The organism is Vibrio sp. RE86 (assembly GCF_013114545.1).
Lineage (GTDB): Bacteria > Pseudomonadota > Gammaproteobacteria > Enterobacterales > Vibrionaceae > Vibrio.
The window spans coordinates 57,672-158,351 of record NZ_VTXI01000016.1 but is presented as its reverse complement, the minus strand read 5'-3'; the positions used below and the strand labels follow the sequence as shown (position 1 = coordinate 158,351).

At 43.7% G+C, this 100,680-nt stretch carries 87 protein-coding genes (1 of these 87 cut by a window edge); 35 read left to right on the top strand and 52 right to left on the bottom strand.

The window, feature by feature from the left end; translation table 11 throughout:
• Positions 1–137 precede the first annotated feature (137 nt).
• Positions 138–2,378 (bottom strand): TonB-dependent hemoglobin/transferrin/lactoferrin family receptor, encoded by a 2,241-nt coding sequence (locus tag F0231_RS15395; protein ID WP_171760581.1) that lies wholly within the window; start codon positions 2,376–2,378, stop codon positions 138–140.
• Positions 2,379–2,632: 254 nt separating this feature from the next.
• On the opposite strand from F0231_RS15395, the gene F0231_RS15390 reads away from it, so the two are divergent.
• A complete protein-coding gene (locus F0231_RS15390) occupies positions 2,633–3,529 on the top strand; it encodes a LysR family transcriptional regulator (protein ID WP_171760580.1) in 897 nt (298 codons plus the stop codon).
• Positions 3,530–3,563: 34 nt separating this feature from the next.
• Here the strand turns inward: F0231_RS15390 and F0231_RS15385 are convergent, their stop codons facing one another.
• Complete coding sequence (locus F0231_RS15385) at positions 3,564–6,248, bottom strand: bifunctional acetate--CoA ligase family protein/GNAT family N-acetyltransferase (protein ID WP_171760579.1); 2,685 nt, start codon at positions 6,246–6,248, stop codon at positions 3,564–3,566.
• Between the two features lie 216 nt (positions 6,249–6,464).
• Here F0231_RS15385 and F0231_RS15380 point away from each other — a divergent pair, with 216 nt between their 5' ends.
• Both F0231_RS15380 and F0231_RS15375 read left to right on the top strand, forming a co-directional pair.
• Complete coding sequence (locus tag F0231_RS15380; protein ID WP_171760578.1) at positions 6,465–7,040, top strand: SPOR domain-containing protein; 576 nt, start codon at positions 6,465–6,467, stop codon at positions 7,038–7,040.
• Between the two features lie 162 nt (positions 7,041–7,202).
• Positions 7,203–8,195, top strand: coding sequence for a D-alanine--D-alanine ligase (locus F0231_RS15375; protein ID WP_171760577.1), 993 nt, complete (start codon positions 7,203–7,205; stop codon positions 8,193–8,195).
• On the opposite strand, the gene F0231_RS15370 is transcribed toward F0231_RS15375, so the two are convergent.
• The gene (locus tag F0231_RS15370; RefSeq protein WP_171760576.1) at positions 8,192–9,148 is read right to left on the bottom strand and encodes a tyrosine-type recombinase/integrase; all 957 of its coding nucleotides are present in this window, start codon (positions 9,146–9,148) and stop codon (positions 8,192–8,194) included. The genes F0231_RS15375 and F0231_RS15370 overlap by 4 nt on opposite strands.
• A gap of 99 nt (positions 9,149–9,247) precedes the next feature.
• Between F0231_RS15370 and F0231_RS15365 the strand changes: the two genes are divergently transcribed.
• Positions 9,248–9,631: a DUF3319 domain-containing protein gene (locus tag F0231_RS15365; protein ID WP_171760575.1), complete on the top strand. Its 384-nt coding sequence runs from the start codon at positions 9,248–9,250 to the stop codon at positions 9,629–9,631.
• A 5-nt stretch (positions 9,632–9,636) separates the two neighbouring features.
• Positions 9,637–9,948: a stress response translation initiation inhibitor YciH gene (gene yciH, locus F0231_RS15360; protein ID WP_171760574.1), complete on the top strand. Its 312-nt coding sequence runs from the start codon at positions 9,637–9,639 to the stop codon at positions 9,946–9,948.
• A 461-nt stretch (positions 9,949–10,409) separates the two neighbouring features.
• On the opposite strand, the gene F0231_RS15355 is transcribed toward yciH, so the two are convergent.
• From F0231_RS15355 to F0231_RS15310, 10 genes are all read right to left on the bottom strand, one after another.
• Positions 10,410–10,577, bottom strand: a complete 168-nt coding sequence (locus F0231_RS15355) for a hypothetical protein (RefSeq protein WP_171760573.1) — start codon at positions 10,575–10,577, stop codon at positions 10,410–10,412.
• Between the two features lie 457 nt (positions 10,578–11,034).
• Positions 11,035–11,187 carry a YoaH family protein gene (locus F0231_RS15350; protein ID WP_171760572.1) on the bottom strand — a complete coding sequence of 51 codons (153 nt, stop codon included), beginning with the start codon at positions 11,185–11,187 and terminating at the stop codon, positions 11,035–11,037.
• A gap of 74 nt (positions 11,188–11,261) precedes the next feature.
• Positions 11,262–12,470, bottom strand: coding sequence for a conjugal transfer protein TraF (gene traF / locus F0231_RS15345; RefSeq protein ID WP_171760571.1), 1,209 nt, complete (start codon positions 12,468–12,470; stop codon positions 11,262–11,264).
• A gap of 60 nt (positions 12,471–12,530) precedes the next feature.
• The gene (locus F0231_RS15340) at positions 12,531–13,415 is read right to left on the bottom strand and encodes a DUF2861 family protein (protein WP_171760570.1); all 885 of its coding nucleotides are present in this window, start codon (positions 13,413–13,415) and stop codon (positions 12,531–12,533) included.
• The gene (gene vxrB / locus F0231_RS15335) at positions 13,415–14,074 is read right to left on the bottom strand and encodes a response regulator transcription factor VxrB (protein WP_171760569.1); all 660 of its coding nucleotides are present in this window, start codon (positions 14,072–14,074) and stop codon (positions 13,415–13,417) included. The genes F0231_RS15340 and vxrB overlap by 1 nt, the downstream gene beginning before the upstream one ends.
• Positions 14,049–15,503 carry a sensor histidine kinase VxrA gene (gene vxrA / locus F0231_RS15330; RefSeq protein WP_171760568.1) on the bottom strand — a complete coding sequence of 485 codons (1,455 nt, stop codon included), beginning with the start codon at positions 15,501–15,503 and terminating at the stop codon, positions 14,049–14,051. The genes vxrB and vxrA overlap by 26 nt, the downstream gene beginning before the upstream one ends.
• A 151-nt stretch (positions 15,504–15,654) precedes the next feature.
• On the bottom strand, positions 15,655–17,049 hold the full coding sequence (gene pntB, locus F0231_RS15325; protein ID WP_171760567.1) for a Re/Si-specific NAD(P)(+) transhydrogenase subunit beta: 1,395 nt from the start codon (positions 17,047–17,049) through the stop codon (positions 15,655–15,657).
• Positions 17,050–17,062: 13 nt separating this feature from the next.
• Positions 17,063–18,613 (bottom strand): Re/Si-specific NAD(P)(+) transhydrogenase subunit alpha, encoded by a 1,551-nt coding sequence (gene pntA / locus F0231_RS15320; RefSeq protein WP_171760566.1) that lies wholly within the window; start codon positions 18,611–18,613, stop codon positions 17,063–17,065.
• A gap of 310 nt (positions 18,614–18,923) precedes the next feature.
• On the bottom strand, positions 18,924–19,202 hold the full coding sequence (locus F0231_RS15315) for an HlyU family transcriptional regulator (protein WP_171760565.1): 279 nt from the start codon (positions 19,200–19,202) through the stop codon (positions 18,924–18,926).
• A 14-nt stretch (positions 19,203–19,216) separates the two neighbouring features.
• Positions 19,217–19,585, bottom strand: coding sequence for a late competence development ComFB family protein (locus F0231_RS15310; protein ID WP_171760564.1), 369 nt, complete (start codon positions 19,583–19,585; stop codon positions 19,217–19,219).
• Positions 19,586–19,803: 218 nt separating this feature from the next.
• Between F0231_RS15310 and F0231_RS15305 the strand changes: the two genes are divergently transcribed.
• The gene (locus F0231_RS15305; protein ID WP_171760563.1) at positions 19,804–21,039 is read left to right on the top strand and encodes a GGDEF domain-containing protein; all 1,236 of its coding nucleotides are present in this window, start codon (positions 19,804–19,806) and stop codon (positions 21,037–21,039) included.
• 7 nt (positions 21,040–21,046) lie between these two features.
• On the opposite strand, the gene F0231_RS15300 is transcribed toward F0231_RS15305, so the two are convergent.
• Both F0231_RS15300 and F0231_RS15295 read right to left on the bottom strand, forming a co-directional pair.
• Positions 21,047–22,036, bottom strand: coding sequence for a Solitary outer membrane autotransporter beta-barrel domain (locus F0231_RS15300; protein WP_171760562.1), 990 nt, complete (start codon positions 22,034–22,036; stop codon positions 21,047–21,049).
• 71 nt (positions 22,037–22,107) lie between these two features.
• Positions 22,108–23,064 (bottom strand): diguanylate cyclase, encoded by a 957-nt coding sequence (locus F0231_RS15295; protein ID WP_171760561.1) that lies wholly within the window; start codon positions 23,062–23,064, stop codon positions 22,108–22,110.
• Between the two features lie 202 nt (positions 23,065–23,266).
• On the opposite strand from F0231_RS15295, the gene F0231_RS15290 reads away from it, so the two are divergent.
• Positions 23,267–23,704, top strand: a complete 438-nt coding sequence (locus F0231_RS15290) for a DUF3069 domain-containing protein (RefSeq protein ID WP_171760560.1) — start codon at positions 23,267–23,269, stop codon at positions 23,702–23,704.
• A gap of 43 nt (positions 23,705–23,747) precedes the next feature.
• Here F0231_RS15290 and modC read toward each other — a convergent pair whose 3' ends face one another.
• From modC to F0231_RS15270, 4 genes are read right to left on the bottom strand one after another with little or no spacing between them, the layout of a single operon-like run.
• The gene (gene modC, locus F0231_RS15285) at positions 23,748–24,854 is read right to left on the bottom strand and encodes a molybdenum ABC transporter ATP-binding protein ModC (protein ID WP_171760559.1); all 1,107 of its coding nucleotides are present in this window, start codon (positions 24,852–24,854) and stop codon (positions 23,748–23,750) included.
• Positions 24,851–25,549, bottom strand: a complete 699-nt coding sequence (gene modB / locus F0231_RS15280) for a molybdate ABC transporter permease subunit (RefSeq protein ID WP_171760592.1) — start codon at positions 25,547–25,549, stop codon at positions 24,851–24,853. Before modB ends, modC begins: the two co-directional genes overlap by 4 nt.
• A complete protein-coding gene (modA, locus tag F0231_RS15275) occupies positions 25,549–26,304 on the bottom strand; it encodes a molybdate ABC transporter substrate-binding protein (RefSeq protein ID WP_171760558.1) in 756 nt (251 codons plus the stop codon). The genes modB and modA overlap by 1 nt, the downstream gene beginning before the upstream one ends.
• A gap of 10 nt (positions 26,305–26,314) precedes the next feature.
• Positions 26,315–27,775, bottom strand: coding sequence for a cobyric acid synthase (locus F0231_RS15270; RefSeq protein ID WP_171760557.1), 1,461 nt, complete (start codon positions 27,773–27,775; stop codon positions 26,315–26,317).
• Positions 27,776–27,948: 173 nt separating this feature from the next.
• Between F0231_RS15270 and F0231_RS15265 the strand changes: the two genes are divergently transcribed.
• From F0231_RS15265 to F0231_RS15255, 3 genes are all read left to right on the top strand, one after another.
• Positions 27,949–28,323 carry a YgiW/YdeI family stress tolerance OB fold protein gene (locus F0231_RS15265; protein ID WP_171760556.1) on the top strand — a complete coding sequence of 125 codons (375 nt, stop codon included), beginning with the start codon at positions 27,949–27,951 and terminating at the stop codon, positions 28,321–28,323.
• Positions 28,324–28,459: 136 nt separating this feature from the next.
• Complete coding sequence (locus F0231_RS15260; protein WP_171760591.1) at positions 28,460–28,936, top strand: hypothetical protein; 477 nt, start codon at positions 28,460–28,462, stop codon at positions 28,934–28,936.
• Positions 28,937–29,114: 178 nt separating this feature from the next.
• Complete coding sequence (locus F0231_RS15255) at positions 29,115–30,995, top strand: methyl-accepting chemotaxis protein (RefSeq protein WP_171760555.1); 1,881 nt, start codon at positions 29,115–29,117, stop codon at positions 30,993–30,995.
• 53 nt (positions 30,996–31,048) lie between these two features.
• Here the strand turns inward: F0231_RS15255 and cra are convergent, their stop codons facing one another.
• Positions 31,049–32,029: a catabolite repressor/activator gene (gene cra, locus F0231_RS15250; RefSeq protein ID WP_253825810.1), complete on the bottom strand. Its 981-nt coding sequence runs from the start codon at positions 32,027–32,029 to the stop codon at positions 31,049–31,051.
• A 266-nt stretch (positions 32,030–32,295) separates the two neighbouring features.
• Here cra and fruB point away from each other — a divergent pair, with 266 nt between their 5' ends.
• The 5 genes from fruB (at position 32,296) to glgC (ending at position 39,651) form a co-directional block, all read left to right on the top strand.
• A complete protein-coding gene (gene fruB / locus F0231_RS15245; protein ID WP_171760553.1) occupies positions 32,296–33,426 on the top strand; it encodes a fused PTS fructose transporter subunit IIA/HPr protein in 1,131 nt (376 codons plus the stop codon).
• 9 nt (positions 33,427–33,435) lie between these two features.
• A complete protein-coding gene (gene pfkB / locus F0231_RS15240; RefSeq protein WP_171760552.1) occupies positions 33,436–34,404 on the top strand; it encodes a 1-phosphofructokinase in 969 nt (322 codons plus the stop codon).
• A gap of 17 nt (positions 34,405–34,421) precedes the next feature.
• Positions 34,422–36,170 carry a PTS fructose transporter subunit IIBC gene (gene fruA / locus F0231_RS15235; RefSeq protein ID WP_171760551.1) on the top strand — a complete coding sequence of 583 codons (1,749 nt, stop codon included), beginning with the start codon at positions 34,422–34,424 and terminating at the stop codon, positions 36,168–36,170.
• A gap of 210 nt (positions 36,171–36,380) precedes the next feature.
• Positions 36,381–38,282: a diguanylate cyclase gene (locus F0231_RS15230; RefSeq protein ID WP_171760550.1), complete on the top strand. Its 1,902-nt coding sequence runs from the start codon at positions 36,381–36,383 to the stop codon at positions 38,280–38,282.
• A 139-nt stretch (positions 38,283–38,421) separates the two neighbouring features.
• Positions 38,422–39,651, top strand: a complete 1,230-nt coding sequence (gene glgC, locus F0231_RS15225; RefSeq protein ID WP_301337917.1) for a glucose-1-phosphate adenylyltransferase — start codon at positions 38,422–38,424, stop codon at positions 39,649–39,651.
• Positions 39,652–39,839: 188 nt separating this feature from the next.
• Here glgC and F0231_RS15220 read toward each other — a convergent pair whose 3' ends face one another.
• A complete protein-coding gene (locus tag F0231_RS15220; protein ID WP_171760548.1) occupies positions 39,840–40,724 on the bottom strand; it encodes an AraC family transcriptional regulator in 885 nt (294 codons plus the stop codon).
• Positions 40,725–40,861: 137 nt separating this feature from the next.
• Between F0231_RS15220 and F0231_RS15215 the strand changes: the two genes are divergently transcribed.
• The gene (locus F0231_RS15215) at positions 40,862–42,010 is read left to right on the top strand and encodes an iron-containing alcohol dehydrogenase (RefSeq protein WP_171760590.1); all 1,149 of its coding nucleotides are present in this window, start codon (positions 40,862–40,864) and stop codon (positions 42,008–42,010) included.
• A gap of 61 nt (positions 42,011–42,071) precedes the next feature.
• On the opposite strand, the gene vctC is transcribed toward F0231_RS15215, so the two are convergent.
• The 5 genes from vctC to F0231_RS15190 form a co-directional block, all read right to left on the bottom strand.
• The gene (vctC, locus tag F0231_RS15210) at positions 42,072–42,827 is read right to left on the bottom strand and encodes an iron chelate ABC transporter ATP-binding protein VctC (protein WP_171760547.1); all 756 of its coding nucleotides are present in this window, start codon (positions 42,825–42,827) and stop codon (positions 42,072–42,074) included.
• A gap of 7 nt (positions 42,828–42,834) precedes the next feature.
• Positions 42,835–43,785 carry an iron chelate uptake ABC transporter permease subunit VctG gene (gene vctG / locus F0231_RS15205; RefSeq protein WP_171760546.1) on the bottom strand — a complete coding sequence of 317 codons (951 nt, stop codon included), beginning with the start codon at positions 43,783–43,785 and terminating at the stop codon, positions 42,835–42,837.
• A complete protein-coding gene (gene vctD / locus F0231_RS15200; RefSeq protein WP_171760545.1) occupies positions 43,775–44,710 on the bottom strand; it encodes an iron chelate uptake ABC transporter permease subunit VctD in 936 nt (311 codons plus the stop codon). The genes vctG and vctD overlap by 11 nt, the downstream gene beginning before the upstream one ends.
• Before the next feature lie 73 nt (positions 44,711–44,783).
• Positions 44,784–45,695, bottom strand: a complete 912-nt coding sequence (locus F0231_RS15195; protein ID WP_171760544.1) for a siderophore ABC transporter substrate-binding protein — start codon at positions 45,693–45,695, stop codon at positions 44,784–44,786.
• Positions 45,696–45,847: 152 nt separating this feature from the next.
• Positions 45,848–46,285, bottom strand: a complete 438-nt coding sequence (locus tag F0231_RS15190; RefSeq protein ID WP_171760543.1) for an RNA-binding S4 domain-containing protein — start codon at positions 46,283–46,285, stop codon at positions 45,848–45,850.
• Positions 46,286–46,393: 108 nt separating this feature from the next.
• Between F0231_RS15190 and F0231_RS15185 the strand changes: the two genes are divergently transcribed.
• From F0231_RS15185 to F0231_RS15175, 3 genes are all read left to right on the top strand, one after another.
• Positions 46,394–47,188, top strand: a complete 795-nt coding sequence (locus F0231_RS15185; RefSeq protein WP_253825809.1) for an ABC transporter substrate-binding protein — start codon at positions 46,394–46,396, stop codon at positions 47,186–47,188.
• Between the two features lie 233 nt (positions 47,189–47,421).
• Positions 47,422–49,191 carry an EAL domain-containing protein gene (locus tag F0231_RS15180; protein WP_171760542.1) on the top strand — a complete coding sequence of 590 codons (1,770 nt, stop codon included), beginning with the start codon at positions 47,422–47,424 and terminating at the stop codon, positions 49,189–49,191.
• A gap of 217 nt (positions 49,192–49,408) precedes the next feature.
• The gene (locus tag F0231_RS15175) at positions 49,409–50,701 is read left to right on the top strand and encodes an insulinase family protein (RefSeq protein ID WP_367613480.1); all 1,293 of its coding nucleotides are present in this window, start codon (positions 49,409–49,411) and stop codon (positions 50,699–50,701) included.
• Between the two features lie 65 nt (positions 50,702–50,766).
• Here F0231_RS15175 and galE read toward each other — a convergent pair whose 3' ends face one another.
• From galE to F0231_RS15155, 4 genes are all read right to left on the bottom strand, one after another.
• Positions 50,767–51,783: a UDP-glucose 4-epimerase GalE gene (gene galE / locus F0231_RS15170; RefSeq protein ID WP_171760541.1), complete on the bottom strand. Its 1,017-nt coding sequence runs from the start codon at positions 51,781–51,783 to the stop codon at positions 50,767–50,769.
• A gap of 85 nt (positions 51,784–51,868) precedes the next feature.
• On the bottom strand, positions 51,869–53,836 hold the full coding sequence (locus F0231_RS15165; protein ID WP_171760540.1) for a diguanylate cyclase: 1,968 nt from the start codon (positions 53,834–53,836) through the stop codon (positions 51,869–51,871).
• Positions 53,836–54,333, bottom strand: coding sequence for a YfiR family protein (locus F0231_RS15160; RefSeq protein ID WP_253825808.1), 498 nt, complete (start codon positions 54,331–54,333; stop codon positions 53,836–53,838). Before F0231_RS15160 ends, F0231_RS15165 begins: the two co-directional genes overlap by 1 nt.
• Positions 54,323–56,359, bottom strand: a complete 2,037-nt coding sequence (locus tag F0231_RS15155; RefSeq protein ID WP_253825807.1) for a TonB-dependent siderophore receptor — start codon at positions 56,357–56,359, stop codon at positions 54,323–54,325. The genes F0231_RS15160 and F0231_RS15155 overlap by 11 nt, the downstream gene beginning before the upstream one ends.
• Positions 56,360–56,529: 170 nt before the next feature.
• Between F0231_RS15155 and F0231_RS15150 the strand changes: the two genes are divergently transcribed.
• The 3 genes from F0231_RS15150 to F0231_RS15140 are packed head-to-tail and all read left to right on the top strand — an operon-like array spanning position 56,530 to position 58,918.
• On the top strand, positions 56,530–57,282 hold the full coding sequence (locus tag F0231_RS15150) for a 5-oxoprolinase subunit PxpA (protein ID WP_171760539.1): 753 nt from the start codon (positions 56,530–56,532) through the stop codon (positions 57,280–57,282).
• Complete coding sequence (locus tag F0231_RS15145; RefSeq protein WP_171760538.1) at positions 57,282–57,989, top strand: allophanate hydrolase subunit 1; 708 nt, start codon at positions 57,282–57,284, stop codon at positions 57,987–57,989. Before F0231_RS15150 ends, F0231_RS15145 begins: the two co-directional genes overlap by 1 nt.
• Positions 57,986–58,918: a biotin-dependent carboxyltransferase family protein gene (locus F0231_RS15140; RefSeq protein ID WP_171760537.1), complete on the top strand. Its 933-nt coding sequence runs from the start codon at positions 57,986–57,988 to the stop codon at positions 58,916–58,918. The genes F0231_RS15145 and F0231_RS15140 overlap by 4 nt, the downstream gene beginning before the upstream one ends.
• Before the next feature lie 24 nt (positions 58,919–58,942).
• Here F0231_RS15140 and F0231_RS15135 read toward each other — a convergent pair whose 3' ends face one another.
• From F0231_RS15135 to F0231_RS15125, 3 genes are all read right to left on the bottom strand, one after another.
• Entirely contained in the window at positions 58,943–60,415 is a 1,473-nt protein-coding gene (locus F0231_RS15135; RefSeq protein ID WP_171760536.1) for an FAD-dependent oxidoreductase, read from the bottom strand.
• Positions 60,416–60,681: 266 nt separating this feature from the next.
• Positions 60,682–63,123, bottom strand: coding sequence for an ABC transporter permease (locus tag F0231_RS15130; protein WP_171760535.1), 2,442 nt, complete (start codon positions 63,121–63,123; stop codon positions 60,682–60,684).
• Complete coding sequence (locus tag F0231_RS15125; protein ID WP_171760534.1) at positions 63,123–63,797, bottom strand: ABC transporter ATP-binding protein; 675 nt, start codon at positions 63,795–63,797, stop codon at positions 63,123–63,125. Before F0231_RS15125 ends, F0231_RS15130 begins: the two co-directional genes overlap by 1 nt.
• On the opposite strand from F0231_RS15125, the gene tesA reads away from it, so the two are divergent.
• From tesA to F0231_RS15105, 4 genes are all read left to right on the top strand, one after another.
• Positions 63,796–64,395 carry a multifunctional acyl-CoA thioesterase I/protease I/lysophospholipase L1 gene (gene tesA / locus F0231_RS15120; protein WP_171760533.1) on the top strand — a complete coding sequence of 200 codons (600 nt, stop codon included), beginning with the start codon at positions 63,796–63,798 and terminating at the stop codon, positions 64,393–64,395. The genes F0231_RS15125 and tesA overlap by 2 nt on opposite strands.
• A 75-nt stretch (positions 64,396–64,470) precedes the next feature.
• On the top strand, positions 64,471–65,661 hold the full coding sequence (fabV, locus tag F0231_RS15115; RefSeq protein ID WP_171760532.1) for an enoyl-ACP reductase FabV: 1,191 nt from the start codon (positions 64,471–64,473) through the stop codon (positions 65,659–65,661).
• 208 nt (positions 65,662–65,869) lie between these two features.
• A complete protein-coding gene (locus tag F0231_RS15110; protein WP_171760531.1) occupies positions 65,870–67,780 on the top strand; it encodes an EAL domain-containing protein in 1,911 nt (636 codons plus the stop codon).
• A 79-nt stretch (positions 67,781–67,859) separates the two neighbouring features.
• Complete coding sequence (locus F0231_RS15105; RefSeq protein ID WP_171760530.1) at positions 67,860–69,515, top strand: ABC-ATPase domain-containing protein; 1,656 nt, start codon at positions 67,860–67,862, stop codon at positions 69,513–69,515.
• A gap of 68 nt (positions 69,516–69,583) precedes the next feature.
• On the opposite strand, the gene F0231_RS15100 is transcribed toward F0231_RS15105, so the two are convergent.
• The 4 genes from F0231_RS15100 to helD form a co-directional block, all read right to left on the bottom strand.
• Complete coding sequence (locus tag F0231_RS15100; RefSeq protein ID WP_171760529.1) at positions 69,584–70,201, bottom strand: DNA-J related domain-containing protein; 618 nt, start codon at positions 70,199–70,201, stop codon at positions 69,584–69,586.
• Between the two features lie 137 nt (positions 70,202–70,338).
• On the bottom strand, positions 70,339–71,178 hold the full coding sequence (locus F0231_RS15095; RefSeq protein WP_171760528.1) for an isopenicillin N synthase family oxygenase: 840 nt from the start codon (positions 71,176–71,178) through the stop codon (positions 70,339–70,341).
• Positions 71,179–71,338: 160 nt separating this feature from the next.
• Positions 71,339–71,659, bottom strand: a complete 321-nt coding sequence (gene cutA, locus F0231_RS15090; RefSeq protein WP_171760527.1) for a divalent-cation tolerance protein CutA — start codon at positions 71,657–71,659, stop codon at positions 71,339–71,341.
• Between the two features lie 12 nt (positions 71,660–71,671).
• Positions 71,672–73,738, bottom strand: a complete 2,067-nt coding sequence (gene helD, locus F0231_RS15085; RefSeq protein ID WP_171760526.1) for a DNA helicase IV — start codon at positions 73,736–73,738, stop codon at positions 71,672–71,674.
• A gap of 230 nt (positions 73,739–73,968) precedes the next feature.
• Between helD and yccS the strand changes: the two genes are divergently transcribed.
• The 4 genes from yccS to F0231_RS15065 all read left to right on the top strand — a co-directional run bounded on the left by yccS (position 73,969) and on the right by F0231_RS15065 (position 78,277).
• Entirely contained in the window at positions 73,969–76,155 is a 2,187-nt protein-coding gene (gene yccS, locus F0231_RS15080; protein ID WP_171760525.1) for a YccS family putative transporter, read from the top strand.
• A gap of 257 nt (positions 76,156–76,412) precedes the next feature.
• Positions 76,413–76,574 (top strand): hypothetical protein, encoded by a 162-nt coding sequence (locus F0231_RS15075; protein ID WP_171760524.1) that lies wholly within the window; start codon positions 76,413–76,415, stop codon positions 76,572–76,574.
• A gap of 54 nt (positions 76,575–76,628) precedes the next feature.
• Positions 76,629–76,910, top strand: coding sequence for a hypothetical protein (locus F0231_RS15070; protein WP_171760523.1), 282 nt, complete (start codon positions 76,629–76,631; stop codon positions 76,908–76,910).
• A gap of 107 nt (positions 76,911–77,017) precedes the next feature.
• Positions 77,018–78,277: a hydroxymethylglutaryl-CoA reductase gene (locus tag F0231_RS15065; protein WP_171760522.1), complete on the top strand. Its 1,260-nt coding sequence runs from the start codon at positions 77,018–77,020 to the stop codon at positions 78,275–78,277.
• Between the two features lie 61 nt (positions 78,278–78,338).
• Here F0231_RS15065 and luxQ read toward each other — a convergent pair whose 3' ends face one another.
• The 6 genes from luxQ to F0231_RS15035 all read right to left on the bottom strand — a co-directional run bounded on the left by luxQ (position 78,339) and on the right by F0231_RS15035 (position 84,645).
• Positions 78,339–80,900: a quorum-sensing autoinducer 2 sensor kinase/phosphatase LuxQ gene (gene luxQ / locus F0231_RS15060; protein WP_171760521.1), complete on the bottom strand. Its 2,562-nt coding sequence runs from the start codon at positions 80,898–80,900 to the stop codon at positions 78,339–78,341.
• Complete coding sequence (locus F0231_RS15055) at positions 80,900–81,997, bottom strand: substrate-binding domain-containing protein (protein ID WP_171760520.1); 1,098 nt, start codon at positions 81,995–81,997, stop codon at positions 80,900–80,902. Before F0231_RS15055 ends, luxQ begins: the two co-directional genes overlap by 1 nt.
• Positions 81,998–82,144: 147 nt before the next feature.
• Positions 82,145–83,293, bottom strand: coding sequence for a conjugal transfer protein TraF (locus tag F0231_RS15050; RefSeq protein WP_171760519.1), 1,149 nt, complete (start codon positions 83,291–83,293; stop codon positions 82,145–82,147).
• Between the two features lie 143 nt (positions 83,294–83,436).
• On the bottom strand, positions 83,437–83,751 hold the full coding sequence (locus tag F0231_RS15045) for a GIY-YIG nuclease family protein (protein ID WP_171760518.1): 315 nt from the start codon (positions 83,749–83,751) through the stop codon (positions 83,437–83,439).
• Positions 83,752–84,405, bottom strand: coding sequence for a YceH family protein (locus tag F0231_RS15040; RefSeq protein ID WP_171760517.1), 654 nt, complete (start codon positions 84,403–84,405; stop codon positions 83,752–83,754).
• Positions 84,406–84,453: 48 nt separating this feature from the next.
• On the bottom strand, positions 84,454–84,645 hold the full coding sequence (locus F0231_RS15035) for a hypothetical protein (RefSeq protein ID WP_171760516.1): 192 nt from the start codon (positions 84,643–84,645) through the stop codon (positions 84,454–84,456).
• Between the two features lie 186 nt (positions 84,646–84,831).
• Here F0231_RS15035 and F0231_RS15030 point away from each other — a divergent pair, with 186 nt between their 5' ends.
• Together F0231_RS15030 and F0231_RS15025 are read left to right on the top strand one after the other, a co-directional pair.
• Entirely contained in the window at positions 84,832–85,149 is a 318-nt protein-coding gene (locus F0231_RS15030; RefSeq protein WP_171760515.1) for a DUF496 family protein, read from the top strand.
• A gap of 290 nt (positions 85,150–85,439) precedes the next feature.
• On the top strand, positions 85,440–85,685 hold the full coding sequence (locus tag F0231_RS15025) for a YgjV family protein (protein ID WP_134837198.1): 246 nt from the start codon (positions 85,440–85,442) through the stop codon (positions 85,683–85,685).
• Between the two features lie 62 nt (positions 85,686–85,747).
• On the opposite strand, the gene yejF is transcribed toward F0231_RS15025, so the two are convergent.
• The 4 genes from yejF to F0231_RS15005 are packed head-to-tail and all read right to left on the bottom strand — an operon-like array spanning position 85,748 to position 91,304.
• Positions 85,748–87,340, bottom strand: coding sequence for a microcin C ABC transporter ATP-binding protein YejF (gene yejF, locus F0231_RS15020; protein WP_171760514.1), 1,593 nt, complete (start codon positions 87,338–87,340; stop codon positions 85,748–85,750).
• A gap of 2 nt (positions 87,341–87,342) precedes the next feature.
• Complete coding sequence (locus F0231_RS15015) at positions 87,343–88,380, bottom strand: ABC transporter permease (RefSeq protein ID WP_171760513.1); 1,038 nt, start codon at positions 88,378–88,380, stop codon at positions 87,343–87,345.
• A 3-nt stretch (positions 88,381–88,383) separates the two neighbouring features.
• Positions 88,384–89,472, bottom strand: a complete 1,089-nt coding sequence (locus F0231_RS15010) for a microcin C ABC transporter permease YejB (protein WP_171760512.1) — start codon at positions 89,470–89,472, stop codon at positions 88,384–88,386.
• An 11-nt stretch (positions 89,473–89,483) separates the two neighbouring features.
• Positions 89,484–91,304: an extracellular solute-binding protein gene (locus F0231_RS15005; RefSeq protein WP_171760511.1), complete on the bottom strand. Its 1,821-nt coding sequence runs from the start codon at positions 91,302–91,304 to the stop codon at positions 89,484–89,486.
• A 216-nt stretch (positions 91,305–91,520) separates the two neighbouring features.
• On the opposite strand from F0231_RS15005, the gene F0231_RS15000 reads away from it, so the two are divergent.
• Positions 91,521–92,552, top strand: coding sequence for a GGDEF domain-containing protein (locus F0231_RS15000; protein WP_171760510.1), 1,032 nt, complete (start codon positions 91,521–91,523; stop codon positions 92,550–92,552).
• Between the two features lie 39 nt (positions 92,553–92,591).
• Here the strand turns inward: F0231_RS15000 and F0231_RS14995 are convergent, their stop codons facing one another.
• From F0231_RS14995 to F0231_RS14985, 3 genes are all read right to left on the bottom strand, one after another.
• The gene (locus F0231_RS14995; protein WP_171760509.1) at positions 92,592–93,110 is read right to left on the bottom strand and encodes an NUDIX hydrolase; all 519 of its coding nucleotides are present in this window, start codon (positions 93,108–93,110) and stop codon (positions 92,592–92,594) included.
• A gap of 80 nt (positions 93,111–93,190) precedes the next feature.
• Positions 93,191–94,828 (bottom strand): methyl-accepting chemotaxis protein, encoded by a 1,638-nt coding sequence (locus F0231_RS14990; protein WP_171760508.1) that lies wholly within the window; start codon positions 94,826–94,828, stop codon positions 93,191–93,193.
• 193 nt (positions 94,829–95,021) lie between these two features.
• Positions 95,022–95,495, bottom strand: a complete 474-nt coding sequence (locus tag F0231_RS14985; protein ID WP_171760507.1) for a GNAT family N-acetyltransferase — start codon at positions 95,493–95,495, stop codon at positions 95,022–95,024.
• Between the two features lie 156 nt (positions 95,496–95,651).
• Between F0231_RS14985 and F0231_RS14980 the strand changes: the two genes are divergently transcribed.
• On the top strand, positions 95,652–96,650 hold the full coding sequence (locus F0231_RS14980; protein WP_216612245.1) for a 2-hydroxyacid dehydrogenase: 999 nt from the start codon (positions 95,652–95,654) through the stop codon (positions 96,648–96,650).
• Positions 96,651–96,713: 63 nt separating this feature from the next.
• On the opposite strand, the gene F0231_RS14975 is transcribed toward F0231_RS14980, so the two are convergent.
• Positions 96,714–97,316 carry a beta-phosphoglucomutase family hydrolase gene (locus F0231_RS14975; protein WP_171760506.1) on the bottom strand — a complete coding sequence of 201 codons (603 nt, stop codon included), beginning with the start codon at positions 97,314–97,316 and terminating at the stop codon, positions 96,714–96,716.
• Positions 97,317–97,457: 141 nt separating this feature from the next.
• Here F0231_RS14975 and F0231_RS14970 point away from each other — a divergent pair, with 141 nt between their 5' ends.
• Positions 97,458–99,218 carry a methyl-accepting chemotaxis protein gene (locus F0231_RS14970; protein WP_171760505.1) on the top strand — a complete coding sequence of 587 codons (1,761 nt, stop codon included), beginning with the start codon at positions 97,458–97,460 and terminating at the stop codon, positions 99,216–99,218.
• 60 nt (positions 99,219–99,278) lie between these two features.
• Here F0231_RS14970 and F0231_RS14965 read toward each other — a convergent pair whose 3' ends face one another.
• On the bottom strand, positions 99,279–100,680 hold the 3' portion of the coding sequence (locus tag F0231_RS14965) for a peptide ABC transporter substrate-binding protein (RefSeq protein ID WP_171760504.1). 209 nt of this gene lie beyond the right edge of the window; the window shows 1,402 of its 1,611 coding nt (coding positions 210–1,611); the start codon falls outside the window, past its right edge; it ends in the stop codon at positions 99,279–99,281.

The following is a 100,680-nucleotide window of genomic DNA, read 5'->3' as shown; positions in this document are numbered from 1 at the left end:
GGCGGGATAGAAGTTATCCACGAGCGGTAAAAAGAAGGCCCAGTCGCTACGCGACTAGGCCTTCAAAAAGGTATTAAATGCTTCTTAACTTACAAGCATTAAGCATTACGCTGGCTTTTTGATTATTAGGTTAGTTTTTAGAACTCGTACTTAGCAGTGATTGCCCAATTACGGCCTGCTTGTGATTCATCAAGGTCTAGCTCAGTGCGACCTCGTACATCACTCCACGCCCAGTACTTCTCATCAGTTACGTTAAACAACCCCGCACGTAGCGTCAGATCTTTCACTGGTACGTAGTATGCCGTTAGGTCAACAACTGTAGCTGAAGGGTTTTCTACTTGATCGGTTGTACCGCCATTGTCGCCGTCTAGATTCAAATCACTGTTCGACTTTTTAGCGATGTAACTTAGCTGAATACTCGTACCCCAGTTTTGCTGAGGAGCGTCATAGTTTAAGCCAAGCACAGCGTTCCATGGTTCAATTGAATTAAGTGCGTTACCGTTACCATCTTCGCCTTGCGTATAAGCAATCGCAAAGCGAGAAGTAATACCATCAAACGCACCAGTTACAGCACTTACGTCCAGTGTGTTACCAAATTCGACACCTTTAATTACGGCTTCATCAACGTTAACGTATTGGTATACATCTGGATCTGAGCTCGTAGCACCTTCTTCTACTACTTTATGGTCGATAAAGTTTGTAAAATCGCTGTAGTAGAACGCAATTTCTGAAGAAGTGATGTCTGTATTGTGACGGAATCCAATTTCGTACGTGATACTTTCTTCTGCTTCTAGCTGTGGGTTAGGGCGGTTTTCATAAGATGAACCACCATCATACGAGTAGTACAATTCGTCGAAGCTAGGCGCTCTAAAGCCTTGAGAAATTTGACCGAACGTCTTGAGCTCATTAGTTAATTCGTAAACGGCACCTAGACGACCAGTAACAGCAGAGCTAGAGTGCTTGTCATAGCTAACTGTAGGATCTATACCTTCCGTGGTGACATCAGGCTTAGTCTCAAAGCTATCGAATCGAACTCCAGGTGTTAGACGTAATGCTTCACCCAGTAATAGCATTTCGTCTTGAACAAATGCACCGTAACGCGTTTCTTCTGCATTCGGTTGGTAGAAAATTGTACTGTCTGTGTTATCGATAAGGTTGCGCGTCAAATTGCGGTTTTCAATATCTTTGGTTTGATAGTTCGCACCATATACCAAAGTATGCTGGACACTTGCAGTCTCAATATATTTAGTTGCTTGGACGTCAAATTGAACTGCTTTCTCGTTGTACGTGTAATCTTTATGTTCGGCACGCAACGCATCGTCACCAGTAGGTACATCAGGTGTTGGCGAACCAGGATACATAGCGCTCACCGATGTGATCTGACCATTTCGATGAGTATTACCATTTTCATCTTTTTTAATACCTGCAACGCCCCACACAAGCTTATCGGCAATGCTAATGTCTTTTTCAAGGATGTGTTTAAAGCCAAGTCGTGTTTGTTCTGACTCATCATCACCATAGTTTTCGTCCCACTCGATGTTACCTAAACCCATGCGGAATGAAGGGGGGAAGCCACCAAAGTCAGAAATAAATGTTTGACCAGTCTTTTCTAGTTGAGTCTCAGTTTGCTTTTTACCATATTCACCAACAAGTTCGATGCGGTTTTCGTCGTTAATTTGGTACTGGGCTTTTACTAACAGGTTATCGCTTGATGAATCTTGCTCGTCAGGTGTGCCGAAGTTATCCACTTCTTCGCCGTCACGTCGTGTGTACGCAACCAAGGTTTCTAAATCACCAAACTTGTTCGCTAATGCCACAGATTCTGAAAATTCATTCGTATCAGATGCGTACCCGAGTTTTACGTAACCACCTAATTGCTTTTCGTCTGATACAAAGTCTGAAGGATCTTTTGTTTGGAATGCAGCGATACCAGCAATGCCGTCGCTACCGTATAAGCTTGATGCAGAACCTTTTACGATCTCTACTGACTTAAACATCTCCGTGTCTGTCATTACTCGGCTAGATTGTAGGAAAGAGTACCCCGAGTCATAACGTGAAGGCTGAGAGACACCGTCAACAAGGATATTCACGCGGTTACCACCTAAGCCACGAATGTTGATACCTTGAATACCGTGACGGCTATCGGTTTCTACAGAAACGCCAGGGGTATATTGAAATACATCGCCTAAATCTTTTGAGAGCGTTTTATCAATGTCCTCTTCAGTTACAACAGAAACAGACGCAGCCACATCTTCCAACTGCTGCTCTGTACGCGTTGCAGATACCACCACTTCATCAAATAGGGCATACTCTTCGGCATACGCAGTTGACGTCAACGCTAAAACAATCGAAGCTGACAATAGAGATTTCTTATACATTATATTTATTACCTTTTAATCCATATAGGTTTTTCATTGAACGGACGGCATTCTATTGGATCTAAATGATAATTACTATTGTTTGCATTGGCGTTTATGTCGTTCGGTAGGAACAAAATTGTCTTAACCTTGAGAAATTCTTTACAATACAGTTAGATAAACATTCTGTTAACAACTGTAAAGGTTCAACTAATAGATATTAAGTGTGATGCATGTCACTAAACTAAAGCGAATTATAAATAAGGAAGAGAGTTGTGCAGAGTCCAATAACATTAGAAGCACTTCATATTTTGGATGCCATTGAAAGGAGAGGTAGTTTTGCCGCAGCCGCTAATGAACTTGATCGCGCACCATCCTCGCTGAGTTATCAGATTCAAAAACTCGAGCAAGACCTTGATATCATGATTTTTGATCGCTCAGGTCATAAAGCTAACTTCACAGAGGCAGGGAAACTGATTTTAGAACGTGGACGAGGGATACTGGCCGCCACTGAAAAGTTAGTTAACGATGCAAGTGTATTAGCAAATGGATGGGAGCTGGATATTACACTCGCATTTGACGGCATCATCCCAGTTAGCAACTTCTTTAATCTGGTCAATGACCTTGGTAACGTCAGTTCCACACGAATTAAGCTTCAAGAAGAGATATTGGCTGGCTGCTGGGAAGCTCTAAACTCAGGTAGGGCAGATTTATTGATCGCACCTAAGATGGACACATTACCTCACGACGTTAAAGCAGAGAAAATCGGTACTATGGATATGATCTGGGTTGCGGCAACCGATCATTATGTACATAAAAGAAGTGGCGATTTTGATGACCAAGCACGTGAAAAATATCGTGTGATTGCTATAGCTGACACTGCTCGCGAACAACCCGCACTCAGCGTTAATATTGCTCATCGTCAACCAAGGCTTACTGTGACGAATTTTGCGGCTAAAGTTGATGCGCTAAAAAACGGGCTGGGCATTGGCACCTTACCGAAACAGCTAGCACTCGACCTGATTGAAAGCGGTGAGTTAAAGCAGATCACTGATACGGACGATCAACCGATTGATATTATTCTGGCTTGGAAGCGCAATAAGATTGGTGAAGCTAAATCTTGGTGTATCCAATACCTAATCAAACATTGGAAACAATCGGCTAAGGTCTAAATAAAGTAAGGGGAGCAAAAAGTGCTCCCCAATTTTATACGTTCAAAGGCAGTCTCATGTCTGCTGTACCATCTTCAAACTGGACATCAAGTTCAAATCCTAGCTTTTGAGCAAGCATCAACATCCCACGGTTTGTAGGCATAGTCATACCTGACATTTGTTCAGTACCCTTATGTCGACAATATTCGATAATCTTGGTCATCAAGACTTTACCGAGACCATTCCCTTTTAAATCAGAACGTATCAATATCGCAAACTCTGCATCGGTATTTTCGGGATTAATTAGTGCTCTCGATACGCCAATAATTGGAGAACCGCTGCGTGTTTGGCTGACTGCGACAAAAGCCATCTCGCGGTCATAATCGATTTGAGTGAGGTTCGCTAACGCCTCGTGATTGAACTCGCCAACATCACTAAAGAATCGTTTGTAGAGATCCTCTTTAGAAACGTTGTTGATAAAAGCAGCGTGATCGGGCTCATCCTCAGGAAGAATAGGGCGCAGTAACACTTCCTCACCATCTTTGAGCGTGATGAGTTCCTCGTACTCTACAGGATAAGGACGAATAGCAAGCCGCTGCTGAGCATCACCCTCATATCGTTTTAAGATTAAATCCGCGTCTATGATGGTAAAGTTAGAACCATTAGCGAGTACTGGATGAATATCCAGTTCATGTACTTGTGGGCAGTCAACCACCATTTGGGAGATGCGAACAAGTAGCTCAGACAGACCATGGATGTCCATTGGTTCTGGAAGTTTTTGGGGTCTGATCTTGCCATTTTTTATTGCACGAACTATGAGATACCGTGCCAAAGCCATATTTAGTGGGGGCAGTGCGGATGCGGCGTCAATGGATTCATCCCACTCAGATCCGCCTTGGCCTAACAAGATAACCGGGCCAAACGTTTCATCGTGTTTAACCTTGATTCGTATTTCCTCACCGCCAGCTAATTTAGCCATACCTTGTACCAGTAAGCCGTGGATGTGTGCTGATGGATAAGAAAGTTTCGTTCTGTCGAGAATCGCGTCCGACGCATTGGCAACTTCGTGACTATTTCGTAAGTTGAGCATCACCCCTTGAACATCAGACTTATGCGCTATGTCAGGAGACCTCAGTTTGACCGCCACCGGGTACCCAATTTGTTCTGCAACGTGCACTGCTTCACTTGAATCAGAAGCGATCCAGGTTGGCAAAACATTGAAATTGAAACAGCGCAAAAAAGGTCCAATTTGATGGGTATCTAGCGATACTGTATTTTTATCCAGTAATTTATCTTCAATCCAATTATTGGCCTCTTTTAGTTCAGCAATATGAACCGGTTCTGCTGTCGTTGGTGTCTCCATTAACTGTTTCTGGTTACGGCGATACTCAACTAAGTGCATGAATGCGACAACCGCACTTTCCGGTGTGCGATACGTAGGGATGCCTGATTGCGTAAAGATGTCACGCGCTGGCTTTGCGGTAAGTTCACCAGACCAGTTAGTCAGAATATTAAATCTTTTATGCCTAGGGTGAGCTTTAATTGCATCGACAACGGCTTGTGCTGTCTGCTCCGAATGCGCCACCGCTGAAGGACTGTGCATGATCAATATTGCATCTGCACAATCAGTATCCATTAATGCATTAAGCGTATCGACGTAGCGTGAATGGTCCGCGTCGCCAACCATATCGATTGGGTTATTGTAGCTCCAACTCGGGGGCAAAATGGCACTGAGCTTATCAAGAGATTGCTCTGATAGTTCGGCTAGCTTTCCCCCTCGGTCGAGTAGGGTATCAACAGCCATAATAGCGGGGCCGCCGCCATTGGTTATTATCGCAAGGCGTTCACCCCTTAATGGAACAGAATGAGTTAAGGTTTCAACTGCTGCAAATAGTTCGTGAGAGTTCTTTACTCGCAGCATCCCTGTACGTCTTATCGCTGAATCGTAAATGATGTCTAATGTGTCATCGCCACCAGTATGGGCTCTGGCTGCGACTCTCCCTGCAGCAGTTCGCCCACCTTTTAATACGAGAATTCGCCGGTTACGAGAGGCTGCACGAGCGGCTGACATAAAACGCCGAGCGTCTTTAATCGTATCGACATATAACAGTATTGCTTCGGTATGAGAATCAGTACTTAGATGATCAAGTAGATCTGAAAAGTCGATGTCGAGTGCGTTACCTAATGAGATAAAGGCAGAAAATCCAATGTTCTTGTCATTCGCCCAATCGAGAATAGTGGTACACATCGCTGCAGATTGAGATATAAATGCGATCTTACCTTTTTCAGCCGTGACTGGAGAAAACGAAGCGTTAAAGTTCACCCATGGTAATATCAAACCCAAGCTATTAGGGCCGAGTATACGCATACCATTTTGCTTCGCGATTTCGAAGCACGCAGCTTGAATACTCTCACCATCTTCGTTAGCAAAATGCATATCAGCGGAAAGAACGATAACCGACTTAACCTGCTTCTCAGCTAATTGTTGGAATAGCGTTTGATTATATTTGGCGTGAGTACAAAGGATGGCAACGTCGGGAACGATAGGGAGCTGGTCGATAGAGTTGTATGCCAGTACACCACACACAGAAGAGTACTTTGGTGTTACCGGCATTATTGCACCCTCAAAGCCACCATGAAGTAGATTCTTCATCACGATGTTGCCAGCTCGCATAGGCTTCATGGATGCACCGATGACAGCAACAGAACGTGGTTTCAATAGGTGGTTCAGATGACTCATAGCGTTCTCCTAAGCGGACATTACAGCAATCGTAACCAACCTATAGGGAAAATACTGTGCGATTGTGATGTAGTTTTAGGCAGATCACTGAGGGAGTAGTGAAGTTTGTGCCTTGTGTCACAGTGTATTGATATATAATTAAAATGTTGGGTTGATTCTATGCCTATCTAACGGCATGATTTACAGTAATATTTAGTTAAGGCTTTTGAAGATTTCATGAAAAAAATTGCGATTGTTGGCTTGTCAGTGGTGCTTTCTGCGTGTGTGTCGAGTGATTACGTTACCGATGTGAGTTCAGAAAGTTATCGTGAGGATTACAAAGCACCTCAGGTTGAACAACCTGTTGTATCACAACAAGGAATGACTAACGGCATTGCGGAAGAAAACGTTCAAAGCAACGTGGTCAAGATGTCTCCAACTCAAGAGAAGCAAGTTGTTAAGATGCAGCCACAAGCTAAGCCTGCAGTAGCGATCATTCCACCTACTGCCAAGCAAACGGCGATGAATCCACGCTACGGCTTCACTATTCAAGTAGTCGCTGTCGGTTCGCAGACTAAAGTGGACCACTTCGCACGCAAGCTTCCACGTGACAACCAGCCAATCTGGGAAAACTACAAAGTCGTGAACGGCACTAAGTGGTACACAGTATTATACGGTGACTACGCGACACGCACAGATGCGAAAAAAGCGATCAGCGAATTGCCTAACGAGTTCCAAACTCTTAAGCCGTTCGTGAAGAGTATTGATGCAATTAAAAACTCTCAATACCCAACGCTTAACAAGCTGAATTAATAAAATTGTTTAAAAAGGGGGCTCAGCCCCTTTTTTTATGCCTATTTTCTAGGCATTCAAACAGTAATGCGGTAATTCACCGGTGAAAATCGTGTAACTGTTAGCGCTTTTTATTATTATGGTTTTACCAATCCCTCTGTTGTTTCACGGAAAGATCACTTAATGACCAATACAACTATTCTTCTTCTTTGCGGTGGTGGTTCGTCTGAACACGAAGTATCACTTGTTTCTGCAGGCTTTTTGCAATCGCAACTCTCGCTAACACCTGGGTTTGATGTCATCCGCGTAGAGATGAAGTCAGATGGTTGGTATACAACAAATGATGAACTGGTTTACTTAGACACTAACTCAGGCACGCTAAACAGTGAAACCGAGTCAACGAAACTAGACTTTATTGTCCCTTGTATTCATGGCTTCCCAGGTGAAACTGGTGATATTCAGTCTATGCTTGAGCTAGCTGGAATACCATATTTAGGTTGTGGTCCAGAAGCGAGTACCAATAGCTTCAATAAGATCACGTCGAAACTATGGTACGACGCTCTAGGCATTCCAAACACGCCTTACATTTTCTTGTCAGAGAACAATCGAAATGCGTTTGAGTTAAGTGCCAACGCTTTCAACGAATGGGGAAGCGTATTTGTCAAAGCTGCCCGTCAAGGCTCTTCAGTTGGATGTTACAAGGTAACGGATATCGAACAACTTCAAAAAGCACTGGATGATGCGTTTACGTATTCAGACCAAGTTCTCGTTGAACAGGCCGTTAAACCTAGAGAACTAGAGGTCGCAGCTTATGAATATGAAGGTGAGTTGCATTTAAGCCTACCAGGTGAGGTGATTGCACCAGCGGACGCTTTCTATTCATACGAAGAAAAATACAGTGCAACGAGTCATTCAACGACTGAGGTAGTAGCATCAAACTTAACGGATGAGCAGTTAGCGTTAATTAAAGACAGTGCGCACAAGGTCTTTACTCAAATGCGCCTTCGTCACCTGTCTAGAATCGATTTCTTCTTAACGCCGAGTGGCGATATCTATCTCAATGAGGTGAATACATTCCCAGGTATGACACCTATCTCTATGTTCCCGAAGATGCTTGAAAATAATGGCCATAAGTTCGCTGATTTCTTAGCAAACTGTGTACGTTCGTCGCTTTAATCCCAAGGCTTAAAGCGTTTAAATACAATTTTTTCTTCTTCAGAGCGAGCCTTATTACCAATATAGTGATAGGGCATCGCTGCACTTACCCATCTTCCAGCTCGCTGTATCTCTTGAACTTTGGCTCCTTTCTTAGCCATTTCATTGACCGCACCAACACGCAATGACTGCCCTGAAAACTTAACGTCTAGTCGTAATTTATCGCTAGCCGAACGCATAATCCTATAGATTGAAGAGTCATCGAGAGGAGTGTCGTTGAGGTAACCGTGCCTGTCGATCGCGGTAAACAGAGGCCCGTCGTGTTGTCCTCTAAGTACTAACCACTTAGTGACGTAGGCTGACGCTTGAGAACCTAGAGAGTAGTGTTGTTCTTTTAGTGAAATAGTGACGGCGTCACCAGTAATGTTTACATCCGAGTACAGAAGCTGCTTTAACTCAGAACGCTTCAACATACACTCAAACATAAGGTGATAAATGGCCAAATCTCGACAATCACTTACCTTCGCAGAGCTTTCAAGTTTTAAAGACAGGGCGTCTAGATGATCTTTAGTGAACTGATTTGTTACCGATGCATCGTTCTTTTTGGCGACTCGTAAGTCTGAGAGGAGAGTTTGGACAGATAGCGAGGTTGTTGGGTCATTACAACCTAGTGTTCGATGAACAAGGCTTAGCGTCACGGCGTAACGTTTAATGGTGGCATATTTGCGGCTCTTAGATTCTTTTTCCAAGAATAATCGAACTGCAGTCGTAGAGGCAGGAAGCGCTTTAACACCTTTTACGTGGCAAAAGATGGAAAATAGATTCCAATCTTTTCGCATAGCTAAGAGTGAGTTACGCGAGTATTGATGATCCATCAGAGCGTTTATGTCATCAATATTAATCTCTTTAGAAAATCGATCGAAATATCGATTTCGTTGGTCACTACATGTGACGACACGAACATTTTTCCTCATACTAGCGCACTATAACCAATAAAACCCTAATAAATATACTTGATAATGAGCGATTTACAATTATTATTAAACTAAATTAATACAACGATAATGTTCGCTATGGCTGCTGCTACATATAGAGGTTTCGTCCTCAAAACCGCTGGAAGTTCAACGGAAGTTTGGCAAGTTCAAATCAAAAACCATGTGTTATCTGGAAGCATGGCTGCCGTTAAGAAAAGCATCGATTGGTTCTGTGATACCGCAACGATCATTGATCCTAAAGAGTTCAGTTCGCTTGCTGGAAAGAAAAAAGCAGAAGGTACAGGTTCACCAGCACAAGAAAACTTCAATGGTTTTACCATTAAGAACGATACTGGAGAAGCTAATGCCTGGTACTGCATGTTTAATGGGCGTCTTATTAAGGGCGGTAAGCTTGCTATACAGAAGCATATAGAGGCATACTTAGTCGCTAAACAAAAAGCAGAACAGCAACAGAAGAAATAACGAATATGACTCTTGTATACAGTACTGATGTAGGTCGAATTAAACCTGAAGAAGAAAAGCCACAGCGTGAAAAAGGCGACGGAATTGTTCGTATCATTCGTCAAACTAAAGGACGTAAAGGCAAAGGCGTTTCAATCGTCACAGGCTTAGACCTAGACGATGCACCATTAAAGCTTTTAGCTGCGGAACTTAAGAAAGTGTGTGGTTGTGGTGGCTCTGTTAAAGATGGAACCATCGAGATTCAAGGTGATGCACGAGACAAGATTAAAGCGCACCTTGAAAAGAAAGGCCACACAGTGAAACTGGCTGGCGGTTAATCCTAAGAGCTTGTTTGCTAATCTTTGATTATCAAACTAGTTATTAGGTATTTTATGTAAAATAGCCTTATGTTCAATTCCTACCAAGATTTGCAACGAAAGCAGCCATAAAGAGTAGAGCACAACAACGTGCTCTATTTAATAACAAACCACATTTAACATAAGATACATAATGCGCACTATGGTGTGGGTATTTAGGTCGCGCAGTTCATGACACCGTCACTTAATGTAAGCCTGTTTAACCGGCTCTAACTTGCCAATCATTGTATGCGTATGAATGAGCGCCCGCCGTGTAGCGTAAATTCAAGTTACGACTCTTCAGTATAATTTCTACAAACAACGTATTCTCTGAACGACTCACCGGTTTAAACGACAAGTGTTCACCACGACACTCCCGAGATAACTCTAACGGCGTACCTTTGACTAGGATGCTTACACTTGCTGAATCGACAAATATTCGTTTAAGACATATTCAACACCATCGGGGGCATAGAAAGCTGCTTAGACTTTGTTACCTCAAGTGTTGGCAATGGAATGGACTGAGCAATTATCGTGGGCTCTTCCGCATACAACGTAGAACTCACTACAAGTAACAAGCTCATTGCTTGAAGATGAATTTCAACCTTCATATTTGTTCCAAGTTTGTATCAATACTCCAAATCTAGCACTCGCTCATAGCGAAACTATAGCCCAATGACCAAGTTGTGATACGTAGTCACGATCTTAACCGTTGTGTGACACCATAACCCCAAAGAATAAATCACTACAAGACAGTAAGCGCTCACACATGAATTTTTCATTCTTGTAATTTAATTACAAGTTAATTCCATGCTAGGCTACCCATGAAACAATAATCCAAGATAAGTCATTGAAATTAAATGCGTTAATTGAAAAGCAGAAGAAGTTAACGCTCACTTTCAGAATCGCGACAAATGAAAGTTTTTCTAGTTTTATTTGTATATACATTTGTATTTAATGTATTTTCGTGGCCATAAAGGATAAATAATTAGTTATAGTGTGTGAGTTTTTTCAGGCACAAAAAAAGAGCAGTATCCTGCTCTTCTTTTACTTGGAGACATTTAATGTCTATTGCTGTGTATTGGTGGCTTCAGCTCTGATCTGTTCTGCAACCACTTTTATCGCTTGTGCAGTGCTCATACCCTCAGACATTAGTTGTTGGATTTGTTCGACAGCTTTTTGCTGCTCTTCATGTGTGAGTGGTGGTAAATCATCAAACATAAAAAAGGCTCCTAATAATTTAGGAGCCGACTATATTATGATTTACCGCTTTAAGCTAGTGCCACCTACTCTACTTAGTAACTCGTTAAGAAGTTAACGTATGCTCCCATAGAGTTCTCGTTGGTATAGCTTGCACCGATATCAAGTTGGAAAAGATTTAGTGGCGATAAACCGATACCGGCAGTTAACGTGTCGTCTAAATCATCATAAGCGAGGTTACGTTTCCAACCCGCGCGAAGCTTTAATTGGCGCATAATGTCGATTTCACCACCAACACGTAACATTTGTGTGTTGTCATCGAAATTGGTGTAACGTTCTTCTTCATTCAGGTCGTAGTCTACACTGATTGCTGCGTAGTCACCGATTAAACCAACACCGACTGTGTATAGCGGTCGCATTTGATATGCATAAGAGACAGGATCAAATGTTCGAGTTTGTGAACTATCAATACTAGAGACTACAGTGGAACCTGCTAACTCTTGTGTCGTAATATCTCGAGAAACAAGGTTAGTTGCCGACAAGCCAACTCGTAATGGGCCGTAGAACCAAAGGAAACCAGCGTCCATATTGAACATGGTTTCTCCCGTTCCGTTTTCTCTTATATCTTTGATATCGTAGTTATTTAGGTTTGCACTATATACATAGGTATAGATACGCTGAATTTTCGGTGTAATACCAAAAGAAATATGTTGCCCTAAAAATGTCTGATATTTAGCTAGAGATATACCGACCTCGGTAACACCAACGCCAACAGCGTTCACTGCACTAAGTTCAGCATTAATTGCTGGGTTCAAAGCTGGGTCGATTTGGCTGTTTGCACCTGTATAAATATCGGTTTGAGCGAAAGATTCCGCATACGCTTTACCAAAAACATTTGCGGCGACATAGCTATTTGGAATAGCAAACGCAACAACACCGCCGAATTCTAATTTGGCAATATCGCCCTCTAGAGCATTTAATGTGCTTTCTAGCTCTGCAATATTTGAGAAGTCCCCCCCAATGGCATCGTCGATTAAGCCTGCAGCTTTATCAAGATCATCAACCATCATTTGCTCATCGCTGTATGACAAGCCGATACTTGGTGTGATCATTCCGACATCATCATTTCGACGGTAAATTGCGGTCAGAGCTGGGTTGTAGAAAGGAGCAGTTAAAAAATTCGCAGAGACAACACCAGTACCACCCATAGCATCGCCACGGGCTTCGATTGCATAGTTAGCTGCTGATGCAGAAGTGGCAGCCAGTGCAATAGACAACGATAAGAGTTTTATTTGATTTTTCATATCGGTATAAACTTTTTCAGTTCCATGTGTTTATATCGACCTATTGTGTATTAACTTGAATTATTCCTCCACTGAAACATCATACGTTTTACTAATTATTTGGGATTGCTCTACAATAATTGGCCCTTGCCAACGTTGATGATTCATTGAAACCGCAAGAACATAGCGTCCGGTCTCGATTGGTACACTTCCAAGTGACGTTGGGTAATCCGCATCATAGCTTTCACCCCATACTTGAACATAGTTCCCATCGATATAATCATAAAGTGCGGTTTCGAGTTTGGGTAATGGACAGTGGCGGTTTAAGAGCGCGTTTTTTTCAACTTTCCATTGCGCTTTACCGTTCCAACGTACTGTCACTTTTGCTTTGGGGTCACCTAACACTAGCCATGAGCTCCAAGAAGTTTCATCTTTTGCGGTTACGTCAATTCGGTATAGCCCCATTTGAACGCGACTATTTAGATTGTAACGTTTTACATAACGCTTAGAAGCGGCTTCATCTTCACCTAAACTGGGAATTTCTGTCATCTCGTTGTCAGTTGAGATTGATTTAGAAACCCAACGAGTGAGGGAAATATCGCGAATATCTTTGTTTGCACTAAGCTCGATACTTGCTCTATAAGAGTCTCGGCCAGGACTTTGTATTTCTGTACGTTTGACCGTAATCGAATTCATCCAATCAGGTAACGCTTTGTTATCGAGGCTTTTTCCGCAATCAACTTCAAGGGATTGCAAAAATAGTTCGTTAAGATGAGGCGTAATTGATCGGTTCTTCTCTCGTTGCCAGACTTCAACGAGCGCAGTGAACATACCCGGTAAGTCATCGTTGAGTAGATGCTTATGAGCTTGAGTCAGGGGTGAGTTACTTTCAAACCATGGTACTTGATTGGCTGAAAGTGGTGCACTTACAACAAGTGCACCTGCAATAATGCTCGATTTAATCATCACGCCTTCATTTTGTAACCAACACCACGAAGTGTTTCTATCTCGAGCCCTGGTAGCTTTTGGCGAAGCTGAAGTACGTGAGTGTCAACTGTACGCGTCGTTGGGAAATGGTTGTAACCCCATACATGATCAAGCAGTTCGTCACGGGTAAATACTCGCCCTAGGTTGCTCGCTAAGAAAAGTAACAAATCAAACTCGGTACGTGTCAGTGTGATTGCTTCGCCCTTAAATTGTACTTCGCGAGTTGCTTTATCGATGATCAGATCTTCAGTTGTCACTTTTGTATCGTCACCCGCTTCACCTTCTGGCGCGCGTAGCTGTGCACGAATACGAGCAAAAAGCTCCGCCTCTGCAAATGGTTTCGTTAAGTAGTCGTTAGCACCTGCATCTAAGCCTGCCACTTTATCTTTAACGGTTACCAAAGCCGTCAATAGAATCACCGGAACGTCTTTAATTTTCTTCCATTCCACTAGGTGTTGAACAGAATCACCGTCTGGCAATTGGCGATCTAGAATCACGAGATCCGCTTTATCCCAGTATTGCGCTACGTCCGCAATCGTTTCTGAATGGAAACATTCGTATCCCGCTTGTTCTAGGCTTACGAGTAAACCATCAGCTAAATTTTTATCATCTTCAACGAGAAGCAGTGTCTGTTTCACAAGGTATCTCCAAAATAAACGTTGTCGGTGGACCGCATAAGGACATTTTACCGCCCATGCGTCCAACCATCGATTCAACGATAGTCAAGCCAAGACCAAGGCCACTTTTACTCACAAAAGGTTTGCGTAAGTGTCGCCAATCTTTCGAAGACAGCTCACCTTGGTCTATCACTTTAACCGTAATTTTTTGCTTAGCAGTTGTTACATCAACTACCACAGGCGCAACTCCATATTTGACGGCGTTGCGTATTAAATTATCAATACATGTGCCTAGCCAATATACGTTAAGTTTGGCGGCAATGTCTTCATTGATGACGAACTCGACATTATTATCGAACTCTTCTTCTATCTTAAATTCTAACCATTCTTGCACCGAAGGCACCCAATCGGTCGCTAGCGGCTTATTGTCTGATTGTAGGTAATCTTTACTTGCTTCCGCTAACTGGCGTAAACGTCTTGAGTCTTCACACAGACGTCGAAATTCATCATATACCGACTCGGGAAGCTGTTCGAACTCACGTCTAAAGCCCTCAACCGTAAGGGATAGACTTGCGATAGGCGTGCGAAGTTCATGCGTTAAGATCTGCAAAATCAGCATGCGACTTTTCATCTCTTGTCGCTTCGTATTCCAGCGATAGACTGACCAGCCCAGAACGAGCAGGATGTTGGCAATGACCAACGCCACCATACTGATTCGAAGAATATCGGAATGGTCTTCAACCTCCCAACAAAGGTTACCCCTCTGAACAAAACAACTCGTTGACTCACTTCTTAAACTGAAAGCGAGCCCTGCTGTTTCGATGTTCTTTCGCCAAATACTCTCCGGGAAAATTAGGTAGCTATCACTTTGACGTAACCAAAGCTCTTCCCGTTCGATGAACATGCTAGAACCAGATATAAGTGCAACGACAGCATCTTCATCCATACGCTGTAAGCGACCTAGCAAAGTTGTATCTTCTGCCAACGGACGCTCTTTAATATGCATGTACTGCTGAAGATCGTCCTGCCTTTCTGGGTATATACCTACATAGCGACTTGCATACGTGCCACCACCTGGGTGCACCAACGCACTACGCGCGAACCACTTATCACTTAACTTACTGCCCTTACACATTGCACGAGTAAAGACCAAAGGCTCTGTAATTAGAGGGCTTAACGGCAGCTTACCAGTACAGTTTTGAGCGAGATTATAGAGTCGCTGAACATCTTTAAGCGGGTATGCAGATGTTTGCGGCAACATAGATTCAGGGGTCAGAAGTCGAGTTGGATAGTCAGATTGTAGGCTACGGATATCATAAGACGCCGTTGCTTTAGCTTGATCGAAAAGATCAACGAATTGGTCAATACGTTCAGGTAATGACTCCGCATACAAATTTGGACTTAACAAGGTTAAGCATAAAGCGAGCGATTTAATCGTTGTTCTAATCAATGCAAAAATTCAATAAATCAGTAAGTTAGATTTAGAGTAAAACATTATCGCAAAAATATAAAATTGAAATGTGATATCAATGTCAGAAATGGTATCCACGAAACAAAAGAAGCCAGCAATTATGCTGGCTTCTCGGCTTATTTATAGAAGGTTAAAGCGCTTTGGAGATAGCGTCCACGCTCTCTTTCGCATCACCAAACAACATCTGTGTGTTCTCTTTGAAGAACAACGGGTTTTGCACTCCGGCATAACCTGTGTTCATCGAACGCTTAAATACGATGACGTTTTGTGCATTCCACACTTCCAGTACAGGCATACCTGCGATCGGGCTATTCGGATCCTCAAGCGCTGCTGGGTTTACGGTATCGTTTGCACCAATAACGAGCACGGTATCTGTCTCTGGGAAGTCGTCATTGATCTCGTCCATTTCCAGAACAATGTCATAAGGAACTTTTGCTTCAGCTAATAGTACGTTCATGTGCCCAGGTAGACGACCCGCTACAGGGTGAATACCAAATCGTACTTCAACACCTTGTGCACGTAGCTTCTCCGTAATTTCATGAACTGGATACTGTGCTTGAGCTACTGCCATGCCATATCCAGGAGTGATGATCACCGACTTAGAACCTTTAAGCATTTCAGCCACTTCTTCTGCAGATGTTTCGCGGTGCTCGCCCTGCTCTACATCTTCAGAAATAACAACTTCTTGACCAAAACCACCAGCAATAACACTCACAAACGAACGGTTCATTGCTTTACACATAATGTAGGAAAGAATCGCACCTGAAGAACCAACGAATGCACCCGTGATGATTAGTAGGTCATTTGCTAGCATGAAACCTGCCGCTGCTGCTGCCCAACCCGAGTAGGAGTTCAGCATTGAAACAACAACTGGCATATCTGCACCACCAATTGACGCAACCAAGTGGTAGCCGAAGGCAAATGCAATCAAAGTCATGATGATAAGTGCAAACATGCTACCGTCAGCTTTAACGAAGTAAATCATTAGAAGTGTTGATACAACGATTGCAGCAAGGTTGAGCTTATGTTTATGCGGAAGGCTTAGCGGCGAAGATGAAATTACGCCACGCAATTTGCCAAACGCAACTACCGAGCCCGTAAACGTAACAGCACCAATAAACACACCTAGGAAGACTTCGACTAGGTGAATTACGTGTGCTGCGTGTGCTTCTTGTGGGTTAAGTGAAGCGATAACCGGCGCATCGATGTAGCTGTTGTAACCAACTAACACCGCAGCCATACCTACAAAGCTGTGAAGAATTGCCACGAGTTCTGGCATTTCGGTCATTTCAACTTTTTTCGCGTAGTGGATACCAATACCACCACCGATCACCATGGCAATAATGATCCAAACAAGGCCTTGTGAATCAGGGCCAAAGATCGTCGCGATCAGCGCGATCGCCATACCCGCAATACCGTAATAGTTACCCGCGCGTGCCGATTCTTGTTTAGATAGACCTTTTAAACTCAAATAAAAGAAAAACGCAGCAACAATATAAGCTGCTTGTACTAATCCTGCAGACATTCCCTGTTACTCCTTAATCTTTACGAAACATTTCAAGCATGCGCTTGGTTACGGTGAAACCGCCAAATATGTTTATGCTGGCTATTAGCACTGCAATAAACGACAAGAACGACACGACGCCGTTTCCTTGACCAATTTGGAGCAAAGCACCAACAACAATGATGCCAGAGATAGCATTCGTTACCGACATAAGCGGTGTGTGCAAAGCATGCGTTACGTTCCAGACGACGTAGTAACCAACGACACACGCGAGAAAGAAAACAGTAAAGTGAGACAGGAACGCAGCAGGCGCCACTGAAGCGATCCAAGCAAAAAAACCAACGCCCACGGCAAGTGCAGCGAACTTCTTGACTGGTGAAGTTGGCTCTTCTACTTTTGGCTCAGGTTTCGTTTGCGGCTGTACAGTTTTTTGTTCTGGTTGTGCAGATACTTGAATTGGCGGTGCTGGCCACGTGACTTCACCCTCTTTAACAACGGTGACACCACGCAGAACAACATCTTCAAAATCAATATTAATGTTGCCGTCTTTTTCTTTGGTGAGTAATTTAAGTAGGTTGACGATGTTAGTGGCGTATAGTTGAGAAGATTGCGTTGGTAGACGCCCTACCATATCGGTATAGCCAACCACTTTAACGCCGTTCTTTGTCGTGATGACTTTATCTGCGACGGTATATTCGCAGTTACCACCATTTGCTGCAGCTAAGTCGACAATCACACTGCCCGCTTTCATGCTGTCTACCATCTCTTTGGTGATCAGCTTAGGCGCAGGACGTCCGGGAATCAAAGCTGTCGTTACAATGATATCAACGTCTTTTGACTGCTCAGCATATAGCTCAGCCGCTTTCTTATTGAAATCATCAGACATCTCTTTTGCGTAGCCATCTCCCGACCCTGAGTCTTCTTTGAAGTCGACTTCTAAGAACTCAGCGCCCATCGATTGAACTTGCTCTTTTACTTCGGGGCGAACGTCAAATGCACGAACAATCGCTCCTAGGCTACCTGCAGCGCCGATCGCAGCAAGACCAGCAACACCTGCACCTGCGACAAGCACTTTTGCTGGTGGCACTTTACCTGCCGCCGTAATTTGCCCAGTGAAGAAACGACCAAATTCATGAGCGGCTTCAACCACTGCACGATAACCTGCAATATTCGCCATTGATGACAGTGCATCTAATGCTTGGGCTCTTGAGATGCGAGGGACGGCATCCATTGCCATTACGTTGATGTTTTTGCTTGAAAGTTTTTCCATCAACTCAGGGTTTTGCGCAGGCCAAATGAAACTGATGAGACTTGCTCCTTCTTTTAGAAGTGCAATTTCGTCATTGCCTTCATTATAAAGAGGCGCATTAACTTTTAAGATAAGATCGGATTGCCACACTTCTTCAGTTGAGACAACTTTAGCACCGGCATCTTCAAACGCTGCATTTTCAAAACTTGCGAGATCCCCCGCACCTGATTCGACAGCAACATCGAAGCCTAGTTTTAATAACTGCTCTACCGACTTCGGAGAGGCAGCCACTCGGGTTTCACCCGCGAGTATTTCTTTTGGCACACCAATTTGCATTAGCTATTCCTTGACTATTCGCAATAATGACTGTTCTTTTTTTATCCAACGAATTCCGACACTTCAAGTATTTTGTAACAAAAACACAAAATATCATTACATATAACTATTAGTAATGAATTGAACTGCTATTCCACCCGTTACCTAGCACAAAGTATCATAACCAGTTAAGAGCCTAAAAACAGGTCTTACCAGAATGGTTAAATCGCTTTAAAAACAGAGTATTATATCTACTTCATAAAACAAAAGAGCCATCAGCATAACGGCTAATGGCTCTCTAATTTATGATGTTTGTCAATTTGAACAGCATCTACTGGAAAATGTTGTCACCCATTTGGTCGATGAACATTTGCGCTTTCTTTAACATGAACTCGTTCGCGTCACTTTCACTAGGTAGGACATCTGAACGAATAAAGCGGTGACTTTTCATCTCTTCTCCAAACTGCTTGGTAATGCGCCCTGCAATTCTAAATTGTCCACCTTCAGCTTGAGCCTCTTGAAAGATTAAGTAACCTTTATACTCAACTGGCTCTACTTCAACTTTAGGCTTTTCCTTTGGACCACCAAACAAACGTGAAAAAAGTCCCACACACTACTCCTTGGTTAATTCTGTTTTTTATTCAGAAGCGGCGTTTCAAACCACTCTAGTTCACCATCATCATCGAATACTTGCTTGCTAAATACAACCGGGACATCGTCGTGTCTATTTCTACGACGATCTTCAATGATCATCCCTGTCGCTGCTTCGACCGCTGATTCCGCATACTCTTTTAGAGTCACTAAACGCTCTTCAGGCAGCGCAGATAAAAAATCAATGTCATGACGGATATAAACCGGTCTAAGCTGGCTAAGTGCTAAACACGCTAAATCGGCAAGCTGCTCATTGTCGAAGTTTTCTACATACTTAGCTTTTGCTAAGACCTGCCCGACAAGTGTTTCCATATAGTTATGTACATCTACACTAATTTGCATACAATCCAGCTCCCTCTATGAATTGTTTCAGAGTTTAGTATGGGCGAAACCACTTTTTGATGCTACTCGTTGAGTACTTCCACACCACATTTTGCTCGTAAGTTACTCATGACTTCAATTTTCATACATTAGTTTAGTAAAAAGCTTGGAAATCCATCAAATAAAAGTATTCTTAAAGAGATAACAATCAATAAATTATTCGTTTTAGGCTAGGTTTCATGTCGTTTTCTCTCGTCACTACAAATTGGTTTCGTCTCGCGTTGCCACTGCTATTGTTGACGTTTATCGCCTTTGGCATGAACAACGTGATTCATTTGACCCAATCCAACTTGGGCGTGGTAACTAAGCTGCCATTCGTGCTTTTTCTCACGGCAATTGTCCTAGCGAATGCTTTCAAACAAAGTCGGATCGCTATGGTGTCCTCTGCTTTGCTGCTTGCCTATTGGTTGATTCAAGAGAGGCTACAATCACCTCTTTCATCCGGTACGACCATCCTTGAGCTCTCTCTACTATCTGCTCTATTGCCGATTGCGCTGTTGTTTGTGTTTTCCTATAAAGATTCCAACCTTTTCTCACGCTCTTTTGGCGTTTTTTTAGTGACACTGTCACTGTTCGTGTTCTGGTCGTATCTTATCTTGATGCACTTTTACGATGGGGGCTTTGATAATATTGACGAAACGTTCCTGTTTGTTTTACCAGAGGTATCAAGACTTCCATTCATCTTAGTCATCTATTCTCTTGCAATGGTGCTTATCTTTGCCATTTGCGTGATGAGTAAAAACAGAATCATCGACGTTGTTATCTATTCTGCAACACTACTCGCCTCAACAACGTTTGTCTTTTTCCATGTTGCCTATATTTCTAGCACCATGTTCTCTCTAGCAGGCATATTACTGCTTGTTTACTTATTGTCTGCAAGCTATGAGCTCGCATTTAAAGATACATTAACAGAGATACCTGGGCGTCTTGCCTTAGAATCCGACTTAAAACACCTTGGTAGACGCTATACCATTGCAATGTTGGACATTGACCATTTCAAATCATTTAACGATACCTATGGTCATGAGATCGGTGATGATGTTTTAAAACTGGTTGCTTCTAAAATGCTTTGCGTTGGCGGGCGTGCCAAGGTCTACCGTTATGGTGGTGAAGAATTTACCGTCCTGTTCAAAGGTAAATATGCTGATGATGCGAGAGATCATTTAGAGCTGCTTAGGGCTTCAATTGAGTCTTACGATATGGCGATTCGTAACCACGACTCGCGTCCAAAGGACGATAAAGAGGGTTCTCAAAAGCGGGGAGCGAAAAAAGCCAAAGATTATGTCAATGTGACGATCAGTATTGGTGTTGCCGACAGCAGTGAAACCAAAAAAGTCTCGGAAGTCATGAAGTCCGCGGACAACGCGCTGTACAAAGCGAAGAAAAGTGGACGAAACAAGGTGTGCTTAGCTTAGGACACGCCTACTCAGCTTGATTGAAGAACAGAACGATACTCCCGCCTTTCAGATTACTTCCATAGTTGATATTGAGACCGATCCCCACATTATCAATCCAATCAGACTCAAACGGTGGTGTCATCAGCCAGCCGACTGACCCTTCGTAATAGTGACGAGTACCCATTAGGCCTATGGTATCCCCCCCGACATCGATACGTCGTAAACTGGAATAAAGCGATTGAATCGAACGTCCCCACTGACTAACGTTGTAATAGGCCTCTATACCGTTGGCATAATACCAACCTTCAGGATTACCGACATCGCCATAGTTTGCTTCTCCCCAACCCTCACCATAAAAATAGTGAAATGACGACGTCACATGCCAACTGCCCCATTCTGTCGGTTTGGTGTATTTCAGCTCAGCATGAGGCTCTACCGATGCAGCCCAAGCATCTGTGTTGAAAATAACCTTGTCAAAGACAGGTTTGACGATGTCATTAGAAAAATCACTACGGTATTCATGTTCGTTTTTAAAGTACTGAAGATGCAGACCGAGCCCCGGAGTAAGCGTCCAGTGATCAGAAAGCTTGTATTTATAACGATACGCAGTGAATGCACCCAAAACAATTTCGTTCTGATAGTCTTGGACTTCATTGGGTAAGATCTCAAAGTCTTGCCTTGAACCAAGAATTGAAAAACGGGTGAAAATTTGATGCTTATGTGTTGCTTCGTCGTCGCTCAATTCAAAAGTGTAAGGTAGCGTCGACACAGCGATTTGTTGGCGTAGTTTCACTGAATCTTGAGAACCAATGTCCTCATTGTCTAAGTTAAACCACTCGTTAGGGTCAAAGTCATGGACGCCCACGGTGAACACATCGCTATCTGTTAAAACGATGGCGGCTGAAAATGCTTGTTCGAGGTAACCTTGAACCGCAGGGATACCTTGTGAGGCAGATAAAGGGGAACTCCAAATTAACACCAAAGCGACACCGCGATATTTAGGTATCAATTGCATTCATGTCTGTCCAATAACATTCGAATAATAAGTAAGTTACTTCATCATATTAATCGTGGCAATACACCTAATTACTCTTCTGATGAGATAAATTGGTTTCTCCCAGCCACTTTCGCCTGGTAGAGAAGCTTATCGACGGCCTGATATAAATGTTCAGCATCCTCCTTACCCGAAGGACGGACTGTCAACACACCCTGTGACACTGTCACCAATCTTGAAGCATCACTAAACTCATGGGGAATCGCTAACGATTCTAGAGATGATTGGATTCGTAAAGCATCATTCTGAGCTTTTGAAAAATCGGTGTTACCGAGCAACACCACGAATTCTTCACCGCCGTAGCGACCCACAATCTCTCCACTACGTACAAAGAGCCCACTGAGAAGCCCTGCGAGCGAAACCAAGCACTTATCGCCCTCTATATGGCCGTAGTTGTCGTTAAAGCGTTTAAAGCTATCAACATCAAGCAGAACTAAACTAAGAGGTAAATGATGACGGCCATGCCATGTAATCAATTCTTTGAGTTTTTCGTCAATGAAACGGCGATTTTTTACTTTAGTAAGGCCATCTTCAGTCGCTAATTTCTCTAACTCTTCATTTGCTTTAATGAGTGCTGCTGATTTCTGTTTTAGCTCACGTCGCATGAAAGCAATGCGCTGCATGGCGATGAGCTTAGAATTTAGAACAATTTTATCTACGGGTTTAATCAAGTAATCATCTCCACCCGCTTCAATCGCACTTGCGATCATAGAAGGCTCATCATGACTACTAAGGAAGATAATTGGTACCCACTCGGGATATCGGCCACGAATCGTTTTGGATACTTCGAACCCATTCATATCCGGCATCGAAATATCGAGAAGAATAAGTTCGGGTTCAAAGTCTGGATAGAGTTCTAATGCACTCGCTCCGGAATCGGCCATCTCAACAGTATGGCCGAGCTGCTTTAATCGAATAGCGAGTTGGATGCGCTCCATTTGAACATCATCCACCAACAGAATCTTCATTGAAGAACCGGTTATTTCCACTCTACTCTCCCTACTCGACGCTCACTTCTGAATCAGACCTGATGCTAAGAAGCGTTTGATCGTGCTGATTTGAAAAAACATAAGAAATCACATGCTTAACCTAAAAATACTATACTATTTGCGATTCCACCATTGAAGGTTGACATTTGGCGTTAATTTTTTACGATAGCGCGGTTATACACACATTTAAGAGAACATAGACATGTCTGACGTTAATCAAACAGAACAACCAAAAGTAGACTTAGCAGAAGTTTCAGCAGAACTGCGTCAAGTTATTGAATTCGACGGCGTTCCTGAAGCGATGCACTACATGGTAACGTCAATCCATGAAGTGTCTGAAGAAGCAGTCCGTGAAGCTTGGAACGAACTACCAAACAGCGCGCAAAACGTATTGGATAACTTTGAGCAGTTCCACGCTCTAATTTCAGTAAGCCAAGGTTTTGCTGGTATCAACGTGATGGAAGAGTTCCCAACGCTTGATCTTCCAAAAGATATGACTGACGAGCAAAAAGAAGAGTACCGTGCGTCACTACTTGATCAAGTTCTACACAATTGTGTTAAAGACATGGTTAAGCAGATTAAGAAAGCACGCCGCGACCCAATCCTAAAGCGTGATTTTACTGACGTATTTGCTAAGTAATTGAAACTTTGATTGATACAAACGCCGCACTTTGCGGCGTTTTTTAATGCGACAACACAATATCTTTTTGCGTCACACTCACGCCTTTGATTTGCACATAAACCGACATTCCTATTTGAAGGTCAAGTTCATCTCTCGCCCAAGCCGTTATCGTTGCACTGAGCAAACAACTATTTGAAAGCGCTACTTTGACTGAAACACTTTGTCGATCGCTGCCGTGAGATTGAGTCTCTATATCCGTAATCTTGCCTTGTAGAATATTTCGAATGGATGTTCTCTTTGGTTCATCAAGCATAATGGATACATCATTGGCCCTAACTTGTAGCCTAACTGGTGCCCCAAGTTCCCCATCGATTTTTTGTACCCAAAGGCGAATGCCCTCATCCAGTTCTACAAGTGACAGTGCATAATCGGTATTGTGCTCGATTAACGTCCCTTCGAATAGTGAACTTTGCTCTGAGAACGATTGCCATGGTCGCATTGCACTCGAACCCCATACCTCTTCAATAGGCCCCGAAACGGCGACAGTGCCTTTCTCTATAACCACTAAGTTATTCGCGAGCCTCAACACTTCATTTAAGCTATGAGAGACATAGATAATCGGGATTTCCACCTCAGATGCGAGTTGCTCCAAAAACGGCATCACTTCTCGCTTACGTGGCAAGTCTAGTGACGCCAAAGGTTCATCCATCAGTAATATACTTGGTTTTGATAGAAGTGCTCGCCCTATCGCTACACGTTGCTTTTCTCCACCTGATAGTTGATTCGGGTATCGTTCAAGTAGGTTTTCTAGTGCGAGTAAAGTGACGATGCGATGAAAATGCACACTATCGGTACTCTTCACCCCGTAAGTGAGGTTGTTCTTCACCTTATAATGCGGGAACAGCCTTGCATCTTGAAATACATAGCCGACATTGCGTTTATGTACAGGAATGTTCACGCCATGGTCAGAATCAAATAAGGTCACACCATTCACTTGAACCAAGCCACTATTCGGCTGCTTTAATCCCGCTACGACATTAATAAGCGAGGTTTTACCCGCACCAGAACGCCCGAAAACGGCAGTAATTCCTTTTTCAGGCAGTGTTAAATCAATATCAAACTCAAGCTCGCCAAGGGTTTGTGTGTATCGGATGACTAGCTCACTCATTTGTGTCCCCCTAGTCGTCGAGCACTGACTCGATTTAACCACTCAGAAACGACCAACGAACCGAGAGCAATGGCGATCGAGATTAAACACAAACGCATCGCGGCTGATTCTGAACCTGGCGTTTCGATGAAGTTATACATGGCTAAAGGAATGGTCTGGGTCTCACCTGGAATATTTGACACAAAACTTATCGTCGCACCGAATTCACCTAGGCTGCGAGCGAACGCCAGCATCGTACCTGTTATGATCCCAGGGATCGTCAAAGGGAGCGTAATGGTAAAAAAGATCTTGATTGATGAAGCTCCCAGGGTCGCTGCGGCTTGCTCTAACTTGCGATCGACCGACTCCAAGCTCAGTCGTATAGAACGAACCATTAACGGCAATGCAACGACGATGCACGCTAACACCGCGCCTTTCCAACTGAATGAAAACACGATACCAAATTGGTCATATAACCACTGGCCCAAAATACCTTGTCGCCCCATAGAGATGAGTAGCAGATAACCGACAACCACGGGGGGTAAAACAAGTGGCAAATGAATAACACTATCTACGACGCTTTTGCCATAAAACTGCTTGCGGGCTAATAACCAAGCAAGGCCAATTCCTAGTGGGATCAGCCAGACAATTGCCACCAAAGCCACTTTTAGGCTCAGCATTAATGCTTGATATTCGTATTCCGTCAGTAAGTTCATCATTGTGTTTTGTTTTGGCTGAATCCGTAGCTTTGAAGAATGTTCTGTCCCTGTTCTGACAACACAAACTGAGCGAAACTTGCTGTGCTTGCTTTGTCATTCAACCTAGCCATCGGGTAAGTAATAGCTGTGTGACTCTCATCTGGTAATGAACTAATCAGAGTCACTTTATCGCTAAGCTTGGCATCTGTTTGATAAACGATACCCAGTGGTGTTTCTTGTCGCTCTACCAACGTGAGTGCAATACGGACGTTCTTAGTCGGCGCGAGTGAGCTTTTAAGTGCAGACCATACTCCCAGTGCTTCTAAAGATTGCTGGGCGTAAATCCCTGCTGGGACTGCATTTGTTTGCCCTATTGCTAGTCGATTGCCCTCCAGTAAAGCCAACCAAGACTGTGGGTCATTGATATCAAGGGTTGCGGATTCAGTTCCTACTACAACTAACTTATTGGTTGCAATGTTGGTGACAGCGTCACGTTCAACAGCGCCGCTTTCAACCAAATAATCCATCCACTTTTCATTGGCTGAGATATAAAGGTCAATAGGAGCACCTTGCTCAATTTGTCTCGCTAAAGATGAGCTACCAGCGTAGACGGTCGTTACAGTAATGGGATGATCTTGTTTAAACTGCTCTACAAGCTCATTGACTGCATTGGTCATGGAAGACGCCGCATACACTCGGATATTTTCTTGTGCCGATATCGAAGTACAGACACAAAGCGAAACAGCAGCAAGGAGCGATCGAATCAAATTCATAATTATGTTTTTAGTATAAGTCAGGCCAAAGGGTCGGTAGGTCTAAATGCTGTTCAATAGCATCAGCAATACGATCGATCGCCTTTTGTTGGTTTTGTTTATGGTCAACAACGGCAATCTCTTCAACTCCCGCCCAGCGGCAAATTTCTGAGACTGCTTTTGAGTTGTCGAAGATACCATGTAAATACGTGCCAAACACTTGATTACAGTCACTAATTGCCCCATCAGACAGGCCTGTTTCCAACTTAACCGCCGTTTTGCCTGTAACTTGGGTCGTGCCTGAATGTATTTCGTAGCCGCTGACGCTGACATCGTCTCCGTTTAGATTAAGCGTACCGGCAACATTCGTCAGAGTCTTTTGCGCTTGTAACTCAGTGATCCCTTTTAAATAACCTAAACCCATTGTCGAGCCTGCTTGACTCTCTATTCCAAGAGGATCGTGAATCTGCTCGCCTAGCATTTGGAAGCCACCACAAATGCCCATTACTTTGCCGCCCAATCGGATGTGACGCTGAATATCTCTATCCCAGCCTTGGCTACGCAAGTAGTCGAGATCACTTCTTACTGATTTTGTGCCAGGTAAAATGATTAAATCAGCATGAGTGATTCGCTCGCCATTTCCGATATAAGTGAGATCCACATCAGGGTTAACACGGAGGGCATCGAAATCAGTATGGTTACTAATTCGAGGGAATACAGGAACAGCAACTTTTAGCTTTATCTTATCGCTTTTCACCTGCTCAGCATTGATAGCATCTTCCGCTTCTAAATCGAATCCATGAAGGTAAGGCAACACACCAATGACGGACTTTCCCGTTTTCTCTTCAAGCCAATCCAGACCTGATTGCAGAAGCGAGATATCCCCACGGAATCGATTGATAACAAACCCTTTAACTCGCGCTTGTTCACTTTCAGACAATAGCGCCAATGTACCGTAGAGATGAGCAAACACGCCCCCTCTATCAATATCTGCCACAATGATCACTGGAACATCGGCTTCTTCAGCAAAGCCCATATTGGCAATGTCATTTTCTCGAAGGTTAATCTCTGCAGGGCTGCCCGCCCCTTCGATCAATACTGTTTGGAAGTCACTCTGAAGTTTTTCGAACGAATCAAGTACGATTGGCATCGCTAACTTTTTATAGCTTTGGTAACCAATAGCATCAACAGTGGATGTCGCTTTACCTTGGAAAATAACTTGAGCCCCCATATCTGTATGAGGTTTGAGCAACACTGGGTTCATGTGCACACTCGACTCAATATTACAGGCTAACGCTTGGACAGCTTGGGCGCGGCCAATTTCTCCTCCATCAGGAGTTACAGCACTATTAAGCGCCATATTCTGCGGCTTAAACGGGGCAACGTTGATGCCTTTCCTGGCTAAAACACGGCATAAACCTGCCACTAGAACACTTTTACCGGCATCAGACGTCGTTCCCTGAACCATAAGCGCTTTAGATGTTGATTGCATTTAGTTTTTCTCGATAGAAATGTGCGTTCTTACCCCATGATAACGGCTTTTGTGTGGTTATCTCAATAATATGAATTGAATATGAACTCACTGCTCAGCATCGATTCAAGTTCACTTTGCTTTAATAGCCACATCAAACAAACACTGCCTGATAAAACACAAAGGACATTACGATGAAAAAACTCATTTTAGCTACTGCTGCAACACTGATTCTTGCTCCGACATTTGCTCTTGCTAAAGACGGCCACAAAGAGAAAGGTGCAGGCGTTCAATACACAGGACCAGTCGAAATAGAAACCGTAGATTCATTACTTGCTGACACTGGCATGTTTACAGAGAAGAATGTAGTTGTTGAAGGCCACCTACTTCGCCAAGTTAAGGGCGATACATTTATCTTTTCAGATGGTAAAGGAGAAATCCAAGTTGAGTTGGATGACGACATTAATATGACGCAGCCAATTGATCATACGACGAAACTTCGTCTATTTGGTGAGTATGAAGGTGGAAACACACCGGAAATTGAAGTAGATCGTCTACAAATCCTATAATTCCCCTGAATTAGTCTCCCGATTGAGTTATTATTTGGCTTGCTTATTGCAAGCCATTTTTATAATTACATTTTGTGTTAGTCGGAGACTACCTTTGAAAAAGATTATCTTGGCCAGTGCCTTAGCATTTGTAGGCATGACTGGAATCGCGCAAGCAAACAACTTTAACTATAACTACTTTGAAGTGCGCACTGCCATTGGCCCTGAAATGAGCGGTGTAGAATTTAGTACTCTATTTACCGATAACTCACACTTTATTGCACGTTTCGACTCTCAGTTCGATAGTGACTACGACATTGCTGGTGGCATCGGTTTCAACGGTCCTGTTAACCAATTTGTAGACGTGTTTGGCCAACTACTACTCCACCGAGTAAAGCTCACAGACGAGGCTGGCGGCGATGAGAATACTCAGGCCGAGTTTAACATTGGTCTTCGTGCGTGGTTGACCGACCAAGTAGAGGCAACGGGCCGCATTGGTCGTAACGACGACTCTTCTGTTTTCCATGCTGGTGTACGATTCCACTCAACAGAACAACTTTCTCTTTCTGCCGAAACACGTAACAACGGTCTTTACGGCCCTCAGATTACAATGTCAGTCCGTTTCGCATACTAATTTAGTTCTCGCATTTATCGGCGGTTGATTCAGATAAATCAGCCGCTTTTTTGTATCGATCAGATCCTATCCAAGAAACTTATACCTTTATCACACCCAAGGTACACCTAACGGTTTATTTACGGAATCCTATGTCATATTATATATATGAACCCAAACTCGTAGGATAACGATAGAAATGACTACCATTTCAATAAAAAATAAACTGACCATCGCGTTTGTTATAGCTATCTTAGTAATGACTGCTATCCAAACCTACATGACAGGACGTCAATTGCTCGATGAGACGTACCGTTCAATTAAGCAGTATGGTACTACCTTACTTGAAACAAATATTTCTGGAATGGATAAATGGATTCAAGGTCGTATCAACGTCGTCAACGCTGCAACTGATGCTTTCGCATACACTGATAATCCAACCAGTTATTTTACCCAAAGCACTAATGCTGGCCAGTTCCAGATTGCTTATGCCGGTCTAAGTGACGGAACCTTCTTACAAGGCGTTGACCTACCTGTACCTTCAGGTTACGACCCAAGACAGCGGGATTGGTACAAGAACACCATGGCCAAGGGTTCGTTCTACATTACTGAACCATATGTGGACGTCGCGACCAATGACCTTGTTGTCACTATTGCAACGCCTTTCAACACTAATGGATACAGCGGTGTTATTGGTGCTGATATGAACATTACGTCCTTAGTCGACGATATTGTTAACTTGGATGAAACTGGCGTATACGCTTTCCTTACCAATAGCAATGGTAAAATCGTCGCCCATAAAGATACTTCGCTTGCACTTAAGCCAATTAGCCGTATCTCAGACACCCTTAATCCTGGGTTGATTCAAGGTCTAGCTCAAAGCCAAGAAATCACTGAATTAGAAGTAGCTGGTAGCGAAGCGTTTGTCTCTGCTCGCCGTGTTCCAAACACGGATTGGTACTTCACTGTCGTTATAGATAAACAAAACGCTTTTGCTTCATTCCGCGCCGTTTTGCGTCAAGCCGCTATCATGGGGCTTATCCAGACACTTGTTATTGCATGTATTGCCCTTTTCTTTATTCAGCGTGCATTAGCACCACTTCAGACGCTAAGCAATTCAATGGAAGCGCTATCTAAAGGTGACGGTGATCTGACCCAACGCATCAAGGTTGAAACAAAAGATGAAATTGGTCAGCTTGCAACTCACGTGAATGCGTTTATTGGCAAGTTACAGCAAATCGTTCAAGACATTGCCCGTTCTTCAAGCGATTTGGATAACCAATCTCGAATCAGTACCGATGTTGCTCGCCAGACTAGTGATGGCCTTGCTGTACAGCTCAATGAGATGTCTCAAATCGCAACAGCCGTGCATGAAATGTCAGCTGCCGCAGAAGAAGTGGCAAACAATGCTCAGTTGACTGCTAATTCAGCGCTAGGTTCGACGGAACACTGCGAACAAGGCAAACAGGTGATTATTCGTAACCAAGAGTCGATCACTAGCCTTGCAACCCAAGTTGAAAACGCAGCTCACATCATTCGAGAACTCGAGAAGAATGCTCAAGATATCAATATGATACTTTCAACGATCAGTGACATTGCTGAGCAGACTAACCTACTGGCACTAAACGCAGCGATTGAAGCAGCACGTGCAGGAGAGCAAGGTCGTGGTTTTGCCGTCGTTGCCGATGAAGTTCGTGTTCTATCACAGCGTACTCACAGTTCGACTAATGAGATTCGTGAAATGATTGAGAGCTTACAACAGAACAGTGTTGAAGCGGTAAACTCCATGCAGCGCAGCCAAGATCTGGCACAATCAAGTGTTGATGATGCGAGCAATGCAACCGCTGCCCTAGAACAGATTGCACACTCTATCCAAGAGATTTCTGATATGGCATCACACATCTCAAATGCCGCATCAGAGCAAAGAACAGTAACAGGTGAAGTGAGTAAGAATATTCAGCTAGCCAACGATGTTTCAGACCAGATGTCGGTTCAAGCCGATAGCTCACGTCAGCTATCAGAAGAGCTACTGAGCATTGCGAAACAATTGAATAACCAAGTAAAACTGTTTAAATACTAATTGGTTTGGTTTATATGATTAAAGCCCTGCTTATCCAGTAGGGCTTTTTAGTTTTAACGGCGAACAATAATTTTTCGGGGAACGAGTTCCACACCCGTTTGATATCGTTTTGCGGCCGCGTTGAGTGCTAATGCCATCGCACTGTCAGCAATGATCTCAAACTGCTGAGGCAACGAGTTGATTTTCATGGGCAAGAAATCGAGCAGTCGATTATCACCAAACGTTGCGATTTTCATCTTATTGGCTAGGTCAGGTTTCTCCACCAGCACATCCAGTACGCCCTCAAGCAAAGTGTAGGATGTTGTGACTATTGCACCAGGTACGGTGCCCGCTTCACACCATTGCTCCAACACACGTTGGCCATCAGCACGATTAAAATGTTCACCGTAGCCTATCAATGGAGTGATATTTCTATTTTTGATAGCCGACGCGAAACCGAGCTCACGCTCTTTCGAAATGTTCAGTTCTGGTAAGGCTCCGATTAACCCTACACTTGTGACGGTGTCACTTAAAACTGAAGATGTCAGCTCGAACGCACCACCAAAGTCCTCGCTGATTACACAACAAAAGTGTTCATCGTCTAACGGTCTGTCCAACGCAATCACTGGTGTGCCACTTTGTTGAAGCGCTAAGTAATGTTCGCTAGCATCGGGGATAACACTTGCAACAAAAAGCGCATCCACTTTACGGCTGACTAATGTTTGAACGACACTTTTCTCTGTATCTGGATCATCATCAGAACACGCAATCAAGATTTGGTACCCTGCTGAGCGCGAGTTCTGCTCCAATAATTTTGCTAGTCGAGCGTAACTGGTGTTTTCTAAATCAGGAATCACTAGGCCAAATGAGCGACTCTGGCCTGCACGTAACGTACTTGCTGCAAGGTCTGGGCGATAGTTATGCTCATCAACAACCGCCATTACCTTTCTTTGTGTTTTCTCACTGATTCTGTATTTTTGAGCTTTACCATTAATCACATAGCTCGCGGTGGTTTTAGACACCCCTGCGAGTTTGGCAATTTCATCCAGAGTCATATCAATAACCTTTGTTCTGTGCGCTGGATCATAATACGTCAGTAATGATCTTTTACTGTATTGAATTATACGCTGAAACGATTCAGTATAAAAGCTGAATTGATTCAGCAGCAGATTATAAGTGACTAAGATCACTCATTGACCAACTTACGTATTCGATTTATACACGTTGGTCAATGCTTAACTGCTGAACCATAAAATTTTACCTTTTTGCTGAATCGATTCAGTTGTTCAGCAAAAACCGATAGACACGCTGGAGAAGCACCATGCTTAAATTAGCAAAAAGTGATATCACCCTTTCTCAAACGGCCGCTGATAAATTCGAAGCGATCAAAAACATCGCAAAAAGCCTGACCGATAATAATTTGGTTGAAGATGGTTACGTAGAAGGGATGCTTAATCGCGAGAATCAAACCTCTACTTTTCTTGGTAACGGCATTGCTATCCCGCATGGTACGACTGAGACCCGTTCAATGGTTAAGACCACCGGCGTTGCCGTTCATCACTTCCCTAATGGCGTTGAATGGGGCGAAGGCAATACCGTTTACGTAGCTATAGGTATTGCGGCTAAATCAGACGAGCACTTAGGTATTCTAAAACAGTTAACCAAGATCCTGAGTGCAGATGGTGTTGAACAGACACTTCGTCAAGCGCAAAGCGAAGAACAAATCATTTCGTTATTACTGGGTAACGTTCAGTTAGAAGCAGACTTTGATGCGTCGCTAATCCAAACGCTATTCCCTGCTAGTGATATGGTTCAGATGAGCGCAGTGGCAGGTGGTTTACTCAAAAACACCGGCTGTGCTGGTAAAAGGTTTGTGGCTGATTTAGTGACTAAGTCCCCTACTCACTTAGGTCAAGGGCTCTGGTTAGTCGGTAGCGATAACGATGTTTCACGCACTGGCATCTCTTTCGTCACTACCGCTAACGATTGCGAATTTGAAGGTGAAAAGGTTCGAGCTCTCGTGGCATTTGCTGCATGTAATAGCGCTCATACCACAATTCTTAACCGCCTGACGACATTGGTGTATCAACAAAAACAGCAAACGCTGATCGACGCTAGCCCAGAACAAGTACTCGCGTTATTGAAAGGCGAAGAAGTTGAGACAACGCAATCTAGCGACAACAGTGCGGTATTCAAAATTAAAAATGCACATGGATTGCACGCTCGTCCAGGGGCAATGCTGGTAGCAGAAGCTAAGAAGTTCGAATCGAACATTCGCGTTGCCAACTTAGACGGTGACAGCAAAACCGTCAACGCAAAAAGCCTAATGAAAGTGATCGCTTTAGGTGTGAAACACGGCCATCAACTCCAGTTTACAGCAGAGGGGCCAGATGCGGCACAAGCTATTGAATCAATTGGCGCTGCAATTGCATCTGGCCTGGGCGAAGGTTAAGGAGCTGTCATGTTAAAAACGAATAAAGTCGTCACCATTACACTCAATCCTGCGCTTGATCTTACGGGATCCCTTTCAGAATTAACCGCCGGGACAGTTAACCTTATTCAAAGCAGTAACTTACACGCCGCTGGTAAAGGCGTAAATGTCGCGAAGGTATTAAGCGACTTGGGTGCTGACGTCACAGTTACAGGCTTTTTAGGCCAAGATAACCCTGAGCTTTTCCATCAGTTATTCGAGCAAATCGGTGTTAATAACCAATTCATCAAGGTTGCAGGCTCCACGCGAATCAACGTTAAACTTGTGGAAGAATCGGGCCGTGTTAGCGACCTCAATTTCCCGGGTGTCTCAGTAACTCAGGCTGACATTGAAAAGTTCGAACAGACCCTTTTCGAGCTTACACAGAGCCACGACTACTTTGTTTTTGCAGGTAGCTTGCCTCAAGGTATTTCTCCCCAGCAATGTTCTGTATGGATTAAGCAGCTTCGTCAAAAAGGTAAAAAGGTTCTTTTTGATAGTAGCAAAGCCGCACTCAAAGCCGGTATCGATGCACAGCCTTGGTTAATCAAACCAAATGATGAAGAGCTGAGTGATTTTATCGGTGAATCATTAACAACACCAACTCAGTGTAAATCTGCGGCAGAAACGTTGAGTACAAAAGGCATTGAGAACATCGTGGTTTCAATGGGTGCTGAAGGTGTGATGTGGCTGAATGACAACCAATGGTTGACCGCAAAACCACCACGCATGCAAGTTGTTAGTACCGTTGGTGCAGGTGACACACTCGTCGCAGGTTTATGTTGGGGCCATATGCAAGACATGCCTAAACCCGATCTATTACGCTTCGCCACGGCTTTATCTGCCCTCGCAGTTGGCCAAATTGGCGTAGGCCTAACCAGCCAACAAGAGCTGGACTCAATCAAGCAGCAAACTGAAGTTACGCCGCTTGATTTAGCAACAACTCATAACGAGAACTAAGGACAAGGGTTACCATTATGAAACTAGCCATTATTACTGCCTGCCCTAGCGGTGTTGCAAACAGCATTCTCGCTGCAGGCCTACTTGAACAAGCTGCTGCTTCTGCTAATTGGCAAGCAAAGATAGAATGCCAATCGTCTGTTGTAGAAACACAGATACTATCCACTTCTGACATTGAGCAAGCAGATGTTGTGATCATCGCAGCCGATACTGCTGTAGATACTACCCGACTTGTTGGTAAAAAAGTCTACAGCGCGCCAATTAGCCAAGTTTGCAAAAATGCCGACGCCTTTCTTAAACTTGCCGTTGAACAAGCTAAAGAGCTAACCGAGTCTGACGCCGCACAAGCTGAAATCTCACCAAACCCTCAAAGTGTATCAACCAAGAAGATCGTTGCGATTACCGCGTGTCCTACTGGTGTTGCACATACCTTCATGGCGGCAGAAGCACTGGAAGATGAAGGTAAACGCCGAGGCCATCATATTAAGGTCGAAACGCGAGGTTCTGTTGGCGCGAAGAACCAACTGACAGATCAAGAAATAGCGGAAGCAGACCTTGTTATCATTGCTGCTGATATTGAAGTACCACTTGATCGCTTCAACGGTAAGCCAATGTACCGCACCAAAACTGGGCCTGCGCTTAAGAAAACCTCTGATGAGATGGATAAAGCATTTGCTCAAGCAATCGTATATCAACATTCAGGTAACGCGTCTTCTAATAACTCTTCAGAAGAGAAAAAAGGGGCATACAAACACTTAATGACTGGTGTTTCACACATGCTCCCGGTCGTGGTCGCAGGTGGTTTGATTATCGCACTATCGTTTGTGTTTGGCATTGAAGCCTTTAAAGAAGAAGGTACGCTAGCAGCCGCATTAATGACTATTGGTGGTGGATCTGCGTTTGCGTTGATGATCCCTGTCTTAGCGGGTTACATTGCCTTTTCTATTGCTGACCGTCCAGGTCTTGCACCCGGTCTTGTTGGCGGTATGCTTGCAAGCTCTACCGGCGCAGGCTTCTTAGGCGGTATCGCAGCAGGTTTTATCGCGGGTTACGCGGCTAAATTCTTGGCTGATAAAGTTTCGCTACCTCAATCGATGGAAGCTCTGAAACCTATTTTGATCATCCCATTTGTTGCTACCCTGTTTACCGGTTTGGTGATGATCTACATTGTCGGTGGCCCTGTCTCTGGCATTATGAATGGCCTGACTGAGTTCTTAAATAACATGGGCTCTGATAGCGCAGTACTATTAGGTATTTTACTTGGAGCTATGATGTGCTTCGATCTCGGAGGCCCAGTAAACAAAGCCGCATACGCATTTGGCGTTGGCTTACTAGCCTCTGAAACTTATGCACCGATGGCTGCTATTATGGCTGCGGGTATGGTTCCAGCACTGGGAATGGGCTTGGCCACTTTCGTTGCGCGTAACAAGTTTGACAAAAGTGAACAAGAAGCAGGTAAAGCATCATTTGTACTTGGTCTATGCTTTATCTCTGAAGGTGCGATTCCATTTGCAGCGAAAGATCCAATGCGTGTTATTCCAGCATGTATGGCTGGCGGCGCACTGACTGGTGCTCTTTCAATGCTATTTGGTGCCACCCTAATGGCGCCCCACGGCGGTTTGTTTGTTTTGCTGATTCCAAACGCTATTTCACCTGTGTTCATGTACCTAGTTGCTATCGCAGCAGGCACAGCGGTCACAGGCCTTAGCTATGCTTTCTTGAAAAACAAAAATGAAATAAAAAATGAAGTTGCCGCAGCATCATAATCTAGCTATTTACGCTTGATTCAATAAAGCACCTCGAATGAGGTGCTTTTTTCGTATGATGCACTGAATAATCCAGAATAGCAGAATAATATGTGAATATATCGCATAAAATTCCTAATGATTTAATAGTCAACCATGCTCACAGTAAATCACTTGTTATGTCTGTATAGTTAGTAAGGTTTTTATCACTTATAAGCTTACAGTACATCAATGCACAAACGCAGCTACAAGTTCGTTATTCAGTCTCTACTCGTTTTATGCGCACTCGCCTTCGTTCCTTTTCTCTATTTTTATAGTCAATTGGCACAAATAGAGGTTCAGACAGAGAAACATGTCGAGCAACTGAGCAGGAACAAACTAGAGTATGCCAAAGTTGAATTACAAATGTCGCTGAGTAAGGTTTCTACGTCTCTTCGTTACCTTTCACACAACAATATCCTAATCAAGGCAGTAAAAGAGCCTTCTGTCGAAAACCTTGATGCGCTTGAAGATTTTTGGTTGCTCATTGCGCGCACACAAGGTTACTTCTCTCAGCTTAGGTTTCTTGATGCCGAAGGGATGGAGATTGTGCGCGTTAACAGTGGGCAAGCTTTTGTCGAAATTGTTGATAGAAATAGACTTCAAGACAAAGGCGATCGAGATTACTTTGCCTATGCAAAAGACCTTAAAGATGCGCAGATGGGGACATTTGGTATCGATCTTGAGTTAGAGAACGGGGAAATCGTCCATCCTCTTGTACCTGCTTACCGTATTATCTATCCGATCGTTCTTGATGGAAAACGACATGGCTATTTCATCGCTAACTTAGATCTCCCTAGAATCTACAAAGGGCTCGCTTATAAGCGAAACCTGACCAATCTTCCGAATGTCATTACGCAAGATGGTTATTACCTGATGTCAAACGATGGCGATAACATCATGGGCCACCTCGTCGACAAGCATAAAGAGGACAACGTCGCCAATCAGTACCCAGCACTTTGGCGCAGTATTCAATTAAATGAGTCAGGCACCGTAAAAGAGGACAACTACTGGATCTCATACACTCAGGCCAATTTGTATAACCGCGCTAACCTTAGTGTTGTAACGTTGTTGATGAAAACTAGCCTTAACGATGCTCAAGCCTTTATCAAAGAAGAAAAACTGGCGCTCTACCAACAAGCTTTCTTTGTCTCAATTATTCTTATTCTACTGACTTTCACGTTTGTCACTTGGAACTATACTCATGAGAAAAATAGCTTGGACAGTAAAATCGCCCGAGCAGCTATGAATGGTATGTCAGCCATGGTTATCACCGATCGGAACAATCGTATTGTCCAGGTCAATGAAGAATTTACCCGAGTAAGTGGGTTCGAACTTGAAGATGTTATTGGAAAGCAACCTTCCCTATTTTCATCAGGTAAGCATGACCAATCCTTTTACTTGGACATGTGGCGAAAACTCGAAAGTGAAGGGCTATGGGAAGGCGAAGTTGTCAATAAACGTCGTGATGGGTCTCTAATCACAGAAATCCTGCGCATCCAAACTATCAAAGACAAGCGAAACACAATCCAATTCTACGTTGCTTCATTCGTCGATATTTCCCATCGTAAACAACTTGAAGACCGCTTGCGGGAATTGAGCGAACGCGATCCTATGACTTCTTTGTGGAACCGTCGAAAGTTCGACAAAGAGATGCAGTCACAAGCCGCTCGCGCGTTACGATACAAAAACAATGAACAGACGACACTAGCGCTCATAGACATTGATCATTTTAAACGTATTAATGATAAGTATGGACACGATCAAGGGGATGCAGTGATTAAGTCAGTTTCGGATTCTTTAACGAAACACCTGCGTGAGACTGACCTAGTCGCTCGAATTGGTGGTGAAGAGTTTGCCGTGATCATGTCCCACACAGATTTAGTGACTGCTGAAACAGTTCTCAACCGTGTCCGTATTTCGATTCACCTTGAGAGTGAGCTCAATATTACGGTTAGCGTTGGTATCACTGAGATCTCCGAGCAACCTGAAATGACTTACAAGCGTGCGGATATTGCACTATATGAATCAAAATCAATGGGGCGTAACCAAGTGTCGGTCATGTCTGCTAGCGAATCACACTCAATTGCCTAGTATTGGTGCAGTTGCACTTAGCGCTGCACCAAAGCACGACATAACCTGAAACTTATCAGTATAACCCTCTGTTTTTACTTACCGTATTTCATGGCTCAAATCTTGTAGTTCCTTCTTTATCCCCCTACATTGCACTTACATGGAGAGAAGAATGCAAGATACATTAACGATAATACTTGCTGGCGGCATGGGTTCCCGATTAAGCCCCCTAACTGATGATCGAGCTAAACCCGCTGTACCTTTTGGTGGTAAATACCGCATCATAGATTTCACTCTCACCAACTGCTTACATTCTGGATTGCGAAAAATCCTAGTGCTTACTCAGTACAAATCTCACTCTTTGCAAAAACATCTGCGTGATGGATGGTCAATATTTAACCCTGAACTAGGCGAGTTTGTTACGGTTGTTCCGCCACAAATGCGAGGCGGCGGTAAATGGTATGAGGGCACTGCGGATGCGATCTACCATAACTTATGGCTGTTGGAACGCAGTGATGCCAAACACGTGATTGTCCTATCTGGTGATCATATCTATCGCATGGACTATGCCGAAATGCTGAAGGATCATATACAAAACGAAGCTAAGCTCACCATTGCATCAATGGACATACCTCGCAATGAGGCCAGTTCGTTTGGTGTCCTCTCGACTTCTGAGAATGGAATGGTTGAAACCTTTACTGAAAAGCCATCGGATCCTCAGGCGATGCCAGGCAATGATGACCGAAGTCTAGTTTCAATGGGTATCTACATTTTTGAGCGAGAAACTCTCACCCAAGCCTTGTTAGAAGATGCTGAGAACGCCCTATCCTCGCATGATTTTGGTAAAGACGTTATTCCCAAGTTGATTGACGAACGTGGCGTTTATGCTTACAACTTCTGTTCAGATAGAGGTCGTGTTGCAAAAGATTGTTACTGGCGCGATGTCGGCACAATAGATTCGTTCTATCAAGCAAATATGGATCTTCTCGAACCCGTCCCACCGATGAACTTATATCAACCCAGTTGGGGCATTCGTACCTACGAGAAACAATTGCCACCTGCTCGAACGGTCTCTTCCGCAACCGGTAATGAGGGGATCTTCATTAACTCTATCATTGCCAATGGCGTCGTTAACTCAGGAGGTTCCGTTCAGCACTCAATCATCTCTTCCGCTGTCCAGATTCATGACAGCGCAACCATTGTTGATAGCATCTTGTTTGATGAGGTCGAAGTTGGCGAAGGCTGTAAACTTATCAATTGCATCATTGATAAACATGTCTCTATCCCACCGAACACAGAAATTGGTTTGAACAGATTAGAAGACGCGAAACGATTCCATATTTCCGATAATGGTATTGTTGTTGTGCCAGAGAATTATCAATTTGACTAGCGCTCGTAACAACTCGTGATAGAAATAAGCCTCTTCACCAAATAGTGAAGAGGCTTATGGTAGAAGATTGACTAGATCTCCTATAGGGAAAGCGAGAATGATTCTCTTTATGTAATAGTATTGCGCAAAACAATTTCAAAAAACACTGCAAATTTGTAAAACCTAATTTCCTCTTTTATCTAAGCGGGTTAGATCATCGCCTTAGCCTTTGGTGTTTCATTGAAATGACGTTTGTATTCGCGTGAAAACTGAGAAGTGCTGTTGTACCCGACGAGGCGAGCGGCATCACCAACTTTAACCCCTTCAAGTTGAATAAGCTCTTTGGCTTTGTTGAGCCTTACCTTCTTAATATACTGAATGGGAGATTCGAGGGTGACGCCACGGAAAGCTTGGTGAAACGCGGAAATACTCATATTCGCTTGGTCAGCGAGTACTTGTACCGTGACTGATTGCTTATAGTTTTTATGTAAATAGTCGAGAGCTTTGGCAACTCTTGCGTAGTGGCCTTCGTGCCTCGCTAAATCAAATAGCACATGTCCTTCCTGACTCATCAAAGCTCTAAACGCCAATTCTTCCATTAAACTGTCAGCCAAAATGATACTTTCAACAGGATTGCACAGAGCTTGCATCAGTCGTTTGCAGACATCCAACATTCCTTCATCCATCGAAACAGACTTTAGCCCCGAGCTCGTGGATGCATCTGAACACGGTTTATAGCAGTTCATCGTTTCTAGCTTATTGACCAAGCGATGTAACAGCTGAGGGTCAATATCAATACTTAAACCAAGTAGAGGTTCACCGTTTTCGACAAATGCTTCACATTCCAAAGGCATAGGGACACCGACCACGAGATAATCATCAGGGCCATAGCGTACTGGCTCATTTCCGAGATAAATATTCTTGTAACCCTGCCCTAAGACAATCACACCAGATTGATAAACGAATGGTTGACGACTATTACCTTCGCTACTTCGATAAAAATAGACGCCATTGATGGCTGTTTTTGTGATGCCTTCAAGGTCACTCAAATCTTTTAAATTGACGTATTGCTGCATTAACTGAGCTAAGGACATAGAAACCCCAAAATACACATCTGTAGAAATAGGCAAAAGATATGGAGAAATTGACCTTTATTAGTACCAATGTCAATACTAATATGCACATTAACAACGAAAACAAATTCCAACTGGAAGCAAGAGGCTCACATATTATGCAATTCACTTATTTAAACCCTACACAAATTAACTTCGGACAAGGCCAAATTCAAAGCATCGCTTCAGTCATCGCAGCTGATCAAAAAGTGCTTGTTATCTACGGCGGTGGTTCAATCAAGAAGAATGGCGTTTACGACCAAGTTAAAGACGCACTTAGCAACCACTCTTGGGTTGAGTTTTCAGGTGTTGAGCCTAACCCAACTAAAGAAACGCTAGATAAAGCCGTCGCTATCGTAAAAGAACAATCGATCGACTTTATCCTTGCTGTTGGTGGTGGTTCGGTTATCGACGGTTCTAAATATGTCGCAGCTGCTGCACACTATGACGGTGACGGTTGGGACATCATGGTTGGTAAGCATCAAGTAACGTCTGCCGTGCCTCTGGGCGCAATTCTAACCCTACCTGCGACGGGTTCTGAATCAAACATGGGTGCTGTTATTACTAAAGCAGAGACTCACGACAAACTTCCGTTCATGACTCCTCACGTTCAACCAAAATTCGCAGTGATGGACCCGGATGTAATGAAAACACTGCCAGAGCGTCAGCTAATTAACGGTGTTGTGGATGCTTGGGTACACGTTTGTGAGCAATACCTGACGTTTGAGCATGGTGCGATGGTGCAAGACGGCTACGCAGAAGCGCTACTGAAAAACCTTAAAACGCTAGGTGAACAATTTGAACAACGCGACAATGATGCGTGGCGCGCTAACCTGATGTGGAACGCAAACCAAGCACTGAACGGTTTGATCGGTTCTGGTGTTCCTCATGACTGGGCAACACACATGATTGGTCACGAGTTCACAGCGTTATGGGGCGTAGACCATGCACGCTCACTTGCGATCGTTCAACCATCACTGCTTCGTAATCAGTTCGAAACGAAGAAAGCGAAACTTGAGCAAATGGGCAAAAACGTATTTGGTTTAGCTGAGTCAGCAACACTTGCTGAAGAGACTATTGTTGCTATCGAAGAATTCTACAACTCTTTAGGTGTATCAACTAAGTTTGACGAGTACGAGACGAGCAAAGCCGAAGCGGTAGACGCAGTTGTGAATCAACTAGAACAACACGGTATGGTTGCTCTAGGTGAGCATCAAGCAATTAGTCTAGAGCAAAGCCGTAAGATCCTTGAGCTAGCGATCTCTTAAGCTCTGGTTCTTCTGCACAAAACGAAACAAGCCCCATGCAATATGGGGTTTGTTGTTTTGCTTAGTAGTAAGTACACATCCGTTTGCCATCGACCTCAATAATATTGAAAGGCGTCTCGTAGATGCTTTCTAAAACATCAGCTTGAATAACCTCACTCACTTTACCATGAGCGACAATCTGGCCTTTTTTAAGCGCAATGATGGTATCTGAGTAACACGCAGCGAAGTTAATGTCGTGAATCACAACCACCACCGCTTTACCCATTTCGTGAGCGAGACGACCAACATTTCGCATGATTTGCAGCGAGTGTTTAATATCTAGATTGTTTAGTGGCTCATCTAAGAAAACATAATCCGTATCTTGAGCCATAACCATAGCAATAAATGAAAGCTGACGCTGACCTCCACTCAATTCATCCAAATACTTGTTCTGAATCTCAACCAAATCAAGGTACTCAATTGCCTTATTAATGATCTGATTATCTTCATCTGTCAGCTTACCTTGTGAATACGGAAAGCGACCAAACGCAATCATTTCGCGCACTGTGAAACGCATCGTGATGTTGTTCGCTTGACGCAACACCGCTAAGCGTTTAGCGAGATCTTTGGTGTCCCATTCACTGAGCTCTTTGCAGTCGATGTAGACCTCGCCTTCATTTTTTGCTACTAGGCGGCTTGCCATTGAAAGTAACGTACTCTTACCCGCACCATTTGGGCCGATAATTGACGTCACCTTCCCTTTCTCAAACTCTGCGCTCGCGCTGTCGACCACTTTTGATTGACCAAATACCTTAGTCAGACTTTTTAACGAAATCATAATGAACCTAGACTATTTTGTTGCGCAGCAACATGTTTAAGAAGTAAATACCGCCAATGAAGTTGATAACAACACTGATTGTCGTCGAGAATCCAAATAGGTTTTCGACAATCCACTGTCCACTTAAAAGTGACGCAACAGACAAAAGTGACACACCAGCAAGCAATACATTATGGTGAAAAGACTTGAACATCTCTCTTGCTAGGTTAGTCACCAACAGGCCAAAGAACATGATTGGGCCAATCAACGCTGTTGAGATAGCAATCAATGCCGCACTAAGAACCAAGACTTGAAGGGTCACACGCTTAACATCAACACCTAAGCTGGTTGCATTGTCTTTATCCAACCAAAATACATCTAACACGCGATGAAGGCGAAACAGTAAAAGACTAATGCCGATAAGTAGTGGCGCGCAGTAGTAGACAAGTTCAACTTTGACATTGTTAAAGCTGGCAAACATGTTTGCTTGAACTGACGCGAAATCGTTTGGATCCAGCAGCATAATGAAAAATGATGAAACGCTTCCAAACAGCTGACCAAGAATCACACCTAACAACAACAACACCATGAGGTTTTGGCGCTCACCTCTAAAGTAAAAGCTGAACAATAGCAGGGAGAAACCGAGCATAACCACAACGGACAGGCTGAAGTTCAAGTAGGCATTAAGAGCAAACGCACTCATTCCTCCAAAGATCACAACCACTAACACCTGTGTGAACATGTATAGCGAGTCAAAACCCATAATACTTGGCGTTAGAATCCGGTTGTGTGTGATGGTTTGAAACACCAACGCTGATTGACCAATCGCAATACCAGCGATCACCATCGCCAACACTTTTGGTACGCGTCTTGATAGGAAGTACTGATAGTTATCGGCATTTAAGCCAATACCAATAAACAGCCCAGCAAACACAACCGCGATGACGGCAAGCAGAATTAGCTTCGTTTTATCCTGCATTTTTCTGCCCTTTTAAAATAAAGAAGATAAACACCGAACCACCTAAGATGCTGATAATGGTTGAAATCGGGATCTCATAAGGGAAAATTATCAAACGCCCGGCAAGGTCGCAGCAAAGTACGATAAGCGCACCGAGAATGGCGGTGATAGGGATATTTTTTCTTAGGTTATCGCCAAAGAAGCGGCTAACTAAGTTAGGAACAATTAAGCCAAGGAATGGAAGCATACCAACGATCATTACAACCGATGCCGACATAACAGAAACGAGCAACACACCAATGATAAGCACTTGTTGATAGTTCAAACCTAAATTAGTTGCGAAGTCTTTACCTAAACCGACCGCAGAAATGCGCGCCGCGTATAGATAACTAAAGATTGCAACTGGGATCGCGATGTAGAGTAGCTCGTAGTCACCCTGTAACAAATTGGCGAAATTAGCGACCGTCCAACTTGATAGGTTTTGTAAGGCGTCATATTTGTAAGCAACGAATGTCGCTAACGAGTCAACGACATTACCAAAGATAATGCCTATGAGTGGTACAAAGATGGCGTTCTTAAATTGAATACGATTAATAAATTGAACGAACAGTAGCGTTCCGCCCATTGCAGAAGCAAAGATAAGCCAAAGTTGCTCACTTCCGAATAGGACCAAGCTTATAACATAACCAAACATTGCACATTCAATCGTGCCTGATGTCGATGGCGATGCAAATCGGTTTTGGCTAATTTGCTGCATGATAAGGCCAGCAATACTCAGACCTGCCCCCGCAAGTAATACAGCAACTAATCTCGGAATTCGGCTTGTGTACATCAGGTGCCAACTGGGTTCATCCCCTTCAATGAGAGACGAGAAACTCAGCTGCCCTACACCAACAAACAATGACGCGATACTCAGAATAATCAACGTCAGTAACAATTTTTTCACTCTATGCCTCTTAGTACAAAAGCCTCAAGCATTGTCTGCTTGAGGCTTATTTATTCTTTTTATTATATTTTGTCTAGTTCAAGGCTGATGCTGACTTAACGTCAGAGATCATTTGTTCAGTTGCACGCATACCAGAAATAGATAGGTACCAAGCGTTAATGTCTAAGTAAGCCATTTTCTTGTTTTGGTAAGCATCTGTCGCTTTTACAAGGTCGTTTTCAAAATCACGTTTAACTGTGCTCGGCTTACCTTTGTTAATAAGCACATCTTTGTCGATGATAAGTAGTGTGCTTGGGTTCTTCTCACGGATGAATTCGTAAGACACAAGGTCACCGTGGCGGCTCTCTTTGATGCCTTCTACCGCTTCTTTAAAACCAAAGTCTTTGTAAATCGCAGAGAAGCGAGATTGCGTACCAAACGTCGTAATATTGCCACCAGCACTCATTACAGTCAGTGCATCAACATTGTTATCTTGGTTGCTCTTACTGATCGCTTTAAATTCGCTATCAAGCTGTTCGATTTTCTTCTCTACAAAATCTTGCTTCTCGAATACTTCGCCCAGATTACGCCACTGCTCTTGAGTGCTTGCCCAGTAACCTTTTTGAGCATCTGATGCGTACACGATCGTTGGAGCAATTTCAGACAGCTCTTTGTATTTCGCCGCTGCGCGCGTACCAATAATGATCAGATCTGGTTTTTGCGTGTAGATGGTTTCAAAATCAGGTTCATGCAGGCTACCAGCAGAAACAAATTTGTAGTCACGGTATTCAGATAGGTAATCAGGGAACATGCTAACAGTTGAAACCGCAACTGGCTCAATACCAAATGCTTTGACAGTATCTAGCGCACCTAAACCAATAACGACCACACGCTCTGGGTTAGATTCTAGTTTCGTTGTTCCCTGTGCGTGTTCTATTTCTACCATTTTCGCGTGAGCACCAAAGGCGAATAATGTTGTCGCTAGCGCAACTGCTGTCATTTTCATTGTTAGACTCCATAATTACAAATGCAATGCATTATCATTTAGATTTGTAACCATGTCATCCGCTATTTACGTTTTTTACATTCTTCAAAAAGTTGTAAGTCTTTATCGCAGATGTAAAAAAGGGAAGCCAACGCTTCCCTTTTGTCACTCATTTAAAAGAAATCTATCGAGCCTCGCCCATTACTATTTTTCTGGGGTTTCGGTTTGTTTTGCTCTTTGTCATTCGTTTTGGTTTTTTTCGACTTAGAGGAAGGCTTAGGCTTGGATGCTTTCTTCTGTTTCTTCGGTGTTGGCGCTGCTGGCTTAGTTACTTTTTCTTCAGGTTCGATAACCGGTGCATCACACACGACAACGTAATATTCTTGGTTAAATTCGAAAAAGTCACCGTCATACATTTTGCGGCGCTTACGTGTTTCTAATTCACCATTGACGGCCACGTACCCTTCCGAAATGATGTGTTTGGCTTCACCACCGCCGCCAACCAAATTAGCGATTTTAAACACTTTATAGAGTTCAATTGGTTGTACTGATACCTCAATACCAATTGCTTCGATCTCTATTTCTTCGCCTTGTTCATATTCTTGGCTCATAGCGCACCTTGGGTCGATTCACTCACAAAAATGAGAGTCTAATCTCAATGCGGTGATAAATAAACTAAAGTTAACGATAAGTACTCATTTGCTTCAAGGTGATTCCGTTTGAGATGGCTTTACGTGGCGCTTAGCTGTTTTGCAGCATCAAGCATGGCTTACCATTCCCCTACTTCCGTTACCATCTACGGTGATAACGATTATGCTCCCTATAGCTATGATCTCGATGGTGAAGCCAAAGGCGTGTACGTTGACATTTTAAGAGCCGCGTTTAAGAAAATGCCCGACTATCGTGTGAATATTGTTTTAATGCCATGGAAACGTGGCCTGAAGATGCTTGAAGTCGGCAAAGGGTTCGCACTATTCCCACCCTATTATTATGCAAATCAGCGCCCCTATATTGCGCCTTACTCTGAACCTATTCTCGCCGAAGAAGTGGCCGTATTTTGCAATAAAGGCCATGAAGAAGGACGCGAATTATCTAACTGGCCTACGGGATACAAAGGGCTAAAGATCGGTGTTAACGAATCATTCGCTTTAGGCGGAGACGATTTCTGGCAAGCGGTCAATCAGGGCGACATCAGTGTAGAGTCAGCAAAGGGAAACAGAGCCAACATATTGAACCTGTATAAACAACGGACTGATTGCTACGTTAACGATAGGCTGTCCGTGTTGTGGGAAGTAAAGCAGTTGGTTCAGAAAGGCGACATTTCAAGCAACTGGGAACTCACTAGCGGACAATCAGTTTCTAGCGAATTTGGTTACTTGGGTTTCACCAATGTACAACTAGAGAATTTTCCTTATAAAGATGATTTCATTCTTCAATTTAATCGTTCACTGATTCAACTAAAGCAAGATGGAACGGTAAAAACGATCATCAGAAAATATACACTTAGCGAATAATTACACGTTTTGCTTTCCCTTACTACACCTCTTATCAATTCGTAAAATATCAACTATTTTGTTCACCACATGAGCACCAGTTAATACTTTTTAATCATCCACACCCAAATAACACCAGATTGGTAGAGATTCATAAATATTTCATGTATTAATCTAATTATGGAGATCAAATTTATAGAGGTTATACGCATGCACCTCTATTTTCTTGCAATCGTTAGGTAGTTAAGTCGTTCATGTCGCAAAACATTAATAGTATTAGACCTCGACCAAAGATCACTCTTGTTTCAGAAATGAGTGTGGATGAGATTGATGCTGGCATGATACCTAAAGCGGGCCTTACCGGTGCTGAACTCGACGACTTAATGGATAACCATTTCAGCCATATGATTGATGTCATGACTGATGGTATCTTTTACATGGCCGATTCTGAACACGTCTGTTTCTACAACCCGTCCTTTTACGCCCGATTTGGCATTGACTCTGGCCATACTTGCCTTCAACGTTGGTTAGATTTAGTTCATCCCCTTGATCGCAAAGTATTTCGAGAGCGTGTAGACGTACATATTCAAGAAGACGAATCCCGCGAGACCATCCAATACCGCATTCGCACAACAAATGGTCAATATGTCTGGCTTGAAGGTACAGCAATAACTAAAACGGTCAATGGCAAACGTTTTATGATTGGTTGCCACAAAGATATTTCAGACCGAAAGCTAATGGAGAGCTATGTAAAACAATCCTCTTTTACTGACGGATCATCGGGTTTATCCAATGAGCAAAAGCTTGGGCTAGATATGGATAATCTCGACATCGCTCAAGATTACCACCTAATGTACATACAACCTACAAACGGACATTCGTATCAAACGCTTTATGGTTCACAAATCATGAGAAACCTACTTTCTCACCTCACGGGTACGTTAAACGATTTTCCCGACCGATTTGTCGATTTGTATCGCATTCAATCTAACGATTTTGCTATTTTACTAAGAGGTCAATACAACGAAGAGACACTTCAAGACCTCGCTCACCGCGTAGCGCAAGCCTACCAAGACTCGGTAAAAGCCATCGATTTTATTTATGCCGCTGACATATCGATTGGTACCTACCCAAATATCACTCCAGACCTAAAAGTTAACGAAGTTCTCAAGATTGCCGCTCAAACTTGTCAGTTTGCGAGCAATCAACGCAGTCAATTTACTCAGGTTTATACCGGTCAGACAAAATCCAAAGTCGATAGACACTTCTACATTGAAAAAGAACTCGGAAACGCAATTAACAGCCAAAAATTGTCAGTGAAGTTCCAGCCTATTGTTTGTAGTAAATCTCATAGAGTTGCGAGCTTTGAGAGTTTAGTGCGTTGGAAAAGTGACGACATTGGCGAAATCTACCCCGATGAGTTTATCTCCATTGCGGAATCAAAAGGGTTAATCAGCGAACTGGGCTATTTTGTTTTTGAGAGCGCTTGTAGATTCATTAAAGACTATCAGAGTAGTCATTGCGACAGTGTGAGAGTGAACGTCAACGTCTCAGTCTTACAGTTAATGAGCCAGCAATTTCCTGATAAACTTGCGCGTCTGACTAAACTGTATGGCATTAACGCTAGCTCGATCGTATTGGAACTGACTGAAACCATCATTCTCGATGATAATAAAAACGCTGCTGCGCAATTAAATGTACTCAAACAGCATGGATTTCAGTTATCGCTCGACGATTTTGGCGCCGGCTATAGCTCACTCAACAGCTTTTTTGACCTCCCTCTCTCACAAATTAAGATAGATAAGTCGATCGCTTGGCGATCGCTAGAAAACCCAGTCACGTTCGAATATCTTTCGTTCATTACCAACCTTTGTAACGCGTATGCTATTGATATTGTTATTGAAGGTATTGAAGATGGCGCAATGCAGCGCGTATTCACCGATATGGGTGTTTCTTACCTCCAAGGCTACTGGTTTTCAAAACCATTATCATTAGCGAGCGCTAGCCACTATACAAAGGTGTAGCTAGTCCAATCTCATCTTTAAGACTCATTCATTGAATTCATCATTCGATTTGACTCACGCTGAGAAATTGTAGAGAATCTGCTCAAATTTATAAATAACGTTCGACTTGTGCACGAGTTATTGTGCAGTAGTTTAGTATCACGGATAGATACAGTAATGCTTTTTGGGGCTTTACTAAGAACACGGAACACAACCAAATTTGCTTCCGGAGAAATACGTGTCTATCTCAGTTCGTCATATTGCCACCACATTACTTGCTTGCTCTGCCCTGTTATCTAGCCAATCATTTGCCAATCCAAATAGCAATCTTTGGTTTACTCACACTGATATTCAGTTACCAAAATCGACAACCGTAAAAACACTGTCTAACGGTGTTCGTTACATTATTTTGCCAACCTCGCGGACAGCAACTGAAACTTCGATTCGAGTTCGAATTGGTTCTGGCGTAGCGCAAGAGCTTCAGGATATGCCAACGGCTCGTATCGCGGCATTAGACTCAGTCTCCGAAACCCAATGGCATGCAACAACGGGCTTTCAACAGACCATTTTCAGTCTCGACCTAGATTCCGCTGACTCAGGTGTGATTGAATCTCAGTTGGTTACGCTACTCAGTGGAATGAAACAAACCCATTCAATTGATGAAGATAGCTTTCAGAGCTCAGTGAATTCTGCATTGACTGACATCCAGCAAGTGTTAAACCAGCAACATCTAGAAAGCTTGTCGATGAACCACTCTATCGCACCTTTTGATCTTACTTCGATGCAAGCAACACCAATTGAAGCCGTTGGGAGTTTTAAGAACACCCACTATGCGCCAGACAATATGACAATCATTGTTGCTGGAGGTGTGGATACCCGAGCGTTAACAAAAGCGATAACACGCAACTTCAGTAACTTGCAACACAAGACCAGCATCATAAGTGAATTTACACCAGCTTTAGAGATGGCCTATCACATTGAGTCACCTGACTCTGTCGCAGTCAGTGCATTGACTGAATTTCAAGATGAATCAGATAGTAAACTCCAACGCAAAGAAGTTCTGAAAAAGACACTAGCAAATAAAATGTTGGAACAACGCATTCAAGCCGCTATGAACGAGCAAAATTTAGCGGGTAAAGTATTTGTAGATAGCCAAATGCTATTTGATCACAAACTGCTCTCTCAGGTTCGCATTGAAGAACTTAGCGAAACTGAAAAAACGCTTGCGCACGACATTGTTGATACAGAGATTAAACGTGCTCTCGCTTCTGGCTTTAAACAAGCTGAGTACGAAATGGTTGTTAGCCAATTAAGAAAGCAATTGGAGCAACAAACTCGTTCAGGTAACCGTGTTAACTATACCAAAGATCAAGCAGACAGATTAGTAAGCGCCGTCAACAACGGAATGGTATACACCGCACCTTCTTATGATTTGGATTTGCTTAACTTCCATGTTGCACACCTTAACGAATTCGACATTAGCAAAGACTTCGAACAAGTATGGTCTACAGCCAATAGCGTGACCTTGTAACAACAAGCATCATAAATAACAAAGCCGCCCTATGTAGGCGGCTTTATTGATCAATCTAAGCGATACTATGCTTCTGGGTAACCCTGAGGGTTATTTGATTGCCAACGCCATGTATCCGCTGTCATCTCATCTAGAGAGCGTGTAGCTTGCCATTCTAGTTCTGCTTTCGCTTTAGCTGGGTCTGCCCAACATTCAGCGATATCACCAGGGCGGCGTTCAACGATCTTATACGAAACCTCTTTGCCTGATGCAGCTTCGAAAGCCTTAACCATGTCAAGCACACTCGAACCGTTTCCGGTCCCAAGGTTATAAATATGAAGCCCCTCTTTACACCCTACCTTTTGTAGTGCCGCAATATGGCCGTCCGACAGATCCATAACATGGATATAGTCACGAACACCTGTTCCATCTGGCGTTGGGTAGTCATTACCAAACACAGAAAGAAACTCACGACGACCAACGGCAACTTGCGATACAAATGGCATTAGGTTGTTAGGAATACCTTGTGGATCTTCGCCCAGCTCACCCGTTGGATGCGAGCCGACTGGGTTGAAGTAACGAAGCAGCGTTATGCTCCAGTCTGGGTTAGCTTTCTGAAAGTCTGTTAAACACTCTTCGACCATTAGTTTACTGCGACCATATGGGTTAGTCGCACTAGTCGGAAAATCTTCCGTAATTGGCACAGAGGCTGGATCGCCATAAACAGTGGCAGAAGAAGAGAACACCAATGACTTAACACCGGCTTCACGCATTGCATCCACTAGTACAAGCGTGCCATTGACGTTGTTGTCATAGTATTCAAGAGGCTTTTCAACTGACTCACCGACAGCTTTTAGACCCGCAAAATGAATCACCGCTTCAATATCATTTGAGCTTAATGCATCAACAAGTAGTGACTTATTTCTGATGTCACCTTCGATGAACTTAGGGCGTACACCGGATACTTTCTCAATGCGCTCTAATACTGTCGATTTGCTGTTATACAAGTTATCAAGGATTACAGGTGTCATCCCTGCTTCAATCATTTGGATACAAGTGTGGCTGCCAATATAGCCCATGCCACCGGTTACAAGTACATTCATTATACTAACCTTCTGAAAACGTTGTTCTTATGGTAGTAAATTCGACAACCAAAGCATAGAACAAGTTTGAGACAACCGTCCCTTATCAGCATTGATTGACCACATAACGCCCTTTTCCGCTCGTTTTCGCTTCATACATCGCAGTATCTGCCGCTTTCAACAACTGGTCTAAGTCTTGCGAATTGGACTGGTTATATTGAACGCCGATACTTGCACCAACATTTAATACACGCCCCTTGTAGACGATGTCCTGCTCAATCAAGGCAATGGTCTCCTTCGCTAAGTGCGAAGCGCTTTCTGGATCCGTTGACGAGAGCAAGACAACAAATTCATCTCCCGACAAACGAGCAACGAGGTCTTTGCTACTGACTTTGGATAATAGACGTTCAGCAACTTGCTTGAGCACTTCATCACCCGCGTCATGACCATAAGTATCGTTGACGCCTTTAAACCCATCAAGATCGAGGTAAAGTAAAGCGAGTCCTTTGCTCAGAGGCTGTTCTTGCTTAGTTATTTCATCAAGCACGCGATACAATTTCGCGCGATTTGCAAGTCCAGTGAGAGAGTCATGGTGAGCAAGATATTCTAATCGTTCCATCTCTTTAAGGTTCGAAAGATCAGACAATATATAGACGTAGTCGAATTGATTACTTCCCTCTGAACTGATGATTCTAGACACTTTGACGAACATCGGAACCTTATGTCCAAACAGGTGTTTTTCCCAAATTTCTCCTTGCCACTGTCCATATTTTTCAACGGATTCTTTAATCGTTGGCATCAAAGAGCAAAACTGTTGCCATTCAAAGGTCTGTTCAGGTTTTTTGCCTAATAAGGTTTCCTGCGTAAAGCCAAGCAATCGCGAAACCGCTGGGTTAACCATAGTAATGATGTCGTGATCATCCGTAACGATTAAGCCATCTTGGCTATTTTCAAATACACCTGCAGCAAGTCGTTGACGACGAAGTGCCGCTTCAACATCGGTAACATCTTGTATCGCAAACAATATCTGACCAGGTTTGCTTAACTGGGTTGATGTTATTTGCAGAAGCTGATGCTGCTTAAACACATCCTTTACCCAGATCTGTTTATCGGTGAATTCAATATTATTGTTTATTGCGTCATTGATTACAGAGGTATCACTTTCATTGATTAGCTCGACAAGCTTTGCTCCCTTTAAGTAAGCCGCAGTACAACGGAATACGTCACAAGTAGCCGGGTTAAAGTGAATGATCTCACCGTACGAGTTAACAACAATCAGAGCATGCTTAACGGTCTCAACCACCTCGTTTGCAAACGATTTCTCTTCCTCTAGCTTATCAAGTGTAAAGGCCACCTGTTGATCTCGCTGTTTTAGCCGGTCCAGCATGGTGTTAAAAGCTTTTACTAATGCGCCAATCTCATCATTGGCAGCAGGTACAACATTAAGCGCGGATTGCTTTCTATCGATGAATGAACGCATTCCAACATTAAGGCTGTAAACAGGCCCGACGATGTACTTTTCGACCGTCATGTAAAGGACAAAGCCAGCAAGAGCAAGGAGCAAGAAAAAGACCAGACTGTTCATCATTGCATTGGTATAGAGCTTTTGAAATGACGCTTTTGAAATAGTGACCCGCAGATTGGCGATCACTTCTTGTTCGACCTCTACTGGGACCAACAGAAAAATGTAATCACTGCCGATGGAGTATCGTTTCTGGTTAATTTCTTTGCGCTGTCGCTCGGTTGGAACTGGCGCGACCTCTCCCTCTTTTTCATACATCGCGAACAACTGACCATCGGATGTATAAAGCTTTACTCGATAAACTTCATCATCAGCGGAAAAAGAATCAAGTACCTCAGTGGCACTAAGACTGTCGCTAAATAGAATGGCGGCTTGCAGATTATAAGCAACGCCTTTTGCTAATACGCCAACTCTGTTGATGAGATTTTCTTTTTGAGTTTCAAAGGAGTTAAAGAACGCATAGCTTTGAGAAACAATGAAGATCATTCCAGTAAATACGATGATCGGAATAATCAACTTGCTCTTAAGTGACATGTTAGTGAGGAGTTTCATTATTCACGACCTCCTTCTACATCGGCTACACGAAGAAAATTCGCTGAGAGTCGATACCCTTGAATATTACCTAAATCGACTTTAGGTCTGATTTTTCCGCTCTTCTCAACCAGTTCAATTGCGCCACCACTTGCGGTGAAGCCCTGCGTTCCACCAATCGTCACTATATTGCGATCGAGTTGATTAAGCGCGTGAACCGTCGCTTGCTTTGCAAAATAGAGAACGTGGCAATTGGTTTTGGTGATACGAAGCGGTTTATTACGAACCTGCTTGTCTTGAGTAATCTTTCGCAGCACCGCTTCGATGGCAGAATCATCAACGACACAGATATTAATTTCACGCATCTCTTCTTCATTTTCCCATTGAATGAAGGTTGCGATTCGATAAAGGTAAACAGCCTTGACTTGCTCTGGCGTATATTTGGCTACGGCAGGCGATATACCCCCAATAATGCAGGTACAAAGCGCAACAATTTTCACAAGCATCTTAGTAGGCATAGCTCATCCTTACCGCAACGCTTTGTTCTTGTTTGTAGTAGCTCGCAACGTCTTCGTAATAGCCTTCTTTTTCACCCAAATTCTTAACTATAAGCTCCACTAGTGGTGTTTGTTCCGAGTGTTGCCAACCAAGCCTGACATCCAATGCGATGAAGTTATCTATTGAAATATCCGTCGTGTAATCGATTGATTGCGCTTTAAGGACCATATCCAATTGAAGTTGTTCATTGATACTCCATAAAGTCTGCAGTGACGCTAAATGCTGGCTATCAATAGAGTAGTAATCTTCGTCGCTACCAGTACTAGAAGAGTGACCGTTCCAGTCTTGGTCCATCGTTAAGTAACTGTATGTCCCGTATAACGAAACAACTTCATTAATCATCCAGTGTGAAGCAACTTCAAGACCAAATGAATCGACAGTATAGTCATAATTTGATGAGTAGATATCCACCTGATCATGACTTGGCCAACGACCCACGTACTCGTGCCCAACGATATTATCGTACTGACTGTAAAACAGGGTACTATCTAGCTCAAATTCATTGGCCATAAATCTGTGGCCGATCTCGTAAGTCACCACACTTTCGACACTATTCGCATTGTTGGGTAAATACAGTGCATAAAAATATTCATGACCATTTGGATTTGATGAACAATCGCTGCCCTGCGGGCAATACACACCATTTGCGATATAAGCTGAGTTGGTATCCATATAAGAGGGAGCGATGGCGCTTCTTCCGACTCCCGCCCAAACGCTATTCATTGCGTCGAGTGTATAAACTGATCTTATTTGTGGAGATAGTTCAATTTGATCGTTTTGCTCGAAATATTCCACTTTAACACCAACAATGGACGTAAACTTATTATCAGTCCAAGCACCCTCATGTTGAATAAAGCCGTTTACGATGCTATCCGTAGCCGATTCAATATTGTACAAACGGATATAATAGTGGACATCATCAAAGTCATAGTCATTGAATTGATGGAAAAAATCGAGGTGGATGAGTCGATACCCGACCCCATAAGTTAATTTGTGGCTCGCTGACAGTTCAGTAATAAAGTTTGCTTCTGCATCAAGAGTGAAGTAGTCCCCTGGCGCATCATAGGCGCTGTCGTGGTTCTGCTGAAACCATAGTCGATACGTACTATCGGTATGTTCACTGAGCTCTAACGACTTATCAAATTGTGCGTAATAGGAGTAGCTGTCTATCGTTTCTTTTGTAGACGAGATATTGGTGTAATAGCCATTTTCATAGCTCACCTTATAAATATCTTCTTCAAAACCTGATTGCTCAGCCCCAATTCGCAGTGTCCAATCATCAACATCTTCAAACACGAAACCAGCATTATGCATATTCCAACGAGTTGATACGCTGGTAGGATCCCGCTTTACTGACTTGAACTTATAAAACGCTCGTCCGTAGACGGAATCATTGACTTGAAATCCCTGACGTACTGAAGCGTCATAGCTACCATATTGTTTATAGCTTGCAGAAGCCAAACCACCTTGAGTATCGGCAGCAGATTTGGTGACAATATTGATCACCCCGTTTTCTGCATTACCTCCCCATATGGTTCCGGCCGGCCCTCTCAAGATTTCGATACGTTCTATATCATCAAGAATGTAATCAATATCTGCCCAATATACTCCACCATAAACGGGGCTATACAGGCTACGTCCATCTTGGAGGACTAACATTTTGTTAAATAGTCCTCCGTGGAATCCCCTGCTCGATACATTTGGCTCAGCAGCAGAGAAGCTACTCACCCTTAACCCCGGCACCAAAGCTAATGCTTCAGAAATAGTACTGGCTCCACTCCTCTTAATTCGTTCTCCATCCAATACGTAGACAGCAGCTGGAATATCCGTCAGCTGCTGTGAAAACTTTGAAGCCGTCTCCATAGTAACGTCAAGCATAGAAAGTTCTTCTAAACTCATAGACATAAGATCGGTAAGATCATCACTCGCGATTGAAGGCGAACAAGTGATTGCGGCTAGGATCGATAGGTGCAGACGTGTAAGCATTGCTAAACCGTAAAATATTAGGAATCGCTATTATTCCATCTATTAATATCAATTTACATACGGAACGATATGTTTTTACTTTTTGTTAATCAAATGATGAATCGGATCACTGTTTATTTTCTTTAATTCGAAGATGTTACTAGCAAACTCATGCAACGGAATTGTTATCGATGAGAAAACCGTCTATCTACCTTAACTGTGATATGGGAGAGAGCTTTGGTCAGTGGGAAATGGGCAATGATTCTGCTGTCATGCCTCACATTGACATGGCGAACATTGCATGTGGCTTCCACGCCTCTGATCCTTCCATTATGGATCATACGATTAAGCTCGCCTTAAGCCACGATGTAGAAATTGGCGCTCACCCAAGTTACCCAGATTTGCAGGGCTTTGGTCGCCGCTCTATTCCCATGCAGCCGCAAGAGATTACGGCGATGCTAATTTATCAAATTGGCGCGCTTGAGGCATTGTGCAGAAGCCATAACGTGGAACTTAAATACGTAAAGCCTCATGGTGCTTTATATAACGACATGCAAACGAATCCCGAAATTTTTGAAGCCGTCGTAGATGCCGTATCAAGCTTTTCTCTGCCACTAATGACGTTAGCGATCACCAATAATCAAGAATTACTTAACATCGCCGATCGCTATGAGGTCCCCCTGCTTTTTGAGGCATTTGCAGACCGACGTTATCTTGCTAATGGTCTTCTCGTTCCAAGAAGTTTATCAAATGCAGTGATTCATAATCGTGAAGAGTTGCTTGATCAAGTTGCTCAGATTGTTCGCTATAAAAAAGTTCGGACAATCGATGGCTACTCAATCCCGTTGGAAGCCGATACCATCTGTGTACATGGTGACAACGAAGAGAATATTGCGCTCATTCAAAACATTAAAAAGATCATCGAGACAGAGGGAAGCGCATAATGAAATTAGAAACCTCAATCGACCCTGTCGCCGAATGCTCTATTTTGATTCGTTTTAACCATGAGCCTAGCGACCACCTATCATGGGTAATTGGTGAAATAAGCCAATATTTAGCCAATCAACTTGGTGTTTGGGTGATGAACGTCACCCCTTCTTTCGACTCCATCTTAATTGATTATTTGCCCCATCGAATTTCGATCTTTGAGTTCGTCCCTTACCTTGAGAAAGTCGTCTTACAGGCCGTTGAAAATATGCCTGAGCAACACCAACCTCAAATACTCGAATTGCCAATCTACTACGACCTCGAAGTCGGCCCAGACCTTGCGACATATCAGCAAAACGGGCTTTCCATTGACCATGTTATTGAAACACACTTAGGCACAACCTATACCGTCAGTGCAATCGGGTTTGCGCCTGGTTTCGCATTTCTTACCGAGGTTGCATCGAGCCTGAGTTTACCTAGAAAGCCGTCCCCAAGAGTATCATTGCCGAAAGGAAGCGTTGGTATCGCCAATAATCAAACGGCTATCTATCCAAGCGAAAGCCCTGGGGGGTGGAATATTATCGGCAATTGCCCATCAGATTTGTATAACCCTCAAGATGCATCAATTTTGCCCTTTTCAATCGGTACACAGGTTAAGTTCACACGCATCGACCGCGAGGAATACCTCCAATTAGGCGGTGTCATCAAGGAGGGCTGGCAATGATTGGACGTCACTGTATTGAAGTTATAAAGCCCGGCCAACAAACCTTAATACAAGATTTCGGGCGTTATGGACTCGCCCATTTTGGTATTACACAAGGTGGGCCTGTTGACGATTACGCCTTCAGTTGGGCTAACTATTTACTTGGTAATCCGATGAACGTACCCACGCTTGAGATTACTTTAGGTCAAGCAGAGTTCTTAATTCATACCGACTGTGAAATGTCGATTTGTGGCGGGGATTTAAATGCCAAGCTTGATGGCGTTCAGTTAACAAACTGGTCGACATTCAAAGCCTTAAAAGGGCAACGACTGCGATTTGTATTGCCCAAGAATGGCCTGCGCAGCTATTTAGCAATCAAAGGTGGATTCGTTGTTTCGCCTCAGCTTGGCAGTGTCGCAACAGTGTCTAGGGACAAACTTGGAGGTCTAGCACAAGGGTATGCTTTGGCGCTGGGAGATATTCTCAACTTCACTCCCCATAAAATATCAAAACGCATCAAACAAATGACGTTTAGATACAAACCCGATTACAACTTACCGTTAGAACTGAGATTTATTGAAGGTTATCAAGTTGACGATTTCTCACGCGACGATGTTGATTCTCTATACCAACAGGAATTTGAAGTCAGCCAACTGATCAATCGCATGGGCTATCGATTAACTGGTGGTGCGATCACTCCTCCCAATAAGGAGTATTTAAGTGAAGGCATTGCTTTAGGCTCGGTGCAAGTTCCACCAAATGGTGAACCGATTGTGCTACTTAACGACAGGCAAACCATTGGCGGGTATCCTAAGTTAGGATGTGTTGCTCGTATCGACTTACCAAGACTAGCCCAAGCGAGACCTGGACAAAAAGTTCGTTTTGTTAAAGGGGATCTATTAGGGCTACAAGATGTTTGGGGTCAGTGGGCACGCTTCTTTGGCTACTAGATTAAAAAATAAAGGGTGACCTAGTCACCCTTTTGAATTTTCGCCATAACACTGCGCCAGTTGGATTGGATAACCTCGTTCTTGAGCAAGTTCGATGGCTTTTTCTTCGACTTGTTGAGGTGTAAGTGCCATCGTCACCGGGTGCAAAGACTCTATCGTTTGTCCCTGATAATCGAACAAGTTCCAGTGTTCGATCAGTTTAATCGCCGCTTCGAGCGCTGAAGAGCCTTTCACCACTTCTACTCGAGCGTAATGCTTCCCTTCAAAGGTAACATCAGCTGCGCGTAACGAGTCATCTTTGCCTGGTATTTGTTGTGCTCCGAATAAAGGCGTACCAAACTCGTTTGCACTCTGGTAACTAGGCACAAATCTCGACATATGATCAATCGCTTTACGGCTGCGCTCAATGATCACTTGTTCATCCCATCCTGCCTCTATTTTACGTTTTAGACGGGTTGGTAGCTCCGGTTGCGAGGAGTTTTTACATGAAGAGACCAAACCATCCTCAAATAACGTGATATCTTTCGTCATGCCATGAAGTTGGAAAATGCCATTTGGATAAGGCGTCAACTGAGCCATACCATTAGGCGTGCCGCGAGGACCATGGAAAATCACCTCTGGCCACAACTGTTCACATTCCTGCCACTGCGTGACATAAGCCGCTTTAAACTCAACTAGACGTTGGCGTGGCTTCTGTGCGAAATCATCGATTGCTCCCGTCTCATAACCACAAGCATTGACTAAGTAATCAACGTCCAATATCTGCTGCCTACTTAGATCGTCTTTGCACTCTATCTTCCAACCCGATTCAGTCTCTTGCACGCCAACAACTTCTGTACTGGTCAACAATTGGCAGTTAGGTAAGGCTTCGAGTGTAAGCGTTGCTGATGCGGCGATTCTAAACACACTCCAACCGTGTTCTTGTACGACGACAACTGGGAATTTAAGCGAATCGAGATCGGCGTGCTTAGCAAAAGGAATCATCCACTCGTCTACCGTGGTGGGTGATGATGATTGTTCCTTTTCAGCAAGCAGGTCTAGCTCATCTCGACTGTAGAATCGGTAGTAGTCGTTAGGTTCACCCAGCACTTTGTTCGCTGGGTCGTCTTCAACTAACTCTGTGTAGCACTTCTGGATAGTAATCAAACGCTCATAAAGTTCATCAGGACTACCGCCGTCACTGTATGGGACTGCAATAATCGTAGGACGTTGATTGATCGTTTGTGGGTATAGTCGTACCGTGTCGATTGACTGTTTAAGCAGCTCGATACATTGCTCAGTATCGATCTCTCTGTACAAATTACCACCAGCATGCAAATGGCATATAGGTGGGCCACTAACAAGTCCTGCCCCTTTTTCGATAAGGGTGACATTAAAACCAAGCTCGGCGGCATGAACCGCTGCGGTTGCACCTGCGATACCACCACCAATAATGGCAATACGAGGTTGATTAAGCTTTTGCTGTTTAGGTTGCATTAATGTGGCTAATTCATTCATTCTCAGCACATTTTACTGATTCTTGGCAGCGAATTAAATCACAATTTTTGCAGGGAGAATTTATGACATTTTCAAGTAAAAATAGTTAAAAAAGTACTTGACTCAGTATTTAAGAAATTTGAATAAATTGCCTTTGTGAATAACAAATCTCTTGGGAGCTTTTAGTATCGTGGCTTGAGGGAATTTGAAGGTTATCAACAGACCGAGTTATCCAAAACTTTATCCACTGTTTTTGTGGATAAGTGAATCACTCGGCCTGTGTATAATTAGCTGAACGCTTTATTTATGGGGGTTAACAGACGTTTTATCAGACTGTTCACAACTAAAGCAAGAGTCAAAAACGTACCGATTGGCAATGTTATCCATAACAAGACGTGCAGTTGAGGAGATAGATCAAAACCGAAGGACATAATCGCCCCCACTACAGCTTCAGAGCCAATTATAGCGATACTACTCGCCACTAAAGCCATCAATCCATATTCTGCCCAAATGGTTTGTTGTACCCTCTTTTTACTAGCGCCGAGAGTTCGGTAAAGTTGAATCTCGTCTTGTCTTTGACCCAAGCTTAATCTGAGCAAAGTAAAGATCAGAAGAAGGCCCGATAGAACACCAATTCCTGCAAGTAGCGTAATTGACCAAACAATCTGTGACAGTAGTTCCTGTATTTTTGCTCCCATTGAACGAACGTCCATGAGACTGACTGTTGGGTGATTTCGAGAGAGTTCATTTAATGTCTCATCATTACTCTCATCGACTTTAAAGCTGACCAGGTACGTCGAGGGAATGCTTGCCAAGACATCAGGAGTGAATATGAAGTAAAAGTTAGGCTTCATATCACGCCATTCCACAGCTCGAATCGAATTGACTGTTGCAATTACCTCCTGGCTGTTAATGACAAATGAGAGCTCATCACCAATATTTAGGCCGAGATCATTCGCAACATCCGATTCAACAGATACACCAGAAGAGCTTGTCCATGCTCCCTCTAGCACCTCGTTGTGACTAGGGATGGCATCTGCAAACGTGAAGTTAATCTCTCTTCTAAGAGCATCTGACCCTTCCTCTCCCTTTGCTTGTGCTTTCGCATCTTCACCATTGATGTTGACTAAGCGGCCGCGAATGATCGGATAAGCATCAGACCGTTGTATATCGCTTTGATCAAGTACCTGCAAATACGCATCTTTTTCATAAGGCGCAATATTTAACGCAAATGCATTAGGCGCATCAGCCGGAAGCGTTCTCTGCCAATCTCCTAATAGATCGGTCCTAACTAGCCACATTGTCGACAGCAACATTAATGACAGAGCCAAAGCACCAAACTGAATACCTGTTGCTGTTACTGAGCGGTTTATTCGACTTAATGCCAGTTTAAGCGCAGTGCCCAGTGTCAGTTTACCAAGCAGCTTAGTCACCACCACGCTCACCATGGCGAGAATCAGGAATAGAGCGATCATTCCGCCAAGAACAATCCATACCAGAAGGTTATCTCGGTAAGCGACCAGCATTGCTACGATAGGAACAAGTACAAGTGCAAACCTCAAATATGACTGTTCACTATGATTTGCTGGTTGCATAACGTTAACCGCACTCACACTGGTGAGTCCCATTAAAGGAATACCCAGTGCAGGTATCGCGATGAGTAGACTGGTACTCACTGAAACAATCGCAGGTTTTATCCCATAACTAGGAAGTGGATTAGGCAACAGATCAACAAGCGGAATACGCAGTAGAAACTCAAGCCCTATTCCTAACATAATGCCAAGCACAATCGCCGTAACCAGTAGAATCGACACTTGAGTCATCAACCAACGACTTACCCAGCGCTTGCTTGCACCCAAACTCTTCAACATTGCGATGGTTTTCTTACGTGTCGCAACATAGTGCTGACAAGTCAAAACCAAGGTTGTGGCTGCCATAATGACGACAATCGCAACCGTTAAAGAAAGGTACTGCTCTGTACGTTGAAACACCTCATTAGTTCGGCTTGCGCTATTTTGGTCACGCCAACGATCGCTTGGTGTTAATTCTACTTGAGACTTAAGTGAGTCAATGGAGTCAGAATCACCATTTATGAACACACTGTAGCGAACTCGGCTTCCAATTTGGATTGCGCCAGTCTTATCTAAGTCATTGGAGTGGATAAACGCTGAAGGCATCTGCTGAAATGGATTAAAACTTAAACCTGGCTCTTCAACAATACGGCCTGAAACTGTGAAATCGGCATCACCGACCGTAATTGGGTCACCAATCTTAACATCCAATTGATTAAAGAGACGCTCATCCAACCACAGTTCGTTAGGCTTTACTCGCTCAAACGTTTGAGTGCCGTTTGATAGCTTCATTTCGCCCTGAAGTGGATAGATGTCATCAACCGCTTTCACCGTAATCAATTTCATTCCATTGTCGCTAAAAGCCATGGTCGCGAAGCGTGTTTGAGTTGACGTTTCCAGTGACGAGTCAGCGAGCAACTGATTAAACTCAGCGGAGATGGGATTAGAAGAGACATACACAGTATCTGCGGTTAACGCCTCTTTACCCTGTTTCACCACCACTTGCTCCATACGCTCTGCCAATGCAGTCAGTGCGAAAATACAAGCAATGATAAGTACGAGTGCGATGGCAACCGGCCAAAGTTGCCCTTGACGAATCTCACTAAAACTCCATTGAATGAGACGTTTGTTTAAGCCTGAGCCATTTTGTGTTGCCATTATGACTCCTCCAGCTTCCCTGCTTTCATTCTAAAGATTCGGTCACAACGTTCCGCTAGCTTCTGGTCATGCGTGACAAGAACCAGCGTCGTACCGTGTTCTTTATTCAGGTCGAACAACAGTTTGACTACATTTTCCGCGGTTTGCTGATCTAAGTTTCCTGTCGGCTCATCAGCGAAAAGAATTTTCGGCTCAATCATAAATGCGCGAGCCAGGGCAACACGCTGCTGCTCGCCGCCTGACAATTGAGCAGGAGAATGCTGAATACGCTTCCCGAGCCCAACTGACTCAAGAAGCTGTGTCGCTCTTTGTTTATTTTCCGCTTCACCTTTAAGTAAGCATGGAAGAGTGACGTTATCGAGCGCACTGAGACTTGGAATCAGAAGGAAGCTTTGAAACACGAAGCCAATTGACTCACTTCGGATTGCTGCACGAGCTTCGTCGTCTAACTCATGTAGTGGTTTACCAAGTAGCTCTACTGAACCATTTGTAGGCGTATCTAGTCCCGCCAGTAAGGTCATCAGTGTCGATTTACCAGCACCCGACGTACCGACAATCGCAACACTTTCACCCTCTTTGATTTCTAAATTTACATTATCAAGGATTGTTAATTGTTCTTGATTAGTAGAGACTTGTTTGCATAGTGAATCTGCTTTTATTACGGATGTTTGCATGTTTCGAAGACTTTCCTTTCTACTTTTAATCTTTGTTTTTAATCCTGCTCATAGCGCGACACTGATGATTTTAGGTGACAGCTTAAGTGCGGGTTATCAGATGCCTATCACTCAAGCATGGCCTACGCTCTTGCCTAACGAGTTGAAACAGCAAGGCAAAGACATCAATGTCATTAATGCCAGTATCTCAGGCGACACAACGGGCAATGGTCTAGCACGTTTGCCAAATTTACTCGCTCAACATCGCCCAGACTACGTGTTAATTGAGCTTGGTGCTAACGACGGTTTAAGAGGTTTTCCACCTAAACTCATTGAAAACAACTTAACACAAATGATCTCTATGATCCGTGAATCCAATGCGAAACCTCTACTCATGCAGATCCATGTTCTTCCTAACTATGGCAAGCGCTATACAGAAGCGTTCTCTTCTACATTCCCGAACGTCTCGACATCACAAGAAGTTCCCTTGCTGCCCTTCTTTTTAGAGGGCGTTATCATTAAGCCGGAATGGATGATGGACGACGGTCTGCACCCTAAATCAGACGCTCAGCCTTGGATTGCAAATTTCGTTGCTGGTGAGCTAATTAATCACCTCTAATTGCCCTAGCTCAATAAACTTTACAAAGCTTTACGCTAACTTGATTTCGTACGCTTTGTGATTAAAGGAATAACTATGATTATTAAACCTGTTATTGAGGGTGTGGTCGCTCGTAGCGCTCATCCATTAGGCTGTAAAGAAGCGGTACGCCAACAAATTGAGTACGCTAAATCCGCTTCCCCGATCACTAATGGGCCTAAACGTGTTCTTATTATTGGCGGCTCGTCAGGCTTTGGGCTTGCCTCTCGAATTGCTTTGACGTTTGGCGGTTCTCAATCCGATACCATCAGTGTCTCTTTTGAGCGAAGCCCATCAGAGAACAGTTTAGGTAGTGCAGGATTTTACAATAATCATTATTTCGAACAATTCGCTAACGAGGCTAGCCGCCTTGCAGTGAACATTCAAGGCGATGCGTTTTCTAATGACTTAAAAGCACAAGTCGTCGAAGCTATTGAGACCTACTTTGAAGGTGAAGTCGACTTGGTCATATACAGTGTCGCAAGTGGCATACGTAAAGATCACGAATCTGGTCAGGTGTGGCGCTCTGTTATCAAGCCCACTGGCGAAAGTGTATCAGGGGCGATTTTGTCTCTTGAAGACGATACCTGGCGCAGTACTACCCTGACATCCGCCAACAACGAAGAAATCGACGCAACCATCAAAGTGATGGGAGGTGAAGATTGGGAAGCTTGGATCGATACACTGATCAATTCAGAGTCGGTTGCTCAAGGTTGCAAAACCATAGCATTCTCATACGTGGGCCCAGAGATCACACACCCCATCTATCTTGAAGGCACGCTAGGCTCTGCAAAAGCCGACCTTCATCAAACTAGTCACTCCCTAAATTTGAAGCTAGCGAATTTCGATGGCGGAGCATACGCGACTGTGTGTAAGGCGTTAGTCACGAAGGCCAGTGTGTTTATTCCGGGATTTGCACCTTACATGATCGCGCTATACAAAGTTATGAAGCAGAAAGGCACACACGAAGGCTGTATTGAGCAAATGCAACGCCTTTTCACCAGTAAGTTGTATCGAGATGGCTCAGTCCCTGTTGATAACGAACGATTAATCCGTATTGATGACTTAGAACTTGATGCGGACACTCAAGAACAAGTCGAGAAACTTCTGCTGGAAATGAATGACGAGAACTTCCAAAACATCACAGATTACTCTGGGTTTAAGCAAGAGTTCCTGAATCTTAATGGTTTTGGGTTCGACAACATAGATTATCAACAACCCACAAATACTGATGAATTTGTAAATTAAAGACTTTGTTCTACAAAGGCTGTCTCAAATTTAATACAAGAGTTCAACTAAAACCCTGAGAACGTCGCTCAGGGTTTTTTTTCGTCTTTTCATCATGCATGCTTAGCTTAGACATTCGGTTATACATAAATCACGTGTTACCGACTATGATTAAAATATCAAGGGCAAGGAATGCCCTTTGTATACATCTGCCCATAGGGATTTAAGTATGTCAAAGTTGAATACTTCCAACATGAACATACCTCCAGAAATGAGCGCTGGATGGCAAGAGGTGGTAAACCTTCTTGCGGAAATCATATCCGTACCAGCCGCTCTTATTATGAGAGTTCATTCTGAACACATTGAGGTATTTTCTGCAAACAGCAACAAAAACCACCCTTACCACATCGGTGATTCAGAATCGCTCGGTCAAGGGCTGTATTGTGAAACGGTAATTAATGAGAATCGACAGTTATTGGTCCCTGACGCGTCAAAAGACAAAGCGTGGTGTAACAACCCTGATATTAAGTTCGGTTTAATTGCGTACTGTGGCCTCCCCCTAAATTGGCCTAATGGTGATGCGTTTGGAACTATCTGTGTGCTCGATAGTGAAGAAAATCACTTCTCAGCAACCTATCAACAGCTACTTGCGTCGTTCAAAAATGCGATTGAAGCTCAGTTAAAAACGGTTTATCAAAACTACCAACTGCAGCAACTAAACCTAGACCTTGAGTCTCGCGTCACGACTCGAACGCAAGATCTCGTCGATTTAAACTACTCTTTGAATCAAGAAATTGACAAACGTCGCGCCGCGGAACGCACTATTCGTTATCAACAGCGTCACGATCTAGGCACTGGTTTTTTGAACCGAACCTCTATTGAACTTCATACTGAAGAACTGCTTTCTCGCCAAAACACCACTCAAGACCAAAAGGTGGGTGTAATCCATGTTGGGTTTACCAACGGTCGACGGATACAATCGCGCCACGGTTATTCTGCATGGGAAAACATCCTGATCGAGTTTAAACGCCGCTTACAGTTACATGCTCAGTTTGACGTGTTCACGGCTAGGCCACGTTCCAGTGAGTTAGTTTTCGTATTCAAAACCGACAATTTCGAGCAGCAGATCAACATGCTCTGCCAAGAGCTTGTCGATGTGAGCCAATCCGAGTTTTATATCGAAGGTGAACACCTTCATCTTCATAGCTATATCGGCATCGCAAGTTCAGACGATACTCACTGCCCTAAAAACTTACTCAAATTTGCGTCTGAAGCAATGCAATCGTGTAAGGATTCAGGACATAAGTTTAGCTTCTATTCCGAAGATCTTTCTGATACTCAAAAAAACATAAATCAGCTGGAAAGCTACCTACTTCAAGCGGTACGCAACGACGATCTTCTACTCTATTTCCAACCTAAAGTATCACCAGAAACACACAGGTGGGTCGGTGCAGAGGCACTGATTCGTTGGCGTCACCCCATCTTAGGTGACATATCCAATGAAACACTGATTCATCTAGCCGAACAAAATGGTTTGATCTTCGAGGTGGGTAGCTTTGTTTTACGTTCAGCGATTCAGAAAGCCGCAGAGTGGCGCCACAAGGTACAAGACTTCAAAATCAGCATCAACGTATCTGCTGTACAGATACAAAGCCCTCAGTTTGCGTCTCAGATCCATGACCTTTTGTCTGCTTACCAACTACCGGGGTCATACCTTGAGTTGGAAGTCACCGAAAGCGGATTGATTGCCAATGAAATCGTCGCTAGAAATACATTGGAATCACTCAGCAAACTCGGAGTGACCCTGTCACTTGATGATTTCGGAACTGGCTACGCGTCATTCAACTACCTCAAGAAATTTCCGTTTGATGCCATTAAGGTCGATAGAAGTTTTGTTCAACAACTCGAAATCAATGACGAAGATAGAGAGATCGTTCGCTCTATCATCAGTATCGCTAAAAAGTTGAACCTCGAAGTGACCGTAGAAGGCATTGAAAACGAACAGCACGAAGCGTTTATTTTGCGTGAAGGTTGTGATGTTGGACAAGGCTACCTTTACGGTAAACCCATGCCCTGTGACGAGTTTGAGGCTAATCTGTTAAACCAAAACTACCCAAGCTCAAACTACTCCTACGGCTAGTCTTTCAGTTATCCCTTTACTCTACGGCGAGCGGTTTCTATAATCCTCGCCTTTCTTGTTCTAAGCAAATGAAATCAATATGGATCAACTTACTGCCACCTTAAAAAAAATCGAAAAACAGAACTACCGTGCTTATCAGCAGATTAAGGGTCAGTATGACTTCGGTGACTACACCTTCCATATTGACTACGTTCAAGGTGACCCTTATGCCTCTGCTTCACGCGTGAGAGCGATACGCCCTTGGTCCGTAACAGGATTAGCTTGGATCCGCGAGCAATCCACGGCTTACCAGATTGCGGCACGCGATTTTATTGCGCGTAGTTTTGCTGAGTTCGCGAAACAAGAGCAAAGTATCAGTATCGCACTGACTGGCCAGACAGTATTAGACAGCACCGCAGTGTTATTCACTGACCAAGGTATTGAGTTACGCTTCCGTATGGATTTACCTGCTGAAGGTCGTTCTGTTCTGGGCAAGAAGGCGAACAATATTCTTACGTTCCATCTTCCTAAATTTATTCGCCGTTGCACGCTAGAACGTGAACTCGACAAATCAGCTCTGCTTAAGCACTGCCAAACGGTTGAAGATCAAGTTGCTATGCGCGCACAGCTAGAAGACAAAGGCTTAATTGCGTTCGTTGGCAATGGTTCTGTGCTCCCTCGAATTGCGGGTAACTGCGACCTACCGATGAAAGATGCAGTTGAATTCAAAGCCCCTAGCTCACTAGAAGTGACTTTAGATACTCCAAATCAAGGTAAGGTTGTCGGTTTAGGTATTCCGAAAGGAATCACACTGATTGTCGGTGGTGGTTTCCACGGTAAGTCTACGTTATTAAATGCCATAGAGCGTTCAATCTATGATCACATTCCTGGTGATGGCCGTGAGCTAATCGTGACTAACCAAGAGTCGATGAAGATTCGCGCTGAAGATGGACGTTGTGTTCATAACTTAAACCTATCGAACTACATCAACCATCTGCCAATGGGCAAAGATACTGCTGACTTTTCGACGCAAGATGCTTCAGGTTCGACATCTCAAGCAGCTTGGCTACAAGAGTCTATTGAAGCAGGCGCGCAAGCTATGCTGATTGACGAAGATACGTCAGCAACTAACTTTATGATCCGTGATGAACGAATGCAGGCGTTAGTTTCTAAGGGCGATGAACCGATTACTCCTCTCGTTGATCGTATCGGCCAACTGCGTGATGACCTAAACGTATCAACCATCATCGTTATGGGTGGCTCTGGTGACTACCTTGATGTTGCGAACACTGTGATTCAAATGCATGATTATCAAGCGCTGGATGTAACGGAAAAAGCGAAGCAAGTGATTGCCCAGCACCCTTCACAGCGTGAAAACGAAAGTGAAAGTGAACTAGAAACGTTCCGTCCACGTCAGTTTAACTGCTCAGCACTACAGAAGATTCTTGCTGACGGTAAGTTTAGAATCTCAGCCAAGGGTAAAGATTCACTGCGTTTCGGCAAGGAGTTCGCAGACCTCAGTGCGTTAGAACAATTAGAGTCAAGCAGTGAGCTTCAAGCTATCGGTTGGTTATGGTTCTCTCTAGCACAACAGCCAGGTTGGTCGAAAAACCCAGCGAAGCAAATTAGCGAACAACTCAAAGGTGATTGGTCAGCGGTAATGCCAATTCAAGGTGACCTTGCTAAACCGAGAACGCTGGATGTAATGGCTGCGCTTAACAGAATGCGCAAGTCACAGTTCAAAGCGGTCAATTAAACCTTCTTTATTTTGAAACATAAAAAGCGCCTACATGGCGCTTTTTTATTTAGACAACGTCTGAAACATTAATGCCTAAGAACGTGCCAAGCCTCACACAACACTTGAAACTGCTCACTATTGCCATTTTCTCTGTCTGGGTGCCACTTCAATGCGAGTTTACGCCACGTTTTACGTATCTCCGCTGTCGTTGCATCATGAGGAAGTTTGAACAAACTTAGTGCTTTTGCCCTGTCCATATCTTTACCATTGGTACTACCAACAAATTCACGATAGCGCGTCCAAAATTCATTCAATAGACGTTTTACTTCGCCCTCTTCTGCTTCGTAGTTTTTCCAGTGGATGTAGTAATCTCTTAGAGGATCATGATGATCAACCGCATGACCTTCAACCTGATGAGACGGCATTAGTACAATATTCATCGCTTCAACTTGTACCCACTTATCGGGGTAAAGCGTCTCTTGCAGTTGGTAAAGTGCGTTCATGATAAGAAAGTTACGTTTAAACAGATCTTTCTCAGGAGAATCGTCAAGGATTGGAATAAAACCAAGCTCACCAAGATGCGAAGCAAGAGTATGGACCTTCCAACCACTGGGTTGACTTTTTAACACTTCCAAAATTGGCCACAATAATGGGTTTTCCATGTACTGCTGAAATTGAGCAGTCAGTTCGTTATGTTCTTCCATAAGCCTCTCTCTAACGTTCTCTTTTTAATAAACGACATAAACGCCCGTTTGTCGAGAATGCGCTTTCACAATTGCTGTTTAAAACAAAAAAAGCCGCATTTCTTTCGAAATACGGCTTTAAAAACAATTCTTATAACTTAGATAACACCCAACTCACGAAGACGTTCCATCAGGTAGCTGTCAGCAGTGTGACGCTCTGAAAGCACGACCTCTGGCTTAGGGTGAAGGAACAACGGCAATGAGATACGCGAATGCTCTTGGCGACCACCTGTTGGATTAATCACGCGGTGCGTCGTCGATGGGAAGTAACCGCCTGACGCTTCTTGCAACATATCACCGATGTTGATGATTAGGTTACCGAAATCACACGGTACGTCTAACCAGTCACCCTCTTTTGACAATACCTGTAAACCAGGCTCGTTTGCCGCAGGTAGCACAGTAAGCAGGTTAATGTCTTCGTGTGCCGCTGCACGAATTGCGCCAGGCTCTTCTTCACCAGTCATTGGTGGGTAATGCAAAATGCGAAGCAGTGTTTTCTGGCTGCCGTTGATCATTTCTGAAAGTGCGATAGAAAACTTCTCTTGCACTTCAACAGGTGCATGAGCTTCAACCCAACCTAGTAGCTCTTCGGCAAATGCGTTCGCACGGTTGTAATAATCCAGAATCTGCTCTTTTAGTTCCTCTGGAATTTGGCCCCACGGGTAAACATGGAAATACTCTTTGATGTCTTTTACTGAGTGACCTTTAGCCACTTCTGACACGCTCGGTGGAAAATAACCGTCTTGAGTTTCAACGTTGAAATGAAACTCCTCTTTGCGCTCTGAAGTGAAGAATTTGTACCAATTTTCGTAGATTGACTCTACCAACTCTTTTGGAATCGGGTGGTTTTTAAGTACACCAAAACCTGTCTCACGAAGAGACGCAACAAATTGCTCGGCAGCGTTGTCTGCTAAATAATCGACTGTTTCCAATTGCATGACTGATACTTTTTAATAGTTATGTAGTGAGGCGCTGATTGTATGTGGCACACCTTTCTAAAGCAAACGATAAGCTAATAACGCATTTCATTTGCATGAAGAGTGTGCAAGGTCGCTAACTTTCAACAATTACGGTAAATACTTGTGTGATACAGATACCCTAGCAACGAGTACTCTGTTCTATCCACGATAAGTATGGATTGAATCCTTCAACAAACGGGATTTGTACGACTTGAGGGGTTTCATAACTATGGGTATCTACAATGACATGCTCTAGCTCTGCATAACAGGCTTTTTTAGTTTTCATGATCAGTAGTGTTTCGTTATCGGTGCAAAGTTCACCTTTCCACATGTAGTGACTTTCAATAGACATTGTTTGTATACAAGCCGCTAACTCCCGACCCAACACTTCTTTGATGATTGCTTTGCAATTTGCTTCGTTATTCGTCGTCGTGAGGGTGATACAAAACTGTCCACTCATAACATTCACTCTCTATTTTTGTATGATGACTGGGTAGTCGTCGTTGATTAACTCTTTAACAAAACAAGAACCTGAGCCCGTGTAAGCAATCCAAACCTTCTTTTTCGCTCGTGTCAGTGCGACATAAAACAGACGGCGCTCTTCCGAATGTGCGAAGGTATCTTCTGACTTGGTTAGCGCGCTATCTAAATGCAGCGCTTTCACTCTCGTTGGGAACTGACCTTCATCAACACCAACAATAATGACAAAGTCTGCCTCTCGGCCCTTACTCGCATGGCACGTCATAAAGTCGATATTGAGTGACGCAAAGTTTTTCTGCCAATCTGCCAAAAGCTCTGGTTTATGGTAGTGATTGCGCCCAAGCAGCAGTACCGTTTGTGTTGATTTAGCACTTCGATTTAACTGATCGAGTACTTTCTCAATACTGCTCTGAGGAATTAAAGTAACAGCCTTCGCTTTTTGCTCTTTATGACTGTTTAGCGTCTTCTCTATCTGAGCTGGGTTTTGCTGTACAAATCGATTGGCTACCGCGCCAAGCTGATTGTTAAATCGATACGTTGTATCTAAATAATGGGTCGTCGAGTTAGGGAAGCGTTCAGAGAATCCGGTCGTCAGATCGACATCGGAGCCTGCAAATTGATAAATTGATTGCCAATCATCGCCCACAGCAAACAGTACGCAACCCTTCTCATTTGATCGCTTGCACAATGCTTCGATGAGCTCCAACCTTTGAGGAGAGATATCTTGGTACTCATCAATCATAATGTAGCGCCAAGGCGATGTGAACTTGCCCTTATTAACTAACTGGGTAGCACGAGAAATCATCAAGTTAAAGTCAATATGACCCTGCTCTTTCAACTGTTGCTGCCATGCTTGATAACATGGCCAAACCAACGCCAATTCACTATTGAGGCGTGTATACTCATGGTTATCAACCAAAGATTGCTGAATCTCTTTTTTGCTTTTTCCCAACATCGCCAACTGAGCAACTTGTTTCTCAAGCCAACCAATCAGCTTCGGGTTCTCAACGTGGCTACCTAATTCATCATCACCAGCTAAATACGCTATCGGCCACTTAGCGAGGTGTTTTTGCCAACGTTTGAAATTCGTCGGTGTCATCCAATGCTTCTTAAGCCAATCAATACACCAGTTGTGTCTCTGATTATCATCGCTGACTAGAGGTGACAGCGTCACTTGACTACCTTCCGATTGATTGAGTATGTGCAGTCCTAACTGATGGAATGTGTTGACTTTAATTTGAGAGGCACCGCCTCCGATCTTAGTGTCGAGACGTTCCTTCATCTCTTTGCTCGCGTCTTTACCAAACGAGAGCATTAGAATCTCTTCTGGCTGTGCAAGATGACTTTGCAGAAGATAGGCCACACGAGCCGTCAGTACGCTTGTCTTGCCCGAACCAGCTCCAGCAAGAACCAGATTGTTATCGTCATTCAACAAAACAGCTTGTTTCTGACTTAGATTCAGAGGCGATGACTCGATTTGGGAAAACAGTACATTCCAGTTCTCAAGCTCATTGACCATCCAATCATCATTTCTCATCGATAGTTGGACACTCGTTTGTTCAATCCAAGGTTGTAATGCGCTCATTCGAGCAGGTAGACGTAAAAGTGCATCTTCCACTTCGACATCCATATCAACAAAATCTTGAATAACGGCACTGCGCCACTCTTCAATCGAAGAATGCGCAAGAAAGGAAGGTTGGTGTTTAAGTTGATAAAGCCCCTCTTCCCACTTAGGAAGGTATTGAATGAGCTGTTCGCACTGCTTTTTATGCCACTGCTGATACGTTGCAATGGCAAAACGAGCAAATTCACGGCACTTATCTGCCGGTAAACCTTGAACCAGCCAAGCTTGCTCACGCTCATCTTCTTCGTGAGCATAAAAGAGTAAACCGCCCCAGATTAGGCCATTTTTAACTTTAACTCGCCCACTCCAAACATTGAACGGTATGGTTTCTTGACTCGTTTCTGAATTAAGAATAAGTGCGTCGTGTGTGACTTCTACTTGGTTGTATTCGCGTTGAACAAAAAACTGTGCAGTCTTGTTTGCGGTTAGCTGCATTATTGATAAGCCTTAAAATTCCCTTACTCGCATCATAACGTAATTGATTTTGCTTTTGACAGATTTACGCTAAAAATCTGTGTCAATGTGACCGTTATCTGCCGCAAATATTCTGTCAATAGCAATATCGTTCAAACCTTGTTCAAACACTTATATATCTTTATTTGGATCAGAACGTTACGATAGAGGAAGTGCTACATTATTCTAAAATATCGGTAAAAGTACGTTACGTGAACACTATTAGTCAGCTTCGCCACTATTGGGCAAACAAAACGATCAACTACAGCCTGCTTATTTTAGTAACGCTGCTTGGTGTAGTGATACCTGCTTGGTATTTCCAGCTCAATTCGCACATTATCCCACTCATTCTTGGCATTATTGCCGCTGCCCTCGCTGAAAGTGATGATAGCTTCACTGGCCGAATCAAATCACAAACGTTGACGCTCATCTGTTTCGCAATCGCGGCATTTTCCATCGAGTTTCTGTTCAATACGCCATGGGCATTCGCTGTAGGGTTATTTGTGTCTACGTTCGGCTTTATCATGTTGGGCGCAATCGGGCCTCGTTACGCAAGCATTGCATTTGGTTCTCTGTTGATTGCCATTTATGCCATGTTAGGTGCTCATGAGAGCATCAACATTTGGTTCCAACCTTTGATGCTACTTACCGGTGCAGCTTGGTACTATTTGGTATCGATGATTTGGCATGCGTTTTGGCCTATGCAGCCAGTTCAACAAAGCCTTGCTAATGTGTTCCTGCAACTCGCCAATTACTTTGATTCAAAAAGCCAGCTTTTCCACCCCGTTTCCGATCTAACCCCCCAGCCTTACCGCATTCAAGAAGCGAGTTTAAATGCAGCGACGGTAAATGCACTCAACGCATGTAAATCGACCTTTTTAAACCGTTCTAAACGTGGACATGTGGATGGTGCCAGTGACCGTTTTCTAAACATTTACTTTCTTGCTCAAGACATACATGAACGCATCAGTTCCACCCATTATCGTTATCAAGAGCTGGCACATCATTTTGAACGATCTGACGTTTTGTTCCGATTCAAGCACCTTATGGAAAACCAAGCTCAGTCATGTCGTGACATTGCAGAAGCTATTCTGTTAGGTAAGGAATACAAACACAGCGATGATTCAGTCATTGCGCTTGATGAACTACAAAATTCACTGACCTATCTTCAGGAACAACAAAGACCTGAGTGGCGCTCATTGATCTCTCAACTTGGTTACCTATTTAATAACCTTGCTACGGTCGAGAAACAGTTAAGTAATGTAAACAACCCAGATACAAACAAGCTTGAAGAAGATGTCCTTGATGACACAGAAGTACACTCATTGAAGGCAATGTGGCGCCGAATTGCCTCTAACTTTACCAAGGATTCAATGCTGTTTAGACACGCAATACGCATGTCTATCGCATTAACCTTGGGTTATGGAATCATTCAAGCTTTCGATATCGAGCGAGGGTATTGGATTTTGCTTACCACCCTATTTGTCTGTCAGCCTAACTATAGCGCGACCCGTCAAAAGCTCGTTGCTCGTGTGATTGGCACATTTGCTGGTCTCTTGATCGGTGTGCCACTGTTAACGTTCTTCCCATCACAGGAGAGCCAACTAGTATTCATCGTGGTCTCAGGTGTTGCGTTCTTTGCGTTTAGGCTTGCGAATTACGGCTATGCAACTGGTTTTATCACCGTTTTAGTCCTGTTCTGTTTCAATCAGCTCGGTGAAGGGTATGCCGTTGTGTTACCTCGTTTAGGCGACACTCTCGTTGGCTGTGCGTTGGCTGTGGCCGCAGTCGCGCTGATCTTACCCGATTGGCAATCAAAACGGTTACATAAAGTCATGGCCGATGCCATCGCAGCGAATCGAACCTATTTGGCTCAGATCATTGGCCAATATCGCATCGGTAAAAAGGACACGTTAAGTTATCGAATTTCTCGTCGTCATGCTCACAACCAAGATGCCAGTCTAACCAATGCGATAAGTACCATGTTGGCTGAGCCTGGGCGCTATCAATCAGCTATAGACGAAAGTTATCGATTTTTGACGTTGAACCATGCCCTGCTGAGCTATATTTCTGCCTTAGGCGCTCACAGAACACAAATTGCAGATGAAGCAACGCACAAACTTATTCTCGATGCACATCGAGGGATCCACCAGCATCTAGACATACTCTATGCACAATTGAATCAACACTCCGATATTTGCGATACCAGCGAAATTGATGACGCAAGTCTAGAACAGAAATTGTCTGAGTGGCGTGAGGAAGATGAAAGCTCCGTTAGAATGGTTCTTCAGCAGCTCCACCTGATCTATCGAATGCTTCCAGAGCTACATTCTTTGGCGAGTAAGTTTGCAGTCAGAGTTGACCATAGCGAGCCTAAGAGCTCAGCAATAATGAATTGAGAATACGTCAGGTAAATCATTCGTACTCGAAATAGTATTTAGAGGCAGTCATATATTGGTTATGGGACTGCCTCTTTTCATAAGATTCGTCATACAAACTTCACGCCCGCCTTACAGTGCTTGACAATTCTCGGACAAAAAATAACCGTTCAAAAATAAAATTGTTGTTATACCGTTATTCGATGGTGTGAGGCGACAAATGGATGAGTCACTTACCCTGATACTATTCATACAAACTTGATGTATAGGTGCTCGTTATGACCACACAACAATTTGAATTAATGAAGTCGCAACTCAAAAAATTATCACCTCAGCAGTTAAGAACACTTAGAGGTGAAATTAATAGTGAACTCGATTCAACTGAAACTAACGTTGTCACTGACGAAGAGATGCAACTGATTGCGAGTTTATTTTCGTAGCACACTTGCCGAAAAAACCATCAACACTTAAGCTATAGTTAAGCGGAGGTGTATATGCCAGTTTCATCAGTTCAGCCAGGCTATCAAATCATTGATATGTCATCTAAGATGGCCGAAGAAGCTGCGCTTGAAATCCAACAAAGCCAGAAGGCTCTGTCGATACCAAAAGATGACTCGTACTCCTTTAATCAAGTCGAGTTTAAAGCGCCTCCCCCTCCTTCACAAATCGATGCTCTAAACAAACTCAATACGTCCCAACAATACAGTCGTATAGGTACAAACGTGATGCAACGCGATCAGGATATGATCGGTAGCTTACTCGACATCCACGTTTAACTATTTGACTCGTTTGCTCCGAAGTAAATTGTAGCAATCCATAAACAAGCGTTGAGTTCCCGCTCTCATACGCTAAAATGCAGACAAATTTAATTTTATGACTTGCAATGCCGAAACTTAACCTTTCACACCGTGATACTAAGCATTTTCTTCAGCCTGAACACTGCGCCTCTACATTAGAACAAAAACTCAGCTCAGATTTCAGCCGTCCTAGTCTAAGACTTACCCCTAGCCCTTACATCTCTGATAAAACCCTAGAGAAGCGTTGGGCCAAATTAGATAACCCAATTCATCAAGAGCTACTGCTTGACGAGCAAACGCTTGCAAATGCAGAGCTGTACAACAAAAACATTGAACACTTCATCGGGACAGTAAAGCTCCCCGTTGGTGTCGCTGGCCCAATGCGTATCAATGGCGTCAATGCATCAGGTGACTACTTAGTTCCGCTTGCGACCACAGAAGCTGCGCTTGTCGCTTCATACAATCGTGGTTCACAACTGATTACTGCAGCTGGTGGTGCTAGCGCGATGCTGATTAATGAAGGAGTCACTCGAACGCCTGTATTTGCGTTTGACTCTTTGGTAGATGCAGGTCAGTTTGTCGCTTGGATTGTCACGCAATATGACAAGTTTAAGAGTATTGCTGAGTCCACAACATCTCACGGTAAACTTCACGATATCAACGTCAACATCGAAGGCAACCATGTCTACTTAGTCTTTGAATATCATACTGGGGATGCATCTGGACAAAATATGGTGACGATCGCCACCAATGAAGTTTTTCATTATATTTTGGAGACCTCACCAATTGAGCCGTTAGAAGCATTTCTTGACGGCAACCTTTCAGGCGATAAAAAGCCTAACGCGCACACTCTAAGACATGTACGTGGTAAAAAGGTAACCGCCGAGGTTCATTTAGATCGCAAACTGGTTGAGAAGTATCTTCATACTACGCCAGAATCTATGGCGCGCTTTGGTCAAGTGACTACGACTGGCGCAGCATTAAGTGGTGGAATTGGCGTGAATGCGCACTACGCGAATGCATTAGCGGCACTTTATATTGCTTGCGGGCAAGATGCCGCCTGTGTTGCTGAATCTGCAATTGGCATTACCCGTATGGAAGTCAAAGCAGACGGCAGTCTATACGCTAGTGTCACTTTACCTAACTTAATGGTTGGCACAGTAGGCGGTGGAACCAGCTTACCGACTCAACAAGCCTGTCTAGAAATGATGAATTTACACGGCAACGGGAAAGCCAAAGCACTCGCTGAAGTGGCAGCTGTACTTTGTTTAGCAGGTGAGCTTTCGATTGTAGGTGCATTTTGCGCCGGACACTTTTCACGAGCTCACCAAAAACTTGCCAGATAATCGTTACACTCCAATAGATAAAGGGCAGTTCAGGCTGCCCTTTTAGTATTGACGGTACGATTTAAGCTTTCAAACCTTCAAGTTTATAGCAATGATCCTTAAAGTGGATGAGAGCTTTATTTAGAGCGCGCTCTTTGATTGGTTTTACGATAACGTAGTTCGCGCCCGCACGTAGGAAAGAGTGCTTTGTCTCTTGCATGCCGTCAGCGGTACACGCATAGATAGGTGTCTGTAAGCCAAGCTCTTGGCGAATAATTTTGGTGGCTTCAATACCACCCAGACTAGGCAGCTGATTATCCATTAGTACCAAGGCGATATCGTTATCCTTTTTCAGGAAGTCAATCGCGTTGATTCCATCTTTCACCCATGTCACTGTCATTCCATATTTCTCACAGAATGCTTTTGCGATAAAGGCGTTGGTATGGTTGTCTTCGACCAATAGTACATGAAGCTTTTCATCAAACAACGTCGCAGGATCAGCCAGAAGCCCAGTATCTTCCGCGCTAAAGTGTTGATCCGCCCCTAACTGAATCGGCACTCTAACAACGAAGTGTGTTCCTTTACCGACATTACTCTCGATCTCAATTTCGCCATCCATAATTGACACCAGGCTACGCACAATCGCAAGGCCTAAGCCGCTGCCACCATATTCCCTGGTTGTTGTCGACTCAGCTTGAACGAACGGTTCAAAGATATCTTTAAGTTTGCTCTGGTCTATCCCTATACCGGTATCAACGACTTCAATCACCAAATGAGTGGTGTCATCAAGCAATTGGGAGTCGACGGTAACACTCACACCACCTCGATGGGTAAACTTAACAGCGTTACTGACAAGATTAAATATGATCTGATTTAGGCGTACTTGATCGCTGAATACCCATTTATTACTGTCGATACCATTTATGACGTTAAACGCAACGCCTTTGTTATCACATAGTGGCTTAAAGATCTTTTCTACCGTGTTCGTCACTTCCGATAGACGGAATGCTGCGTTTTCAATATGGAATCGGCCGTGTTCAATTTTTGAAAAGTCGAGTATATCATTGAGTACAGCAAGCAAATGTTCACCGCTATTGCACAGGACTTCCATATGCTCAACATCGATAGGATCTTCGAGTTTCGATTTAAGCAGTTGTGATACCCCTAAAATACCATTGAGTGGCGTACGGAGTTCATGGCTCATTTTCGCTAAGAAGTCAGCTCTTAGTCGTGCTGACTCTTCTGCTTCTTCACGCGCTGCTTCACTCTGCTTTTCAGCTTCAATAAAGCTAGTAATATCCTGACCCTGCGCCATGATTCTCACAATACTACTGTCAGTCATGATCGGAGAAAGATTCCAACGGAACGTTTTATTTGCAATCGTTGTATTGATGCCGGTCAGGGTTGCCCCTTGAGCACACATAAGAATATGTGGTTTCAAACTTTTAATCAGAAGTTCTTGTGTACTGCCGACTCTAAAACTTCTTTCCGCTGATGGGTTTGATCGGACTAATTCACCGTCTACATCCCATAACGTGATTGGCGATAACGAAAAGTTAAACAAATCAGCAAACTGTTTCTCTTGTTCATTTAGACGTTTAAATGAGCGTTGAAATGATTGACCTATTTGATGAAACTCTTGAATACTTGAACCTGCAAACGGTGTTACCTTCTGCTCTTGCATTGATGTATCCGTGTAGGCCATCAGACTATGAAGTTCTTTAGATACTCTTCTACCCACCCAGAGCTTTGAGTAAACCGCAATGGATAAAATCAAAAGACTGGTTACAGCAATCCACAAATAGTGACTACGCACAAACTGGACAACATGGTCGTTGTTTTGAATGGTATAGACCGACAAAAATGTAGGAACGTTATTAATGGTTAGATCTGTTCGTGACACCATATAACGGTTCGCATTCAATGACATGGATGCTTGCTCTAGCCATTCAATATGCTGGATATCTTGATCTTTTGTACTTGCAGCGATGACTTGGGAGCCGACCGCTAAGAGTATTTCGTCTGCATTGCCCCCTTTTGTGATAGCATTGACTAATGAGAAGTTGTTATTAAGTACAACACCAATAAACAAGTACCCTTGCACTTCACCCGAACTCAGGTCGATGATAGCAGTACGTCTCATCATAAGGTAACGCATACCCATAATTGAAGGCGTTTGTGAGATGTGCCAATCCGTCCCGCTCACCATATCGTTGGTTAGGTGGAGTATCTGATCTTTTGAAATGCCATAGAACTGGAAATTCGCATCATCCCAGATTAGATCATGGTCGCTGTATATGAAGCGAAAGTCAGGCGCAAGTTCAGGAGACGCTAAGTCAATGCCATTAAAGAATCGATCGAGCGCTTGAGCATCCTCAGTCTGCAGGTTCTCAAGTAAAATACGATTTCGACTGTAGCTGTCTTGCTGAATCTCAAGCGACTTAACCCTAAGGTTAAAAATCTCTTGAACAAGGCTTTGGGTTTGCTGTTTGGTACGTGCGATCTCTTGTGAAACGACCTCACGATTAACTTGGTAGTTTTGCAAAACCATCACGATAACAAGTACCCCTATCACTAAAAAGATAGAGCTAGTCAGTATCGTGACGAGTCGGTTTTTTGCCCCGCGTGTGAAAAGTCGCTGCATTACTGGTCTGAGTATCGGAACGCACGTTGTTTGAGCTTTTCAATTTTGGCTTGGCTATCGTTTAACGTCACCAATTCAAAATCCCCGGAGTAAACATGAGGAACATCACGGCCCTCGATATCCCATTTAATCGCTTCAGCCATGGCAACTCCTGTGTCGTCATTCATTCGCATCGCAGTCACACTGAGTCGGCCATTAGAAATCGCCTCAAGTTCAGCTGTGCCGCCGCCCCAACCATTAAGTTTTACATCTGTGCGATTAAGTTCTTTTAATGCATCAGCCGCGCCGAGTGCAACGTCCGTGGAACAGGCATAGATGAAATCAAGCTCTGGATCTTTTTCTAGCGCGATTTTCGCCGCTTGGTAGCCCGAGTCTCGAGTTGCTTTGGTATAGAACGATGAAGAAAGCTTGTAAGTATCGTGATGGCTCATCTCTTCGATAAACGTATCACCTCGCGCATCACTTACGTAACCTTCAGAAAAATAGAGCACCGAATAACGACTCTCTTTCTTTATAGTATCTTTGTAGTACTGCTCGATAATACGGGTGCCTTTGATGTGGTCAAAGCCGACGTACATAAACGGTTGTTGGTTATCCCATGCTCTAACTGGCGTCGTAATGTTTTGTAGGATCAGTTTTGTATCGGTTGAGCTCAGTACATGCTCAATGAACTTTCTATGTCTTGTGGTATCGAGAGTGAATATCAGGTAATCAGAATCATTTTGAACCGCTTCTAGAAGAGAAAGGCTTTGCTGACGCACATCAACATTTGGGCGCGTAAAAACTTGGTTGATGCTGTAACTGATACCCAGCTTCTCCAATCTATTTTCAAACGCTTTGATGTTTCGGCTCCAGTAATCAGAGATTTGCTGACCTGGGTAGACGACGGAAATCGTGATTGGTTTGTCTTGTTGAGCAACCAATGGCGTCGGATAACGTCGAACTTCTTCACTTAGCTGCTCTGTGAGCTTCTTTTGGTGTGGATGCGCATTAAGGTACTCATCATATTGCCAATAACCATTGAGCACCTGAGTAGTGTGGGCAAACGACGTTGATGAACACAAAGCGATCATAGAAAGAAGTAGCTTTTTCGACATACTGTTTTTCTCTTTTACCAACCATATTGATCATGGTTTTACGACACGCAAGATATTATAAAATCTCATCTAATATTATAAACCGAGATAAGAATGAATCTTCAACTCATTAATTTATCTCGGTTTTTACATTATGCCGAATGAAATCTAGAACGTAAAAGATAAATTACCCGAAAGGCCAAATTGATTATCGCCAGCATAGCTACCTGCTAGATCAAAGCTGACTAAATCACCGGGGCTAATACCAACACCCGCCGTCACCGAGTCATCTAATGTATCTTCCAAATCCATTTCGTAACCGATACGTACTTGAGCCCAGCCAAACGCATTACCTTCCATACCAAATCTCAAATACTGAGTATCGTCATTAATATCGGTAAAGCGAGACTGTTTAGTAAGGTCCCAATCTACGGTCGCGACAAAGTATTCCATCGCGTAGGAGCCCGACAGAACAACTTGCGTGTCGAGTTTATACTTACTTGTGCTGCCACCTGTAGGCGCTGTTGTTTCAAGCTCTTGCGAAAACAAGTCTTTAATAGCAATACCGACTCGATAGTTGTCACGCATCCAAACTGCACCTAAATCCAAGTTAAAAGCGTTTTTGTTGGTTTCGCTTTGATCGTAATCGCTCAGATCAAAGTCTTCGACAGATAGGTTTTGTTTGTAGGTGCGCAACTGTTGGTACTTAGGGGTAATACCAAATGACACATCTTGGCCTCGAAGCGATACCAGTTTAGCTAACGCAACGCCAAACTCAGTATAACCAAATGCAATCATATTGACTGAAGACTCCTCGATACGTGTCGCGGTATCTACTGAATCGTTGATATCGGTTGAGGCAATTATTTCTGCGTAGCCGCGCGAGAAAACGTTGACTGACAATGTATTTAGTGGAAATGCTACGGCAAAGCCCACACCACCTGTGACAGCAAGCGGCTTGTCATCTGCTAACTGATCCAAGTATCCATTAATTTGCGACTCTAATGCAGGGTCGACACTACCGCCGTTCTCATAAGCTTTGATCGCATCTTGCAGATCATCGATTGTGCTAAGTGATTCGTCCGTGTCCCTTGCAGTAACTCCAATCGCAGGAACAAGAATACCAAATGAATCGCTGTCTCGATGAATGGCGGTCAACGCTGGGTTGTAGAATGGCGCAAGCACATAATCTGCACTTGTAACACCAGTATTACCCATACCATTCCCACGACCATCTGCTATCACTGTGCCTGCTGCACATATTGAGGAGTAACCGAGGACACCAACCACTGCTGATAATTTACTTATTTTATTCATACTGTTATTAACCTTTCCTTGGAACATTCATGCTCATTATCAAGGTTAATACAAATCTGAGAAAAGTCGCGGAATTAGTAGGATCTGCGTTGTATAAACAACCTACAAATTGCTGCAACAGTCAGCTCAAAAGGTCAACAACCCTAGTCAAACAGCTGCTTATCGACGAGGTCTGAGAGCTGATAGTGACCCAAAACCAGCTTCTCTTTCTGTTTTTTATCAAGCCGTTTTAGGTGATATTCGATTTTTGATGCACTACTTCGAGAACTGCCTGCGGAACCGAACCAAGCCAAACTGAGTGGGCCTTTACCTTTCAAAGCTTTAGCACCCTTACCACAGGAATGCTCTGAAAACCTGCGCTCTACATCAGTCGTAATGCCACAGTAGAGTGCGTTGTTACGCATCCGGATCAGGTAGACATACCATTCCGAATGCGCTTTAGTTTTATCTGAAGACATTTAAGCTTGGATCTGCTCAACCATCATGCGCAGCTCAGCCAGTTCCGCTTTAAGCTCACTGACCTCTTGTTCTAGCTGAGAAATGCGATCGTTGCTTGGAGAGCTTACAGGCGCGGCTTGAGCGGCCATCGCTTCAATATCAACCTCACCACTAAATAAGTGCATGTAGCGGGATTCTCTTTTACCGGCTTCACGAGGCAGTTTAACCACCAGTGCACCAGCTTCACGCGCTGCCATATTCTCTAGAACCGCTTCTAGCTCTTTTACATCACTAAACTCGGCGAGACGATTGGTACGAGTTCGTAGTTCACCCGGCGTTTGTGCACCGCGTAATAGCATGCAGCACACAATGCCCTTTTCTTGCTTGGTTAGCTTTAAGTCACCAAATTCGGTGTTACAGAAACGATGTTGGAATTTACTTGCGCGACTGTTGAATCCACTTTCGTCACTGACTAAGCGACGCGCAATGAGCGAATCAACAGCTTGCTGTACGTCAACATCACTCAATGCCATGACAGGCTCGCGATTACTCTTCTGATTACACGCTGACGTTAAGCTGTTTAAGGTTAAGGGGTAATAATCCGGTGTCGTTACTTCCTTTTCAATCAGACAACCAATCACACGGGCTTCAACAGGTGTTAGCTCGATATTCATATCCTTTCCTTATTTATAGTTATTAGGTCAATTTAGCTTAGCAAAAACCTAGTGCTCTTTGATGATTGGTACAAGCTTCATCTTTCCGCTTTCATCCATCACCATTATTTTACTTCTGTTGAGCTCAACCTCAGTCACCTCTTGAAGGGTTCGCTCTTGCATGTAGGCCTTGACTAATTTACTCGCTTTGCCGTCAGCACTGTTTTCCGCCTTAGGCATTATGATTTGAGAAGTACGCATTGGTACACTATCAATCGCTTTCTAATGCCTGAATCATATATCGAACCACCACTGCGCTCAATCACCTAACAACAGATCGGTGATAAAAGCGTCAACGCTCTGTAATGATTGATCTTAGGACTGTTATCACACCAAATGTTGTGATTTAATCATCTGTAGTTAATCAAAAATTAGGGAAAGAGACCTATGAGTGGTGTATTTGAAATCGTATCTGAAGCACGTCGCAAAAATAAACTTAAGCGCGAGCTAATTGATAACGAGAAAAAGGTTCGTGATAACCGTAAACGTGTTGACCTTCTAGAAAACCTACTTGACTACATCAATGCTGACATGAGCACTGATGAGATCGTTGGTATCATTAAAAACATGAAAGCGGACTACGAAGATCGTGTGGATGACCACATCATCAAGAGCGCTGAAATCTCTAAAGAGCGCCGTGATATCAGTCGCCGTATCCGTGAGCTAACAGAAGAAGACAAAGTAATCCAAGGTAAGAAGAAGTAATCTTTTTATCTGAATAGATTCCAAGCCCGCTTCCTCGAAGCGGGCTTTTTGCTACTTATCAAACTATCAACATATTTAGTTATAAGATTTTCCATAGACACGTAAAACGTTTGCGTAATCGCTAACCTTCTCCGAACCCATTTTTGGGGCTTTCATCACATATTCACCCCTGCTATAGTTGATTTCAGTTAATCATTTAGACCATTCGAGGCACGGAGCTTCCTCAGTTATCTCAAGACGAGAAGAATTGGTACCGACAACGTTCGGCAGAATTAAAAGAGGGTCAAATTATGGATATGGTTGAAATTCTAGGTTACGCAGCTTCTATCATGGTAGCGATTTCCCTAACAATGAAAGACATTGTTAAGCTACGTGTACTAAACTTCATCGGTTGTGCACTATTCACTGCGTACGGTCTTATGATTGATGCATGGCCAGTTGTCGTAACAAATGGTTTCATTGCATGTGTTAACGTCTATTTCCTAGCAAAGATGCAAAGCGAAAAAAAAGACGAACAGGTTAAAAGCGCCGCATAAACCAAAGTTCTGAATCCAAAAAAGCCCCAGAGCATTCAATGTTCTGGGGCTTTTTTATTAACCTAATTCATCGACAAATCGACCAATTGCTTAGTATATGGATGCTCTGGCATGCTAAACAGGGTGTGAGTATCACCTTGTTCAACAATCTTTCCCTGCTTCATCACAATCGTGTAATGACACAGCGATTTAACGACACTCAGGTCATGGCTGATAAACAGATAGGTTAACTTGTATTTCTCTTGAAGCGACTTGAGAAGATCTAAGACCTGCGCTTGCACTGTTCTGTCTAGTGAAGATGTTGGCTCATCAAGCAAAATGAACTCAGGTTTCAAAATGAGCGCGCGTGCAATCGCAATTCTTTGGCGCTGACCACCTGAAAACTCATTGGGGTATCGATGCCTAGTTTCAGGATCTAAATCGACTTCCTTCATGACGCTGCAAATACGTTGGTCAATCTCTACATCATCAAGCTCTTGATGGACTCGAAGCCCTTCACCAATGACTTGAGCAACTGACATTCTTGGGTTCAAGGCGGAAAAAGGGTCTTGAAAAACAACCTGCATTTTACTGCGATAAGGCAGCATTGCTTTTCTGTCGAGCCCTTGAAGCTCAACATCTTCATAAGAGATAGACCCTTCTGACGTTAACAGTCTGAGAATTGCCATACCCGTCGTCGATTTCCCTGAACCGCTCTCGCCGACCAGACCTATTGAATGGCCTTGCTGAAGAGAAAACTGCATGTCTGTCACCGCTTTAACATGCGAGACCACACGCTTAAAGATACCCCCAGTGATGGGAAACCAAACCCTGAGATGGTTGACGTTCAGTAAAGTCGACGCGTTGGAACTCACTGGTACAGGTTCACCTCGAGGGTCAGAGTTAATCAACTGCTTCGTGTAAGGATGTGAAGGGGCAGAGAATACTTGTTGGCACTCACCTGTTTCAATCAGCTTTCCGTTTTGCATCACCGAGACGCGATCAGCGATTCGTCTCACAATGCTCAAGTCATGGGTGATGAACAACATCGCCATCCCCATCTCTTGTTGTAACTCTTTCAACAAATCAAGAATCTGGGCTTGGACAGAAACATCCAGCGCCGTTGTTGGTTCATCTGCGATAAGTAATTCGGGTTCATTAATCAGTGCCATAGCAATCATCACCCGTTGACGTTCTCCGCCTGAAAGCTCGTGAGGGTATGCCGTCACCTTTTGCTCAGGGTTTCTGATTCCTACCTTACCTAACCACTCTACTGCCAACGCTTCCGCTGCTTTCTGACGCATTCCTCTATGGATAGCCAGCGTTTCAACCAATTGTTTTCCGATCTTATGGAGCGGGTTAAGCGATACCATTGGCTCTTGAAAAATCATACCTATGCGGCCGCCACGAATCCCTCTTAATTGACGCTCAGAACAACTTAATATGTCTACCCCGTCAAAGTTAATCGTACCTTCAAGGTAGTGTGACGAGCCTTTAGGTAACAGCTTTAAAACAGAGTTGGCCGTTACTGACTTCCCCGACCCACTTTCACCGACTAGAGCTAATGTCTCACCCTGCCGAATAGAGAGAGAGACCCGTTCAGTCACCTGTTCTACTTCGTTACTTCGACCAAATCCAACGGATAATCCATCAATCGTTAACACAGTTTTTGACATGATTATCTTCCTTGATGGTGTGGGTCGAAGGCGTCACGTACCGCTTCACCAATAAATACCAGTAGAGTGAGCATGACAGAGAGAACAAAAAACGCAGAAAAACCAAGCCAAGGCGCTTGTAAGTTAGCTTTTCCCTGAGCAAGGAGTTCACCAAGTGATGGCGACCCTGCGGGCAAACCAAAGCCCAAAAAGTCTAAGGAGGTTAATGTCGTTACCGAACCAGAGAGAATGAAAGGCATCATGGTTAAAGAAGCCACCATCGCGTTGGGTAACATATGACGCAGCATAATGCGTTTATCCGAAACGCCCATCGCTTGAGCAGCCGTTACATAATCGAAATTCCTACAGCGCAAAAACTCAGCTCGGACAATACCGACTAGGCTCATCCAACTGAATGCGACCATGATTCCGAGAAGCCACCAAAAGTTAGGCTCAACAAAACTAGACAGGATGATCAATAAGAAAAGCGTTGGCATGCCAGACCAAACTTCAATAAAGCGCTGACCAAATAGATCTAACCAACCGCCGTAGTAACCTTGCGACGCCCCAACGGCCACACCGATTACACTCGATACTATCGTCAGCACAAAGCCAAATAGGACAGAAATACGAAAGCCATAGATGATCCGAGCAAGGACATCACGCCCTTTGTCATCAGTACCTAACCAGTTGACGGTATCAGGTGCTGACGGCACCGCGCCAGTGATATCAAAGTTGATAGTGTTGTAACTAAATCGAATCAGTGGCCAAATGATATAGCCCTGCTCTTCAATAAGTTCAATCACGTAAGGATCGGTATAATCGGCCTCCGTCTCAAACTCGCCGCCAAACTCTGTTTCCGCATATTGATTTACAATAGGAAAGTACCAACCACTGTCGTATTCAATCAGTAATGGCTTATCATTAGCAATCAGTTCAGCAAACAGGCTGATCCCAAACAAAATGGTAAAAATCCACAAAGACCAAAAGCCTCGTTTGTTGGCTTTAAACCTCAACCACCTTGCTTCATTGAGCGGATTACGCGCTTTACTCTTCGCCATCAATTAACGGGCCTCAAAATCAATTCTTGGATCGACCCACGTGTAAGTAAGATCGGAAATAATGCTCAAAATCAGTCCAAGTAGCGTCATGATGTATAAAGAGCTAAATACCACTGGGTAATCACGTTGAATCGTCGATTCAAACCCAAGTAAACCAATACCTTCAAGCGAGAACATCACTTCAATGAGCATTGACCCCGTAAAGAAGATGCTAATAAAGGCCGCAGGAAAGCCAGCAATGATGATTAGCATCGCGTTACGAAAAACATGCTTATAAAGAATATCACGCTCATCAAGGCCCTTCGCTCTTGCGGTCACCACATACTGTTTGTTGATCTCATCAAGAAAAGAGTTTTTGGTTAGCATACTTAACGTCGCAAAGCCGCCGATTACCATTGCGAAAATCGGTAACGCAAGATGCCAAAAGTAATCAGCGATTTGCTGATACCAAGTCAGTTGGTCGAAGTTACTGGAAAATAAACCACGTAATGGGAACCAACTAAAGTAGTTACCACTTGCGAACAAGATAATCAGAATAATGGCGAACAAGAAACCAGGAATGGCATAACCGACGATTACGACAGCACTTGACCAAATATCAAAGCGACTGCCGTGATGGATGGCTTTAAGGATTCCCAGTGGTATGGAGATCAAATAGATGATCAACGTACTCCACAAGCCAAGCGATATAGAGACAGGAAGCCGTTCGACGATAAGATCAATCACATCGCCCCCCTTAAACAAACTTTCTCCAAAGTTAAAGGTGGCGTAGTTCTTCAGCATTTCAAAGTAGCGCTCATGCAAAGGCTTATCGAAACCAAACTGCTTTTTGATCGCTTCTACGACTTCAGGGTCAAGACCTCGAGAGCCTTTGTACCCTGATGCATCAGCTTCAGTGCTAGAACTTAAATCAACCTCGCTACCGCCACCTGCAAAGCGTTCCATAATGCCGGAAGAGTGACCTTCTAATTGAGCAATGGCTTGCTCTACAGGGCCACCTGGGGCAATTTGAATAATGAAAAAGTTGATTGTGATGATGGCCCACAAGGTGGGAATCACCAGCAGCAAACGCCGAAAAATATACGCAGCCATTGAAATCCCTTTTAACGACGTTTCTCAGGAAGAGCCTGTGCTTTTTCCTTAGATATCCACCATGTATCAAGACCTAAATCGTACTTAGGCATAACCTCAGGACGCTCAAATTTGTCCCACATTGCGACTCGGTATTCACCAACATACCACTGAGGAATAATATAGAAATTCCATTGCAAGACACGGTCAAGCGCACGACCAAGGGTTAGCAATGCTTGAGGGTCTTGTTGTTTTTGGGAGATTTCCATCGTCAAGAAATCAACCACCGGATCAGTCACACCCGCCGTGTTATACGTCGAGTCTAGGTAGTTAGAGTTCCACGCGATCATTAAGTTCGGGCTTGGGTAAGGGTTTGCACTGTAGGCAGAAGAAACCATATCAAAATCGCGATCTCTTAAACGCTTGATGTACTGAGTTGTGTCGATGCTGCGAATCTTCATCTCAATACCCATACGCTTCAGGTTTTTCTGTACTGGGATTGCGATTCGCTCGGTGGTCGGGCTATAGATCAAAAGCTCAAACGCCAATTGCTCTCCCGTTGCCTTGTTCGTCATAACTTTGTTGTTTATCTCCCACCCTGCTTCTTTAAGCAATTTGAAAGCAATACGCATTTGACTACGAATACGACCAGAACCATCGGTCACAGGAGGTTGGAATTCATCGGTATAAAGGCGTGGAGGTAGCTGCTCTTTAAACGGCTCAAGAACTTTTTGCTCATCCGCCGAAGGCGTTCCCTTGGCTTCATAATCAGTATTCTGGAAGTAGCTCCGCGTGCGATTGTACTGACCGTAGAACATATTCTTGTTCATCCACTCGAAGTCCATCGCATAGGTCAGTGCTTCACGTAAACGAGGATCATTGAAAACAGGTCGTTTGGTATTAAAGACAAAAGCTTGCGTGTTTTCAGGCTTTTCATGAGGGATTTCTTGCTTTGCTATATAGCCTTTATCGAAGTTCACGCCTGTGTAGGAATTTGCCCAGAACTTAGCGGAACTCTCTAAGCGGAAATCAAACTCACCCGCTTTAAAAGCTTCAAGCATAACTGTGTCATCACGATAATAGTCGTACTGAACTTGTTGGAAGTTCTGGCGACCGACGTTAACCGGTAGCTCTGACGCCCAGTAATCATCCACCAAGCTGTATGTGACACTTTGTCCTGGTTTAAAGTCGGTGATTTTGTAAGCCGAACTGCCGATAGGTGGCGTAGACAATGGCTCTGATAAGCTTTTATCTTGCCAGAAGTGCTTTGGAAGTACACGGGTCCCTTGAGCGAAGCTGAACATCTTCTCTCTATTCGGCTTATCCATTTCGATACGAACTGTTAAATCATCTTTGGCAATGACCGCCTTGATGTCTTGATAGTAGACTCGGTACTGAGGCACCCCTTCTTTCATGAATTTGTCGAAAGTGAACGCAACATCATGTGCTGTGATTGGCGCGCCATCATGGAAACGTGCCTTAGGATTAATATCTAACTCTAACCATGAAAAATCATCAGAATAGCGAACTCGCTGCGCTATAAGCGGATAGTAAGCGTCAATCTCGTCGCTTGGAGAGAACATCAAAGTGTCATAGATTTCGCCGGTCGCTGCTGCAGCGACACCACGGGAAGCAAAACGGTTAAAGTTATCGTAAGTGCCGACACGCCCATATGTTACCTTGCCGTACTTAGGTGCATCAGGATTAACGTAATCAAAGTGGGAAAAATCTTCCGCATACTTGGCTTCGCCGAATCCTACTAGCGAAGTTGTCTCTATAACTTCTGCATGCACATTAAAAGTCACGCAGGTAGCGAGAACGCTTCCGATCGTAATTCCTGGCCACACTTTCATACTCTGCTCCCTCAGCTTCTTTACTAATCTAAGACCGTTTTTCGTTGTCTTCTAACAATATATTATTAATTCAAATACTTGTATAAGTACAGGTGGGATTCTATTATTCTAACATCCCCATTACGCAATCTCTCATCCTCTAGCTTTCACGACCAATTTTACAATCAATTAACAGTATAGTATGCTGAGAAATAACGTCATCAAACGGATATTGATATGATTCAATCAAACGGCTTATTCGAGTTTGGCCAAATTGAACTCAACGAACGCTTAGAGATGCTAAGCCTCTGCCCTGATACATGCCATGATTGGAAGTCAAAACTATGCTCTGACGACCTAAAGCGAATAAACGCCTCAATCTATCCGGCACTACTTAAACATTTCCAAAACAACGAAACTCTCAGCTTGGTTCTGGGTCATTTTGCGATCCACCAAACAATGGATCAGTATTTGGACATCCTATTCAACAAAGAGTTGAATCAAGACTACATCGATAACATTTCTAAGCATGCATTAAAGCTTGCAAATCACGGCGTCAATCTCAACCTGTACTCGATCATTGCTTTCGAGTACAAACGACTGCTCATGAATTTATATAGCGAAAGCGTCAGTTGTGATAAGGCGATCGATTTGCTAACACGTAGACTTCAATTAGACATGATGCTGATCCTTGAATGCCTGCACCATAAAGAGCTTGAAGATGTCAAACGCTATGCCTCTTTGATGGAAATAAAAGACAGTCTAACTGACCTTTACACATATAATACGTTCATCAATGAAGTGGACCGTATCATCGCCCATTGTCAAAGAACTAAGTCACCAGCGCTGCTTTTGGAAGTGAATATCAAAGATATGGCACAACTGAATAAGTTGCATGGTTATGAAGCTGGGAATCAAGTGTTGCAGTCTTTTGCATCCTTAACACAAGACTTCATCCGAAAGACAGATGTCATTGCTCGTGGCGAAAATGACACCTTCTTCCTGATCATGCCTGACACAAGTAATAAAGATGGCCGGCTGATTTGTGAGAGATTAATTGAGAACTTCGAGCGCAATAGTGACCTTCCAATCACATTACGCTTTGGCGGTGCGTCGTTTGATCCTTCGCTGAATACGCCATTAGAACAACTTCTTACTCTTGCTCATGAACATCTCGAATTTGCGCGTGATCGTTCTAAAGTGACAGACAAACACGAATTTAGTATTCACTTTCCTCAGTCCAACAACGTAGTCCGTTTAATTAAATAAATGAATCAAAAAAGCCAGCATTGCACTGGCTTTTTAAATCTAGAGCATCTCTTTTGCGATCAAGTGTAAAAGGTAGGTTTCGCGTTCTATGCTCATCCCTTTCTTGTCACTTTCAGCCATCGTCTTCTCATTATGAGCAATCGCATCATGGATATTCATCCAAACGGCTTTCATCCCATTTTTAATTTCGTAATCCTCGTAGTTGGTTTCACCTAGCTCTCGATCGATTTTACAAGTGTAGCAGTACGATATCATGTGCATCACGTCCGCGTTGTCCTTGTACCAAGGGCGAAACTCTTCAAAGATGCCGAACGGTTTGATGTTATGGATATTCTGAGCGCCAGTTTCCTCTTCAAGCTCTCTTACCATTCCTGCGATGATATCTTCGCCTTCATCTAGACCGCCACCAGGGATGGTGTAATCGTGATAACGCTCTGTATAGAGTAGTAAGATATCTTCACCATCAATCACAATAGCGCGAGCTGCATTACGTTTGAAAATAAGCTTATCGTCTAAGTGATCGATATCTGGGTGAACTGTCGTTTTTAGGTGTCTCATAGATTGCTAGTACTTTGAAGTTTGCCGCGATTCTAACACTAGCAATCCTATTGGTGCCAATCGGATTTACGCTATACCCATCATGCAAGTTTGAATCGATTGATCATCTCCATCAGATTCTCAGACACACGCTTTAACTCTTTACCCGAACTGGCCATTTGGGCAGATTCACTGGATACCGAAGTCGCCATATCACTCAAGCTCACCACGTTTCGATTAATATCATTCACTGTCACCGTTTGCTGCTCGGCCGCAGTAGCAATATGTTGAGCCATCTCTTCGATTCTGTGGACCTCTTGGTTAATAACATTGAGTGTTTCTCCAGCCTGACTCGAGAGAGATGAAGCGCTGCTTGCTCTGTCTGTCCCCTGTGTCATCACCTCGACAACATTGGCAGAGCCCGTTTGAAGCAGTTCAACAATACTTTGAATCTCGAGGGTCGACTCTTGCGTGCGTTGAGAGAGAGTTCGAACCTCATCCGCCACAACTGCAAACCCACGCCCCTGCTCACCTGCTCTTGCCGCTTCGATAGCTGCATTTAATGCGAGTAAGTTAGTCTGTTCTGCGACACCACGTATCACTTCTAACACGGTATCAACGTTGTTCGCATCGCTCGCCAGCTTTTGAACCACCAGCCTAGCTTCACTTAGCTGCTCAGCGAGTTCATTCGATTCTGCGACATTGTTTTGGATGATCGAATGGCTCTTTTGCGTTTCGTTGGCAGCATGTCTGCTCGCTTCATTTGCTTCTGCTGTTCGATTTGCCACCTCCTCTACGGTTGCCAACATTTCTGTCATCGCTGTTGCTAGCATATCAACATCGTTTTGCTGCTGGTTGAGACTGTCGTCAATGTGATGGACTGAATGGGACAGCTGCGACGCTGAAGCAGAGACTTGCAAGCCTGCATCATTGATGTTCATCATAATGGACTGGATAGAAGCAACAAACTGATTGAAGAAACGGGCAAGATGGATCAGCTCTTTGCTTCCCTCTTCCGGCAGTCTCTGCGTAAGATCACCTTCCCCTTTAGACAATGTTTGCATGGCTCTTAGTGTTCTTTTTAATGGCGATGTAATGGTCTTGATGAAGTAGCCAACGACGATTGAGAGCAAGATCAGAATCCCTGTCGCGTAGGTTAGCGAAGTGAGCTCAGATCGCTGCGTCATCGCCTGTAACGCGACCATATTCATGCCAGAGCCTATCATCCAATCCCACGGCTTATATGTGACAGCGTAACTAGTTTTTGGATCCAATGTTTCTTTATCAGGGTTTTCCCAATGATAATTTACAAACCCACCACCGCTGTTTGCGACTCGATATAACTCTTTGACAAAATACTGCCCATTGCTGTCCTGCAAATCCATAATATTGCTTCCAAGCAATGACAACACCCCTGTTGCCAATTGAACCCCCTCTTTGTCGCCAACAAAGATGTAGTTATCCCCATCAAAGCGCATTGCAGTAATAGCTTCTAGGGCTCTGGCTTGAGCGACCGCTTTAGACATTGCTCCGCTCTCACTTTGCTGATGAAAGTGTTTCGCAATCCCGACGGCACTTTCCACCATAGATTGGACGCTGCGTTCGTAGTTTTCTCGCATGTGTTGGCGAGACTTATCAATGTTTAACAGAGTATTTGCCAACAAACCTACGGCGAATAAGCCTAAGATTGACCATGCTCTGGCGGCAATCGAGACGTCTTTGAGCGTTTTTATCATCATATCCGTATTTCCTAGCCGTTTACTGTCATTGTTATTTCCACTTCAATAACACCTGATTTATCAAGATTATTGAGTTGATTTTATAAATTATAACGGTAGCAGGATTATTGATATTTTGTATAACACCCGACGAAATTTAATACTACTTAAGTAGTAGTGATAGAACAGTAATTTTAACTGGTTGAAATAGCGATCAACTGGCGTAATCCATTAGCATAATATGCTGTGGTCCAGCAGCCCCCCCATGATAGAGCCTTCCCTGATCTTTAAAGCCATATTTTAAGTAACACTGCTTTGCTGCGAGATTTTTGCAGTTCACAGTTAAATAAATTGCGTCATGATCCGGGTAATGACAACGGAGGTAATCTCCCAAATTCTTAATGGTGTCACGCCCATAACCTTTACCTTGTTCACCAGCATCAATAAGAAATGCTCTAAATCCCAAGGTTCCTGGATGTGCAAAACGATAGTGAGCCGAGTACAAGGTATCGATGAGGAATATCCCTACCACTTGTTCCTCTACAATGACGAGGTGAGGATGAACATTGTCGTCAGCATTGAGCAACACCTCTTCAACGGTACCGACATAAGGCAGCTGATCTGGTTCAACACACAGCGCAACAACCTGCTCAAGGTGACTTGGCGTCATGGGAGTTATTTTTAACATTGGTAATCAATCCATAGAGTGTATATGTCGAATATATATCAATCACTTATGTCGTTCCAACGGCCCTTAATACGCTCATTAAATTCATGGTTTATTTTCATTTCAATTCAGTATTCAATAGACCAATTGCTCTCCACCTATCTTTGAGAGGTTTTTATGATAGATGTCGCTGTATTCAGTTCTAAGTCATACGACGAGATGTCGTTTTCCAAAGCCAATCAGCAACATGGCTTTAACCTGCATTTTCACGAGTTTCCATTAAGTGTTAAAACGGCAAAAATGGCTCATGGTTCCCAAGTCGTTTGTGCCTTCGTCAACGACGACCTAAGTGAAGAAGTGTTAGAGGCGCTCTCTCAGCACGGAGTGAAACTTATTGCGATGCGATGCGCTGGATTTGATCGAGTTGATCAAGTTGCTGCTAAAAAGTTCGGCATTCAGGTAGTGCGTGTTCCAGCCTACTCACCAGAATCTGTCGCAGAACATACGGTGGGCTTAATGATGAGTTTGAACCGCCGTTTTCATAAAGCTTATCAGAGAACTCGAGACGCCAACTTTAACCTTGAAGGTTTAGTTGGCTTTAACTTCTATGGTAAAACCGTTGGTGTGATTGGTACGGGTAAAATTGGTATCGCGACCATGCGCATCCTTAAAGGACTTGGCATGAATATTCTCTGCCACGACCCTTATGAAAATCAGGCTGCCATTGAAATGGGTGCAACCTACTGCAGTAAAGAGCGATTATTCCAAGAAAGTGATGTCATCACCCTTCACTGCCCTATGTTCAAAGAGAACTACCATTTACTTGACGAGAGTGCCTTCAATCAAATGAAAGATGGCGTAATGATCGTCAATACCAGTCGTGGGGGCTTGTTAGATTCGGCAGCAGCCGTTGAAGCGCTTAAACGTGGTCGAATCGGTGCTCTAGGTTTGGATGTTTATGAACATGAGAAAGAGCTGTTTTTCCAAGACAAGTCAAATGACGTCATTGTCGATGATGTGTTCCGACGTTTGTCTGCTTGCCATAACGTCCTATTTACTGGTCACCAAGCATTTTTGACCAACGAAGCGCTTGGGAATATTGCCGATACCACTCTAAGCAATGTTGAAGCATTCGCAAAAGGTGAGCTCTCAGGTAATGAGATTATCGATTTTTAGTCTCAGCACTCTTTTAACGTAAAAAGCCGCGAAATGCGGCTTTTTTAGAATATTAAGAGTAATTTATCTTGGGCAAGGGTAGAATTTCAAACCGCCCTCTTCAACCATCACACAATCCATACTCGCCGCATGTGCCGCTTGCAAACCTAATTTAGTATCTTCAAACACCACACATTGTGAAGGAGCAAGCGCAATATCCTGCGCGGCTTTTAGAAATGTGTCTGGATTAGGTTTGTGGTTGTCTACATCCGTTGCCGTCACCACAGCATCAAGCTTATCAATTAGGTTTGCTTTAGTGAGCAGCCTTAACGCGCTTTTTCTTTGGCTTCCCGTTCCAACGGCAAGTTTCTTTTGGCCGTAAAAGTGATTGAGTAGTTCCACCGTACAAGCGATAGGTTCACCGCTATCCTCTAATGAAGCAAAGGCGTCCATTTTAAAGCGCGACACAGCTTGCGGATCTAGTGTTAATCCGTACTGCTTATTCACCTCAGCGGCAATTTTGTAGCTCGGCATCCCACCAAGACTATGAAGCCATTCTTGACTAAATGGAAAATCGAAGTGTTGCGCCGTTTTACCCCAAGCCTTTAGGTGGGCGGGCATTGTATCGATCAATGTACCATCCATGTCAAAGATCAAGCCCTGGTACTTTTCTAATGTGTTTAGCATCGCCTTCTCTTCTACCGTTGCGGTTTGAGTCATATTTGTAAGAGTAAAGTTATGTTACACAATTGATATATCTGTAAATACATTCTAACATCACTGTAAATAATCATAAATATCCTTAACCCGACAAACTAAGGTAATCTCATGAATATCAAGAATAAACTGTATTCATTGGGTGTAGTAGCCATTTTGGGTGTTGTTTCTGTACTTTTTGCAACGACTCACTTTGCCCAAACAACTTCTCAACTCAATCACGCTAGCTTGTTAGTCGCAAAGCTTGAAATTCGACTATTAAACCTCCGCCGTAATGAAAAAGACTTCTTATTGCGAAAAGACATGAAGTATCTCGATCGGTTCAACAAAAACATGGATACCTTCCTCAGTCTAGAGTCCGAGTTGGCAGGCATTCTCAGCGCTAATAACCTTCCTTCAAGCAGTCAACTTAGACAAGATATTTTGAGTTACCAGGACGGATTCAACCGCTTGGTTTCTGCATTTGATCAGCGCGGTTTAAAACCAGAAGACAAACTGACAGGCCAATACTTACAAGCACTAACGGCAATCAAACCTTCGCTATCAAGCAGCCAGTTAGTCCAACTGTTCGAGTTTGATAAACAAGTTAAAAGTGGTCAGTTTACCGCTGAGCTTATTCCTTCGGGTGCCAATGCATTATCAAGCGCTGCTAACGCCTACATCGAGCAAAGTAAACGGATTGGGCTTAAGTATAACGAGGGCTTACTCGGTGAAACCCGTGGGCTATCTCATACCGTAGAAAAACAGTTCAAATCCTTTTCTGGTGCGCTCATTGAACAGTCCGATGCGACTAAAGCACAGCTTTCGACCTTAAAGATGGTCGTGACGGCTATCGTGGTTCTCATCATATTTGGTTTTATTTTCCAAATTTCTCGCTCGATCAACCAGCAAGTCGCCTCTCTACTTAGTGCCATCCAAGAGATTGCTCGGACAAACAATGTCTCTTTGCGTGCTTCGTTGACTCGTAATGATGAACTCTCACAAATCGGCAACTACTTTAACCGTCTATTAGATAAATTCGAACAGCTCATTTCTGGTACTCAGTCTAAATCGGCGGAATTGTCCAATAGTACCTCGAGCATGCACGGCGAGCTACAAAACGTCATGGAGCAGTTCCATGCTCAAGCTGAACACACAACGATGATGGCGACATCTGTTCAAGAGATGGTATCGACCATCAATGAAATCTCTGAGAGTACAGCCGTTGCGGTTGAAGGTGTACAGCAAGCTTCGGTTAATGCACAAAATGGTCGTAAAGTCGTTGAAACAACCGTAGGGAATATTGACCAACTCTCAACGATATTGGGAAGCAGCCAAGAGTCGATTGGCTCACTGAACAACCACGTTGATAAGATCGGCGACGCCGTGACGATCATTCAAGGTATCGCCGAACAGACTAACCTACTTGCGTTAAACGCCGCGATCGAGGCTGCACGAGCAGGTGAACAGGGTCGCGGGTTTGCTGTGGTAGCAGATGAAGTTCGCGCTTTAGCTAGTCGCACGCACCAATCAACCGAAGAGATCACCAAAGTTGTTACCGCTATTCAAAGTCAGATGTCTGAAGTGGTCTCGGACATCGACCAGTGTAACGAGCAAGGTGAGCAGACCCTTCAAGCTTCGCAAACGTTAGACAGCAGCCTAGCTCAGATTATTGATGATATGACCCATATTCAGGCGAATTCTGAACGAATTGCATCTGCAATAGAAGAGCAAGGGATTGTGATGAATCAGGTTAGTGAGTCAATTACAGAGCTGAACACAATTTCTGAAGGCAATATGAGTTCAGCGCAACAATGTTTGAATGAAGTCGACAGGGTTTCGGCTCAAGCAACAGATATGGACAGCGCAGTCGCGGAGTTCAAAACGTCGTAACAACCGGCGTCTAAATCCACTAAAAAGCCCGCTTGATGCGGGCTTTGTTATTTTCAACTTCTACTTAATGAAATATAGGTCTTTGGCGTAGATATTCCCTTTCGGGTTGTTTACAGGGACACCTTTCAACTCAGTACGAACAAGGCGAGTATGATTATATTGATATAACGGAATGAGCGGTGAATCCGCTGTCAGCATCGACTCTGCTTTTGCGTACAGCTCGTTACGTTCGCCTTCAGTTTTTGCAATTGACGCATCCGAGATAAACTTATCGTACTGCTTGTTACAATAACCGCTCTCGTTGGCTGTGTGACCACACGTGAACGTTTCTAAAATAGAGGATGGCTCAGGGTAGTCACCAAATGCGTAGGAGCGTGCAATTTGGTAGTCGCCCGTGCTTTTAGCAGCTAGATAAGCACTCCATTCCATGTTCTCTAGATTAACCTTCACACCTAGCGGCTTCCACATTGACGCAATTGCGACAGCCAGCTTTTTGTGGTTCTCGCTGGTATTGTAAGTCAGGGTGAACTCCAATGGATTAGAAGGACTGTAGCCTGCGTCATTTAACAGCTTACGAGCTCGCTCCATACGTTCTTTTTGCGTCAGTTGTGCGTATTCCGGCAGTGGAGCTTGATAACCCGGTATGGTTGTTGGAACTGGGCTGTAGGCTTTTGGTTCGCCTTGTCCTGTGATGCGTTCAACAAGAATGTCACGGTCAACCGCAATGGTCAGTGCTTTTCGAACATCAGCGTTGTCGAATGGCGCCTGATTGATATTGAACGAGTAGACATAAGAGCCAAGTAAAGGTTGTGAATTGATCTGCTCAGGATGGTTTTTTAGATAGCGTTGGTACTGCTCTAGCTGAACACGGTTTGTCATATCGACTTCGCCAGCTTGATAACGCATCAACTCCGCATTTTGAGAGTTAAGTGCTAGGTAAGTCACTCCATTTATGACGGTATTCTCATTGTCCCAATAATTCGTATTTCTTGTGACTTCAACAAACTCATTCGCAACCCATTTTTTCAGGATATACGCACCGTTGGTTACGATATTTTCTGGCTTTGTCCACTCATCACCATACTTTTCAACCACTGTCTGTGGCAATGGTGCAAACGTTGGCAAGCTAAGCAGACTGACAAAATAAGGTGTCGGCTTTTCTAATGTAATTTGCACTGTCGCGTCATCTAGGGCTTTAACCCCTAGAGTCTCGATAGGATTGTCACCGCTTGCAATCGACTTGGCATTCAAGATGTTCGCTGTCGAAAAGTAAAATGCGGTTGATGTTCCAGAACTTGGATTGGCCGCTCTTTGCCATGCATAGACAAAATCGCTCGCTGTGATTTTATCTCCATTAGACCACACTAACCCGTCTTTAAGGGTAAATGTGTAAGTTAGACCATCAGCGGATACGGTCCATTTTTGCGCCTGACCAGGAATCACATTCCCGTGTAAATCCTCA

Coding starts and splice junctions, on each gene's coding strand:
- F0231_RS15395 (WP_171760581.1), bottom strand. CDS start 2,378: ATGTATAAGAAATCTCTATTGTCAGCTTCGATTGTTTTAGCGTTGACG.
- F0231_RS15385 (WP_171760579.1), bottom strand. CDS start 6,248: ATGAGTCATCTGAACCACCTATTGAAACCACGTTCTGTTGCTGTCATC.
- F0231_RS15380 (WP_171760578.1), top strand. CDS start 6,465: ATGAAAAAAATTGCGATTGTTGGCTTGTCAGTGGTGCTTTCTGCGTGT.
- F0231_RS15375 (WP_171760577.1), top strand. CDS start 7,203: ATGACCAATACAACTATTCTTCTTCTTTGCGGTGGTGGTTCGTCTGAA.
- F0231_RS15370 (WP_171760576.1), bottom strand. CDS start 9,148: ATGAGGAAAAATGTTCGTGTCGTCACATGTAGTGACCAACGAAATCGA.
- F0231_RS15365 (WP_171760575.1), top strand. CDS start 9,248: ATGGCTGCTGCTACATATAGAGGTTTCGTCCTCAAAACCGCTGGAAGT.
- yciH (WP_171760574.1), top strand. CDS start 9,637: ATGACTCTTGTATACAGTACTGATGTAGGTCGAATTAAACCTGAAGAA.
- F0231_RS15355 (WP_171760573.1), bottom strand. CDS start 10,577: ATGAAGGTTGAAATTCATCTTCAAGCAATGAGCTTGTTACTTGTAGTG.
- F0231_RS15350 (WP_171760572.1), bottom strand. CDS start 11,187: ATGTTTGATGATTTACCACCACTCACACATGAAGAGCAGCAAAAAGCT.
- traF (WP_171760571.1), bottom strand. CDS start 12,470: ATGAAAAATCAAATAAAACTCTTATCGTTGTCTATTGCACTGGCTGCC.
- F0231_RS15340 (WP_171760570.1), bottom strand. CDS start 13,415: ATGATTAAATCGAGCATTATTGCAGGTGCACTTGTTGTAAGTGCACCA.
- pntB (WP_171760567.1), bottom strand. CDS start 17,049: ATGTCTGCAGGATTAGTACAAGCAGCTTATATTGTTGCTGCGTTTTTC.
- pntA (WP_171760566.1), bottom strand. CDS start 18,613: ATGCAAATTGGTGTGCCAAAAGAAATACTCGCGGGTGAAACCCGAGTG.
- F0231_RS15310 (WP_171760564.1), bottom strand. CDS start 19,585: ATGCAAATTAGTGTAGATGTACATAACTATATGGAAACACTTGTCGGG.
- F0231_RS15305 (WP_171760563.1), top strand. CDS start 19,804: ATGTCGTTTTCTCTCGTCACTACAAATTGGTTTCGTCTCGCGTTGCCA.
- F0231_RS15300 (WP_171760562.1), bottom strand. CDS start 22,036: ATGCAATTGATACCTAAATATCGCGGTGTCGCTTTGGTGTTAATTTGG.
- F0231_RS15290 (WP_171760560.1), top strand. CDS start 23,267: ATGTCTGACGTTAATCAAACAGAACAACCAAAAGTAGACTTAGCAGAA.
- modC (WP_171760559.1), bottom strand. CDS start 24,854: ATGAGTGAGCTAGTCATCCGATACACACAAACCCTTGGCGAGCTTGAG.
- modB (WP_171760592.1), bottom strand. CDS start 25,549: ATGAACTTACTGACGGAATACGAATATCAAGCATTAATGCTGAGCCTA.
- modA (WP_171760558.1), bottom strand. CDS start 26,304: ATGAATTTGATTCGATCGCTCCTTGCTGCTGTTTCGCTTTGTGTCTGT.
- F0231_RS15270 (WP_171760557.1), bottom strand. CDS start 27,775: ATGCAATCAACATCTAAAGCGCTTATGGTTCAGGGAACGACGTCTGAT.
- F0231_RS15265 (WP_171760556.1), top strand. CDS start 27,949: ATGAAAAAACTCATTTTAGCTACTGCTGCAACACTGATTCTTGCTCCG.
- F0231_RS15260 (WP_171760591.1), top strand. CDS start 28,460: ATGACTGGAATCGCGCAAGCAAACAACTTTAACTATAACTACTTTGAA.
- F0231_RS15255 (WP_171760555.1), top strand. CDS start 29,115: ATGACTACCATTTCAATAAAAAATAAACTGACCATCGCGTTTGTTATA.
- cra (WP_253825810.1), bottom strand. CDS start 32,029: ATGACTCTGGATGAAATTGCCAAACTCGCAGGGGTGTCTAAAACCACC.
- fruB (WP_171760553.1), top strand. CDS start 32,296: ATGCTTAAATTAGCAAAAAGTGATATCACCCTTTCTCAAACGGCCGCT.
- pfkB (WP_171760552.1), top strand. CDS start 33,436: ATGTTAAAAACGAATAAAGTCGTCACCATTACACTCAATCCTGCGCTT.
- fruA (WP_171760551.1), top strand. CDS start 34,422: ATGAAACTAGCCATTATTACTGCCTGCCCTAGCGGTGTTGCAAACAGC.
- F0231_RS15230 (WP_171760550.1), top strand. CDS start 36,381: ATGCACAAACGCAGCTACAAGTTCGTTATTCAGTCTCTACTCGTTTTA.
- glgC (WP_301337917.1), top strand. CDS start 38,422: ATGGAGAGAAGAATGCAAGATACATTAACGATAATACTTGCTGGCGGC.
- F0231_RS15220 (WP_171760548.1), bottom strand. CDS start 40,724: ATGTCCTTAGCTCAGTTAATGCAGCAATACGTCAATTTAAAAGATTTG.
- F0231_RS15215 (WP_171760590.1), top strand. CDS start 40,862: ATGCAATTCACTTATTTAAACCCTACACAAATTAACTTCGGACAAGGC.
- vctC (WP_171760547.1), bottom strand. CDS start 42,827: ATGATTTCGTTAAAAAGTCTGACTAAGGTATTTGGTCAATCAAAAGTG.
- vctG (WP_171760546.1), bottom strand. CDS start 43,785: ATGCAGGATAAAACGAAGCTAATTCTGCTTGCCGTCATCGCGGTTGTG.
- F0231_RS15195 (WP_171760544.1), bottom strand. CDS start 45,695: ATGAAAATGACAGCAGTTGCGCTAGCGACAACATTATTCGCCTTTGGT.
- F0231_RS15190 (WP_171760543.1), bottom strand. CDS start 46,285: ATGAGCCAAGAATATGAACAAGGCGAAGAAATAGAGATCGAAGCAATT.
- F0231_RS15180 (WP_171760542.1), top strand. CDS start 47,422: ATGTCGCAAAACATTAATAGTATTAGACCTCGACCAAAGATCACTCTT.
- galE (WP_171760541.1), bottom strand. CDS start 51,783: ATGAATGTACTTGTAACCGGTGGCATGGGCTATATTGGCAGCCACACT.
- F0231_RS15165 (WP_171760540.1), bottom strand. CDS start 53,836: ATGAAACTCCTCACTAACATGTCACTTAAGAGCAAGTTGATTATTCCG.
- F0231_RS15160 (WP_253825808.1), bottom strand. CDS start 54,333: ATGCCTACTAAGATGCTTGTGAAAATTGTTGCGCTTTGTACCTGCATT.
- F0231_RS15155 (WP_253825807.1), bottom strand. CDS start 56,359: ATGCTTACACGTCTGCACCTATCGATCCTAGCCGCAATCACTTGTTCG.
- F0231_RS15150 (WP_171760539.1), top strand. CDS start 56,530: ATGAGAAAACCGTCTATCTACCTTAACTGTGATATGGGAGAGAGCTTT.
- F0231_RS15145 (WP_171760538.1), top strand. CDS start 57,282: ATGAAATTAGAAACCTCAATCGACCCTGTCGCCGAATGCTCTATTTTG.
- F0231_RS15140 (WP_171760537.1), top strand. CDS start 57,986: ATGATTGGACGTCACTGTATTGAAGTTATAAAGCCCGGCCAACAAACC.
- F0231_RS15135 (WP_171760536.1), bottom strand. CDS start 60,415: ATGAATGAATTAGCCACATTAATGCAACCTAAACAGCAAAAGCTTAAT.
- F0231_RS15130 (WP_171760535.1), bottom strand. CDS start 63,123: ATGGCAACACAAAATGGCTCAGGCTTAAACAAACGTCTCATTCAATGG.
- tesA (WP_171760533.1), top strand. CDS start 63,796: ATGTTTCGAAGACTTTCCTTTCTACTTTTAATCTTTGTTTTTAATCCT.
- F0231_RS15125 (WP_171760534.1), bottom strand. CDS start 63,797: ATGCAAACATCCGTAATAAAAGCAGATTCACTATGCAAACAAGTCTCT.
- fabV (WP_171760532.1), top strand. CDS start 64,471: ATGATTATTAAACCTGTTATTGAGGGTGTGGTCGCTCGTAGCGCTCAT.
- F0231_RS15110 (WP_171760531.1), top strand. CDS start 65,870: ATGTCAAAGTTGAATACTTCCAACATGAACATACCTCCAGAAATGAGC.
- F0231_RS15105 (WP_171760530.1), top strand. CDS start 67,860: ATGGATCAACTTACTGCCACCTTAAAAAAAATCGAAAAACAGAACTAC.
- F0231_RS15100 (WP_171760529.1), bottom strand. CDS start 70,201: ATGGAAGAACATAACGAACTGACTGCTCAATTTCAGCAGTACATGGAA.
- F0231_RS15095 (WP_171760528.1), bottom strand. CDS start 71,178: ATGCAATTGGAAACAGTCGATTATTTAGCAGACAACGCTGCCGAGCAA.
- cutA (WP_171760527.1), bottom strand. CDS start 71,659: ATGAGTGGACAGTTTTGTATCACCCTCACGACGACGAATAACGAAGCA.
- helD (WP_171760526.1), bottom strand. CDS start 73,738: ATGCAGCTAACCGCAAACAAGACTGCACAGTTTTTTGTTCAACGCGAA.
- F0231_RS15075 (WP_171760524.1), top strand. CDS start 76,413: ATGACCACACAACAATTTGAATTAATGAAGTCGCAACTCAAAAAATTA.
- F0231_RS15070 (WP_171760523.1), top strand. CDS start 76,629: ATGCCAGTTTCATCAGTTCAGCCAGGCTATCAAATCATTGATATGTCA.
- F0231_RS15065 (WP_171760522.1), top strand. CDS start 77,018: ATGCCGAAACTTAACCTTTCACACCGTGATACTAAGCATTTTCTTCAG.
- luxQ (WP_171760521.1), bottom strand. CDS start 80,900: ATGCAGCGACTTTTCACACGCGGGGCAAAAAACCGACTCGTCACGATA.
- F0231_RS15055 (WP_171760520.1), bottom strand. CDS start 81,997: ATGTCGAAAAAGCTACTTCTTTCTATGATCGCTTTGTGTTCATCAACG.
- F0231_RS15050 (WP_171760519.1), bottom strand. CDS start 83,293: ATGAATAAAATAAGTAAATTATCAGCAGTGGTTGGTGTCCTCGGTTAC.
- F0231_RS15045 (WP_171760518.1), bottom strand. CDS start 83,751: ATGTCTTCAGATAAAACTAAAGCGCATTCGGAATGGTATGTCTACCTG.
- F0231_RS15040 (WP_171760517.1), bottom strand. CDS start 84,405: ATGAATATCGAGCTAACACCTGTTGAAGCCCGTGTGATTGGTTGTCTG.
- F0231_RS15035 (WP_171760516.1), bottom strand. CDS start 84,645: ATGCGTACTTCTCAAATCATAATGCCTAAGGCGGAAAACAGTGCTGAC.
- F0231_RS15030 (WP_171760515.1), top strand. CDS start 84,832: ATGAGTGGTGTATTTGAAATCGTATCTGAAGCACGTCGCAAAAATAAA.
- F0231_RS15025 (WP_134837198.1), top strand. CDS start 85,440: ATGGATATGGTTGAAATTCTAGGTTACGCAGCTTCTATCATGGTAGCG.
- yejF (WP_171760514.1), bottom strand. CDS start 87,340: ATGTCAAAAACTGTGTTAACGATTGATGGATTATCCGTTGGATTTGGT.
- F0231_RS15015 (WP_171760513.1), bottom strand. CDS start 88,380: ATGGCGAAGAGTAAAGCGCGTAATCCGCTCAATGAAGCAAGGTGGTTG.
- F0231_RS15010 (WP_171760512.1), bottom strand. CDS start 89,472: ATGGCTGCGTATATTTTTCGGCGTTTGCTGCTGGTGATTCCCACCTTG.
- F0231_RS15005 (WP_171760511.1), bottom strand. CDS start 91,304: ATGAAAGTGTGGCCAGGAATTACGATCGGAAGCGTTCTCGCTACCTGC.
- F0231_RS15000 (WP_171760510.1), top strand. CDS start 91,521: ATGATTCAATCAAACGGCTTATTCGAGTTTGGCCAAATTGAACTCAAC.
- F0231_RS14995 (WP_171760509.1), bottom strand. CDS start 93,110: ATGAGACACCTAAAAACGACAGTTCACCCAGATATCGATCACTTAGAC.
- F0231_RS14990 (WP_171760508.1), bottom strand. CDS start 94,828: ATGATGATAAAAACGCTCAAAGACGTCTCGATTGCCGCCAGAGCATGG.
- F0231_RS14985 (WP_171760507.1), bottom strand. CDS start 95,495: ATGTTAAAAATAACTCCCATGACGCCAAGTCACCTTGAGCAGGTTGTT.
- F0231_RS14980 (WP_216612245.1), top strand. CDS start 95,652: ATGATAGATGTCGCTGTATTCAGTTCTAAGTCATACGACGAGATGTCG.
- F0231_RS14975 (WP_171760506.1), bottom strand. CDS start 97,316: ATGCTAAACACATTAGAAAAGTACCAGGGCTTGATCTTTGACATGGAT.
- F0231_RS14970 (WP_171760505.1), top strand. CDS start 97,458: ATGAATATCAAGAATAAACTGTATTCATTGGGTGTAGTAGCCATTTTG.